Genomic DNA, 115,343 nt, shown 5'->3' with positions numbered 1-115,343 from the left:
AGCGTTTGGGCGATGGAAGTCTTAAGAGAAGTTTATGTCAATATCCCACAGAATTTGGCGCAAAGCAGGCGGAGATGTCCTTGGAAGAATATACGCAATTTATTCTCAAGGCCTGTTTTCTGGATCGCGAATTGCCTGCGGAACATTGGAAAACACTGAGCAACATTCAGCAGAAATATTTGGATGTCCTGAACTCTTGTGATCAGATGAGTTATGAGCATCGCAATTGGAAAATCAATTTCAGGGTAGCGGGACGCACCTGGATAAATTCAGATGGTAAATCCAACATGCCATCAGGAGAAGTTTTTACCAGTCCTCATGAGGACAGTGTCTCCGGTGAAATATTTTTTGACTATCCCTCTTTCATGATGGGCAAGGATGTGAAAGGGGTAAAGCTTCAAGTTTCCGATGGAGTGATTTCAGAATGGTCCGCAGAACAAGGTCAGGATATTCTGGATAAAGTATTTGCCATAGAAGGTGCCAGAAAATTTGGTGAAGTGGCTATAGGCACCAATACCAATATCAGCCGTGCCACACGCAATATTTTATTTGACGAGAAAATTGGAGGAACCGTCCATATGGCCGTTGGACAATCCTACTATCAATGTGGCGGCAAAAACCAATCGACCATTCATTGGGATTTGATAACCGATATGCGCGACGGAGGCAAAATATTTGCCGACGGCAAAATGATTTATGAAAACGGGCGATTCTTGATTTAAAGGGAATTGCCCCCTTTAGATTCAACCTCCAAATCCAATCCCCGATACAAAGGTATTTTGTAATGAATAAAAAAGGGCTTTTGGCCGAGCGACCAAAAACCCTTTTAATAACACTATGAGAACACCCTAATGTATGTAATACAATTACAAATCTTAAAAAGTTCCAGAGGAATTAATTTTTTTTTGGTCGGCTATTCTGAATACATTTGGACAATCATTTATGCGGATGAAGAGAATATTGGTAACTGGAGGCTGTGGGTTTATAGGCAGTCACACCATAGTGGATCTTATACAGTCCGGGTATGAGGTCGTGAGTCTGGATAATCTTATCAACAGTAGTGAAGATGTTTTGTCAGGCATCGAACAAATAACAGGAGAAAAGATTCTCAATCACCGGATAGATTTAAAATCTGCTCAGGCACTAGCCGATTTGAAACAAATAGGGGGTGAATTCTCTGGGGTGATTCATTTTGCTGCGTTGAAGTCAGTCAGCGACTCTGTTATAAAACCATTGGAGTATTATCAAAACAATGTAGGTGGTTTGATCAATTTGTTGGAATGGATCAGAGATGCGGGTATTCCACATTTTATTTTTTCTTCTTCTTGTACTGTCTATGGTGATACTGAAATACTCCCGGTCACTGAAGATCTTCCTTTTTTACCAACCGGTTCTCCTTATGGCAGGACCAAGCAAATGTGCGAACTCATACTTGCAGATTTATATCCAACACTTAACAGGGTTCAAAAAGCAATTTCCTTAAGGTATTTTAATCCTGCAGGAGCGCATGAATCTCACTTGATCGGTGAGTCTCCCATCAACAGTCCACAAAATCTGGTTCCGATCATTACTGAAACTGCGATTGGTAAAAGACCATACATGACCGTTTATGGCACAGACTATCCTACCAGAGATGGAACCTGCATAAGGGATTATGTACATGTGATGGATCTGGCAAGAGCGCACACGCTCGCAATGAATTATTTGGAATCAGAAAAGCAAATACTCCCATTGGAAACTTTTAATCTGGGAATAGGGGCCGGGGTGAGTGTTTTGGAGGCCATCCAAGCATTTGAAAAGGTCAACGGGATACCTTTAAAATATGAAATCGGAACCCGCAGGGCAGGTGATCTTGCAGCTGTATATTCAGACAATGAAAAAGCAAGTAAATTATTGAATTGGCACCCATTAAAATCCATTGATGACATCATGCGCGATGCATGGGTCTGGGAGCAACGAAGAAATTTATGATAGTTAAAACTTGTTCGTTTTGATTCTCCAAATCAATAAGGGTAAACCCTGATTTTTTACTTAAATAAGTTTGTAATCATGAATGTTTGGTCGGCTTAGATTATATTCACTGAAGCAAATTGGAATTCTATTTTTCTAATTTAATTTTTATGTGGTCATGAAGATTTACAAAATCAGTAGTCTTACATTTTTGAGTGCCGTTTTAAGCGTATTTTTTATGCTTGCACTGTACCAACCTTCCACAATTAAGAAGCCTATGTTATTTGTTTCAAGAGCCATTCCTTGTTGTGGTTCGGTTTATATGAAAGCAGCCAATGCACTTCCTGGTGTTGGTGGGTTTTCAAGATTCCAGGTTGCAGCTCCTGCCTACCTATGCATTTTGAATCCGGATGGTCACATGGATACCCTGATTAATGGAGCCAAACCCGGTCTAAATTCTTTGAATTTAATTGACATCAGCAACCCTTTGTTAAATTGGGAAGCAGATAAAATTGTTTTTGCTGGATTGAGAGATGGTAATTATGTATTGGGCAACAACAACCTCGTTCCAAGGGAACACAATGCCTGGAGAATTTATGTCATTCATACAGACGGCTCTGGATTAAAACAAATTACTTTTGAAGATCCTTTGCTCGACTTAAGTCAGTTTAACCCTGCTGCGCGAGGAGTTCTACAGGGATATGACGATGCGCATCCTTCATGGATGCCTGATGGCAGAATTTGTTTCAGTTCCACTAGATTTCGTGATATAGGTATGTACAATGTTACACGAACGAGTAATTTATACGTGGTAAACGAAGATGGATCAGGATTGCACCGGATTACATCAGAAAAAAATGGAGCGGACAGACCGGTCATTGATCCTCTCACCGGTAAGATCGTATTTGCGAGGTGGTGGCGCAATTTTTACTGGCCTTATGATCCTATGACTACACAGGCACATCCGCAATACACAAAAGGTTGGAGTTATAAGGATGGGTTAACCAGCCACCTGGATGAAGTCATCGATGGACAGACATTTATGTTTAACAACAATGCATTTTTACTTTCAGAAATTAATCCGGATGGGAGTGGACTCAAGCTTTTTTCTGCACATTACAGAGAGGTGTCAGTGAACAGTGCCTATGGAGGAAGTTTTAATGAAGGGGGAGATTTTATTGGGAATTGGTTTCCTATAGAGCACCAGTCGGAATCTTCAGGATTTGGAGGCATCAAAAAATATTTTCGCGGGACTGAAAAAAAACCACAAGGGATTGCCGGTGTGACCAGTTATGGAAATTTTGATTATTACATCAGCGATCCTCCTTCCTATGGAATTTTTAAGGGCAGTTATGCAGCAGAACCTTCTTCAACTAATGATGGCAACATATTATTTTCTGAAGCAGCCAATCCTTTACAGGATTATGGAATTTATTTGATGAATGAAGATGGATCTTCTAAAGAATTAGTGCTGGATCATCCCGGAACGACTGAACTCTCAGCACAGTATGTTGAAAAAAGAAAAACTCCGCCTATTCTGTTAGATCAATTTGCAACTCCGTCTTCAGCTCTTCCGCCCAAAGGATTTTCAGATTTGAGGCAGGATGGAAGTTTTGAATTTGATTGCCGCAACATTTTTTTCAATGGCAAAGTGGATGACGGAATTCTTGCAGCGCCTGCCATTGGCGACTTAGCTACTGTTCGATTTTTTGCTGATCCTCTTTTGTCTGAGCAGTATGGTTCCATAGAAGCGTTGAATTTTCCAATTTTATATAATGAATTACCGGTGGATGATTTTGGCCGGGTGTTGGAGAGGGACGCTCCCGCTAATGTTCCGTTATTTGAACAGGGGCGTTCATCGCAAGTACGAGGATATAAAGTCAGTCGGACAGGCGGAGGAATCATGGATGGAGCTGCGCATGTGACCGGATTCAATTATGGGCGTCCCGGACAGAAAGTTAGCTGTGTGGGTTGTCATGCAGGACATTCCATTATTCCGGTCCCGGAGGATCCTGCCGCATTATTGGTGTGTAATCTTGCTCCTGGGGCAAGGGTAAATGTTTCCACCAGGATGAACGATCCCGGATATCTGATTGATAAGAAAAATTATAAGGCTTCGCAACATTGGTTTACTCCGGAGGGAATTTCTCCAAAGGGCCAGTGGATAAATTTAAGTTGGATAATTCCATTGTATGCCCAGAAAATTGTGCTGCACAACATTCCGGATCCTAACCGTGCACAAGTGAAGTCTTGTACTGTTCGGATTTATGAAGACTCATTGGGTTTAAAATTGCTGGAAGAATTTAATGTCAACCAACCTTTATCTCCACAGGGTACTGAAATATTGTTGAGCAAGGTTCAGAAGATGCAATCATTGCGATTCATATTTAATGAGGTGACCGGTGGAATTTATCACTGGAATGCTGCTACTCTTGGAGAAATTGAAGTGATTGGAAGCATTATGCCTCCGGAGCGTTTCAAGGAAATTTGTGATTGTAAAGGCAAGTCATATGGACTGTACCGGATGGATTCTTGCGGTCAGTGTTTGTTGAGGGAAGATCCGCGTTGGAATGATTGTTTGACAGCGGTCAATAATACTTTAAAAGAAAAGGATTGGAAGATTTATCCAAATCCCACGAGTCATGAACTAAGGATAGAAATTCAGAAAGGAAATGAGATTGGTTCATTTAAAATATTTGACCTGCATGGAAAAGAAATGAACATTCCCATCCTTGGAAGTGAAGGCAATTATTTTGCAAAAGTGGAGGTGTTAAAATCCGGTGTATATTTTCTTGAATGGGCCCATGGAAATAAAAAATATCATAAAAAATGGATTAGAATTTAATTTCTAAGAACCTTAAATTCTGCATTATAAACTAAATTAATTTTTATTCAGCAAATGCATCTGAAGAAATTTTATCACAGATGTAAATTCCTTCTTTAGTCAAAGTATAAATTTCATTAGTGCATAGGAGGTGACCTGAATCTACATAGGTGCTTAATGTTTTTTGAGTATTTATTTTCCAGGATGGATTAAAAGATTTCAGTTTAGAAAGGTCGAGTCCTTCAATGCGTCTGAGTTGAAGCATGATGAATTCATTGTACTGATCTTTTTCACTCAGATTTTCCGAATCATAATACACTTGTTCCTGCAATACATTTTGAAGATATAAATGGTTGTTGGCAATGTTCCATCTGCGCGTATTTCCAATATAGGAATGTGCTGAAGGCCCAAATCCCAAATAGGGCAATCCATTCCAGTAGTTGCTGTTGTGTATAGCCCGGTGTCCGGCCTGACTGAAGTTGGATATTTCATAAGCCTCATAGCCATTGGCTTTCATAAAATCATGCATCAGGCTCATCTGTCTGATGGTGTGCTCATCTGCCAGCGGAGGCATTTTATTTTTTGTGATAAGGTGATGCAGGTTTGTTTTTTCTTCAACAGTAAGTGCATAACAGGAAAGATGTGGCAACTCATTGGCTTTCATCAATCCCAGATTTTGCAGCCACTCTTCATCGGTGCACAAGGGAATTCCAAAAATAAGATCGGCGCTCAGATTGGTAAAGCCTGCAATTTTAGCTTGCTGGATTGCATTTAGACTCTGGGTGGCATTGTGCGATCTGTTCATCCATTCCAGATGATGGTCGTAAAAAGATTGAATCCCAATGCTCAGTCTGTCAATTCCTGCAATCAATAATTGATCGAGATAATACGGATTGAGATCATCGGGATTGGCTTCCAACGTCGTTTCTTTAACTGAAAGGCAATCATAGTGAGTGTAGATCAAGTGGAGCAATTCCTTTATCTCAGCGGGACTTAAAACAGATGGCGTACCACCCCCAAAATAAATCGTACTCACCCGTGAATCTTGCACCTCACCGGATCTCGAGACAATTTCCTTGTGGAGCGCCTTCAGCAATTCCGGGCGGGTGGAAAATTGTGTAGAGAAATGAAAATTACAATAGGTACATTTGCGTTTGCAATAGGGAATGTGCAGGTATAATCCGATTTCTTTCATGATGCAGGAACCCAAAAGTATAATCTTCTTTTTCTTTTCTGTCTTTTTTTTTCAATCTGCTGTCGTACAGGGGCAGCTGCTGCCAAAGAATTTTGTCTATCAATATTCCGTAAATGGGGTGATGGAGATGGAAGAATGGAAGGAAACTGACTCATTGCAATTAAATAATAGAATTGACAGGGTCATTTATAAATTGAAGTCCTCCGGTTATCTGCTTGCCCAGTTGGACAGTGTAGTTCAAGACAGTTTTGTCCGAAAAATTTACCTCTACAAGGGCCCTAAATTTGCATGGATTTCCTTTCGTTCAAAGGATGCAAAGCAATCCGAAAAATTTGAAAGAAAAAATCTGGAGGAATGGCATCAATGGTCGGATGAAAAAATAAGTTCAGACGTTGTCAATGGATATCCCTTCAGTAAAATAAAACTTCATCAACCGTTTGTCAGCGGAGACACCCTGCATGCTGAAATAATCTACGAACGCGGTCCCTTTATCAAATTTGGTCCTTCAGACCAAAGAAAAGGTAAATTGATTGCGCCACGATATCTGGAACGAATGAGCAATGTTCGTATGGGTTATGCATACAATCAAAAGTATATTGAAGATGCAGGTGACCGTTTAAGTCAATTGCCTTTTATGGAAATGCAATATCCGCCGATGGTACATTTTTTAGGGGACCAGGCAATGGTGTGGTTTTTTCTAAAAAAGAAGCCTTCCAATAAATTTGATTTTTTGCTGGGACTAAATTCTTCCTCGCCAGGCAGTTCGCAGAAATACCGTATTACTGGGGAAGCGACCGTTGAATTATGGAATTCATTTAAAATTGGGGAGCGGATTTTATTGCATTATGAAAATCTTGTAGAGCAATCTCCCCGTCTTAATTTTCTTGCAGATTTTCCTTACCTGCGATTTTTACCGGTTGGATTTTACGGAAGTTTTGACTTAGTAAAATTTAGAAATGAATTTGTGAATCTTCAGTCTCAACTGCGTATTAAATACCTCATCAACGCCAGTCAGGAGGCAGGTGTGCTGATGCATATCAACCGATCCTATGTTTTGCAGACCGATTCTATTTTTATTAAGAATAATTTACGACTTCCCTCATCACTTGATTTTAGTTTTCTTTCCTACGGTTTTTATTATCAGTTAAACCAACTGGATTACCGGATCAGTCCTACCAAGGGTTGGTCAATGGAAGCGCAGATCAGAGGTGGAAATAAGAAATTCCGAGAGAGCAGCAATATTCTCAGGTACGACAGCCCTGAAGGTCGTTTGCAGATGCAATACGACAGTTTGAATGATGCGGGCTTGCAACTCAACAGTCAATTTAAATCGGCGTATTATTGGAATATTGCCAAGAGGCAGGTGATTAAGGCAGGGATGCAGGGTTTTATGATTTTTACAAAAGGAAAGGTGTTGCAAAATGAGTTATTTAGAATAGGAGGATTCAGGAATCTGCGAGGATTTGATGATGACAGTTACAGTTCAAGTGCTTATTTAATCAGCACACTGGAATACAGGTTCCTCCTGGATCGAAATAGTTTTCTCCAATTGTTTGCAGACCATGCCTACATGGAAGTAATCAGCCAAAATGTAATCAATGATTGGGACCACTACCTAGGAATAGGGGCTGGTATTCAATTTCAGACCAAGGCAGGGGCTTTTGTGTTACAACTTGCGGTGGGAAAAAGACCTGGAGAGGGATTTGATTTTAGTTCGACCAAGGTTCATTTTGGTTATTCAAGTTTGTTTTAATAAGATTGCAGTTAAATCTTTGATTTTTGAACTATTTTGGTTCTGAGGTTGTTTATTTATTCGTTGAGCACCGACCAGGTGGTCGCAAGGTAATTAAGACTTGCAGATCAAAATCGTTTCCATATATTTAGTTTATTTTTATATAGCCAGTACTTTAACTGAGGACTTTGTCTATTTTAAATGATCTGATTGACTAATCTTTTTTTAAAACAAATAATTTAATTTATGAAAAAACTTTTCGTTTTTGCATGTGCATTTTTGGTATATAATTTTGCGCAAGCCCAGGAGATCTGGCACATTAAAGCAGTGGATCCAGCCGGAAAATTATTGGATGTAAAGGCATTTGATCAAAGTGGCAACATGTACGATGTGAAGGCCATTGGAGAGACCGGAGGGCATCAGTATATGGACATAAAGGCCATCCGCCAGGGAATGAAATACCCACTTAAAATTATGGTGAGCATAGATATTTTTGCTCCTGTAAAAGCTATTGGGGCCAAAGGAGAAATTCTGGATATAAAGGCCATCACTGCAGATGGACGAAAACTCGATGTTAAGGGAGTCAGCCGGGCCGGGAATTTATATCACATCAAGGCGGTGTCCGATGATGGTGAATTTTATGGTATCAAAGCACTTTCTCCGGAAGGATTGCTGGAAGATGTTAAGGGTATCAAATATTCTGATCAGGCCATAGAAGGAACAGTTAATGGAACCAGCTTTGCGGCACATGTCAAGGCCATTCCCCAATCGCAGGATTGCATCACAGATTTTTTATGGCATGTGAAAGCAGTGCATCCCGATGGGAAGTTGATCGATATTAAAGCAATTGATGAAAACGGGAGAATTTATGACGTAAAAGCCCTTGCTGAGAATGGCAACGGTCACATCATGGACATAAAAGCTTTTGTTGGGAGTACTAAGCTACCGGTAAAGATTCTAGCTTCAACAGACAGATACGCACCACTGAAAGCGATAGGACTGGATGGAAAAATCTATGATGTCAAAGCGTTTACAGAGGACAAAAAAAAGCTGGATGTTAAAGGGATAAACCTAACCGGAAACATATATAACATCAAGGTTGTGGCAGGTGGAGATGTATTCTATGGAGTGAAAGCTATATCCCCTTCCGGTCAAATGTATGATGTAAAAGGTATTGATCAGGACGATAACGTGACGGTGAATGGAGTGAAGGTGAAAGCGCACGTTAAAGCCTTGCCTCAATAAGTATTTTTTTAGCGTAAGATTTTAATGTTCTAACATTTTGTAATTAGAAAGCCGGACAGTTAATGTTGTCCGGTTTTTCTTTTTTATTCATTATTTTCTGTATTCTGTTAAAGTTGAACACAAGCAAATCAATTTTTGATGCAATGTAAATCATCTTACATTATTTTTAAGAGAATTGCAATTTGTTTTTTTGTATTGGAACAGTCATCTTTGCACGATGTTGAATATTGTAAAAGTAGATTTCTTAAAACTTGACAAAGCGAGAATTTCAATTGCAAATTTTTTGGCAGTTTTGTTTTCCATTGGTTTGATTGGCATTTGTCCCGCACAAGATTATCAAAGAGGATTGACCGATTCCAGATCACAGACCGCCAAAGATCATTTGGCAGATCCTCGTTCACCCATCACTAAAAAAGATTTAAAGCATCTTCATTATTATGCACCCGATGGCAAGTATTCTCTTGAAGCCAATTTTGAAGAATTTGCTCAAAAGGATACCGTAACAATTCCTACCAGCTCCGGCAAGCAGAAATTATTCATTCGATTTGGAAGATTGAATTTTAAGTTGGATGGACAGGTAGCCGGATTGACTGCTTATCTCAGTACCAGAACAGGGCCCGGATCCAATCATTTTTTTGTACCCTTTTATGATTTGACCAATGGTGCGGAGACTTATGGTGGCGGAAGATTTATGGATATCGATCATTCCTTGCTGGTGGATGGAAAATTGCCACTAGACTTTAATTATGCCTATAATCCCTGGTGCGCCTACAGCAGTGGCTTCAATTGTCCAATCCCACCGGAAGAAAACCGACTGACAATTCCCATATATGCGGGTGAAAAATCCTACACAGGCAAACACAGAAAGGGTTCCAAATCCTGAGCTTTTATCTTAAAGAACCAAAGCAATAGGGTCTCTTCGGTAGATTTCGGGGAATGCCTTATCTTTGGCCGGCTGAGAGAAATGCATTCTCAGGCTTCCATCAAAATCTAAATACATGGTAGAAATCATTATAGCTCTTGTTACACTGGTCGCCTTGGAAATCATCCTGGGTATCGACAATGTTATCTTCATCTCCATACTGTCTTCCAAGCTGCCAAAAGAAATGCAGAAAAGAGCCCGTCAAATAGGTTTGTTTCTGGCTATGTTTATGCGACTTGGATTGTTGACGGTGATTACCTGGATCATGAAACTTAAGAATGACCTTTTCGTCATATTGGATAATGGAATCTCCGGAAAAGATCTCATCTTGATTGCAGGAGGTTTGTTTTTAGTGTACAAAAGCTCTACAGAAATCTATCATAAAACAGAGGGAGAGGAAGGGGACGAGTCCAAGGAATTCAACAGACTAAGTTTTAATGCAGTAATTGTGCAAATCATGATCATGGATCTGGTATTTTCACTGGACAGCATCATTACCGCTGTAGGATTGGCGGAACATCTTTGGGTGATGTGCACTGCTGTGATTATTTCTGTAGGTATCATGATGTGGGCTGCAACTCCGGTGGCAGATTTTGTCGACAGACATCCTGCATTTAAAATTCTTGCCCTGAGCTTTTTATTATTAATTGGCTTTGCATTGGTGGCTGAAGGATTTGATGTTCATATTCCTAAAGGATACATTTACTTCTCCATGGGATTTGCATTCTTGGTCAATTTAATTCAAATGCGCACCGGTAAAAAAACTAAAACTAAACCGGTAGAATTACACGAACATTATACGGAAGATGAAGAAGATTTGCCAAAAGACATTTTTTAGTATGTTTAAAAACCCGTATTGTTTTTGATGATCTTTGGGACCAATACATTGATCGTATACATTTGGTTAATTAAAAATTTGGTTAGCAGGCCGCATTGTAAATGCTTGGATCGTATGGCATCGCAGTTGCAAACTGCCACGAAAAATGGGGCATCTGCTTTTTATTCATTGTTATAATTTTAAGTTAGCTTGGCAATTAGTATTGGTTAATTGCTTCTGTTAGCCTAGTTTTTATGGTATTAACAAGGTTAACAGGTTGCCTCACTATAACATTCTCTGCATAAGACAAAATTAATCTTTCAAACTCATAATTAATAATAAGTTGAAGCTTCACCTCAAGGGTGTTTTTATCCAACCATTTTGATTTTTGAGAGCCATGGATTGGTTTCGTTTCAATATAGTTCCCAGTTTTTCCTTTAAAATTCAATAGTACACTCTCTATTTTTAAGTCAAACGGTTTAGTTACCCCAACTATATCTTCAAAGTACTCCTGCCAATCAATAATCGTTTGTCTATATTGACTGCTATTAATTTCATCAATTGAAACTATTCTGTCAATTGCTAAATTCCAATCATACCTTTCACTTTCGGGATTATATCCAAAAAGGAACCACCTGTTATTATATTGCTTGAGGAATGAAGGATGAATTATTACATTAAATTGTTTTTCACTTTCAAATGGATGGTAGACCACAGACAACACCTTTTTATAAAATATACCATTATGTAACGTGCCGAGATGTTCAATACCTTTAAGGTATTGATTGTTATCAAATTCGATAATTGCAGAACTGGAATCTTTTGAATCAATGCCTTGTTTTATTTTAGGCACTAATTCATTTACCCATTCAAACTGAGGCATACCTTTAAACTGAGAAAGAATATTTATAGCTGATTCCAAATTTGCTAACTCAATTTCATTTAATGGCATATTATTTATAGAGAAATTTGGATCTGAATACCTATAATAGCATCTCTTACCATCACGAATCCTTTGAAGTTCAATTTGCCAACCATCTACACTTTCCATAAATGAGATATCTTCGAAAATCTGTCTTCTGCTAATCCCATTACTTGAAGGATCTATTTCCAATAGAATTTTTTCACAGGCTTTAATTAAGTCTTCAATATAATAGCGTTTTCCAGAATTCCGAAAGCATCCATCCAAGATCTTGTATCGAATTAGTGCATGTTTGTTAGTAGCCATATTACAGATATTGTTTAGAAAGATGCAAAAAATTGAATAGCTTGATTTAGTTTTGGGTCGTTAAATGTACCCCCTATGCAAACTTAATATATTTTTTTATTTGCTGTGCATATAGGATGCACTGGAATGTTATTAATTTGCACCACGTTCTTTGAAAGCCTGTTGTAATATATTGATTTGCCTACTGGAAGTCCTCAAATGATGGCTTCAAATCGGTTGGTGTCCTGGAGTTTTTCAGGATGAATGTTTACTTGTAATTTTAAGTTGCCTTATTAAACTGTTAAATTAGACTATATATTGAAGAGCGCTGTAACAAGCACTATTAATTCAAATTTATAACTAATTCACTGTCATAGATTGTAACTTATGGTCATCTGTAAATCGTATTATTTACTTTTCTTATGAATCAAATTCATATATAATGAATGGAACAACAGGCTATTCAAAGAATTTATAATTTTATGAACCGAGAACAAACACATATTATTCAAATCAGGGCTTATTTTGAGAAAATGCAAACTAGGCAAGATTTCCTTTACCTTCTTAATAAGGTAAAACCTTATGTCTACGGAGGCAAGGCAATACCATTTGAGTTAAAACAATTAACCTGGTATTCAAATCCAAAGTTAGCCAAAAATCGGTATAATGAGTTTAAAATCAAGAAAAAGTCAGGATTAGATCGAAGTATTCATGCACCAGTAAGAGGACTTAAATCACTTCAAAAAGCTCTAAGTTATATATTGCATTGCGTTTATTTGCCACATAAAGCAGCGATGGGATTCGTATGGGGTAAATCTGTTGTAGAAAATGCAAGGGTGCATGAAGGTTCTAATTATGTTTATAATGTAGATTTAAAGGATTTTTTTACTGGAATTGATCAGGCAAGAGTGTGGAAGTGTCTCCAGTTGAGCCCATTTAACCTTAATGAGCGTTACTCAAGAAGGCCTAATTATCCAAAATTGGAAAATAGCTATAATGCCAAACCACATACGGATGAGAATGTTGGATGTTTTGAAGGGGGGAGAAGTGTATTAACAAATAATTCTTTTGGTTACAGAAAAACCCATCAAAAAATTTCTATGGAAAAGGACAAATTTATCCATTTAGATGAAGGGACTGCAGAAGAAATAGTTGGCAAATGGCAAAATAACGATAAATTGTTGACAAGTAAACTTTCAATTTCCGGCCGTCAAGATATTTGTAATATAATTGCCTCTTTATGTTGTACAGCTTTTGAAGTAGAACGCCAGAATGATTACGGAGAATGGGTTAAGTTAACCAAAAGTGTGTTGCCTCAAGGAGCGCCAACCTCACCTATAATTTCAAATATAGTATGTTATCGCCTTGATCAATTATTGACTGGTGTTGCAAAACGCTTTGGCCTTTTATATAGCCGTTATGCTGATGATATTACCTTTAGTTCAAACCACAATGTTTACCAACAAGAGAGTGATTTTATAAGGGAATTGCACCGCATTATTGCAGATCAAGGATTTCATATCAAGGAAAGTAAAACCCGACTTCAAAAAAGTGGCTATAGGAAAGTTGTGACCGGTCTCTTGGTAAATGAGAAAACTAATGTGCAACATCGATATATAAAGCAATTGCGTATGTGGCTGTATTACTGGGAAAGGTATGGATACGAAAGAGCCTCAGGATTCTTTTTACAGCAATACATTGCCGATAAAGGACATGTAAAGAATGGCAAGCCAGATATAGCAAATGTGATTGCAGGTAAACTAGATTACCTAAAAATGGTAAAGGGTGCGGATAATGAATTGTATTTAAAGTTGAAGAGCAGGTTTGATTTATTAATTGGCTTTGAAGATCCTATTAATAAAGTTCTAAATATTTGGGAAATTGATGGAGTCGAAAAAGCTATGGACTTTTATTATAAAGACAAATTAGAATAAATGGCAAAGACTAAATATGATTTCATAAAGGAACTTCTCGAGCATAAAAAAATCAATCAAAATCATCGAGAAAGAATACAAGTACTTGCTTCAAGGGAGATTAGCTTTGAAGGAACATTAGAGGAACTTGTGCAAAGAATTGAAGAAATCAAATTTAAAGATAAAATGGATAGTCACATTGAAATAGTTGAGGTAAGGCCAAGCGAGCAAAAATCAAATCATTTACCCCAATATTTGAACCCTTATCATTTGTATAGATTTCTATTTGAATACAATCAAAATCCAATCCTTCGTACAACTTGCCATGATATTGATGCAAATGAGTTAAAGTCCATTTTGGAATTTTGTAAAACTGAAAGTTACATTTTCAAGGAACATCTTAAATCAATTATCACTGCATATGAGGAACACGAAAAGGCATATTCTGCTCCGCGTCAAATCAAAGCACTTATTAGAGGATATTTGACAGGAAAAGACTACAATGGTAAAATTATAGGTTGGTCATCAAAAAATATAAAAATCAATTGGAATAGTAGAGAACTTTCGATTTGGGCAAGTCAAAACTCGAATATCCCTCCTAATTCAAGTAATTTTCTTTTGCGAGAGAGAATGGTTAGTAGTTTTAAAATTGATCCTCAAATAAAATCACCAATTACAGAAAAAGTAATACAAACATTCACTCAATTAGTTTTACACTTCAAAAATCTATTTCACCTCAAAAGTGGCCCACAATCTTTAAAAGAAATTATTCAAAGAATAAATATCGAAAAGGGGTGGTGTGATCAAGTAGATTTTGAAATAAACAATCGTGAATTCTCTAATAACCTTGAACACTTTGTTGATATAGAAAAGCTTATGCAGGCATATAATAAAATTATAGAGCTAATTATTGAACAACATAAAGTTAATGAGAAGCCAAAAGTAACGCTCAAATATTATGAGAAGAATCAAATAGTCTTATTTTCTATTCATCATTTAAATGGAGTTTACAATAAAACAGCCGAAAACACGGTAGAACGTTTGGGGCAGACTTATGCTTCGTTGATAAAGAATCAAATTAATGGCCTATGCAACTTGCGCATGAAAGCAGATTTTGGTAATGAAAAATATGCCGAAGTAAATCTTTGGGATGGTTTAGAAAGAGCCATCACTGAAATTCCCCATTTTGGTGGGGTTGAACATTTTTTTGAATTTCCTAAATTATTTATAGCATGATTTACTTAATAGACGATAAAGATTTAAGACAAAAAGATTTTGGATGGAGTGCGGAAAAGTTCGCTCACTTCTCAAGTATTGTCAAGCCATTGTATAAAATTGAGGATATAACTCAAATTGGTGAACAAATGTATATTGAAAACAATATAATTTTATATCATGAATCATTTCTTGACTTCACAAGCGATAAGGATAAGGCACTAAAACAAAGAGAGAAGCTAACTAAAATAGCAACGACATCTCCTAGGCTTTCAGTTGCATTTTTTAGTGGGAGTCAAGGTTCAAGATCGATTAATGCGAATATTGCATATTTGCCGGTCTCTACGCTTTATCAAAATTTGGAAATTCTTGCACATAAACACAGTCAAGGGTCTGTTGAACTCAAATTTCTCCTATTTGGAGAAAATCCGGAAATTGAAGAAGAGTTAACTGAAAAACTAACTCTAGCAAATAGAATGATAGAAGATGACGCTATAAAATTAGCTGGTAAAACCTTGTTTTTTCATCCAGATGAAAATTTTATTCAAAATGCAATAATGGAGGCTCAAATTGAGGAAATCTATTCTGAAAAGGACTTTGAGCTAACAGAGATTGTCTTAAATTTATTAAATGAAAAGGAATATGACAATATATTTCTGCCCCTTTGTTTTGGACAAACTCTATCTGATTATAACGGTTTAAGATTGGCTACTCATATCCGATGTACCCCAACGAAAAATCAATTAAAGAGGATTTTTATTTACGGATTTGTTGGAATTGATTATTTATTGGAACACGAATACTTCAATATTCTCAAAACGAAGAATATTCAACTAGTATCATATAGTAAAAGAGCTTTCGGAACTGCTGCAAATAATTGTTTTGATACTTTTAAACCTGATGAGTTCTCGAAAGAAATCAAAAAACTAAAATTAGACCCTCCATTGAATTATGCCGATTCCCACTCTATAGTAAACGAATGGGCAATTCATCAATGGGCGAAAACAATTGGATGTAATGAAACTCAAGAATTAAGGAAAGTATTTCAAAATGTTCATTATAATTTATATTTCAAATATTTAAAAACCATTCATCCCATACCCAAACAAGATATAATATCTGCTGCCAACCTAAAAATTGATTGTAAAGGTAAGCCTAAAGTATTACTAATTGATGATGAATCAGAAAAGGGGTGGTATGAAATATTTGCATTCCTACTTGGTGACCTGAACAATATTTATACTGATTATTTAGGGGTTGATTTTAAAAGTCTAAGTAGTGATGAAATAATTGAAAAATCAATTGACAAAATATTTACGGATGATATCGATGTTGTAATTCTTGATTTTAGGCTAAATCCATCAGATTTTGAAAAAAACAAATTAGATGAAATTACCAGTATAAAACTCTTAAAGGAAATTAAAAAAATAAATCCAGGAATTCAAGTCATAATTTTTTCTGCAACAAACAAAGCATGGAATTTACAAGCTCTTCAAAAAGCGCAGGCTGATGGTTTTATTTTTAAAGATGGTAGTGATAATATTTATCAGTCCATTAGTACTATGATTGTAAAACTAGCATCAAGTCTTAAAAAGGCTTTTTTACTAAAACCTGTTTATAAATCGTTCAGTATTTTAAAACATAATGCAATAAACTTAAGCGGTTCTTTTAAAACTAACTTAGACAAGAACCTATCGATTTGCTTTGAATTGCTAATAAAATCATTTGAAATATCGAAATATAGAAATTACGCATATTTACAGTTATTTCTTATTGTAGAAGAATTTATTAAGGAGGATTCTGTTTTTGAATTTGGCAGTAATTGTTATGTTATTAGCCCAACTGCTCGCTATCTTGTTTTGTCTAAAATTGATCCTACAAAGAAAAGTTCTCCTGCTAAATCAGCTATTAAATTTATAGAGAATAACGGGCACTATCATATTGAACATTCAAATTATAATAGAGGTGTTGACACGAATTTTATAATGTCAGCTATTCTTCTCTTTAGAAATGGCTTGACGACTTCTGGTGGCGAGAACTGGTCTAAAATATACTCAATAAGGAATAAAAAGGCAGCTCATCCAGAAGTTGGGCTCGTTGAATTTTCTGAAATTAATCAACTTGCTAAATTTTTAGAATTCATACTGGATGAAGCAAAATTAAATCCCGTAGTCCAAAACAAGGCTTTGAGGGAACTTTCACCAGAAGAACAAGTAGAAAATTTAAAAAAAATTTGGGGAGCAAAATAATGCAGATACACTGCACAGCTAAAAACAACATTTGCATAGAAATTAAAAGACATGAGCATAATTAATCACTTTAATCATTTAAACCTAAGTCAGGGCCAGGAAACTGCTCTAGCTAAGCTGGAGGCTTTTTTAGCTGGTCCAGCGAACGTGTTTATGTTGAAGGGATATGCAGGCAGCGGTAAAACAGCAATCCTTAAAGGGTTAGTGGACTATTTTAATACTTCAGATAAGGATTTTGCATTAATGGCACCTACAGGCAGAGCAGCCAAAGTTATCAGAGAAAAAACCGGACAGGAAGCCTTTACTATACATAAGTCTATTTACAGTTATGAGGATATGGTAGAGATTGAAGAAGGTGATTCTTTCTATTACTATTACAAAATAAGGAACAATATTGATGTGACCGGGAAGATATTCATAGTTGATGAAGCCTCCATGTTATCTGATGCCAATAACGAAAGTGAGTTTTTCCGTTTTGGTTCAGGCCACCTATTATCTGATTTGATTACCTACACAAGGGTGGCACATGAAAATGTGAAATCCAAAATCATTTTTGTTGGGGACCCTTGTCAGTTATCTCCGGTAGGGGATAATAGTTCAAAAGCCTTTGAAGCCAATTATCTTAAGGAACATTTCAATCTTTCGTCAGAAGAAACTGAAATGAAAGAAGTACAACGACAAGGAGGCGATAGTGGTATTTTGAGGGCAGCCGCAAAAATACGTAAGAGTATTTCAGCCCATTTCTTCAATGACTTTAATTTGCGTTCAAATGGAAATGACATTCTAAATCCTAGTTATGAAGCTTTTCTTGACATCTGGCAAGAGTCAGCAAGTCCAAAAATTATCATAGCCAGTAAAAATAAAACCTGTCTGGACCTCAATTTGCAAATAAGAGAACGGATTTTTGGCAATGCAAATTTACCTGTTCAAAAAAGTGATATTGTTATCATGGGTGGTAACAATTATAGAAAAGGCGTTTTCAATGGTGAATTTGCAGTTATCAATGAAGTAAGCGATACAGTCACACAGAGAACAATTGCGTTAAGAGCTAAAAATTCGATAACACTTTATTGGCGTGATGTGGAATTAATTTTCCCTGATGCTGAAAGCAATAATAAGGTTGTAAAGGGTAAGATGCTTGAAAACTTCATTTACGGAGATAATTATTTGAAGCCGGAAGAAACCCAAGCATTGTATGTAGACTTTACTTCCCGACACAAGGGTTTAAAGCCCAAAACAGAAGAGTTTAAGGAGGCCATCATGCAGGACGAATATTTCAATTGCTTGTTGATGAAGTATGGTTATGCTGTTACTTGCCACAAGGCTCAAGGTGGTGAATGGGATAATGTGTTTACCGTATGGGATAATGATAATATGGAGGGCTTCGACTGCTTTACTGACAAACAACGGAGAGCAAGTAAAACAAATCAGGATTTCTATCGCTGGGCATACACAGCAATCACAAGGGCATCAAAAACTTTGTATGCATTAAATCCACCGTTTTTCAATTCCTATTCATCTATGGCATTCCTCGATGTAACAGTCTTGAATGCATTAAATGAATTAACAGGCAATCAGGTTCAAACAGAAGAAATCAATCTTGATAACGAATTGCTGCAACAGCTTTCAGTGCTGAACCTTTTAGAGCAACCTGTTCCATTGCAGGATCATTTTATCAAGGTTCGCCATGCAGTAAGAAAGCAATACATTGATATTGTTGGTTGGGAGAAAATTGGCTACGAGATTAGATACTCTTTTCTGAGGGAGAAAGACAAAGCAGTTTTCAAAACTTTTGTAAATGGAAAATATGAATTTAGAAATGCCATTTCACCTATGCCAAATCTTTCCCCAAGCAGTACATTCAATAATACACTTGCTGAAATATTAAATCATTTGCCAAATGTTTCCATAAAACGCAATACAGCTGAAACGATTATTAGCCAAATTGAATTTGACTTCGAGTTAGAAGAAGAGTTCCCTTTTACAAGAAGTTTGTTTGATGAATTAGTACTGTTGTTTAAAGAAACAGATATTAAGATTGATGATATTGAACATCAGCAATACAAAGAACGCTATACATTTAAGCGAAATAATGAAACAGCCGTTGTAGATTTTGAATATAAAAAGAATGGTTTCTTTGGTAGGATTGTTCCAATTCAAAATATGACCAATAGTCAGTTGTTGCTCACCAGCCTTCAAACGGCATTGCAAACTTTTAAACAAGAAGAATATGCCGGCTAAAGAAATAAAAGAACTTCGTCAGGCAGGAAAGTTAGAGGAAGCTTATGCAATGGCAAAAGAAGAATTGGAGACTGATTTGTCAAATATTTGGGGCAAGCGGAATTTAAGTTGGGTGCTATATGCTCAACTCAATGAACTTGCATCAAATTTGGATGCTTTTATAGCGAAAATCAATGAGGTAAAGGAATTGGATTTACCTGCATCTGAAGAAATGTTTTTTGAGAACATATCGATTGTCATATCCAAAGCAGCAAGAGTTATTACTCGTGAAGCTACACTGGATATTAACAAAATACATCGTTTGTTTGATTCTATTAATGTGTTGTCATTAAAAAGAAATTCCAAATGTTTCAGTGTCCTTTTTAATGCAATGCATAAAGGAATGAAAGAGTCCAATAGATACATTGAATTTGTTGACTGGTGGGATTTCAAAAATTTTCGACCGGAAGATTTCCAAAAGGAAAAAATGCCCAATGGCAAAGAAGTAATGGCGATTGCTGAGCAGGCTTATATTGCCTATGCAAAACATTTATTGCCGAAGCAAACCCAGCACGGTGAAATTATTTTTAACAAAGAGAAGGCTGAAGCTTTCCTGCCGGTATTATCTCAAATAGTAGAAGATTACCCTCAGTTTCAATACCCGGCCTATTTTAATGCAAAACTATTATTAGCATTAGGCAACAAGGACTATATGCTCGAATCCTTGTTGCCCTTTGCAAAGAAAAAACGCAATGATTTTTGGGTATGGGAAATTCTTGCAGAAGCATTTTCAAGCGATCCGGAAAAAGTATTCGCTTGCTATTGTAAGGCTTTATCTTGTAAAAGTCCTGATGAAATGTTAGTGAGTCTTAGGCAAAAAATGGCAAGGCTATTAATTTCCAGAAAACTCTATAACGAGGCAAGGACAGAAATAGATTTGTTGGTTCAAGCAAGAACAGAACATGGTTTTAAAATACCTGCTGAGGTTACTAACTGGCACGCTATGGATTGGTATAAAACAACAGTGCCGTCTAAATCAAATTTTGGTTTCTATAAAGCCTATGTACCAATTGCCGAAGCACTATTGTTTAGTGATGTGCCGGAGGAAGTGGTAATTGTTGAGTCTGTAAACGTTAATAAAAAAATACTTAATTTTATTAGATTAAATGGTAAGTATGGGTTTTTCAAGTATGAATATCTATTCTCAAATGTTAGGATTGGAGATACATTGAAAGTCCGATTTCAAGAAGGTGTCAATGGAGGGAAGTATCAACTCTTTACGGGAATGTGTATAAATGATCAAGGGTTCAAAAGACAATTCGTAAAGTCAATATCTGGTGTTGTTAGGATACCTATAGGGAAATCATTCGGCTTTATAGAAGATGTTTTTATTAACCCAGAAATGGTATTAAACTTAAAGTTGACAAATGGTATTCAATGGGAAGGAGAGGCTATAAAGTCATTTAATACCAATAAAGGGACATGGGGTTGGAAGCTAATATGAATAATTTATAAATTTATTAAATGTAAATTTCGGTTTTATTTTTAAAATCATTTCATGAAAAAATATTTAATAAAAGATCTACCTGTAGCCGAAGCTAAGAGGCTTTTACATTTAAATAAAAAGCAGATTTTATTGGAATTTTACAATGAAAGTCTAACAGGATTTCCATTTATACTTACTGCTTTCAAAGGTCCAACAGGCCTTTTCTTAAAAATTTGCCAATTTAAGTTAATCAAATTGGGAAATAGCAAAATGACATCAGAACTGTTTGATGCTGATTTAGATGTTGTTAAAGATATGAGAATTGGTCATGTTTATTTTAATAATACATTATGGTTAGATCAAACCATTGAGAGGAAGAGTAATTATCGTGCATTATCTTCCGGTAAATTTGTTGCACATGTTGATTTTAAAGTGGTTAGTCAGAGATATGACATAAAACCAATGGGGACTCCTGATAATCTTCTTAATGGAATTAAATATATCCAAGATGAAGATTTTGTTTCAACTGAAGGTTGAACTAATAATTTAGAACATGCTCAAATGTTTCAAATGGTAAAATTATAATTTCATATATTGAGACATAATTAACTTGCCAGATTAATAAAATAAATTAATATTTTACACTACTCCGTCTTATTCGTATATGCACTTTTTTTGCTGGCAAGGTACTCTCCAATAAAGCTTGCTTCCACTTCATATTACTAGCTGGATATTAATATATTTATTTGAAAAAGCCGCCAACTAAAAATCAATATATAGCCTTTAATATATAATTTGGTTAGCAGGCCGCATTGTAAATGCTTGAGTCGTATGGCATCGCAGTTGCAAACTGCGACGAACAATGGGTAATATTCAAGTGTTCAATTAAGCAACTCCACTTTTCTTATTCACCAGTTTCCTTTCTTTTTTGTAATCAAAAATTAGTTTAATCATTTGCCTGTAGCTGTAAGTATAATGAGAAACCATTTTGTCGACAAAATATTTTCCGGAGCGGTGGTGTCCTTTCACGATTTTAAAAAACAGAGGGCCTATGTATTTGTTGAATAGTAATTTATGCATAAATGTCCCTTCACGAATAATCCGAATCATAGATTTGGATTTTTCATGATAAGCTGCTGATACATTTTTGTATAGCTTAACATCCACAATAGATTCTATAGCCATCTTCCCAGACAAAAGAGCAAAATAGATTCCCTCTCCATTTACCGGATCCACCAGCCCTGCCGAATCGCCAACAAGCATGATGTTGCCGGTTGCAAGAGCAGAAGGGTGTCTTCCGTAGGGAATGAAGGCTCCTTTGACAGCAGCAACTCCAAAGTCAACGCCTATAACCTGCATAAAATGATGGAAGATTTTTTTGATGTCTGTCTTTGAATTTGCCGGACAACCGACGCCCACCGTATATCCGTTCTGCTTGGGAAAAATCCAGGCATAGCCATTTGGCACCACACCAAAATATACAGTGGTAAGATTTTTTTCGCGTGTTTTGAGAAGATCGTATCCAATCTCCACTTCCATACACAAGCCATCCGGTTTATAATTTTGGTCGATGAGTTTTCTGGTAACGCTGTTGGCACCATCTGCTCCAATAAGGTAATTGTATTCCAAAGTTTGCTCGCCGAAAGTTATGCTGTTATTTTCTATATGAAAGTTTTGAGTGGAAATACTGTGATGATAAACATCTCCGCCTTTATTGATAAAATGTTGATGTAGGTGTTGGTCAAAATCTTCTCTGTAGGTAAAATACAATGGAATATTGGTGTGGAAAGAAACTATTTCTTCTTTATTGAATCGCATTTCCACATGGTCTGATTTCATGTTGTACAGCGAATCAATGTTTAAATCACTGCTGATCTCTTTCAGTAAATCAATTGTTTTTTGAGTCAGTAATCCACCGCACAATTTTTTTCTTGGGAAATTACTTTTGTCAATGATGCAACAACTCAATCCATTTTTCAAGGCTGTAATTCCTGCTGCTGAACCCGATGGCCCCCCACCAATAATGATCACATCATATTTCTTTTTCATCAGGTCGTGTGCATAGATCTAGGTATGTCAATTTATTTTACTCAAAGAATTTATTATGATTTTATAATGGAACGTTGGTTCAAAAGCGCAGGGATCACTTGATGTTAGTAAACGTCTAATGACCAATTTTTAATTTACATTTTTCTAACCAATTTTCAAATTAACTCATTAGCTAATTTTCTCATTTTCTCATTTTCTCATTTCTTCTTGTTGATCAGGAAATAAATAGGAAAACCCGCCAGGACGATACCTAAGCCAGGCCAGGTGTAATTGGGTTTGTAGATTAATAACAGCAGACAAACTGCAGTCGCAAGGAAGATATACAGCGCAGGAACAAAAGGATATCCGGGCGTTTTGTAAGGACGTGGTTCATCGGGATTATTTTTTCGTAAAATGAAAACGCCTGCAACCGTCAGGATGTAAAATACCAATACTGCAAATACGACATAGTCAAGGAGGTCACCATAAGTTCCGGAAAGACAGAGTAAGCTGGTCCACAGACATTGGAACCAGAGGGCTTTTCCGGGCACTTGTGCGTCATTGATTTCCGCGGCTTGTTTGAAGAACAAACCATCTTTAGCCATGACCTGATACACTCTTGCACCTGAAAGTATAAGCCCGTTGTTGCAGCCAAAGGTGGAAACCATAATCAGGATAGCCATGATGTACAAGGAAGCATCGCCAAAAATTTGGAATGCTGCTGCGGTCCCAACACGATCGTTGGTTGCAAATTGAATTCCCCGTTCCATGACACCCGGGCCATCGGGTGACCCAATGGCAGGTAACAATCCGAGATAGACCACATTGGCCAACAGGTAGATGCCGGTCACGACAACAGTTCCCAATACCATACTTTTTGCCACATTTTTAGCTGGATTTTCCATTTCTCCGGAAACAAATGTGACATTGTTCCAGGCATCACTGGAGAATAAGGAACCCACCATCGAAACACCAAATGCACTGAGAAGGGTCAAGCCACTTAAAGTTACGATGGACCATTGTCCTGTAGCTTTATCTTGGGTGGTGGAGGCAGCAGACCAGAATGAATTCCAGTTCAGCTCCCAGGTATTGCTGTCAAAATATAACAATCCTGCTATAATCAGACCAAACAAGGCCGACAGTTTGGCAAAGGTAAACGTGCGTTGCAGCAAACTACCATTGCGTATACCACGCGAGTTGAGCCAACTTAGGAAAACAATGGACAGGATGGCAAGAATCTGTGCCGCGCTTATTTTCAGGAACCCAAGGTCCAGTAAAATATTTTTTTCACTGAAGAAGGGAAAGATAACCCCGCTGAATTTGGCGAAAGCGACCCCTACAGCAGCTATAGTGCCAGTCTGGATGACCGTAAAGAGCGTCCATCCATAAAGGAAGGCTGTTCTGGGCCCATAAGCTTTCTTTAGATACACATACTGCCCTCCGGCTGCAGGCATCATGGCAGAGAGTTCCCCATAACTCAGAGCGGCCAGAATGGTCATCAGACCGGCGAGGAGCCAGGTGAGCATCATCCAACCTCCACCTCCAAGATTACGGGAGATGTCGGCGCTGACGATAAAAATTCCCGAACCAATCATGGATCCTGAGACCAACATGACACCGTCGGTGAGCGTGAGCTTTCTGGTATTCATTTTTCGAAAAGTTTGAGGGCCTAAGGTAATAGATTCCAAATAATTGGGGGATAATTCTTCCTGGCCATAAAAATCTTTCAAAAGAGCACATTATCGAAATTTATATACCTTTGGTTTTTCAAACAGAACAAAATAAAAACAAATTTTATGGCAAAAACCACGCTATTTATCAGAAAGCCCATGAAGGACCTGATTGCTCAGTCTGATCATGAAGGACAGACCTTGAAGCGAACTCTTGGGCCTACCAATTTGATACTACTGGGTATTGGGGCCATCATTGGAGCAGGACTTTTTTCAATTACCGGTGGCGCTGCAGCAGCCAATGCGGGACCAGCCATTACCATTTCATTTATCGTTGCAGGTTTAGGTTGTGCATTTGCAGGTTTGTGCTATGCTGAATTTTCATCCATGATTCCGGTTGCAGGAAGTGCTTATACTTATTCTTATGCAACCATGGGTGAGTTTATAGCCTGGATCATCGGCTGGGACCTTGTACTTGAATACGCAGTCGGAGCAGCCACAGTAAGTATTAGTTGGAGTCGATATTTTGGAAAATTTCTGGAAGGTTTTGGAGTGCATCTGCCGGTGGAATATATGGCAGGTCCCTGGGATGGAGGATACATCAACCTTCCTGCGGTGGTTATCGTAGTACTGGTCAGTTTGCTGTTGATCAAAGGGACCAGTGAATCTGCCAAATTTAATGGCTTTATCGTGGCATTGAAAGTATTGGTCGTTTTGATCTTCATTATTCTTGGTTGGAGTTATATCAATTACTCCAATTACAGCCCTTACATCCCGGACAATACCGGCACTTTTGGAGAATTTGGGTTCAGTGGTATTATACGTGCTGCGGCTATTGTTTTCTTTGCCTATATTGGATTTGATGCAGTGAGTACTGCAGCTCAGGAAGCCATAAATCCCAAGAAAGATATGCCGATCGGTATTCTCGGGTCTTTGCTAATTTGTACGGTGTTGTACATCCTATTTGCGCATGTGATGACCGGTGTAACAAATTACACCTCCTTTGCAGGAAGAGATGGCATCGCCCCGGTGGCAGTAGCCATTGATCACATGGGTTCTCCTAATGCGAATGGTGTGATGACTCCGGATTATCCCTGGTTAAACAGAGCCATTATTGTGGCAATTCTGGGTGGGTATGCATCCGTAATTTTAGTCATGTTGATGGGACAGTCACGTGTATTCTTCAGCATGTCACAGGATGGGTTGATTCCAAAAATATTTTCAGAAGTTCACCCGATATTCAGGACTCCTGCAAAGAGTAGTTTCCTTTTCATGATATTCGTAAGTTTATTTGCTGCCTTTATTCCTGCCCGTGTAGTGGGCGAGATGACCAGTATAGGTACTCTTTTTGCATTTATACTTGTTTGCCTGGGTGTCCTGGTGATGCGAAAGACTTTACCTGATGCGCCAAGAGCCTTCAGGACTCCTTGGGTTCCTTTCGTTCCGATCATGGGTATTTTGACCTGTCTGTTTATGATGGTTTTTCTGCCGGGTGATACTTGGTTGCGGTTAATTATCTGGCTGGCTATTGGTTTTGTGATTTATTTCTTCTACAGTCAAAGGCACAGTAAGCTCAGGAATCCACAACAATAAATTTTGAAATCAAAGTTGGGATAAAAATTTAGTTAGCAGGCCGCATTTAAAATGCTTGGAGCGTATTGCATCGCAGTTGCAAACCGCGAAGAGCATAGATTAACTTTGAAATCAAAGTTGAAATAAGGATTTAGTTGGCAGGCCGCATTTAAAATGCTTGGAGCATATTGCATCGCGGTTGCAAACCGCGACGAACATAGATTAACTTTGAAATCAAAGTTGGGATAAAAATTTAGTTAGCAGGTCGCATTAAAAATGCTTGGAGCATATTGCTTCACGGTTGCAAATCGCGAAGAGCATAGATTAACTTTGAAATCAAAGTTGAAATAAAAATTTAGTTGGCAGGCCGCATTTAAAATGCTTGGAACGTATTGCATCGCGGTTGCAAACCGCGACGAACAAAGGAAGAATTAGAATTTCCAGGAAATGTCTGATTTGTTCATCAGGAAATTTTACCAATCAAGCTGTCTATTTGATTTCTGATAGAATTCAATTCTGCGGGATCATTGTTGTTTGAAAATTTAAGCATTTCCATTTTTGAAATCAAAACAAAGAAATTTTCTTTTTGAGGATCAGATCGATCTTTACTCAAATAACTTTTTATGGCATAGAGTGTTTGGTGATCTTTTAATTCAGGATATTTTTTAGTCAAAGCAGCCAATGCATATTTTTCAAGATCATCTAATGTAAATGATGGTCCATCTATTGTAGGTGTTTTTTTGTGTTCAGTGTATTTTAGTTGGTTAAAATACTCCTTTCCTTTTTTGAAAAACAGAAAATAAGCCAATAAAAAAAATGGAAAGGACATGATGAGCAAATTAATCGGCTGATCGAGAAAAAATGGAGAAGACTTACTAAGTTTAACGACGCCTGATATGGGTTTAAGTTCGTCAATGTGCACAGAGGCACGGGGCTTCCCGGAAGTGATTTGCACTTCAAAACTGTCACGGATGAATTTATATTGATTGCTTTCCGGATCAAGGTAGCAAAACTCGGTTTTGATTAAAGCTTTGCCGGGTTTCTTTGGTGTAAGCAGATAATCGTACAGTCTGCTTTTTAATATTACGGGTTCTTCTGATAATTTTTGAGGCTCTGCCTGACGGGCATCTGAGATGGTGAAAAGACTGTCTTGTGGAAAAAGTTTGGGTTGAATATTGTTCATGTTTCCATCTCCTGCGATCAGCAAACTGATGTTGATGGCATCGCTGAGGTTGTAATCTTTATTGATGTCTTTGAATTCTGCCCTAAAGGTTCCTACAGCACCACTGAACCCGTCAGGTACCGGCTGTGGAAAATCGAGGATGTTGAGTTGAAGCGAATTGGTCTGTATGACTTCAGCTCTTCCACCCATCATGGAAGGAATTGAAAATCCCCAGGGATCATCCTCTCCAAGTATGAGGCGATAGGCAGTTGGATCAATTTTAATCAAACCTTTTTTAATGGGAAATAAGGCTATCCTGCCAAGAACTTTGGTGGTATAGTCCTGGCCGTGGATAATTTCTCTTTTGGGATTTCCATCACCGTTGGCAATGTATTCTTTGTAGAAGTCTTCAAGTTTAGGGGAAGAGACCACCTCTATGTTGCGGATGCTTTCCCGGGTATAAAGTTTGTAGGTAAGGATTACCTGTTGACCGATGTACGCTTTTTCGTTGCTGAGGGTTGCTTCGATGTAATAGTTTTTACCGTTTTGAGCGGATTTGCTGGCCTGGATGATTTGAATGGTGATGGGCTGCGTATTAAGTACTTTACTTCCGGTTCTAATTTTGGCCGGACTGATGATATAAGTTCCAGGTTTGGTTCCGACCAATGAATATACATATCCAATGGAGGAGCTCATCCTTCCATTGATGACGGTTGTCTGCATGGATCTGCTTGGACCCGCAATTACTTGCAATCCACCAAAATCTGGTGCGGTAAATCCTGAACCCTCTGCATTCTTAAGGCTGAATTCGATGTTAAAAGGACTGCCGACCAATGCCTGACGGGTTTCCACTTCTGCAACAAAAGATGGAAACTGTGCAAACACTGCATTTGACAGCAACCATGAAAAAATTAAAAGGAATTGCTTAGCGGGCATCAGAGTTTATATACTTTCTTTTTCTTCTTTGCATCTTTTGGAGTCATGATTTGCACATCCGGATCTTCAAACTCCATGGATCGCCCCGGGTTTTGACGAACTCCATTTGGGTTGGCTACCACATGGATCTTTACGATGGGAGTTTTGAGAATGCCCTCCTCTGTTTTGAGTTGGGCTGCCTCAATGATGTATTGTCCTTCTGCTTCAGGTTTTAAAAAATAGATGTAGCTGGTACTTTGCTTGACTTTCCCATTCATAATGGAATAGGAAGAAGCGTGGTTGGGCCCGGCTACCAGTTTAAGACCATTGAACTCAGGAGGTGCAAAATCCCCTTGCGTGTTTTCAATGGTGTATTTGAGTTCAAAATAATTGCCCAGCAGGATGGTATCAGAACTTACCTCTACTTTAAAATGAGGATCCTGGGCCCGGATGATCAGGCCTAACAGGCCAAAACAAATCAAGTACAGAATTTTCATATGCATCATTTTGGATGAGAACAAGGATGGAACGAAATTGCTTAATTTGGATTGTAAATTTTTGTGAAAATTTTTGAATTCATTTATTTCAAGCCAGATCATAGGATACTTTTGCCGAAAGATCAATCATGCATTGGTTTTTAGCTTTTACAACCGGGAGTGTTGAAAAAAACTAATCTAAAAATTTCATTTTTTCCACTTAGATTCGCACAGTATTCGCGAAGAATAAACGAATATGGTAAATCTGTTCAAACAAAACAAAAATAAAAAATCATGTACGAAATCCTTTTAAACTTACATTCCTGGCTGAGATGGTTGGTCCTTGGCATGGCTGTTGTGGTCATTTATAACAATTACAATGGTTGGAAATCCGGACTGGTATATTCGGATAAGGACAAAAAACTCAATACCTATATGATGCTCTTGTTGCACAGTCAGCTGGTCATAGGACTTGCCTTGTATTTTGGAGTTTCGCCGATGATGAAAGACATCATGGCTAATTTTGGTGGATCTATGAAAGATTCCGCACAGAGATTCTGGAGTGTGGAACACATGATGGGCATGGTGATTGGTATCATCGTTGCGCAAATAGGTGCTTCCAAAGCCAAAAAACAATCCACCGATGCACAAAAATTCAAAACCGGATTTATGTGGTTTACCATCGCGATCCTGATCATTATTCTGATGATTCCTTTTGGTATCTGGAATGTGGAGCGGCCTATGTTCAGAATGTAAGAGAGAGCTTTTTTCAATATTCAGTTTTAAAATTGGAATAACATCATAGTGCAGGGTATCTTGTAGATCTCTTACTGTACATATTTTTTTTCTCCAATTGATTAAAGCATAAAAAATGAAGACATTTATTTTTTTGGGTCTGTTTATTTTTATGAACAGCTTGCTCATTCCGGTAGCCTTCGGACAAAGGGTTCTTGAAGTTGGTCCGGGAAAGGCCTACACCAATCCTGGACTGGCTGCGAGAGTGGCTGTTCCTGGAGATACCATTTTGATTTATCCAGCAAATTATTCGGGGCCTTTTTTTATTGAAAATTTAAAAGGTACGCCGTCCAAATGGATTTTCATGCGCGGTACAGATGCTGCACGTGTAGTGTTCAACGGTGGATCTGAATCCATGCATTTTACGGATTTGCAGTATGTGCATTTATCAAACTTTACCGTAAGAGGACAGAGTGGAAATGGAATGAATCTGGACGATGGTGGAACATTCGAGAGTGCCGCAAAAAAAGTGGTGATGGAGAATATTGTCTTTCGCGACATGGCTGCCACTGGTAACAACGACATGCTCAAACTTTCCGGGCTGGACTCTTTTGAAATTATCAATTGTCAGTTTGAAAATGGTTCAACAGGTGGATCAGGCATCGACATGGTCGGTTGTCATTATGGTAGCATACGTCAATGCCGATTTGTACAACAAGGCAGCAACAGCATACAGGCAAAGGGTGGGAGCAGCAATTTGCACATCGAAAAAAATTATTTTATCAATGGAGGACAACGCAGTCTGAATTTGGGCGGTAGTACCGGGCTTGCTTTTTTTAGACCTCCGGGCGCCAATTATGAAGCAAAAGACATATTGGTCAGTGGTAATATTTTTGAAGGAGCTGTAACGCCTATTGCTTACGTCGGATGCCGTAATGTTCAGGTAGTCAACAACACTATTTATCATCCTGAAAGATGGATCATGAGAATTTTGCAAGAGAGTGCAGACACCAGTTTTTTTCAAAGTTGTGCAAACAATGTTTTTTCAAATAATATTGTTGTAGTCAACAACAGTCTGTCCACAGATGTCAACATTGGTCCCAACACCTTACCCGGAAGTTTTAAGTTTTCGAATAACTTATGGTATCATGATGCGAATGCCGGATGGCGTGGGCCACAATTACCCGTAGCGGAAAGCATGGGTTTGGTGCAACGCAATCCATTGTTTGTTCAGGACGGCGGCATAAATTATGGAATAGGGACATCTTCTCCTGCCTTCAAAGCAGGATTGAAACAGGCCATTGTATTCAGTGATTACAGATCTAGATCCTATAGAAACCCACCAAGCATCGGTGCCATGGAGGTGCCGGTACAAACACAAACACTTGCAGAGCCTAAGCAAAATGCGCATCCGTATTTTTATCCAAATCCAACCACAAAGGTTATTTACTTTTCAGAAATGGTGGAAGGAAAATCTGTTAGTATCTACAATGTAAGTGGAGCGTTGGTAAGAAAGTTTGATGCAGTCAAGGCCGGAGTTGAAATATCTTTAGACGAACTGTCAGACGGAATTTATTTTTTAAAGATAAAGGATGATTCCGGAGTCTGCAAGTTGATAAAAATGCAATAGTCTTCGCATCTGAAAGAAGGAATAAATTTGGAATAGTCCAAAGCTTAGACTGATTTATATAAAATTAGGTATATTATTGGGATCTAAATTCAGATCTGCATTTTTTTAATAATATTGTATAAATTATTTCTTGATGAATCGCAGAATGCAGTAGCAACATTTTTCGAAATCATTTTATATTCTGGCAGAAATCATTCTATGATTCATGTTTTTTTTACCAAAGGAAATAATTTTTCCCATGCAAAGACTACATCACCACCAGGGCCGTTGTGTGCGTTGGGCCATGATGCTCAATTGAATTTACTTCTTTCGTATCAATAGTATTTAACGCAGCATTTAAATCCCACCACAGATCCTCTACATGTTCGACACCAACAGATAGACGGATGAGGTTAGGCGTAATGCCAAATTCAATTTTTTCTTCAGGTGAAATTCCGGCATGCGTCATGGTTGCCGGATGTTGAGCGAGTGATTCAGTGCTGCCAAGACTCACCGCCAGTTTTACAATTTTCAGATGATTCAGAAACATGAAAGCTTCTTTTTCACCCCCATGCAAAACTAAAGAAATCATTGCTCCCGGGGACAGACATTGTTTCTGAAAAATCGCATACTGCTTTTCATCTTGTTTGTCGAGCAGCCCCAGATAAAGCACCTTTTTAACTTTGGGATGATCCTTCAGACGGAGTGCTAATTCAGCGGCATTTTCGGCTTGTTTGTCCATGCGAAGTTTGAGTGTTTCCAAACTGCGCATCAGCAACCAGCCGGTATGGGGTGCGATCATGTTGCCAAGAAAGGTACGCAGGTTTTTCACCCTGTTGATAAGTTCGGAGTTGCCGAGGCAGGCACCTGCAATGACATCGCTGTGACCACCGATGTATTTGGTTGCCGAATAAAAAACCAGATCAGCCCCATGCTTCAACGGATGTTGCCACAATGGCCCCATGTAAGTATTGTCCACAGCTACCAGTGCCGGTCTTTCAGGGTGTCCGAAGAGATCTGCTATCTCTCTGCAAAGATGGATGTCTACCAATTCATTGGTTGGGTTGGCAGGGGTCTCCAAATAAATCATGGCGAGCCTGTCTTTACCGTTATTTTTTTCGAGCAAACGAATCATCTCAGCTTTATCGGCATGTGCGGGGAATCCAACCACCTCAATCCCGAATTTAGTCAGAACCTGATGTATGAAATGACTGGTGCCGCCGTACAACGGATTGCTGTAAAGAAGCAGATCACCGGGTTTGAGGAATTCAAACAGCGCTGTGGTGATGGCCGACATCCCGCTTTCAAAAACCGCACAGGCTTCTGCTTCATCCCAAAGACAAAGTCGCTCTTCCAAAATTTGCATGTCGGGATTGTTCAGTCTGCTGTAGATGAGCCCAGTCTTTTCTTTCAATCCTTTTTCCCTCAAGCCATAGGCAACTTCAAAAAACGCTTTTCCATCTTCGGCAGAGCGGAAGGCAAAGGTAGAAGTTTGGAAGATAGGACATTTTACTGCCCCTTCGGACCACTCAGGATGGTAACCGTAGGACATCATTTGTGTTTCCGGATGAAGTTGCTTTTTCATATCGTTTTCTTTCCCACAAATTTCTGTCAGGCGCTGACATAATTCTTAATTATTTTAATAATTTAGAAAATATTGCTAATAATATATATAATTGTAGAAATAAATGCTTTAGAATTTAAAATGATTATCCATCTATGGAAAAAAAATCTGATTTTTTGGATGCTGTTGACTTAAAGATTTTAAGGTTGCTCCAGGAAGATGCGACCTTGACCAACAAACAGCTCGCGGCAAGGCTCGACCTGACGGTAACACCTGTTTTTGAAAGGGTTAAAAAATTAAACAGGGATGGGTATATCCGTAAGTATGTGGCTCTGTTGGATCGCCGGAAGAATGCGTTTGAATTGCTGGTTTTTTGTGAAGTCTCCATAAAGGAACACAACAAGCAATACTTGAAAAAATTTGAGAAGGAAGTGAAGGACTTGCCGGAAGTTATGGAATGCCATCACGTGACCGGAGCATTTGACTACCTTCTAAAAATTGTAGTCAGTTCGATGGATAAGTACCAACATTTTATAAAAGAAAAATTGGCTGCCATCGATCATATAGGTAGGGTAGAAAGCCACTTCGTCATGAGTGAAATCAAAAACAGCACAGCCTTGCCGGTATAGTTATTTGATTTTGTTTTGAATAAGTGTGGTAAAGGAAGTACCAGATTTAAGTTACGTCAGTTTGACGCTAGGATGACTGAACGATCTCTGCTTCAGCAGAGTATCGTGCGACAGCACGATAAGAGAAGGAACCGCGAAAGCGGCTAACGGAAGAATTAGAGAATTAGAGAATTGGAGAATGAGAGAATGAGAGATGACTGAACGATCTCTGCTGTAAGCAGAGTATCGTGCGACAGCACGATAAGAGAAGGAACCGCGAAAGCGGCTAACGGAAGAATTAGAGAATTAGAGAATGAGAGAATGGAGGATGACTGAACGATCTCTGCTGTAAGCAGAGTATCGTGCGACAGCACGATAAGAGAAGGAACCGCGAAAGCGGCTAACGGAAGAATTAGAGAATTAGAGAATGAGAGATGACTGAACGATCTCTGCTTCAGCAGAGTATCGTGCGACAGCGCGATAAGTGATGGAACCGCGAAAGCGGCTTCACGTACTTTTTAAATGTTACTACTTTTAATCACAGTAATGTTTGACGCTGTGAAGCATCAAACAACCCGATTCCGTTAGTTTGACTCTGTGAATTATCAAACAACCCGGTTATTTCGAGTCTCCTAGCTTGAAATTTACGTATACGCAAATGAAGTATTTTTTTGATCACTTTTTGTGGGCAACGTTTGTCTTTTTATTAACTAATTAGCTCATTAGGTAATTTTCAAATTCTTAACGAGATGTTTAAAAAGTACCATTTTTGATCTACGTCAGTTTTACGTTGGGAAACATCAACCACGGAATTACCAATCAATCGGCCTGTAATCTTTTAAAAATTTTCCGCACCAGTGCTCTCCGGTTAGTATTCCATCAATAAATGGATCACAGATTCGCGCTGCCCCGTCCACAATATCCAACGGGGGCTGAAAATCGTGTGTTTCCGATTTATGCCGGGCCAATTCTGCAGGGTCTTCGTCCGTAACCCAACCTGTATCCACCGCATTCATGTAAATTCCATCTTTTGCCAGTTCCGCTGCAGCTGTGTGCGTCATCATGTTCAATGCTGCCTTTGCCATGTTGGTATGAGGATGTCTGGCTGCTTTGGTAAATCGATAAAATTTACCTTCCATCGCAGTAACGTTGACGATATGCTTGTGCCCTGTCAACTCCTTTTTCATCAAATGGAGTAAACGGTTGTTGAGAATGAAAGGGGCCATGGCGTTTACCAGTTGGACTTCAATCATCTCGGCAGTTTCAATCTCTCCAAGTTTATACCTCCAGCTATTGGTCGTCCTTAAATCTACCTGCTGGAGGTCTGCGTCCAGCTTACCTTCCGGAAATACTTCATGGCTCTGCAAACTCTGGTCAAAGCGGTAGGGGATTTGAGACAGGTCGGCAGAGGATCTGATCCCTACACTGTTGTCCGGGCCATGCCAGGAAAGTGGCAGATTGCTTATCTCACCTAAAGCGGGTATGCCTTGTTGGAGTTCACTTTCAAGCGTTTTCATTTTCTTCAACAATTGCCGTGCTCCTTCCGGCAAACTATCAAATGACCTGTGCTCGGTGTCCATCAGATGTGCGTAAAATCCGGGTGGGCGTCTGACTGTCTGCGCAGCATTGTTGATCAAAATATCCAATCGATCGTAATGGCTCTCCACATACCTTGCGAATAACTCTACACTGGGCAAATGTCTCAAATCCAAACCGTAAATGTCCAACCTGTTTCCCCAGGAAGCGAAATCTTCTTCTTTGCTGAATCTAATTGCAGAGTCAATAGGAAAGCGCGTAGTGGCTATTACGCGGGCTCCTGAACGAAGCATTTTTAAAGTGGCCTGATATCCTATCTTTAACCGGGAACCGGTGATAAGGGCCACCTGACCGCTCAGGTCACAGATCTGGAACCGTTTGGCATAATTGAAATCTCCGCAAGGGGTGCACATGGCATCGTAGAAGTGATGCACCTCCGTGAATTCTGCTTTGCAGATGTAGCAATTGCGGGGCGAAGTCAGGATTTTCCTTTCTTCATTTTCGGTATTGCCAATGGGTAGTTCTTTAGGTGCGACGAAAACGCTTTCTGTCCGGGCCTTGCGAATTCCCGTCGCGGCACGGGCGTGTTTGTCTTTGGTGCGGGCTTTTTTAGCTTGTTCTTTTTTGATGGTTTTGTTGCGGCTTTTCAATTCGACCCTATCGGGTCTGGAGAGTTGGCCGGCGGCTTTAAGCAATGCAATTCTTTGGTCTTCTTCCAAGGCAGCAAGCATCTCGGGGTGTTGGTTTAACAATCCAAGGAGGCGCAGGCTTTGCTCTATTTCTGAAACTGTGATTTGCGGGGAGGTTTGGTTATCTGAGCTCAAGGCTGATCATATTTTTTGCAAAGATAAGGTTTAGGTTTGGTGATTAGGCTTTCCGTTGCTTGTACGAAGATGTCACCCCTACGGGGTTTATTGCTGTGTGGTTGTTGCTTGTACGAAGATGTCACCCCTACGGGGTTTATTGCTGTGTGGTTGTTTTGTTATGAAGATGTCACCCCTATGGGATTTGTTTGACAGGAGTTGTCGTTAGTAAGATTTTACCCCTACGGGGTTTTATGTGAATGTTTTATGTCTATAGCAAGATGAGTGGCTTTTATAGAGTGAATAAATCCCGGAGGGATGTAATTGTTATAATTCAACGTAGAAAGGCGAAAACGAACCCCGGAGGGGTGACATAAGTCCTATCTGTAATGCATCTCACGTAAAAGAGTCAACCCTTCGAGATTCGATAACGTTCATACAATGAATTATTCCTTTGTGAGGTTCTGATTAATTTTTTTTTGATTATTTCAATTTTTATAGAATTTTGGTAATTGTGTGATAAGTACAGAGTGATAATTCAATTAATCAAAAAAAACTAGTATCTTCAATCGAAATCATCGTTTTGGAAAGTTTTAAATTTACGTTTTTCTTATTATTTGCCACTTATGCCCTCCAAGGTCAAAAGCTTTTGGAATATGCTTTTCAATCAGGTCAAGTCCACATGGATTTATTAACCCATATAGACTCAAATATAGTAACTTTAGGATCAGATGGGGAATGTGCAGGGGCGTCAGTATATGCTTTTTCTGATAAAGAGGCTATCATTTGGAAACATGACATAAATTTCAACGGATATACAGTTGGTACAGATATTTTACGGTTAGATAATAATCGAATTGGTGTGACAGGTAAGGATCAGATTGCTGATGATGTGCTTGGCGTTTATGGCATATTTTTTATTGTTTTTGATAAATCCGGAAATAAAGTTGATGAGTTGTATTTAATCAATGAAAAGTTTTCTGGAGACTTACAACCTCAATTGTTTTATGGTCAAGATTCCAATTTGTATTTGTCAGTTTTCAATACAATTTATCACATTATAGATGATGGTTCTCAAGTTCATATAGGTGATTCTTCACTAACCAATTATCCTATTCAATTTATCCAATCATCTAAGGATGGAGTTATCTATTACTCAACGTACAACACGGTTTATAAAGTTAGCCCTCAAGAAGAAATGAGATTATTTACTTTTAATTCTGTGGTGAAAGATTTTAAATTAAATGAAGGTAAATTGTTCTGCCTTGCCTCAAAAGCAGAGAAAAAGTCACCTTTGTTTGTATATCATATTACTGAAGACACTATTCAATACTTGAATTTAGACCAAGATTTAAAAAATATTTATGGGTTTGATATTGATTTAAATAAAATAAACATTTGTGGTCAGGACAAGAATAACTTTGGAAAAATTTTAACCTTAGATTTATCTGGTAAAGTCATTAACTTAGTTACTGCTAACTATCCGAATTCTTGGTTTGAAAAAATAACTTCATTTGGGAATAAGGTATACTGCATTGGCCAACAAAGCATTGGTGAGTATAACCATACAAATAGTTATGAAGTTAATTATTATTTTTTAAAAGGAATTGAAAATTTCCAAATTGAATACAGTGAAGTGGCTGACATTAAATTAAATATTCTAAAAGTTGAATCACAGGTAATTGATAGCACCATCAGCCCATTTGGTGTTTTATATAAAATTGCAAATAAGGTATTTTATAAAATCACCAATGAAAGTGAAAAAATAGCCAATACCCAATATGTAGAAAGTAGTATTTTAGGAGGATTTAATTGTTTGAAATATTTTTATTCTAATAAAATTGGTACAATTTTATTACCACATGAATCCATAGAATTGCAAACGGAGGCTTTAGTATGGGGATATACTCTCCAGAAAAATTTTCCCATTTTTCTTTCCACTTTTGCACCAGATCATTTGATTGATCCTAACCCTGACAACAATTTTGACATTAAATCTGGGACAGTATCTACACAGAATATTAATCAAATTGACAACTATAAAATTAGTCCGAATCCTGCCTCTGATGAAATATTTATTAAAGACATTGCCGGATCATCACACTTTGAATTATATTGTTTTAATGGTAAACTGGTTGCAGCCAATTTATTGTCAATAGAGGGTCATATTAATATTCAGCATTTATTGCCAGGTATTTATTTTTTACATATTCTTGAAAATAGTGGCCAACGGAGAATTTTTAGATTTGTAAAGTCTTAAAGAATTAAAATCAAAAAGTTTAACAACGAAATTGCAATTTATTATATGGAATTTGTCTGGATTGCTTTGGCTTTGATATTATCTGTGGTAGGAATTATCGGTAGTATTGTTCCGGGACTTCCGGGTCACCCGTTGAATTACGTCGCTGTTTTGATTGTCCAGTATTTTTATAAGCCTTTTGATTTCTGGACTGTTATTCTTCTGGGCATTGCGACTGTTGTGATATTTTTTTTGGATTATTTAATTCCTGCATGGACTGCTAAAAAATATGGTGCCACCAAGCAAGGCATAACAGGAAGTATTATAGGAATGGTAGCAGGAATGTTTTTTACTCCGATAGGTATGATACTGGGTACTTTTCTTGGTGCAGTGATCGGAGATATGATTGCAGGACGCAATGTTCCGGATGCAACCAGTTCAGGAGTGGGCACTTTGTTTGGTACTTTACTCAGCATCGGATTTAAAGTTATCCTTTCGGTGCTAATGAGCTCAATGATTGTTTTTGAGTTGATAAAAATCTGGATGTAAAAAATAATATAATTTTTCCGATATGCATTTATTTGGAAGTCTAATGTTCACATTTTCAAATTAACTCATCAGCTAATTTTTTTTGTTACCGCTTTCGCGCCTGCCTTTCGACGCAGTCAGGCAGGGTTCCTTCACTTATCGTGCTGTCGCACGCTAAACTGCTTGGCGCAGAGATCGTTCAGTTATCCATTAGCAAATTAACTCATTATCACATTAGCTCTTTCTCTCGTTAGCCGCTTTTGCGGTTCCTTCACTTATCGTGCTGTCGCACGATACTCTGCCGAAGCAGAGATCGTTCAGTCATCTCTTATTGCCCTTCCATCATCAATCCCTGGCAACTGCAATTCACGCCATGACTGGTATTGCTCTGACCATTTACATCAAATGGAAAAACCGCACCTGGCAATTCCCAATAAAATTTAGTTCGTTTTTTATTCTCAGGATAAATTTGCTCCATGTCCTCTGCGTTGTACAATCGACCATTGATCATGGTGTGTGTAATTGATTCTGAATTTCTGATGTCATCCAGTGGATTTTTTTCCATAATCACGAGGTCAGCAAGTTTGCCGGCTTTGATGGAACCGATTTCCTGATCCATTCCGATGTATTTTGCACCGTTTAAAGTGGCAGACCTTAATGCTTGCATCGGACTCATTCCTCCCTGTACAAACATCCACAATTCCCAATGTGCCCCAATACCTTGAATTTGGCCATGTGAGCCAAGGTTGATGTTTACACCATTGTCCTGGAGCGCTTTGCACGACTTGGAAGTAAGGATGTGTCCATTGTCATATTCTTCCTGCGGAATCATGGTGCGGTGTCGGGATCGTCCGTCTATAATATGTCTTGGTGTAAAACGCAAAAGCTTTTTGTTGTTCCACACTTCAGTATTTTGATACCAATAGTATTCACCATTGACTGATCCGTAGTTTACGATAAGTGTTGGTGTGTTGTGCGAGCCGGATGCTTTCCAAAAATTAAGAACATCTTTGTACAGAGGTGCAACCGGAATGTTGTGTTCGACTCCAGTGTGTCCATCTGCAACCTGACTCATGTTGTGGTAAAAAAATGAACCGCCTTCAGGGACAACAAGCATGCCCAATTCTTTGGCTGCCTTGATGACCATTTGTCTTTGTTCTCTTCGTGGTTGATTGTAAGATTTAACAGAAAAAGCACCCCATGATTTAGTGCGTTTTAAAGCAAATACCGCATCCTCGTATTTATCGATGGTTGCCTTGAAATCTCCATCTGCACCATAAAGGATGGTTCCGGTACTAAAAATTCGGGGTCCTACCATCGCGCCCGTTTTGACCATTTCAGATTGTGAGAATGCCATTTCGCTGTTGGTCGAAGGATCGTGTGTGGTGGTTACGCCATAAGCAAGATTGGTCCAGTATTGCCAATGTTTCTGAGGACTTAATCCGTAACGAAATGCCCCCACATGAGCATGTACATCAATCATGCCCGGCATAATGGTTTTGCCACTTAAGTCCATTATTTTTGCGTTGGCTGGTATTTTGGATTGAAGTGATTCTAAAGTTCCCACTTCTTTAATCTTATTGTTTTCAATCAGAATGCAACCATTTTCGATTACCTGATTTCCTTCCATGGTGATGATGCGCGCGTTGGTTAATGCGATGATTCCTTTTGGCATATCCGAAGGAAGAGATAAATTTATTTCTACAAAATTACTGTCGTATGGTGGAAGAGAATCAGTTTCATTGCGCAGGAATTTGAAGCGATCTCTGAGTTCTTCGGTGTAGTATTCATTTCCCTGTGTCCAGTGGAGTTGCTTGCTGTCTGACGACCAATGCAAACTTACACCCGCCTTATCGGTGACTTGCGCCATAGGTATTGCATTGGTTTCTTTATTGAGTACAATTGATTTACCGGGTAAGGGCATTGCAGCAATATACACTTTGTACAGTTCGGTGAACGCTACCCATTTATTGTCAGGACTTGGAACGAATTGATTGGCATACGTACTCGTAAAAATGGTTTTTTCGTCTTTTCCATCCAGACCAATTGATTTTAATGATTTACTTAAACTTCCGAATAGATAGCCTCCGGTCTGAAAGAATATGCGGTCATTATTATTTGAAAAATAAGGGTATTCGCCACCAGGACTTACCAAGGTCGCTTTTCCTCCTGATGAAGGCATGATATAAATCCCCGGATTTTTTACATACTGATATCCCTGATGATCGTTCCCGGCTTCTTTACGGTACACTACCATTTTTCCATCCGGAGAAAAAGAAGGCGTGCGATAAATTCCTTTTTCCGAAGTGAGTACGGTTTTATTGCCAGTGGCTAAATTCAATCTGATGATACTTCCCATTTTTTCGTCATCCCATATTACATAAAGCAGTTCTTTTCCATCAGGAGAAAAGGAAGGTTCGAATTCCAAATGGGTGTCAGTTGTCAATCTTTTCGGTTTGCCTTTTGGTAATTGCATTTGATACAATTGCCCCACCGCATTAAAAACAATCATCTTGCCATCAGGACTTGTTTTGGTTTGTCTTAATGCGTGAATTTTTATTTCCGGTGCGAAACAAATTTGTTTGCTTTGACATGGTTCAATTAATGTATGTTCAACTTCCACTTTAAATGGAATGTTGGTAATTTCTGAAGTTGCAATGTCAATTTTTTTAATTTTTCCCTGAGCCCAGATGATGATGGATTTATCATCCGGAGTCCAATTGAATCCTGTGTAGATTCCAAACACTGTCCATGCTTCTTGTTGGTCCTTACTGAGTTCAGAGCAGATCATTTTTTCTTCACCGGTAGCGAGGTCATGGATTATTAAAGTAGTTTTAGTGCGATCACGACGAATGTAGGCGATCTTTTTTCCATCTCTGGAAAGTGTGGGACGAAATGCAGATCCAGGACCACCAATTACATTTTCTACTTTACCTTCTTTTCGGTCATATCTTCTAATGATGAATATCTGATTGTTGGGGTCTTTGTTGTATTGGAAGGATCCTCCATCATACATGTCTTCACTGAAATAAACATATCTTCCATCCGGGCTGCAGTAAGGTTCATTTACATCTTGTTGGTCATTTTTGCGTTCTGTAAGTTGGATGCCACTTCCACCTGAATAGTGATACATCCACATTTCTCCTGCTCCGAGAGATCGTTGGCTGGTAAAATGTTTTCTTGCCACCAAATATTCTCCATCCGGCATCCATACTGCATTGTTCAGAAGTCTGAATTTTTCTTTGGTTACTTGTTGTGGATGACTGCCATCTGCATTCATGATCCAAATATTGTCACCGCCTCCGGCATCACTGGTGAAACTTATTTTCTTTCCATCCGGACTGTATCTGGGTTGAACTTCATAGGGCAGCCCGGAGCGAAGAATACGAGCGCTACCACCTGCCATTGGGATGGTAAAAATATCTCCCATCAAATCAAATACTATGGTCTTGCCATCAGGACTTACATCCAGGTTCATCCAGGTCCCTTCCTCTGTAATAAGTGTAAAAGACTTAGTCGGAAGATCCGGTTTGGCAACATCCCATTTAGCCTCTTCTTTTTGTGCTTTTGTCGGATTGCTGATCAGTAAACCGGTTATTAATATCAGAAATATCTGGTATTGACGAAGGTTGAATGGCATACTTTGTTTGTTTAAATGATAAAAGGAATGGCGAAGATAGTTAACTTTCCGCTCTGAAAATGCTTGCCTTTAGTCTTGTGTATTCCTGAATAAAATTTCATTAACTACTGACAATTTAGCTATATGGTTATTTACAACCCCAAAGATTGGTGGAAACTTATTTTCAATTTTCATAAAAGCGATACATTCAGGATGATGTGGCCCGGAATTTTGGGCGTAGCAGTTTATACCGGAATTGTAGCCTTTTTGGAAAATGAAATTTTTCATGCTTCCTTTAAGAATACTACGGCCATTCATTCTTTGGTTGGTTTTGTTTTGTCTTTACTGTTGGTATTCCGTACGAACACAGCCTACGAAAGATGGTGGGAGGGGAGAAAGCTTTGGGGTAGTTTTGTAAACAATTCAAGAAATCTTGCACTTAAATTAAACAGTCTTGAACTGGACCCCGATATCAAACATACCTTTAAGTTATTGCTGACCAACTATGTATATGCCGCAAAGGAGTCGCTGCGTGGAAAATTGCATTTGAAGAATCTGGGATTTAATGAGCGCTATCCAATCGAATATTATGAATCACATCACCACATACCCAGCCGTATCATGCAGGCGATCTATACAGAAGTGAATCATTTGTTGAAATTAAAAATTTTATCTCCGGAGCAAATTCTTTTTATCAACAATGAACTTCAATCTTTTTCGGATAACATGGGTGCCTGCGAGCGAATCAAAAACACACCAATTCCCTATTCGTACAGTTTGTTTTTGAAAAAAGTGATTTTTTTATACATCTTCACAATGCCCATTGGTTTTGTGAGAGAATTTGGATATTGGGCGATGCCAATAGTGGCTTTGATTTTCTATATTTTTGCCAGTATCGAGCTGTTGGCAGAAGAGATAGAAGATCCATTCGGTACAGAACCCAATGATTTACCTACAGATCAGATCTATGCGATTATCAAACGGGATGTGCATGATATTTTGGAATAGACTGATTACTAATTAGGTTTGTTTGATGATTTTTTTTTGAAACAACTTTAGGAAGCTGTTGTTAATTTGAAATTGTGATTTGACTTTTATTGTTACATTTTTTATTCAACCAAAAACATAAGTTATGAAAATTGGAATTCTTGGTACTGGTACGGTAGGAGATACTATTGGGTCTCGTTTAGTCGAATTGGGTCATGAAGTGATGATGGGATCACGTACTTCAAATAATGATAAAGCGCAGGCATTTGTACAAAAGCATGGTCAATCAACGACAAGTGCAGGCACATTTGCGGAAGCAGCAGACTTCGGAGAAATTTTGTTCAATTGTACCAAAGGCGAAGTTTCCGTTGAAGCAATTCTTGCAGCCGGTCCAGGAATAGCAGGAAAGATATTGATAGACGTGGCAAATCCACTTGATTTTAGTCATGGCATGCCACCCGGACTTATTCCTGCATTATCCAATACCCATTCTTTGGGAGAAGAGATTCAGACAAGATTTCCAAAACTTAAAGTGGTCAAAACTTTAAATACCATGTGGTGTGGCATTATGGTGAATCCCGCCATGATCAATGAAGGAAATCACACCAATTTTATTTGTGGTAATGATGAGGATGCCAAAACCACAGTAAAGAAATTACTGAATGAGTTTGGCTGGAAAGATGAGCATATACTTGATCTTGGTGACATCAGTTCGGCTCGAGGGACAGAAGCAGTGTTACCGGTATGGTTAAGAGTTTATGGAGCCAAAAAAAGTGGTGCGTTTAATTTCAATGTTGTGGGTTAAAAAAAAACTGTAATAGTCCTGTGTTGAAATTTTACAAAATCTCAATTTCAAATGAGTCAAATCAGATTAGATAAAATTTAATTGACTTATTTTTATTCGGGGAATTCACCAAACATTTCTATTAATTTTCGATGTCTGAAGCTAAATATTTCTTCTAATTGATTTTTAATGAACATGCTTTGGGCAATGTCTCCAAGAAATCCAAAAGGTGGAACATAATGAATGAGATCGACCATCATAACGCCATTTGGAATGGCTTTTAAATGATGCTCATGATGCCAGATTTTGTAGGGTCCCGATCTTTGTTCGTCTACAAAATATGTTCCCTCTTCAACGTGTGTAATCTCCGTAAGCCATTTCATTTTTATACCCAGTAAAGGGCTCACATGATAATGGATCAGCATTCCCGGATATACTTTTTCCGGAAGGTCCTCTGTGAGGATGTCAAAACCCATATAGGGCGGGGTAATTGTTTTGAGATTTTTTGGAGCGGACATAAAATCCCATACAACATCTAAAGTCGCAGGAATTTTTTGCGTTTTTTGTAAGGTATAGAGCGACATCAATTATTTATTTAAGTACCAGATAGAAGCGTTCAGGACAGTTGCAAAGCTTACCCACAATAAATATGGAATTTGGATGTAACCGGCTGTCTTATTAATCTTGACAAAAAGTGAAATCATGGTACTGATGAGCCACCAAAGAAGCATAATGTCTATAAGTGCTAAAAGTGGACTTCTTAGATAGAAAAATAAAAATGACCACAAAAAATTAAGCAATAACTGAGCTGAAAAAACAGCAAGTGCCCGGGTTCTGAATTTAGTTGCATCACTGTCCCAAATCAGAAACAAGGAAATCCCCATCACCAGATATAATACTGTCCATACCGGTCCAAATATATAATTGGGTGGGTTAAAAAAGGGCTTCAAGAGAAAGGGGTACCATTCATTAATTCCTTCGATGGTCAATAGCCCGGAGGTTGCTCCGACCAACATGGTTATGACCATACAGAGTAAAAGCAGAATTAATTTTTTCATATCACAAATTAATTGATGAAAGTCCACCGTCCACGTGTATAATCTGACCGGTCATCCAGGAAGATTCCTCGGAAAGGAGAAACGCTGCTGCAGAAGCGATGTCCTCCGGTTGTCCAATTCTTTTTAATGGATGTCTTTTGGCATTCGTTTCTATTTTTTCTTCGGTATTCAACAACATGGATGCCAAGGGAGTATTCGTAAGGGAGGGCGCAATACAATTAAATCGTATTTTAGGTGCGTATTCTGCAGCAAGGGATTTAGTTAAACCTTCAATTGCGCCCTTGGATGTTGAAACAAGACTGTGGTAATTAAAACCTTTGCCAACTGCAATAGAAGAGAAAAAAACCACCGAAGCCTGGGTTGATTTTTTGAGTCTTGGCAGCACTTTTTGCAAACTTTTTGCTGCATGAATGACTTGCAAAGTGAAGTCCTCTGTAAACTCCTCCGGGCTTATTCGCTCAAAGGGTTTTAATTTAATGTTGCCGGGACAGTAAACAAAGCCATCAAGATTTTCAGGGAGAAAGTCAAAATTGCTTTGGTCAGAAAGTACATTCAGTTCATGATATTTAAGATTTAATCCATCTACTTGTCCGTTCTTATGGTAAGTACCATAAACGGTATGCCCTTGCCCACTCAATTGCAAGGCAATCGCTCTTCCTATTCCTGAGGAAGCACCAAGAACGAAGTAGTTTTTCATTGGTCAGTTAAACAATAGAGAAGACCTAATGGTTTAATCTCTGTTGGGGATTTACAATTTAATAAATTCATACAATTAACAAATACAATCTTATGAGGGCTATAGTAATGGGAGCATCCGGGTTGACAGGATCATTTTTGTGTAAGCAATTGTGTGACGACCCTAACTTTCATTCTGTCAAATTGTTGGTGCGCAAATCGATTGGTATGGTGCATCCAAAAATAACAGAGTGTATGGTAGATTTCAACAATGTTGAAAGCATCCGATCTCATATGGATTGTGAGGTGCTTTTTTGTGCAACAGGCACCACCATTAAAAAAGCCGGATCCAAAGAAAAGTTTATACAAGTAGATTATGAGCTTCCCTTGCGTTGTGCAAAAATTGCTGCAGAGCAGGGAGTAAAAAAATTAGTAATCGTTTCTTCCATTGGTGCTGATAAAAATTCCGGTAATTTTTATCTGAACACAAAGGGGAGATTGGAAAGCGAATTAGAAAAACTTCCATTTAACTCTATTCAAATCATGCAACCAAGCCTTTTAATGGGGCCTAGAAAAGAAGATCGGTTAGGTGAAAAAATAGCCATGTGGATTATGCCATTGATGAGCAAAATATTTTTTGGACCCTTGACAAATTACAAACCCGTTCATGTCAGAGATCTTGCTTCAGCAATGATAAGAGCAGCAGGTCAATCGACAGAGGGAATAAAAAGATGGAAGTGGAGGGAGATCATTATTGCCAATTAAACCTCAAGATTTAAAGAAGATAAAATTTATTTTATTATTTTTCTTTGAAGTGTGCCATTTTTAGATCTTATAGACACTATGTAAATTCCAGGAAGCAGTTGATCAAGCTCAATTAACTGATGACCTGGTTGTATTGGAGCAGTAAACATTTTTTTGCCTTCCTGACTGTAAATATTTAAGATCCCTGTGATTTCTGATTCCACTGTAACATAATTTCTAAATGGATTTGGAAAAATGTTTAGTTTTGGAAAAGTCGGGTTAAAAGTTTTGGTATTAATTTTAGAATCAAAAGGGATGGTGTCTAATGAAATTTTCCACCCATTATTAGCGCAGCAACCGGAATAGGCTCCCCGATAAGTCCAGTCATAAGTATCCTCATTAAAATCCTTATCATAAGCAGTTAGATTTTGAAAAATGCTCCGGTCGGTCATAGTTCCTTTGAGTTGTCCTGTTTGTGGATAAAGATTGGTTTCTGATAAACTTTTGGATGCATTCAAAAAGTACTTATCTGCATTTTCGTAACTGTCCGTAAAATTGTCAGACTGATTTATAAAATTACTGATGGCTTGTGTGGAGAAGACCGCATTTGAATAGCAATATTGTGTGTAATTAGGATGAGGGTTAAACAATCTAAGACATCCAGTGCCGGTAGCTGACCAAATGGTGTTGTGAAATACTTTTACATCCTGTGGATTTACACCATTGTGCGGAGTGAAGTATACGGTGCGGTATCCCGGAGGATCAAAGTGATTTATAAAAATGTTGGAATACAAATTTATATTTCCTGTTCCCTGGAAGAGAGCTTCAACAGGATTGTTGTAAAATAAATTTCCATAAATTTCATAATAATCCTTAGATCCCCATCCGGAAGTTGGAAATCCACCTACTAATAAGTTGGGGCGTGCATTTCCCCCAGTAGAAGAACTTTGGTCTTTGGTGAATACATTATAGCGGATGATGGTTTTTCCATGAATTCTTGTTTCAGGAAATTCATCACGTACGCCATTCAGCTGATGTTTAATTTCGATGTTGTAACCGACGGTATTTTTTATGAGATTATTTTCAATAATTCCATTTACAAAAGGCATGTTGCCGGATGAATTGCCGAGATACATTCCGGTTCCGGCACCGATGATAATATTGCTTCTTATGATCCAGTTCCATGTCGGACATTTAGTGCTGATGCCTACTGCTTGTTGATCAACACCATAATTTACAATATTTAATTTCTCAATGGTTACATGGTGTGCCCAATTACCGGCTGTACCTTCCGCTTTTACAGCATCCACAAATTTGTTTTTTCCATCCAATTTAAAATTGCTCAAAATCAGATAGGAGCAGCGGGTGAGACTTACCGTATTGCAGCAGGATTGTGCTTCAAACATAGTGCCCACTCCTTCTCCCATAATAGTAATGGGTTGGCTTGATGTTCCCTGAATGTCTTTTAGTGAAAGATTATTCAGATAACTGCCTGCTGATAGAAATAGTGTGTCGTCAGGTCTTAAATTTCCTAAATGGCGGGTATAATCAGAAGGCGTAACTGTAATTTTATTTGCATATAAAGATTGAATGAGCGTCAAAATAAGAATTAAAATATTCAAAATGCTTCTGAGCGAAGATTTAATATATGTTTTTGCTGACTTCATACTTAAAGATATCAATCATTTTAAAATCCTTTGCCTTCGTAAGATATAGAATTATTTATTACTGGTGTGATACTACTTTTATTTCTTTGGTCTTTTGTCATAATTAGCAGTCGAATTGTATTTAAGTAGAATCATAATTTGACGAAATCAATATTTTATTAACCTGGCAGGTTAATAGTTATGTTTTTTATCCATTCTTGAATACTTGTTGATGGTTATTATTTCAATGTTATACCAAATCTTTGTCTAATTTTGTGACCATGAGGAAGAGTCTTTTATTATTTCTAATTGTTATTTGCCTGCCGATTCGGTCATTGACACAGGTGCTTGATTCGGTATCCATCAACATTTTTGACAGTCTTTTAATCAAGGCTCAGGCAATGATGACTCAGAAAGATTTCTCAAGTGCATTAATTAAGTTGTCCGAAGCGGAAAAGTTGCTCCTGGAAAAAAATGGGGTGGAAACGGTTCAGTTTGGCGACGTAAGATTTCTGCAGGGAAGAGTTGCTTATCTTAAAAGGGATTTTCCACAAGCTGAAGCTAACTACAATGATTCAAAGAAAATCCGGGAGAAATTATTGGGTAAAATGCATCCTGAATATACAAAATGCATTATGTCAATTGGCGTACTGTATTATGTTCAAGGTAAATTTATGCAGGCCGAACCATATTTTCTGGAAGGAAAACTGAATTATGAAAAAACTGTGGGGACTGAGAATTTGGATTATGCAAAATGCATGAATAATCTGGCAGGTATTTACAATGAACAAGGTTATTATGAAAAAGCAGAAGCCTATTTCAAAAAGAGTAAAGAATTATGGGAGTCTAAGGCTCCGGAACATCCAAATTATCCAATTAGTATAAACTCTCTGGCAGTGTTGTATACCAATATTGGAGATTATAAAAAATCCGAATTGCTGTATATTCAAGCCATTGAGGTTAGAAAAAAAATGCTTGGCGAAAACCATCAGGACTATGCAACCAGCTTGTCAAATCTAGGGGTGCTTTATGCATTTATGAGGAATTTTGATAAGGCTGAAAAATTAATTCTTCAGGCTTTGCAAATTAAAGAAAAGTTATTTGGTAAGCGGAGTGAAGCTTATGCGACCGATTTAAATAATCTTGCCTTGTTGTATAAGCAAATGGGAAGAGAGGAGGATTTAGAAAAAAGCTTTCTGGAGGCAATGTCAATTTGGGAAGAAACATCCGGTAAGGAAACAGCCAGATTTGCCACCATTTTGAAAAATTTGGGAGCTTTTCATTTGGAAAAAAAGAATTATAGCAGGGCGGATTCACTCTTCAGGATTGCTTTACCAATTTATGAAAAAGTAATTGGTAAATCTCATCAGGATTATGCCAATGTACTTTCTTATCTGGGTTTTATAGAAGCTGAAACAGGTCATTTTGCAGAGGCTGAAAAATATTTTTTGGACGCTAAAAATATTATGGAAACCAGTCTTGGTACGAAGAATGAATATTTTACGCATTATCTGATCGCTTTGTTTCAGCTTTATTGGAAATATGGGAATTTTAATTCTGCAACACCTTATTTGGTTCAGGCACTGCACAATGATATGAATTCTCTTAATACAGCGAGTACCCATCTTTCAGAAAGGGAATTAAGTTCATTTATTTCTGATTTTTCCAGGAGAATTAGTTTTACGTTTTCATATATAATGCATAGCGAAGATTTAACCGCAGAATGTTATGACGACATTCTTTTTTTTAAGGGATTTTTATTAAATTCAGGAAGTCAGTTAAAAAACTATGCCAATTCAGATACTATTTCATCCGAAAATTTTAACCAACTCAGGGCTGTTCATCGTTTGCTCGCAACGGAATACAGTAAGCCTATTGCCAGTCGTAGCCATGTAGCAGAGCTTGAAGAAAAGGCCAACTCCCTTGAAAAGTCACTCATTCGAAATAGCAGACAATATTCTACTGCCAAAAATCAAGTGAGTTGGAATCAGGTGTGCAATAAATTAAATTTCGGAGAAGCTGCAATTGAGTTTGTGCATTATAATTTGTTTAATCCTGCACCAAATGACAGCATCCTTTACGCTGCTTTGATTCTAAAGAAGGGAGATAAAAGCCCAAAGTTTATTTCACTTTTCGAAGAAGGAGAATTGAGTTCATTGTTACAGTATAATTCCGTAAAAAAGGCTGATTATGTCAACAGTCTGTACAATATTTCTGATCGAGGGGCATCAGTTCATAAGAATTCGGCGAAGTCATTATATGGGCTGATATGGAAACCACTGGAAAAGGATTTGGCCGGAGTGAATAAAATTTATTTTTCTCCTAGTGGATTGTTGCACAGATTGAATATGGATGCTGTTCCTGTGGATCAAGATTTGATACTTTCTGAAAAGTATCAATTGATAGAGCTAAACAGCACCCGTCAATTGGTGTTTCCGCATATAAATGACGTAAAAAACAATTTGGCAGTTTTGTATGGGGGACTTCTTTTTGATTTTGACAGCACGCTTTCCAATGATGAATTGCAATATGCTTCCCGCAATGAATTATCAAATACTACTGATATCTCTGCAAGCAGATCAGGAAGTTGGAATTATCTTTTGGGGACTGAGCGTGAGATCAATTCTTTAGAAAAAATAATGAGGTCTGCCGGATTGGAAGTTGATACTAAAAAAGGTTTTAATGGCACCGAAGATTCTTTCAAAAGAATTGCAAAGAATTCTTCAGGATCGCCAAGAATTTTGCACCTCGCAACTCATGGATATTTCTTTCCTGACCAGGTGAAGGCTGAAAAAAACAGAGTGGTTTACGACAGTGCAACAAGTTGGAAAAACAAATCTGACAGTTTAGTGCAAGTTGCTGCGAACACGGCTTCACTCAATACAAAAGTGGAGGCAGAAACCAACGAACCTGTATTCAAAAACTCTGAGAATCCTATGATGCGGTCAGGATTAATAATGGCTGGAGGGAATCCTGCCTGGTTAGGAAAAGAAACAATGGCAGACAAGGAAGATGGTATATTAACTGCCTATGAAATAAGTCAAATGAATTTATCAAATACTGAATTGGTGGTGTTGTCTGCCTGTGAAACAGGCCTTGGCGATTTACTAGGCCATGAAGGGGTTTATGGCTTACAGAGAGCATTCAAAATTGCGGGAGCAAAATATTTGATCATGTCCCTATGGCAGGTTCCTGACAAACAGACTTCATTATTGATGACTGCATTTTATAAAAAGTGGCTCGAAGAAAAGATGACGATACCCGCTGCTTTCCAATCCGCTCAAAAGCAGCTCAGGGACAATGGGCTGGATCCATACAACTGGGCGGGTTTTGTCTTGGTGGAGTAGGGGCTTATAATTTTCCTTTCAATTTCTTTAGGAAGTTTCACCCGAACAAGATTATATTCAATCCTTACTAAAAAAAATTTCTGGGTTAAATAAAACTGACAGAAAACCCTTAGGATAGTTTGATCCTAGTACATGCTTTTAGTAATTTAAATCTAATTGTATTTTACTTTTTACCCTTTTCTTTGGTCATCAAGGCTACTTCATCTTTCATTGAATTGATGAAATCATTGCTGTCTGAAATTATTTCATCAATGGTACTCGAGGGCGTGTCTTTACTTAATTCTGTAATGTTTTTAAGTTTGCGTACGATCGCATTCTCTTTACTTAGAATTTTACTGTATTTCAGAAGTATTTCAGTCTCGGATCTTTTTGCCATTATATCAGACTTGCTGGCATTTACGATTTGGCCGTCAATATTGGTGTTGTAGCCTTTTGGCAATTCAGCTTCATTAAGACTGTCGCGCGTTATTTTAGCAGGCTTGATACGACGGGTACGTGCAGATATGCGTGCATTTAATTCCTGATGTTCATCATTCATCCGAACTTTCAATTTTTCCAATTTTGAATTGAGGTAATCAAAATTATCTGACTTGGCTGTTTTGGAAAATTCCTTGACCAATTTAGTCATTTCTTTAATGTCTTTTGCTTCCTTTTTTATTTCCTTTTTAGTATAAAGAGGTTTATACTTGATTATGGAGTCTGTATTTACAGCTGATTTTACTTCAGAAAAACAAATAACCAGGCCAGTGATGGCCAAAATAAATTTTAATCGCATTGGTTTCAATTAATTACAATACATGTTAAATGCAGAAGTGAGATTGTCTGCAATCATTTGAGCAGATCTGCCTTCGATGTGATGACGTTCGAGCATGTGTACCAATTTTCCATCCTTTATCAGGGCTATTGCGGGAGAAGAAGGAGGGTATGGTAAAAGAAACTCACGAGCTTTGGCAGTTGCTGCAGTATCCACGCCGGCAAAAACGGTCACCAGATGATCAGGTTTTTTATCCTGACCAAGGGCGATTTTTACCCCTGGACGAGCATTTGCGGCAGCACATCCACATACAGAATTTACTACAAGGAGCGTAGTGCCTTGATTACTTGTCAATTTTTGGGCAACATCTTCAGGATTGCTTAGACTCTCAAATCCAACCTGGTTTAATTCCTGGGCCATTGGCCTTACTAATTCTATTGGGTACATGATCTTATTATTTTTGGCTTAGTTAACGCTTGAAAGTCTTCCTTTGTTTTAATTTTTTTTAAGTTCTGTTGCTCGTTCAGGCTTTCGGGTCTGTTAATTTTAGTAATTTCAGCAGATATTCACCATAATTGCTTTTTTTCAATTTTTCTGCTTCTCTGGCAAGACCTTCCCGGTCAATGTAATTCATCAGGTAGGCCACCTCTTCCAGACAGCCGATTTTAAGTCCCTGGCGCTCTTCAATTACCTGAATAAACTGGGATGCCTGCATTAATGATTCATGGGTACCGGTATCCAGCCATGCAACACCACGTCCAAGGACCCCGACCTTAAGTTTATTGCGCTCCAGATAGGTTTTATTTACATCGGTGATTTCGTATTCACCTCGCGCAGATGGTTTTAAATTTTCCGCAATATTGACAACTTCATTGTCATAGAAATATATCCCGGGGACCGCATAATTTGATTTTGGATGTGAAGGTTTTTCTTCTATGCTGATGGCGTGAAGCTGGTCGTCAAACTCCACCACACCGTAACGTTCCGGATCGGCCACAGGATATGCGAATACGATTCCACCGTCAGGCTGAGTGCTTTCACGGAGCAACTCGGGTAGTTTATGGCCATAAAAGATATTATCACCCAGTATCAAACATACCGAATCCTTACCTATAAACTCTTTTCCCAAGACGAATGCTTGTGCAAGCCCGTTAGGAATTTGTTGTTCCTGATACTCCAGGCGGATGCCCAGATTTGATCCATCACCTAGTACGGATTTAAATTGCGGCAGATCTCTCGGTGTGGAAATGATTAAAATCTCACGAATTCCTGCCAACATCAGCGTGGATAAGGGATAATAGATCATGGGTTTGTCGTACACAGGCATCAGCTGTTTGCTCATGGCCAATGTTAGTGGGTAAAGTCGGGTCCCTTGTCCACCGGCAAGAATGATTCCTTTCATATCAAGTAATTTTGAGCCTTTAAAGGCCGACAAAGTTAAGGGATATTGGTTAATCCCGAAGTAAGGAGAATCTACAATCTGGAAGAAATGGCTGGAACTTTATTTTTTGAGTATAAATTTTACCGGAAGGTTGAATTCAAAAGCCACCTCCTTGCCCTTTCTTTTTGCAGGTATATAGGGCGGAAGGGCTGCCAGAAATCGAAGAACTTCTTCATCGCAACCGCCACCAAGTCCTCTTGTGATTCTGGGTGAAACTATTTTTCCTTGTGTGTTTACAATGTATTTTGCATAAACCACGCCCTGAATTTTTTGTGCTCTGGCGGTATCGGGATATTTAATCATCCTATACATGGAATCCAGCATTAGCTTTTTACTGCACTCTTTTGGATCTGGATCATCGGCACAGGATTTGAAAATCGGTTCCACATCAGCTTTGTTGTACACATCTTCATATACAATTCGTACTTCTTCATATCCGGTAATACTGTCCATTGTATATATAGTGTCTATGATAAATCCCACACTATCCTGATTTTCTTTAACCATATTTTGATCGGAAAAATCAGAATTTACGGATATCGAATTCAGGTTTTCAAAATTCACTTCAAGCTTAAGTTCATAAGCTACTGCGAATCCATTTCTTTTGGCAGGAGCGTATGGAGGAAGAGAATAAATAAATTTAAGTACTTCTTCATCGCAGCCACCACCAAGTCCTTGAATGATCGTAGGCCGGACGATGTTTCCACTTGCATCCACCACATATTTGGCATATACAAATCCTTGAATATTCTGCGCCTTTGCAGCATCGGGATATTGAATTCTTTTATATTTCCATTCCTTCAGAATTTTTTTATTGCACTCACGAGGATTGGGATCCTTCAGGCAACTTTTGAAAACCGGAGGGATTCCACCTCTGTCATAAATGGTCGTCTTGGATACCAAGGTATCTTCGAGGCCACTTGTCGGATTGGTCATGATCAGTGTGTCTGCGAGATAGCCAACACTGTCTGTGTTCTGCGACTGCGCTTTTAGGCATGAAGAGGAAAAGCAAAAATACAGCAGCACACAAAATGAATATAAAAAGTAACTTAAGTATCTCATCAGAGGTGGAGTTTGCTACAAATATAAGCTTTGGTCTCTACCCTTGCATCGAATGAGAAAGAATCTGGCATTAAATTTTTGAATTCTTCCTTCTGCAAAAAAATTAAGCCAATTCTGTTTTGGGCGTTTTAGGTTTGATCAGCAACCTTAAGGCCTGATCATAGAAAATATAGCCCCAGATCCAATTGAGGAGAACAATCATTTTATTTTTTACACCTATCAGGTAGTAAATGTGTACAAACAACCAAATGATCCAGGCAAAGAATCCACTGATGTTCATTCCTGCAACATCCACCACGGCTTTGTGCCGGCCTATAGTGGCCATGCTGCCTTTATCAAAATATTCATAAGGTTTGGTATTTTTTTTTCTCAAAAATCTGGCCAGCCATCGTGCCTGCTCCAAAGCTACCGGTGCAACTTGAGGAAGGCCATTTGGAAATTTTTGCGAAGTGAGTTGCGCGAGATCTCCAATCGCAAAAATATCCTGCGTGCCGATGACTCTACAATATTCGTCGGTTAGAATTCTTCCACCTTTGGCTATTGATGATTCAGGGAGTCCCGGGATGCCTGAGGCAGTGACCCCAGCAGCCCAAATTACTTTATTTGCAGCAATGCTGAACCCATTTTCCAGTGTTACTTTACCTTCATGAATATTTTTTACTTGTTGATTTAAATAGAGATTGACACCAAGTTGCTCCAGATCATTTTTTGCTTTTGCGGAAGATTTGATTGACATACCCGGTAATAGTCTGTCAACACCTTGTACAAGATGTATGTGCATTTTTTTATAATCCAGATCCGGATAATCTTTGGGAATGACGTGTTGCTTCATTTCGGCCAGAGCACCTGCCAGTTCAACACCAGTTGGTCCACCGCCCACAATTACTATATCAAGTAAAGCTGAAAGATCCGTATCTTCAGGACTCATCACAGCTTTTTCCAGATCAGATAAGATTTGATTTCTCAGAAAAAGTGATTCAGAAACAGATTTCAGTGGAATGCTGTTTGCTTCAAACTCTGCATTGCCATAGTAATTTGTTTTTGCGCCCATGGCCAGTACGAGGATGTCGTATCGGATGATGCCCATAGAGCTTTCAATTTTTTTATCTTCAGGAAGAATTTTACTTACTTCAGCGACCCTTACATAAAAATCCTTTTCTTCTTGAAAACTTCTCCTCAGCGGGAAACAAATGGAACTGGGTTCCAGACCTGACATCGCGACCTGATAGTAAAGTGGCTGGAATTGGTGATAATTGTTTCGATCCAGTAATACAATCTGATACTCTTTGCCTGAAAGTTTTCTGGCTAAAGTGAATCCTGCAAATCCAGCACCGATGATGACAAGTCTGGGTTTTGTACTTTGGGGTATGTTGAGTGGCACAGTTGGAGGCGATTTACAGTATCAATGGTTGAGCAGGCGTGAATGTTCATTTCAACTAACCATTAATAAGATTATGGAAACAAATCACCAATCATAGAATAAGGTAAAATTAAGAATGAGGGTAGCATTGTTTTGGGTAGCTTGAATACAAGCTATTTTTTTTTTGTGGTGAAATTATTTTGAAAAAAATAAAAATATTTTCAAAAAAACTTGACATTATTATTTATCACATTATCTTTGAATTCATAACACCGTATGTTTGATCAGACATTACACTATTTTGAGAACATAAAATTATTACATGGTTTAGGATAATTTAGGACACCACCTTTTGGCAAATATATTTGTTGGAATTCATCCCGACATGGACATTTTATGTTATGTGGGTAATTCAGAAAGCACCACATTAAATAAGCGACTATGACGGACGCCGGTTCCGATTACCGGTTTATTTTTTAATTTTTAACACATGAAAAAGAACATTTATTTTTTCTGGCTGATACAATTATTTTGTACGGCTGGCTTTGCACAAAGTATTGATGAATTTAGGCCAAATCAGTATCTTGAAAAATTAGCCTACAAAGAAGAATACAGAATATTTTATACAGTTCCAAAGGATGCCAACCTGACGATTCTGGATAAACAGAATCTGGAAGGTGTAGATGAAGAGAATTTTGTAGAAATTTATTTGTTGCAAGATTATTCGGAAGTTAAAATTGTAACACATTTGAAAAGGAAATCAGTTTCTTATTTGAGCAAGATCGGCACTACCGTCATTGCAAAAGGCAAGGTTTATATTTTTGATTTGAATGGGCAATTTATTAAATCGGAGGATTTTCCGGAATTGGCATCATTGCCTAAGAATCAAACACTTTTAAGTAATTTCCTTTTCCTTGATAAAGAAGACGTTGATGATTTAATAGCACAGGGTTTTAGTGTAGAAAAAATTTCTGATGGAGTTCACCGCGTAGGTCTTAATCAACAAACCCGTGTGATCGATGAAAGTAAATTGTATTATTATGATGTACTAAAGGAGAATGGTGTAGAAGCGAGTTCAGAAAAGCACCAGTTCTATGCTTTGGGAAATGCATATGTAGATTGTGAAATTCAGACCATCAAACCTTATTTATTTCACAGCGGGGATAAAGGATCTTGGAATAAAATCATTAAGCGCTATGCGTATGAATTTTATGATAACCGGGAGCTCAAAAATGCAAATCAGAGATCAGCAATGTCGGCAATTGGCGGCCTTGATTTCAGTGTTGTCAATGATGAGATGAACAGAAATTGGAATATTTCAATCGTCGATTTCAAACCAGAATTGAGCTATAAGATGCAATTGTTAAATCAATCAGGAAAACTGATCAGAGAGTATGATATTAGATCCAATCCGGAGAAGATTTATTCAGGGACCCTGGTACCGGGACTTTATTACTTGCAGTTGAGCCTTCAGGGGAAAAAGCTTGTCAGGAAAGTCTTGAAATTTTAATTCACTAAAAAAAAATTTTATAATTATGAGAACTCTAATTTGTTTTTGTATATTTGTTTGCACCAACATCCTACTGATGAGCACTTTGACAGCGCAGCCTGTTTATGGGATAGCTGAGTCAGCAGTTCCTTATGACCCTAACAATCCAACCGGGGGACCAAAATCTTGCTACAATCCAAGTACCGGAGATCCTTGTCGCACCATTTTTTGGGTCCATGGTTTGGGAGGGGATGCCTTGAAGGCCTGGCAAAAGGTGGGACCCGATATTGAAACTAAATACTGGGTAGATTCTGAATTTCCGGAATATCCACAGATCAGTCTTAAATCCGCCGGACAGGGATTGTTGGATGCGATTAAAAATTCAGAAGGAGTTAACAGACCATTAGAAGATCACTTAAAACCTTTTGTGATTGCTCATTCGCAGGGAGGATTGGCCGTGAGGGCGGCAGATTTGGAGCGTACAAATACCCAGAAGGGGGATCCTTATTTTGGTGGAATTGTTACATATGGAACGCCACATGGAGGAGCACCTATTTTGCAGCATGTGGATGACATGGTAGATTTAATGGAAGAGGGTTGTGTGCATATTGCCAATTCGAAATTAACCGAATTTGTAGAATCCAACTTTCTGCTTGATTTGCTCATCAATCCGGAAAAAATTAAACAAAAATTCATCAAGCCTGCCTGCGAATTTTTGTCCGGATTGGCCCCAACATTTGCGAGTGAATTTTTGTCACCCATTACGGATGAGTACAAACAAAAGCCGGTATTTTTTGACGAGTTTAATTCAAAAATTCAAAACAACGTTGCATTTTATGGAGTGGAAGAAGATCCGGTATTTTTTCGTTTGTTAAAATGGTTAAATACTTCATCGGAGACGGTACCTGTCTACACTGCAAATGAAGATCAGGATATGGTGGATAAAGTTAATCTGGTTTCGGATGAGTATTACCTTAAATATACCAGTCAGCAAGGATGGGTTGATTGGTTAGATGGTCTGTGGTGGCATCCTGCAGGTTGGTTTGGTACCTGGGGATTAAAAAATGACTACCAAAAAAAGGCCAATGCCAATCGGGCAGTTTTTGACTGGCTTAAAACTGTTGACAATAAGTGGAAAGTCATAATTGGGGCAGGGGCAGGACACAAAGTAGTCACAGAAAGTTATTGTGTCTGTGTGTCATTCGACGGTTCAGGATCCGAAATCAGAAAGGACATTTATTCCGATATCAGCTTCGAAGAATGCGATGAAAAGAATGTGAGCTGGGATTACTATTGTAGTCATCGTGAAATCTTTCATTATGAATTTATAGAGCTGGAAGAATCTGATGGAGTCGTACCTGTGAGCTCTGCAATTGATTTTCCAAATTCCTATAAAGATCAACTATTGTACAGTAATCATCAACAAATGCGGAATGATAGAAATACAAAAAGATCCACAACAGATTTGATGTTTGTAGGGAAATATGGTCATTTTTTTAAAACAAAGCAAAAATAAGGTATATGAAAAATATTTGGATGGCATTGATGTTGGTGACAATGTCGTGCGATGATTATACACCTGCTATTTCGGATCCTCCATCAGGAGGATCCGAAACCACCAAACTTAAATTAGTTTGGCAGACTCTACTTCCAAAAAGGCCGGAAACAAGCCTGTCCATTCCACCAGTTTTGTACAAGGATAAAGTATTGGTAAGTGATGCTATTTTGTTGAGTTTGCTAAATGATCATATTATGGCATTTAAACAAGATTCCGGTCAATCTTGCTGGAGTTGGGATGATCATTACCCGGATAGAAAAGGAGAAATGATGAATTTGTCCCAAACCATAATGCCAGTTTATCAAAATATATTTATGTATACAGGCAGCAATTTACATGGGATAGATATGAATAATGGTAAGTCCATTTGGTCCATTGATGTACACAGCCGGGGTGGACATTACTTAGAATACACACGCATGGAAGAACTGGCCTTTTTTAGATATGTGGAAAATGACGAAACAGAAAGTTTAGTCATCGTCAACATGAAGAATGGTTCTGAAAGGAAAATTTATCATGCCGATTTCTCTGAAGATAAACCTGGTTTTTATCCATTAGTGCTTCCACCAGCCATTCAAATCAATCAAGTTGGGGACACCTTGTTGTATTTTAAGACGGGCTATTGGAGCAGTCCGAAAGTAATGAGTATGGCTTGCTACAATTTAACCAAATCAGAAATGGTTTGGTTTAAGGAAGACCTGGAACCAAACACAGAACCCAACTCATTGGCCACATTTATTAAAGATGGACTTGTATTTACCTGCAGCTCAAGATCCATTTTTTGTTTTAACAGTGAAAATGGAGAGATTGTCTGGAAGCGGGACTTTTCAGACAAGCAAGGCGGCTTGTATATGGCGAATTCAAATCTTGAATTTGATGATCAAAATGTATATTTTATAATTGGGAATGGCAATATATTTTCTTTGAATCAAAAGACAGGAATTGAAAATTGGAAGACGGATGTACCGGGAGTCGCCCTGGGTGGAATCAGATGCATTGGAGGTAAAATCATTTTTTCCAACAGAAGGCTTTACATATTTGATGCATCCAATGGGAAGAAGTTGATTGAATATGATTCATCAAATGAAAGCAAAGAATATTTTGACACCTACATCAGTGATCCAACTTATGATCCACTTACCAAACGACTATACTTCAGCGATGGTTATTTTTTGCAATGTTTTCAGTTGATTGAATGAAGCAATATTGACTTTTTATGGTTCATTGAATTGAGGTCTAACTGAATGGTTATCATTCATGGAAATCAAAGAGCATTAAATGCCCTAGTGCCTAAGGGACCCATGATTGATTTTCCGAATTTTATTTGTGATGATTTTTATTCAGTAATCATCAACAAATGCGGAATGATAGAAATACGAAAAGATCCACAACAGATTTGATGTTTGTAGGGAAGTATTGTCAATTTTTTAAGACAGAACAAAAATTAGGCATATGAAAAATATTTGGATGGCATTGATGTTGTTGACCATGTCGTGCGATGATTATACAGCTTCTATTTCGGATCCTCCATCAGGAGGATCCGAAACCACCAAACTTAAATTAATTTGGCAAACTTTACTTCCAAAAAGACCGGAAACAAGCCTGTCCATTCCACCAGTTTTGTACAAGGATAAAGTATTAGTAAGTGATGCTATTTTGTTGAGTTTGCTAAATGATCATATTATGGCATTTAAACAAGATTCCGGTCGATCTTGCTGGAGTTGGGATGATCATTACCCGGATAGAAAGGGAGAAACGATGAACTTGTCTCAAACCATAATGCCAGTTTATCAAAATATATTTATGTACACAGGCAGCAATTTACATGGGATAGATATGAATACTGGTAAGTCCATTTGGTCCATTGATGTACACAGCCGGGGTGGACATTACTTAGAATACACACGAATGGAAGAACTGGCCTTTTTTAGATATTTGGAAAATGACGGAACAGAAAGTTTAGTCATAGTCAATATGAAGAATGGTTCTGAAAGAAAAATTTATCATGCCGATTTCTCTGAAGATAAACCTGGTTTTAATCCATTGGTGCTTCCACCTGCTATTCATATTGATCAAAGAGGGGATACACTTTTGTATTTTAAGACTGGTTATTGGAGTAGTCCGAAAGTCACAAGCATGGCATGCTACAATTTAACTAAATCGGAAATGGTTTGGTTTAAGGAAGACGTGGATCCAAATACTGAACCCAATTCATTGGCCACCTTTATAAAAGATGGACTTGTATTTACCTGCAGTTTTAGGACCATTTTTTGTTTTAACAGTGAAAATGGAGAGATCGTCTGGAAGCGGGACTTTTCAGACAAACACGGTGGCCAATATATGGCAAATTCAAATCTTGAATTTGATGATCAAAATGTATATTTTATAATAGGGAATGGCAATATATTTTCCTTGAATCAAAGGACAGGAATTGAAAATTGGAAGACGGATGTGCCGGGAGTTGCCTTGGGTGGAATCAGATGCATTGGTGGCAAAATCATTTTTTCAAATAGAACATTATACATATTTGATGCATCAAATGGTAAGAAACTTATTGAATACGATTCATCAAATGAAAGCAAAGAATATTTTGACACCTACATCAGTGATCCAACTTATGATCCTGTCACAAAACGAATTTATTTCAGCGATGGTTATTTTCTGCAATGTTTTCAGTTGATTGAGTGAAATATTCAAGATGATATTTTTCAGTAGAATTTGTTAGATGGGTTATATAAAAATGGAGTCTGAAATTTGTTTTCAGACTCCTCTTCTTAATTAAAATTGCTGAGCAATTTCAGCTTATTTTAAATTTATTTCAAAATCTTTTCTTATGTAAATCAGCTTAGAGTTTCTTTATTTCTTCGAACAGTTTGTCTTCATCACCGGGCATGTATTTTCTTTTATGAAAGACCACCTCGCCTTTTTTATTCAATACAAAAACCTGGGGAAGTCCATTTAAACCACCAGGCATCACATACTTGAATTCCTGATTAAAATCATGGTAAGCTGCAAATGGCCAACCGGAGGTTTTTACGCGTTCCACAAATTTTTCGGTATTGTGGCTCCAATCAGTGGATATGGCAAAAAAGTTAAATTTTGATTCTTTTGACCAGGATTCGTATTTATTTTTAATGGCTTCCATTTCCATTTTGCAGGGTCCGCAGGTTGTAAGCCAAAAAAGCAGAACAGTAGGTTTGCCATTTTGTTTGAATAAACTTGATGAGACAAATTCTTTTCCATCCGCATTTTTTAATTTAATATCATAAGGGAATGTTTTCTGAATTTTGTCTTCAGGTCTGGCTGTTTCTCTGTAAAGTACTGGATTTTGTTTACCTGCAGCAGGGGTTTGACTGAAGGAAAATTGTACAGTCATTAAAATCAAGAAAAATGATAAAATAGAATTCATATGTAGTACAGTTGATAGATTTTTTGATTCATGCAAATATCCTCTAATAATAGTAATATCCAATAAAGAAGTTAGTTAAATAAAAACTAAAAATTATCCGATGTTAAAAAGCAGCTATAAGAACCAATAATATAAGATTATATTGTTTTCAGAAGAATTTAAAAGTCTTTGCATTCGTAGTTCAGTGAATGACTTGGGATAAAAGGCAGTTTGATCAGCGGCAGATTACTTGTTTATGGAGAAAATGCTTATCCCTGGTTTTTAGTTCGATGATGTAATATCCATTAGACATGTCTTGCAGAGAAATTTTATATTCTGAATCATTGATAAGATCCTGATCATGGATTGTTTTCGATAAAATGGATTTTCCTTCAAGGGTTTTAAATGTCAGGGTGGGGTTGTGCTTAAGGTTTTTGGATTGAAGCGATTTGACAAATAAATAGTTTGCTGCAGGGTTGGGATACAGTATAAAATCGCCTTTTGATATTTCATTAATTTTGGTGGAAATACCTTTCCAGCCTGCGATTTTGGCCATCAGCACCCAGAAGGCTTTGGCAACGCGGACTCCACCTGAAGAGGCAGAACCCAAATGGCCGCCTTCGGTCTCTGTAGTATAGTGCGGACAAATCGCCTCCAGATCAACCCCATCATCCGGATAGTTTTCAGTCTGGTAGCTTACCCCATCCCGATTATCATAACATGGATTGCCGGATGGGTCGTGTGATAAAATATCTGCTACATCAAAGAGGATGATGTTGTTCCTTGTAGCATAATCTCGCATTTGCCTGTTGAAAGATTCTGATTCCATGGTCCCGATTCCCCTCGCCAGGGAGGTTGTCCACCAGATGAGTTTTTTATCAGGATGCTGGATGGAAAAATTTGCATAAGTATTGGCTTTATTACCACTTGTCTGGTTTCCGAAAAAACCGGTGGTAGGATCTGCAATTCTGGCACCGGGTGTAACCGCAAGGTAGCTGAATTGGCATCCCATTACGTCAAATGAATCTAATTTGGGTTCTATAAAATTTATAAAACAAGTGACATCTTCCGAGCAGCTGGTTGGCCAGAATTCGTAGCGCCAGTTGCTTCTGTCCCATACTCTTTCCCATAGGACTTCTTTTGGATCAGAGTTGTACAAAGGGTCTTTGTGTTCGTATCTTTTGCAGGAGGAAAGAGAGGTGGCCCAAGGAGTAGAAAGACAATCCAGATAAGTGGAAATGTTAAAGCCTACTGAACGATCCATGAACAACATTCGTAATTTTGCTGCCTGGTTTTTATATACTTCCGGAATGCTGTCAAACTCTGCAACAGAATGATGATTCACGATCAGGCTTTGTGCAAATGATCCATGAATATTTAAAAAAAATAGAAAGAAAAGTAGGCAGCTTTTCATGATTGTGGATGCTTGTCTGAGTAAATATAAGATTATTCAATCAGAAGGAATTTTATTCTCACTTTTTAATTTCAAGTGCCAGAAAAAATCCACCACCGCCTGCACCACAGAGCTTGTAAAATAGGGTCCGGTCCTGTATCCCTTTTTCCCATTTGTATTTTATCCCATCAGGAATAAATTGATAGAAATAACAGAAACTTAATTCACTGAGGGTTTGCCAATTTTGAATGATGCGGTCATTGTTTTGGCTGATGAATGCTTCAATCAGATTTTTATTTGCGTGGAGCATTTTTTCAGAATATCCCCGGTGGTATTCCGGATCTTGCATCAGTTCTTTAAAGATTTTGACCCATTCCTTTGTATTGCGTGGAATTCCGCTGTCTACAAGGCTAATATGATACCATTCGTTTTCCAGTACTATGTTGTTTTCCAAAACCTTTGGCTCACCTTCATGGATCAGATGAAGAGGTTTGTTCAGATAAGAAACCAAAGGATCCAATCCGGAGCTAGATCCATGAAAGAAGGATTCCATCTGGATGAATAAATCTCTGAGGAGTGCAGGATTGCCGCTAAGATTTTTACCATACCGATCAGCAACGGCTGCACAAAGACATCCGCTGCTCCCTAGTCCATAAGATTGCGGAATGTTGCTGTTGAAATACAATCCATTCTCCAGATCTTGACGAAACCGGTTCAGATCCAATGACTTTATCAATGTTTCATTTCCATCCAGGTAATCACAGAAATCGTCCAACCTAGGGAAATTATTTTGTCCAAAATCCCAACTGCCTCCAAGATTTGGATAAGGAATGCTTAGAGCCTCTCCTCCATACAAAAGTCCATATTCGCCAACAAAAAGAATCTTGGCGGGGTAATGTTTACTTTGGAGAGAGGAGTGTTGCAAGTCCGGGTAATTTTTATTTTGCAATGATAATAAAGCTTTGTCAGAACGTGTCTTTTACAAAAAATAAATAAGCCGGGATTCATGGGCAAATTCTGAAACTGGGTAAATCTCCAATCAAGGTGGCCTAAATCATAAACCTTTTTTGGTCAGCTTTGTCTACTTTTGAGCTAAATCATTCCATATGAACGTGATCGAGATAAAAGTGCCCTCCATCGGAGAATCTGTAACCGAGGTGACCCTCGCCAAATGGCTTGTGGAGGATGGCGCGATGGTAAAACTGGATCAGGCCCTTTGTGAATTTGAGTCAGATAAGGCAACATTTGAACTGCCAGCTGAAAAAGCAGGAAGAATTAAGCGTTTGGCCAATGAAGGAGATGATCTCAGCATAGGGGCAGTGGTAGCACAAATTGATGTGTCTGTCTCCGGAGAAATGGAAACACCTCAAACTTCTTACAAACCATCAGAAATTATTGGTTCAGAAGCTCCAACAAATAAATTGGTACAGCATCCAGCGCCTGCAGCTGCCAAATTAATGCGTGAGCATGAACTAAAAGTTGATGATGTCCCAGGCAGTGGAAAAGAAGGAAGAATTACCAAGGGCGATGTTCTGGAGGCAATCAACTCGAAAAGCGAGAAATCCACCTCTCCTTTAGAAAATCCTGCAACAAACATCCTGAGCTCGTCTAACACATCAAAGGTGATGACAGGAACACGTCCTGAAAGAAGAGAAAAGATGTCAAGAATGCGGCGCACCATTGCCAAGCGGCTTGTATCCGCTAAAAATGAAACGGCCATGCTCACCACTTTTAACGAGGCTGACATGTCCAGGCTGATGGAGCTCAGGCAGACGTACAATGAAAAGTTTCAGGCTAAGTACGGCATTAAAATAGGATTTATGTCGGTATTCGCCAAGGCTTGTGCCCAGGTGCTGATGCAAATGCCGGAGGTCAATGCATTTATTGACGAAGAGGAGCTGATCTATCACGATTATGTGGATATTTCGATGGCCATTTCCACCCCGACAGGGTTGGTTGTGCCTCCCATACACAATGTTGAAAGTATGAAGCTTCATGAATTCGAAATAAAGCTCAAAGAATTGGCAGAGAAGGCGCGTACAGGAAAACTAAGTTTGCAGGAAATGTCGGGGGGGACCTTCACCATTACCAATGGAGGAGTGTTTGGTTCGTTGATGAGTACCCCGATCATCAATGAACCCCAATCAGCTATTTTAGGCTTGCATGCCATCAAGGATCGACCGGTTGCAGTAAATGGACAAGTGGTTATACGCCCTATGATGTATCTTGCTTTGTCTTATGATCACCGGGTCATCGATGGAAGTTCTTCCGTAAGTTTTCTGGTAAAAGTGAAGGAGTTAATTGAAGATCCGATGAAACTGTTTTTGGAAATATAAAAACCCTTTATGACCTTACAGCAATTCTTTGACATGATCCAGGCCAATCCAAACTTTAGCCTGTATTTTTTTCTGGGCATCCCGGCAATTGCCTTGGTGCTTGGTTGGGTTACGGAACCCGATTCTTCACAAAGCCCCTGGAATTATTTGTTTGCAGTTTTGGTTTATGCCATCTGTATTCCGGGAATATTTGCGGTGACATTGAATATTTATTTTTTCTTTTGGGAGCGTCGCAGTATTATGGATACCCAACTGATGATACAGTTTTTTCCAATACTTTCAATGGTTGTTACGATAGCCATCATCAGAAGATTTGTAAATCTGGATGATGTGCCGGGATTTGACAAACTCACAGGATTCATGCTGATCATAGGAGTTATACTTACATTAATGTGGGTGCTGGACCGTACCCACATTTATGCCATCAGTTTTATGCCTTTCTATATTGTATTACTGGTGATCGTTGGAGGTATTTTGTTGATCCGTTATGGTCTTAAGCAATTGATAAGCTGATCATTTAGATCCGGACTTTGATATTAGTACATTTTGAATAGCGAAGCCTTTCATAGATTGGATAGAGTCGATTAGTTTATCACCTCAACCAAGTTATTTAGTGTATGAAATTATTTAAGAAATTTATTTTAAAATACCCATTCAGGTCCTCACCTGTAATTTGTTTGCTTGCGTTTATTTTGGATGGACAGTCCTTTCAGGCTCAATCACTCTATGACAGTGATAAAGTTCAGGAGATCAGAATCACCTTTCCCACCGGGGATTGGGATAAGAAGTTGGATTCATTGCATACAGCAGATCCTGATTTGCGTTTAGTGGCAACAAAAGTAATTCTCAATGGAATTGCATACGACAGTGCAGGAATACGATATAAAGGAAACAGTACCTACAATCCAACCAGAGTAAAAAATCCGCTGAACATTAAACTTGATTTTATCCGGGATGATCAATCTTATGAAGGCGTAAATACCCTTAAACTTTCCAATGGATTTATGGATCCAAGTTTTTTAAGAGAGGCTTTAGGTTATCAAATTGTTCGGCAATACATGCCCGCAGCTCTGGCAAATTTTATAAAGGTTTTTGTCAATGATACTTATCTGGGTTTGTATACGAATGTTCAGGATCTGGACAATGATTTTCTCGAGCAGCATTTTTATACTTCGGATGGAGTTTATTTTCAATGTGATCGTGTTGAAAAACAAAAACAATTACCCGGAAATTGCCCAATGGGCGGGTCGGGTTCAGCCTTGAAATTTATCTCGGACGATTCGGCATGCTATCAAAATAATTACGAAATCGAATCTGAGAGTGGTTGGGATGAATTGGTTAGATTTTTAAAAACATTAAATCAAAATCCTGCCGGAATATCATCTGTTCTGGATGTGGACCGAGCACTTTGGATGTTGGCATTGAATAACTTTTACGTCAATCTGGATAGTTACAGTGGCTCAGGACACAACTATCTGATTTATCAGGATGAACATGGTCGTTTTAATCCTATTATGTGGGATTTGAATGAATTTTACGGGGCGTTTACAAATTCCGGAATGGGGCAATTGAATTTACAACAAATGATCACCCTCTCACCCTTGTTGCATGTAACCAATGCAGAACGACCATTGATCTCAAAATTATTGTCCATACCATCTTGGAAAAAAAGATATCTCGCACATTTGGGCACCATTATGAGCGATGCGAAGCAAAATAATTTTTATCAATCACAAGGCGTGTATCTTCAAAATTTGGTTAGGGATGCCGTATCTCAGGACAAGAATAAATTTTTTACAGATGCTGCTTTTAATCTAAACCTTCAATCCGATTTTCAGATAAATCCACCTGCAGGAAAAATATATCCGGGGCTGGTCAGTTTTGCTCAAGCCAGATTTAATTATTTGAACACAGTGCCGGAACTTTCCGTAGCCTCACCGATTATCCATCAAATCAATACAGAGCCGCTTAAACCCTCGCCACAAGAATTGATTTCCTTCAATGTTCAGGTGACACAAGCCGATAATGTAGTTCTTTACTATCGCGCCACCAGACGCGCACTTTTCTCAAGTATTACGCTTTATGACGATGGTTTGCACCAAGACGGCACTGCAGGTGATGGAGTGTTTGCAAACCAATTGGTGGCCCCACAAACAGACGAAATCCAATATTATATTTTTGCAGAGAATAACAATATTGCAAGCCTTTCTCCACCCAGGGCAGAATATGAATTTCATTCATTGTACTTAAAAAATGAAAGCATATTATCCGGAGAAATTCTGATCAATGAGTTCATGGCATCCAACAAAAGTTACAAGCAAGATGAGAGAGGTGATTATGATGACTGGATTGAATTGTACAACAGTACAGATCGTCCTCTGTCCCTTCGCGGGGCTTATCTGTCTGACCAATCTGACAATCTTGCCAAATGGTCGTTTCCGGATACCACCATACTTCCAAAAAGTTTTTTGTGCATCTGGGCTGATGAAGATGGTATGAGTGCTGGCCTACATACAAATTTTAAATTGTCCAAATCCGGTGAGCAAATATTTCTAAGCAATGCTGCCGGTGTGATTGATTCTATATTCTATTCCGAGCAGCAGGATGATAATTCTTATGGCCGTTGTGCAACCCAATGGCAACTATTTACCAAACCAAGTTTTGCGGCAGCGAACGATTGTGCCACCGGGGTAAATGATTTTGAAAATGGAGATCATGGAATGAAGGTGTTCCCCAATCCATTTAAGAACTTATTTTATTTGCAACTTCCTACGCCATTCCATAAGGAGGATGTTTTAGGTTTGTACAGTTTGTCCGGACAATTCATAAAATTAGACCTGCCGGAACTGGACGGGCAGGGTGAATTAATCCCTATTAGAACAAGGGATTTACAATCGGGACTTTATCTGCTCAAATATCAGACAGGTAGCAAAGTTTATTTTGCCAAGGTTTTTGTAAAAGACTAATTAGCTTTTTTTTTGCAAACATCTAAATCTATTTAGAAAAGGTTTAGATAATTTTGTGCATCTTACAATTACTAGGTGGATTCGGAAATAATAGTTTGTATTGTCAACGTCTATTCCTATCTTGTCAGAGGTAATTGCAGAATCTGATGATCGAAACATTCAAAAAGCCCGGGTTGTGTTTATGGTGCCTATGCTTTTTTGTGATCAGTACCGGTGATATTTTTGGAGCCAAGTCCATACGCATTCCTTTTCGGTATGTTCAATCTTTTATCATCCTTGAAGTAAATCTGGAAGGAATAATTCCCCTCAAGCTGATATTTGATACAGGCGCAGAACATCATTTACTTTTTGAAAGTAAGTACACGGATATTTTTAAAGATGTTTACAGCCGTGAAGTAAAGGTGCTTGGTTCGGATCTTCAACAAGAAATGAATGCATGGGTGACCAAGCCGCTCAGCTTATTTATTCAGGGAATGGGTGAAGTAAGCCTTCCACTTCTTGTCTTACAGAAACCGGTTACCGGAGTTTCTGAAATAGTGGGCGAGGAAATTCACGGTATTCTAAGCGCTTCTCATTTTAAAAATTACCTGATTGAAATAAACTATTCAGCCCATGTCATCCTTCTGCATGATAAATTGAATGAAAAGAAACTTAAAAAATACCAGACTTGTCCGATCCATATTTACCGTAATAAACCCTATATCGAAGTAGAGATGAAAACCCTGGAAGATCATACAGCAGTGAAGATGAATCTCTTGTTGGATACAGGGGCAGGCTTGTCTCTTTTAATTTATACAGGCCAGCAAACCAATGTTGCATTACCTGCTCAATTGGTTCCCGGAAAGTTGGGTTCCGGAATTGGAGGATTGATCAATGGTTATGTCGGAAGAACCAAATCCTTTGATTTTTGTACTTTTCAGTTTCCTGCATTGCTTACTTATTTTCAGGAACTCGATACAGAATTTATGGAGCGGGAGAAGGACAGAAAACAAGGAATTATTGGCAATCAAATTTTGGAGCGTTTTAAAGTAGTTTTCGATTATAATCATTCCAGGGTATATTTAAAATCCAGAAAAAATTACAATGAGCAATTGCGATTCGACAGATCGGGAATCACTTGTCTGGCAGGTGGTCCCCAGCTTAAAAATTTTTATGTAAGTCATTTGGTAAACAACAGTCCGGCTGCTCTGGCAGGAATTAAGGAAGGCGATCTCATCCTCAAATTAAATAAAACCAGTGCGGAATACCTTAACTTAAATACCATCCAGCGGCGTTTATCCAATAATGCAGGGAAGCAGATTAAATTGAAAGTATTGAGAGAGGGTAGGAAGATGGAGGTTGAGTTTTTGTTGCGGGATTTGTTGTGAATGGTAAATGGGATCTTGGCATTGAGAATACTCCCAAACACTATAAACCTACTTCCAATTCATTTATAGTTGAAGTCAAGGAGTTTCGTGGAGTATGTATTTTTCGTAAAAAAATACATTTTATTTGGTGAATTAATTAGATAATTAGATATTTGTCTAATTGTATAATTATTAATTTAGTAGCCTCTGTTTATGAACGATGTCTTTAAGGCGTTGAATGATCCGACACGGAGGGATATCCTGAAGTTGTTGCGCAAGCGGGATTTGACAGCAGGGGATATTGCTGCCAAGTTTGACATGACCGCACCCAGTATTTCACATCATCTGGATAAGCTGAAGAGGGCGGGATTGGTGACCACGGTCAAGCAAGGGCAATATGTCTTTTACTCCATCAATACGACCATGGTAGACGATTTGCTGGATTATATTCTATCACTGAAAAAATAGATTTATGAATAAGCTGACCAAAGAAATTTTACTGATCTTAATTTCATTACTGCCCTATATTTATCTTGCATTCATTTGGCAGCAATTGCCTGAAAGGGTGGCTACTCACTTTAATATCGAGGGCACGGCGGATGGTTGGTCTTCCAGGAGCACGCTGCTTTATTTGCCAGCTATATTGGGTCTTGGAATTTATTTTCTGATGTTGATCATTCCCGCCATTGATCCCAAGAAGAAGATTCAGGAAATGGGCGATAATTTCTTTAGCATAAGGTTGCTGATAGCTGTTTTTATGGCTGCTTTGAACGTAGTTATATTGAATGCTGCTAAGGAAGGGGGAATGGAGAATGCCAATATTTTATTGGTTCTTATGGGTGCATTGTTTGCAGGATTGGGTAATTATATGCAGACTGTCAGACCAAATTATTTTGTAGGTATTCGTACTCCCTGGACTTTGGAAAGTGAGTCTGTATGGAAGCTCACACATCGTCTCGCCAGTAAGGTTTGGATGGCAGGGGGCATTTTGATTGTGTTCCTTAGTTTATTGTTGCAGGACAGCAAATTGGTATTTATTATTTTCTTTGTCCTGGTGAGCGTCATGGTAATTGTTCCGGTGGTGTATTCTTATCTCCTGTTGAAAAAAGAAAGAGCCGGTTGAATTCAATCGGCGAAAAAGACCACACACATAAGTAATACTAACAATGTTGGAATCTTTACAGGAGCCAAACAGATTTTACATGTACTTTTGTGAAATTAGATTTTTTTGAAAAGCATTTTTCTACTTACTCCTCCATTTACACAACTGAATACTCCGTATCCGGCCACGTCCTACCTGAAAGGATTTCTGAACACAAAGGGAATTGCTTCCTTTCAGATGGATTTGGGAATAGAAGTGATTTTGGATGTTTTTTCAAAAAACGGATTGCAGCAATTGAAGCCGGTGGAATGCATTCCTGAATGGTCTCCCAATGCAAAGAGAATGTACAATTTGTGGGATGAGTATGTGAAAACCATTGATCCTGTCATTGAATTTCTGCAAGGAAAAAATCCGACGCTGGCACAACTGCTTGCGCAGGGCAATTACCTTCCAGAGGCATCAAGATTTGACGAAGTTGTTGATCTGGAATGGGCTTTTGGTGGAATGGGCATTCAGGACAAAGCAAAGCATCTGGCAACTTTATATCTCGAAGACCTTTCTGATTTTATCAAAGAATGTGTGGATGAGCATTTTGGTTTTAGCCGTTACGCAGAACGACTGGGCAGGTCGGCTAATAGTTTTGAAGAGCTACACCAAAGTCTGCAATCAAGCCTTTGCTATTTTGACAAGATCAGTCTTCGCATACTTGCCGACAGACTCGAAGAAGTGAAGCCTGCATTAATTTGCATTTCGGTACCTTTTCCCGGTAATCTTTATGCGGCTTTCCGTTGTGCTCAATTTGTTAAAAAACATTTTCCTCACATCAAAACTTCGATGGGAGGTGGGTTTGTAAATACCGAGTTGAGAGAATTGTCGGATGTCCGTGTATTTGATTATTTTGATTTTATTTGTCTGGATGATGGCGAACGGCCATTGGAAAATTTATTAGGATTTATAAGTGGAACACAGGGGCTCAGCGAACTCAAAAGAACATTTTTAAAGTCAGATGGAATGGTCCGCTACTTTGACAATCCTGTATGCAAGGATTATCATCAAAGTGAACTTGGAACACCGGATTACAATGACTTGCCACTTAACCGGTATGTTTCTGTCATCGAAATCGCAAACCCCATGCACAGTTTGTGGAGCGATGGTCGGTGGAATAAACTTACCATGGCGCATGGTTGCTATTGGGGTAAATGTACCTTCTGTGATATTACTTTAGATTACATCAAACTCTATGAACCCATAGCGGCAAAATTATTGGTAGACCGCATGGAAGAACTGATTGCTGCTACAGGTACAAGGGGATTTCATTTCGTGGATGAGGCAGCACCGCCGGCATTGATGCGGGAGCTTGCACTGGAAATTTTGCGAAGGGATTTGGTCGTGAGTTGGTGGACCAACATCAGATTTGAAAAAAGCTTTACCCCTGATTTGTGTTTGTTGTTGAATGCATCCGGATGCATGGCTGTATCGGGAGGTCTGGAAGTTGCATCAGACAGATTGCTCCAGCTGATTCAAAAAGGTGTCACTGTAGAGCAGGTTGCCAAAGTCGCCGGAAATCTTACTTCGGCAGGCATTATGGTACATGCATATCTTATGTATGGATTTCCTACGCAGACCGTTCAGGAGACGGTGGACAGTCTTGAGATGGTGAGACAACTTTTTCAAACAGAAGTGATCCGCTCGGGTTTCTGGCATCAGTTTGCCCTAACTGCACACAGTCCAGTTGGGCAGGATCCGGAGGCCTATGGATTGGTTACGGAGAAGCATGAAATTACTTTTGCCAACAACGATATTCAGTTCAGCGATAAGACCAATATTGATCATGATAAATTCAGTTATGGACTTAAAAAATCGCTGTACAACTACATGCATGGAATTGGATATGAATTTCCATTGCAGGAATGGTTTAATTTTAAAATTCCGCGCACGACTGTTGACGATGATTTTATTCTCAAATGTTTAGCGCAGGAAGAGCCGCTTGTAATCAGGCCGCACGCCAAATGGGTGTGGCTAGGAAAAAGCCCGGAGATTTCCGCCATAAATAAAATAATAAAAGGTAAAAAAATTGAGTTGCAATCATTTTACTTTCACAACAAGCAAAGTGCTTTAACAATTGAATTGAATCCTGAAGAAGGCAAATGTTTGTTATTTGCATTGGAGCAGATTGCATTGAAAAATTGTGAGGAGTTAAAAACCTATGCCGATCTAAAATCCAAACTGATCGATCAGTTTCCTGATTTTGAATTATTTTGGTTCAATGACAAAATTCAACAACTGAAAGAATTTGGTCTATTGAATTTTTAGGAATGTAAAATTTTACGATAGAAGGATTGTTACATTATTTATTTAAATGGGCATTTCACACCAAAAGAGAAAGTATCATTTTATGAGTGAGCATATAATTTTAGGATTAATTTAAGATAGACTGGTATTCATAAATTATAGATCACATTCATTGTTAGTAGTAAAAGGGATAACCAGCTTCGATAAAAATCGATCTTTTAAGAAAGGGAATGATTTAATAAATGCCTGAAATTTTCGTGATCAGTTTTAACCCATGTTTGGTGTAGCTTGCATATACGTTGCGGTGTATCCATGGCTTTAAAATGAAATACAACGATAATGCCAAATGGCAAAAAATTTTTCAAAGTTAAAATATAAATTGAATCTGCCAAGACGTAGTTGAGAAATAGAAAAAAATCGTATTACAATTTCATTTTATCCTTAATTCTTTCTATCATTATGAACACTGCGGGACAGACAGCAATATTCTTATATGTGAGATCAAGAATTTGAGTCATATTCTTTCTGTCAGTGTGTGGATACTCCCGACACGCTTTAGGTCGGAAATCATAAATTCTGCAAGTATTGTCTTGTTCCAAAAAAGGACAAGGAGATGAATGAAAAACGTAATCCTGATCTTCATCAATTACAATATACTTGTCCATCAATTCTGATGGCCTCATTTGTAATGCATGTGCCATTCTTTCAATATCTATAGGATAAAGTCTTGGACTTGTTGTTTTACAACAGTTGGCACACTCGAGACAATTGAATTCTGTGAATACTTCCTGATGTGCTTGATGAAAATTTCGGTCAAGTACTTTTGTGTCAGTACCTTTTAACTTTTTAAAGACTTGCTGGTGTTGCTTCTTTTTGCTTTTGACCAGTTCTAGGAATTTATTAATATTCAATAGTTGGTATTTTGGGTAAAATTAATCATTCACCTAATTAATCTTATCACTGATATCCAAATTTAGTTGAAAATTAAAATATGGTTAACTTGATGAACTTTCGGTCATTACTTTGATGATAATCAAAGACCATTCATTCATGGGAGCGTTTGTTTTTATAGATCTTTTGCCTTTAATAACGAAACCATAATGCATAATATGGGTTGAATGGAAAATCACCAATAGAAGATTTTTATGAAAAAGTTCATGTTTAGCAGCCTAATTTGATCTGTCTAATTTTTTGAATAAGTCCATTTTTGTCAAGACATGTAGAGAGATTTGTGTAGTTTTTTGAGAGCTGGACTCCGTTATCACTTACATTTCGTTGGTACTGGCTTCAAGCATTTGCTGCACATAATTTATGTAGGTTTTCGCATTATTTTGAATGGCAATATAAATCATTTAAGGCTATGGAACTTATGGTTTATTACAATCTACCCTGAATAATTTCCTGAACAACTCCCGGATCCAATAAGGTAGAAGTGTCGCCCAATTGTTCGAGTTCTCCTTCTGCGATTTTTCTGAGTATTCTCCGCATGATTTTCCCACTTCTGGTTTTGGGAAGTGAGGGAACGAATTGTATTTTATCAGGACGCGCAATGGCGCCTATGATGCGGTTGACGGTTTGTAAAATATCCTGACGCGTGAGTTGTTCATTTTCAAAATGACCGTTGTAATACACAAACGCATAGATTCCCTGTCCCTTGATGTCGTGAGGAAATCCTACCACCGCACTTTCCACCACTCCCAGATGCATGTTGAGTGCGTTTTCAATTTCGGCAGTGCCGAGTCGGTGTCCGCTTACATTCAACACATCATCTACCCGCCCAGTAATCCGATAATTTCCCAAATCGTCGCGCATGCATCCGTCTCCGGTGAAATACAGTTCACGGTATGTAGAAAAATAATTTAACCTGCAGCGATTGTGATCGCCGTATGTGGTGCGTAGCATACCCGGCCATGGAAATTTGATGCACAGATTTCCGCTTACTTTGTTTCCATGAATTTCGTTTCCCTGATCGTCCACCAAGATGGGTTGGACACCGGGAAGAGGTAGTGTTGCAAAAGAAGGTTTTGCAGGGGTTATGTCCGCAAGGTTTGAGATCATAATTCCACCCGTCTCTGTTTGCCACCAGGTGTCTACTATGGGGCACCTGCCTTTGCCCACCTGCTGATCATACCAATGCCAGGCCTCTTCGTTGATCGGTTCTCCAACGGTTCCCAGTACCCTCAGAGAAGTAAGTTGCTTGCCTTCAAATGGGGTGATCCCATATCCCATCAAACTTCTGATGGCAGTGGGAGCCGTGTACAAAATGTTCACCCGATGTTTGTCTACGATTTCCCAGAATCTCCCGGCATCAGGCCAGGTAGGGACTCCTTCAAACATCAGCGTGGTGGCTCCTGCACTCAATGGACCATATACGATATAGCTATGTCCGGTAATCCACCCAATATCTGCCGTACAAAAATGCACTTCACCGGGTTTGTACTGGAAAACATTGATGAAAGTATAATAAGCCCAGACCATGTATCCCCCGCATGCATGCACGACCCCTTTTGGTTTGCCGGTAGAACCTGAAGTGTATAATATGAATAACTCGTCATTGGCATCCATTTCTTCTGCCGGACAATCAGGATTGCCTTGTGTTTCAACTTTTTTAATTTCGTCTTCCCACCATACATCGCGTCCTTTGATCATGCTCACCGGGGTGCGGGTTCTGGTGCATACGATTACTTTTCTTACCGTATGATTTCCAATCAACGCATCGTCTATAACTGATTTTAATGGGATGTCTTTGCTTCCACGGTAGGCTCCGTCACAAGTAATGATACAAGTGGCGCCAGCGTCCTCCAGGCGATCGGAAATGCTTTGAGCGCTGAAACCACCAAATATAACCGAGTGGATGGCACCAATTCGTGCACAAGCCAAAATTGCAATGGCCAGTTCGGGGATCATTCCCATGTACACACAAACGCGGTCTCCTTTGGTGATGCCATTGTTTTTTAATACGTTGCTAAATTGTACGACCTTTTGGTGAAGATCGCGATAAGTGAGGACGCGATAATGTTCATCAGGGTCATTGGGCTCCCAAATGATGGCCGGTTTGTTACCCAGATTGCTGAGATGGCGGTCGAGACAGTTTTTGGTAATGTTGAGTCGCGCACCATTAAACCAATTTATTTTTGGTTCGGTGAAATTCCATTCCAGAACAGAGTCCCATTTTTTGTGCCAAAAGAAATGGGCCGCGACGTCAGCCCAAAAACCTTCCGGATCGGAGACACTTTTCTGATAGGCTGATTTGTATTCTTCGGGACTCTGGATTTGGGATGGAAATGACATCATTCGTTTTTATATCGTAAAACTAAAAATTTCTTCAAGAATGCAGTGTGTATTGCATCAGTTGGTGATTTTGAAGCACTTCATTTTCCACTTGCTAAAAGGTCTTAAAGTTATTTATAATTGCACTTAAGTCGTTTTGTGCAAATATGGAATTTTGTATTTGCACATCATACCAATCGGACATTACCCTTTTATCAAGATGACTTCATTCCTAATCACAACTTTCAATATTTCTCTAATTTGGTTTCTGAGTAGGTGATTTCAAGGTCTGCAATTGGAAGGAAAATAGGCGATTTCAGTTTGTTCTGGATTAAAAGATGGGATGAATAGGTAATTACCCCTTTCCATTTGGTAATTTTTTTTTTGGCTGAAATTCCATTGGTGTTAAGAAGTTCACTTCTTAACACCAATGGAGATTGTTTTTAAAAATAATAAATCTTGAATAGCTAATTGTATGAATAGCTAAAAAAATCATCCATGCACAAATTAAAAAACAAATCCCAATCTAGCAAACATTCTCATACCATTGCCACCCATCTGTACAGCGTCCCATGGACCTCCTGTCTCATTGTTGAATGCCCACCATTTGGCGCCTTTTACAGCACCCAGATCCGGATGGATATTCAATAAATTATCGACCCCTACATTGATGTTCAGATTTTTTGTGATTTGGCAGGAAGCATAAATATCTGTGACCCACTTTGAATTGTAGATGTATTCATCAGGAAGGTAACCGGTATTGTCGTCATTGGGTACCTGAGGTGCTATACCCAGACCATCTTCTCCGTAGCCTAGAATTTTAATTTTTCCAAAATAAGTGAGTCTGGTTCCAATGCCTAATTTTTTATAACCGTATTCCAGATTAAAACCAAGTTTTACAGGAGGTGCAGAAGCGAGAATAAACGCTTGCTCTCTGTCACTGAGGAATTGTTTGCGATGAGATTCGGTATCATTTAATTTTTCCGGTACATTTATTTTGTCAATGGTCATTTCCTGAATATTACCCATTGCCAATAATCTAATTCTGTTGACACCAAATTTTCGGTTGTAATCGAAAACCAGGTCTATTCCTTTGTTGGTCGTGTTTACAGCATTCGCAAAGAATTGTGCCAGACCAACGCGCAGGCGATTTAATTCAGCGGTGAATGCGGGATCAAGGGTATTGTCGGATGCATCGAATTGACCGGAAAGTACCACACGATCTTTAATGTTGACCCAATATAAATCACAGCTGATACTTAATTGCGGCATTGCTTTCCATGCAAAACCCAGACTGGCGTTTACAGATTCTTCTTGTTTGAGTTCCGGTATTCCTGCTGCTTTGGTGATGCTGTTGTCATTCGGAGCAATTTTTACTTCGGAGATGTTTCCTCCCTGCACGGTAGTAAATGTGGAGGAAAAATTAATTTGCTGAAGGGATGGTGCTCTAAATCCTGTAGAGAGCGAACCCCTGATGTTTAATTTATTATTGATTAAATATCTGGAGGCTAATTTGTAATTATGTGTAAACCCAAAGTCATTGTAGTTTTCAAGTCTCACTGCTGCACTGACCAAGAAATCTTTGGTAACGTCTAATTCTGCATCTGCGTAGGCAGCTGCAGCCACGCGTTGTGCATTGACTTCATCAGAAGGCTGATAACCCGGAAAACCCTGAGATCCACCGGCGACAAAAACGGTGTCGCCACCTCCGGTGATCACTGTTTTGTTGGGATCGTAATTTTTATAAGAAGCTTCTTCTCCAGCGTATAATTCATATTGTTCCAACCTAAGTTCAGCCCCTGCTGCAAATCCAATGCCTTCTAAAAATCCTGAAAACTCACGATTGAAATTCAGATTGGTGGTGTTTTGCAAAAATTTAAATCCACCATCGTCAAAATGATTTTTATTGACGTCACCAAGTGAAGCGTTCACCGTTTTTTCTCCATAAAAATGAAAATTATTTTGACCGGTTACGTTACTTAGATCCCAGTTCCATCCATCCGGATTTTCTCTGCGAATTCCTACGGCAGCAGAAAAATCTTGCACATCCGTTGCAATGATGGGATTAAAATAAGAGTCCGCAGTGGCCGTATTGGTGTCTCCAGATTTTTTAATGATTCCAGGAATGTCTACCAGTTGTCCGGAAGTATTCGTGATAAAGCGATTGGGCTTTCCTGAAAAATTTCGACTGAAGGCATAAGCTTCGGAAGATTTATTATTGAATCCACCAAACGCATACAGTTTTAATTCATCGGTTACAGGCAGTTCGGCATTCACAAAAGCACCGGTAGAATTTAAGGATCCATCGCCGTGTGCCCTTCTGACAACATTCACCGGTAAACCATATTCAGCATCAAAATTTTGATCCAAGGATTGACGATAGGTCTTATCCAGGGAAAGATAGTTCAGGGTAAAATTTGCAAAACCACCTTGCTTGCCTAATTTAATTCCATAATTTAAATCAGCGGAAATGGTGTTGCCGTCTAATTTATTCTCGTACACATATTGATTCAAATCAGGTTCAAATGCAGGATTGAATTTTTTGTCATAGTAACCGGAATAGGCGATGTTGGCAGTAAGTTCTCCAACACTTTTTTTCAGTATCAGATTCATCACACCGGCAATGGCATCAGAACCATATTGTGCGGAAGCACCGTCGCGAAGAATTTCTACCCGGTCCAGTGCAGCTGCAGGAAAGGCATTTAAATCAGTACCTGAGTTTCCCCGGCCTCTCGTGCCGAACACGGATACAAATGCAGTCTGATGTCTTCGTTTGCCGTTCACGAGTACGAGCGATTGGTCGGGGCCAAGTCCTCGCAAAGTAGCCAGGTCAATGTGATCGGCACCATCAGATCCTGATTGTTTGTTGTAATTGATGGAGGGAGCTGCATAGTTCAACATAGAAGTCAGATCCATCCGTGCCGTGGTGTTGATGGATTGTTTTACATTGACCACATCAATGGGAGTAGTAGATTCCATGAGGATTCTTCCCGGTCTGCGGGATCCGACTACCACCACCTGATCCAACTCTGAATTGGTAGAGACCATTTGAATGTCTATGGTACTCCTGCCTTCAATGTTTACAATCTGACTGGCATAGCTCAGATAGGCGAATTCAATTTTACCATTGGATGGAGCAGAAATGCTGTACAAACCATCAGGATCTGTCACGGTACCCTTGGTGGTTGACCAAATGATTACATTGACACCCGCCAACGGTTCGCCGGTGTTTTTATCGGTGACCTTCCCTTTAATCACGAGCGTTTGGGCAATACTTTGAATCCCTGAACAAAAAGTAAACAGGATAAAAATCAGACTTAAATTTTTCACGTTAAGATGGTTTTAGATGGTTTGTTGGACGAAACTAAAAATAATAGTTGATTTAAGCTTTAAAAAGTAAAATAAAATTTGGATCAACTTGAATGCTAAAATGAAGTGTGGTAATAGGGAAGTAAAAAAAAATAAAATCATTCCACCCAATCCATGGTTTTGCCATATTCCTCCCGGATCCAACACAGCAATAAAAGTGGAAGGAGGGTACAAAAAATACCCAGTAATGTGGCAGCTGTTATGAGATCCGATTGTGTTTTAACCCAAAGAAACAAGGGCGAAATGAAGACCGGTAGCAAGCCCCGGATGAAATTGGGGGCAGAGATGGTGGCCGTCGCGCGCAGATTGGTGCCAAACCTTTCGGAGACGAAGGTCACCAACAATGATAAATATCCGATGCCAATGCCCATAAACGCACATCTCAGATAATAACCATGGGTTGTTTTGGCGGGGAAAAGTAGGAAAAATAAAATACCTGACATGCTGATCAACAGAAAAATCGCCAAAGCCTTTTTTCTGCTTTTTAACAATTGGCTTAACAGGGTGCAAAAAATGTCACCAATAGAAATAAAGGTATAACTGATCATAATGGCCATTCCGGTTTCGGGAATTTGTTCCATCCCAAACGCTCTTGAAAATTCAGGGGTCGCAGTCACCAAAATGCCTATGACAAAAAAGATTGGCAAGCCTATTAAAATCAACTTCAAATAACGGAGTGCCAGGTCGCGGTGGGTCACCAATTTCCAAAAGTTACCATGGCTGATGTTGGAATGTTGACTTTGTTCGAATATCTTGCTTTCTCTGGATCCGAATCTAAGCAACAGCAAGGAAAAACCCATCCATCCACCCAGACTGTATGCAAATCGCCAATCGTAATTTTGGCCAATGTAAGCCGCAAAAACAGCCCCCAGCAAACCAATGGCAGTAATTAAGAGCGTTCCATAAGCTCTTTTGTCAGGTCGCATGAGTTCGCACACCAGTGTGATGCCTGCTCCCAGTTCACCGGCCAGTCCAAAACCTGCCACAAATCTTAAGATCTTATAGCTCTCGAGATCTGTTACATAGGCATTTAGAAAATTGGCCATTGAATAAATCAGTATAGAGCCGAAAAGTACTGAGCGTCGTCCTCTTTTGTCCCCTAAAATTCCCCAGACCACACCGCCCAGCATCATTCCCACCAGCATCCAGTTGAGCAAACTCAATCCGGTATCCAGCAAGGCCTCTTCGGGAATCTTAAGTTCCAGGAGGCTCTTAGTCCTCACCACACTGAACAACAGTAAATCATACACATCCACAAAATATCCCAGGGTTGATACGATGAGAGAATTCATCAAGGCTTTGTCAGTGGGAGCGGTGAACATGTTTGGATAAAAAGTTTTAAACTGCAAAATACCCTTATTAGTGATAATCCATGTATTCAGATATCAAGTTTTGGTTCACTAATTAACTGCTATTTATTTTTACAAAAAACACAATATTCAGGATTGAATTCCGTTTAAGGGAAAATTTTTATCATGAAAAACATGCTCTCTATTTTTTTACCGGTTTTGGTCAGTCTTTTTTGTGGATCAACTGATCTTGCTGCCCAAAACCAAAAAGCTTCAAAAAAAATGACTAACAATCCAAAAGTATTTTTTGACATTACCATCAACGATCAGCCTGCAGGGCGAATTGTTTTTGAACTTTACGCAGATGTTGCGCCCATCACTGCTGAGAATTTCAGGGCGTTGTGCACCGGAGAAAAAGGGTTCGGCTTCCAGGGAAGTGGATTCCACCGCATCATTCCTCAGTTTATGTGTCAGGGTGGAGATTTCACCAATCACAATGGTACCGGAGGAAAATCCATTTATGGTGAAAAATTCAATGATGAGAATTTTATCGTCAAGCACACTGAACCCGGATTGCTATCCATGGCCAATGCAGGTCCAAACACCAATGGTTCACAATTTTTCATTACCACAGTACCTTGTCCTTGGTTGGACGGTCGACATGTAGTTTTTGGCAGAGTGGTAGAAGGAATGGACATCGTAACCAAAATGGAAGGGGTCGGTTCCCGCAGCGGAGCCACTACCGCTAAAGTTAATATAGCAGCAAGTGGAGAAGTAAAATAGAAAATATATTTTCAGACTTTATTAAGTCCTGCAGATTTTCTGCGGGACTTTTTTTTTCAATGCCGCTGAGCAGAATTAAATTATTTTAATTGATGCCTAAATGATGTTACCTTAATGAAGGGCCGTCACATTGACTTTTTCGATGCCGTTTAGATGCAATTCAATATGGCGGTCATGGGCTTTGTTGGCGTATTCACTGATGATCTCCAGGATGTCGTAGTCAATGAAATTACATTCACTCCCATCAATGGTCAACACGCTGTATTCAGGAATAAGGTCCAGGGCTTTTCTCAATTTTACTTTATTGAGGAAGGTGACATTGCTGTTGAGTTTGATGTAATGTATTTCTGTGTCGTGGGCCATTTTTTTACTGATTCTGTATTCTGCTTTGAAATTATTCTGGATGATAAAATAGATAGAAATGAGCAGTCCTATGCTGACACCGATCAACAAATCTGTTGCAAGTATCATTACAATGGTGATCAGGAAAGGAATAAATTGTCTCCATCCAAGGCTCCACATGTTCTGATATAATTTGGGTGGAGTGAGTCTGTAACCTGTAAATAAAAGTATGGCTGCAAGAGACGCATAAGGAATTAAATTGAGTAAAAAAGGAATCGAAAGAACCGCTGCTAGCAGTAAAATCCCATGTGTGAAGGATGCTAGTTTGGTACGCCCTCCTGCATCCGCATTAGCAGCACCGCGTACTACCACTGCAGTGATGGGAATGGCTCCTAAAAATCCGCAAAGTATATTTCCAATACCCTGTGCCATGAGCTCGCGGTTAACCGGAGTGATTCGGTTTCTTTTGTCCAACTTATCGACCGCCTCCACACAAAGCAAGGTCTCCAAGGTGGCAAGAAGTCCAATGATCATTCCTTGTATCCAGATTTTGGGAGTGGAAAAAATTTCATCCAATTCGGGAAACACCATGGTGGTAAATACATTGTTAGGAATTTGAACCAGTTGGGTATGCTTTAAGTAGTAGGCAGAGGTGGCCTGATAAAATATTTGATTAAAAACAATTCCCAGCACAACCACTGCCAATGGTGCAGGAAGAATTTTAAATTTATGTCCATATTTACTTTGAAAAAAAATCAGCAATCCAAGTGAAAGTATCGTGATGATAATGGTGCCGGTGGTCAAACTTTTGTTGAATGAAATGAAGTTCAATAAAAACTTGTGTTCAGAGAATAATCCCAGAAATCCACTGTTCCAAAAGTCTGGTTCGTCATATCCGAGTGCAATTGGAATTTGTTTTGAAATCAAAATAATTCCGATGGCTGCCAACATTCCTTTGATGACAGATGATGGAAAATAATGAGCGATGCTTCCCAATTTAAGCAAGCCCAAAATCAATTGAAACATTCCGGCGACTATCACCGCCAGCAAGAACATGCTAAAATCCCCTAATGAAACTATGCTGGCAGCCACCACAGTTGTTAACCCTGCTGCAGGTCCGGAGACACCCAGCTGAGAGCCACTGATTAGAGACACCACTATTCCGCCAATGATTCCGGCCATCAGGCCTGAATATAAGGGCGCACCCGATGCCAGCGCAATGCCCAGACACAACGGCAGAGCCACAAAAAACACCGCAAGACCTGCGGGCAAATCATGTTTAAGCCAGATAAGGCGATAGTATTTAATTTTCTTCCTCATCCCAATTCTCAACTGCCAGAGACAAAGATAGAGATTTTGTTCGGGTATATATTTTTGCTCTTGTTCGTCGGAGTTTCAAAGTGCGAGGCCACAAGAGAATGTGGAAATTAGTCAATGAGCTAATTAGTTAATTTGAAAATTAATAGAAGGTTGTTTGATGCTTCCCAATTTGTTCGTCGCAGTTTGAAACTGCGATGCCACAAGAGAATTGGAGAATTAGAGAATTAGAGAATGTGAGAATTAGAGATAACTGAACGATCTATGCTTCAGCAGAGTATCGTGCGACAGCACGATAAGTTAAGGTACCCTGCCTGACTGCGTCGGCAGGCAGGCGCGAAAGCGGCAAACGAAAGAATATGAGAATTAATTAATAAGCTAATTTGAAATTTGAAAATTATAGTTTTTGAAAATTAATTTCAGGTTGTTTGAAGCTTCCCTATCGTTCGTCTGCGATAAGCTTGTAGCATTTTAAATGCGGCCCGTTATTTCAATCATTTTCAAACAATGATGATGGAGATGGTAGTCTAACAGAATTTAGAATATCTCATTATGAACATGCTCTTTTTTTTACCTGATTGACTTGCAAATCGATAAATTAAGATTTAACATCTGATTTCTGCCAAACTTACTAAAATCTCTGGCATACATGACCCCCATTTCTGTTGACCATGAATGGGCGAGCGGGAATTTGTATTGAATGGAAATACCCGGAGTTAACCTATATTTAAAGGATGGATCTTCCGGAGTGATGTCAACATGATCTCCATTTACCAGGTTGTGATGAGATAAATATTTATCGACTTTATTTTTCCTGCTCAACACAAATTCAGGTGCTGCAAAAACAGTGGTGGATAATCCTTTAGAAGAATTCTCGAAATAATATTTAACACCGATTGGAAGTGACAGGGTCGAAATCAGCTGCTTTGTTTGGAATTCAATATCGACCAATTCATTGTGTTCCACTTTACTGTTTGTGGCCCTTGAGACAGTCATGAATGTTTTTATATTTCCTAAATCGGTCGGAAGTGAATGAGAAAAGTGATTAAGGTTTATATTGGGTAATTTCTCTTCTGTATTGTAATCATACGGGATGTTCAAATTATAGGATGTGGTAAGTTGGTCCTGTCTAAACCCCGGGTCAAAAACAATGGCAAATTTTCTTGAAACTAATTTTTCAAACTGGAGCCCAACACTAAATGTTCTGTTATAAGCAGACGAAGAAACAGTTTCACTCAATGAACTCACTTTTATTTTTTTATTGTATTTAAATGGAAAGTAGGCAATTCTAAATCCAATAGAAGTGAGTGGTTTTTTGACTACAGGTGATTTCTTAATGGGATTGACAAGATTCTCCAATGCATTATTTTCATAGCTTATACTTGTTATTAATATGTCCAATGGATTCATTGGATTTATTCCTGATTTATTCAAACTCGGTTGAATTAAATTGCTTTCAACAAGTGGAGGAAAATTATCAGACATTTTTGATTTGTAATCTGAATCTTTTTCCTGTTCATTGCGGTCCAATTTACTAATTATTGCGTCTGAATCCTCAATAATGGGTAGTGTTTCCAAATTACTCTTATTGTCATAAAGTAGTTTATTTTGAGTAATTAAATCGTTTATTTGCCGTCTGCTCTTGATTTTATTGAATGATTTAATTTTAGGATGTATATCCTGTTGGTGATTGAAATTTTGTGTGATTTTCTTCCTCGAATCTTTTGACTCTTGTTTTATTTTAACTTTTTCAAATTGATTTTCCGAAATAGTGATTACTTGGTTTGTTTCGACTTTTGAGTTATCCTTGTATAATGTTAGAGTCAGAAGACTCAAAACTATGATGGAAGAACCTATCAAGAGTAAAAATCCATTTCGATTATTTTTTTCTTTCTTAATTTCTTTATGAATGTTTATCCATACTTGATTGGATGGTTTGAAATATGCATCATCAAGAGCTTGGAATTCTTGATTGGTGTAGGTTTTTAAATTTTCTATATTGAATCTGTTACTCATTGTTTTAATTCGCTAATTCTAAATCTTCCAATGATTTTTTTAGAAAAACTTTGGATTTCATCAACTGTGTCTTGGAAGTACTTTCGGAAACACCCAGTTGTTCTGCAATTTCCTGGTGATTGTAGCCTTCAAAATAGTAAAGATTAAATACAGTTCTATACCCTGATGGCATTTCCTGTAAGGCGGCTACCACATCCTTTAATTCCAATTCTGCCAACACATTGTATTGATCTTTTAGGGTATTGGCTAAGTTTTCACTCTCAAGCGCATCATATTTAATATTGGATTTTCTAAGGGAAGCGAGATTGGTGTTGATTACAATCCGTGCTCCCCAGGTATAAAATGTACCCTTTTCTTTGTCATAAGTATGCAATTCTCTAAATATTTTAATCATACTGTCTTGTAACATATCCTCTGCCTCTTCTCTGGAAGAACTGTACCTCAAACAGATGGCAAAAAAGGCATTGCAGTATTTGTCGTACAATACCTTATATGCTCGGTCATCACCTTGTTTGGCCCGTATTATTAAATTCTCCTCGATTTCTAGTAAAGCTTTATCCAAAATATATGCAGTTTTTGTAAAAAGGGTTGCCTGGAGTTTTGTTTAATAAAATTCAACAAAAAGTTAAACAAGAAGCAACCCTTTTGGTTCAGGGCGCATATATGCTCTAAATAAAACTTAAAAAAAATTTTATGAAATCAAAATTATTACTCCTCTTAATCTCAGGTTTATCTTGGTTAAATGCTTATAACCAATCAGTTGTAGACATCATTGTGGCCTCTCCTGACCACAATACCCTGGAAGCTGCCATTGGTGCAGCCGGCCTCGCTCCAACTTTGCAAGGCGCAGGCCCATTTACCGTTTTTGCACCTACAGATGCTGCCTTCGCTGCTTTGCCTCCAGGTACCGTAGAAGCATTACTTAAAGACCCTCAGGGGGCACTTACCCAAATTTTATTGTACCATGTGGTTGGGGCGAATGCCTTGTCAAGTGGTTTGACGAATGGACAATTCATAAAAACCATCAATGGAAAATCTGTAAATGTTTTGATCAACAAAGATGGCGTGTTCATCAACAATGCAAAAGTAACGGTTGCAGATGTTCTTGCCGACAATGGGGTAGTACATGTCCTGGATGCCGTACTTTTACCACCTGCTACGGTAGCGGATGTAATTGTAAACTCACCGATACACAATACACTTGAAGCTGCTGCTGGTGCCGCCGGTCTGGTGCCTACTTTACAAGGCGCAGGCCCATTCACCATTTTTGCACCTACAGATGCTGCATTCGCTGCATTGCCTCCTGGTACCGTAGAAGCATTACTCAAAGACCCTCAGGGAGCACTTACTCAAATTTTATTGTATCATGCGGTTGGGGCGAATGCCTTGTCTACCGGTTTAACGAATGGACAATTCATTAAAACCATCAATGGAAAATCTGTAAATGTTTTGATCAACAAAGATGGCGTATTCATCAACAATGCAAAAGTAACGGTTGCAGATGTTCTTGCCGACAATGGGGTAGTCCATGTCCTGGATGCCGTACTTTTACCACCTACTACGGTAGCGGATGTAATTGTAAACTCACCGATACACAATACACTTGAAGCTGCTGCCGGTGCCGCCGGTTTGGTACCAACTTTGCAAGGCGCAGGTCCATTTACCATTTTTGCACCTACAGATGATGCATTCGCTGCATTGCCTCCCGGTACTGTAGAAGCATTACTTAAAGATCCTCAGGGAGCACTTACTCAAATTTTATTGTATCATGCGGTTGGGGCGAATGCCTTGTCAAGTGGTTTGACGAATGGACAATTCATAAAAACCATCAATGGAAAATCTGTAAATGTTTTGATCAATAAAGATGGCGTATTCATCAACAATGCAAAAGTAACGGTTGCAGATGTTCTTGCCGACAATGGTGTAGTGCATGTCCTGGATGCCGTTCTTTTACCACCTGCTACGGTAGCGGATGTAATAGTAAACTCACCGATACACAATACGCTTGAAGCTGCTGCCGGTGCCGCCGGTCTGGTACCTACTTTACAAGGCGCAGGTCCATTCACCATTTTTGCACCTACAGATGCTGCCTTTGCTGCTTTGCCTCCTGGTACAGTAGAAGCCTTACTCAAAGATCCTCAGGGAGCACTTACTCAAATTTTATTGTATCATGCGGTTGGGGCAAATGCCTTGTCAAGTGGTTTGACGAATGGACAATTCATTAAAACCATCAATGGAAAATCTGTAAATGTTTTGATCAACAAAGATGGCGTATTCATCAACAATGCAAAAGTAACGGTTGCAGATGTTATTGCCGACAATGGTGTGGTGCATGTCCTGGATGCCGTTCTTTTACCACCTGTTACAGTTGCGGATGTAATTGTAAACTCACCGATACACAATACGCTTGAAGCTGCTGCCGGTGCCGCCGGTCTGGTACCTACTTTACAAGGCGCAGGTCCATTCACCATTTTTGCACCTACAGATGCTGCCTTTGCTGCTTTGCCTCCTGGTACAGTAGAAGCCTTACTCAAAGATCCACAGGGAGCACTTACACAAATTTTATTGTATCATGCGGTTGGGGCGAATGCCTTGTCTACCGGTTTGACGAATGGACAATTCATAAAAACCATCAATGGAAAATCTGTAAATGTTTTGATCAACAAAGATGGCGTATTCATCAACAATGCAAAAGTAACGGTTGCAGATGTTATTGCCGACAATGGTGTGGTGCATGTCCTGGATGCCGTTCTTTTACCACCTGTTACAGTTGCGGATGTAATTGTAAACTCACCGATACACAATACGCTTGAAGCTGCTGCCGGTGCCGCCGGTCTGGTACCTACTTTACAAGGCGCAGGTCCATTCACCATTTTTGCACCTACAGATGCTGCCTTTGCTGCTTTGCCTCCTGGTACAGTAGAAGCCTTACTCAAAGATCCACAGGGAGCACTTACACAAATTTTATTGTATCACGCTGTTGGGGCCAAAGCCTTGTCAACTGATTTAACAAATGGACAACTCATTAAAACCATCAATGGGCAATCTGTAAATGTTACCATCAATACAGATGGTGTTTTTATCAACAACGCTAAAGTTATAGTTGCAGATGTTCTCGCCGACAATGGCGTAGTACATGTCATTGATGCTGTTCTCACACCCACAGTTTCAGTTAAGGAAACTGTGTTGTCAAACATGGAAGTATATCCAAACCCTGTCTTGGATAAAATTTATATTAGGAATGGCCAAGATCAGAAAGTTGATTACAATATTTCGATATTAGAATTATCCGGCAAAGAAATTTTTAGTATAAAAGCCAACAATAGAGAATCTATTGATTTAGATATAAATCCTGGTATTTATATTTTGACTATAAGATCAGAGGAAGGAATTTACACACAAAAAATTGTGAAGTTATCAAATAATTAGTTTGTTCTTGATGTTGGGTAATTTTAAAAAATAGGGGTTGTGTAACCCCTATTTTTTTTATTAAAAAATTTATCAATTCTGAATATTTATTTCCTTTTGTTCGTCGCAGTTTCAAACTGAAATGCCAAAAGAGAATGTGAAAATTAGTCAATGAGCTAATGAGTTAATTAGTTAATTTATAATTTGAAAATTATATTTGAAAATTAATTTCAGGTTGTTTGAAGCTTTGTTTGTTCGTCGCAGTTTGAAACTGCGATGCGATATGCTTGTAGCATTTTAAAATGCGGTTCATTACTTCAATCTTTTAACAAAAACGCAGCACCTGTTTGTTCGTCGCAGTTTCAAACTGAAATGCCAAAAGAGAATGTGAAAATTAGTCAATGAGCTAATGAGTTAATTAGTTAATTTATAATTTGAAAATTATATTTGAAAATTAATTTCAGGTTGTTTGAAGCTTTGTTTGTTCGTCGCAGTTTGAAACTGCGATGCGATATGCTTGTAGCATTTTAAAATGCGATTCATTACTTCAATCTTTTAACAAAAACGCAGCACCTGTTTGTTCGTCGCAGTTTGAAACTGCGATGCAATATGCTTGTAGCATTTTAAAATGCGGTTCATTACTTCAATCTTTTAACAAAAACGCAGCACCTATATTCAGTCCTTTCAGCTGTTTAATTCAAAAGGTATTTTCGAAATACAAACCTAATATTAAGTTAAAACAATTATTTAAATACTAACTTACAGGTCGCATATTGGCCATTCCCATTTTGAACAGTTACAAAGTAAACGCCATTCGCAAGTCCATCCCTGGAAATTAACAGGGATTGTCCTTGAAATGGGAATCTTCGAATTAATCTTGAGTCTGTAGAAAGGATACTAATACTGAGTTTTGTATTTGAAAACTGATCTGGTAATTTGATGAAAACTTCTTCTTTAGCAGGATTTGGTATGGCGTAAAGAATTGAATTTTCGAGATCACCAACTGTATTAGTAGCAATACTTAATTTAACAAAAGCATCGTTGGTGCTTATAGGAAAATTTTTATCAAAGTAAATATCTGCAACATTATGAATTACATCTCCAGGTTCTAAATTTTGAATGGGTTGTATGGAATACTTGAAATACCCATGGGACTTGGATTCATTGACATTGCTGTCAGGAAGTTGTATATTGTCAAATTTAATTTCTAAAACCCCCATCGGGTTCAAAGTATAAGAAAATTTATGGCTGGCATCGATTGGCCTAATGCTTGACCAAATAAGTTTTGAATCTAACTGATCAGTAATTGAAATGTCAAAGGCAGTATCTGTTCCTGTGTTTTGGAAGTGAATTACATATTCGATTTCATCATCTGTACGGACAAAGGATTCTGATGAAATGCCATGGACTATTGCATCCTTATAATTGGGGTCCCAGGATCCAAAATTCTTCCCGCAGACAGAAGAATTTAATGTTGGATTGTTATAAGATTTACATTTTTCATTATTCAAAAGTACTGTGGTAATACAATGCTCCTGGCTAAGCGATGAATTACAAGATACATTGAACGAGAATTCAATGAGAATTTTTTCAGCGGGTAGTATTTCTGGGATTATAAAGTTGTAATTATTATTACTTACACTTATTGGATTTATGGAAGTGATTATTTTTTCAAAAAATGGATCCATTTTTACACTAAGATTAGTGTTTTTAGAAGAAATAATTCCTTCATTAACTATTTGAATATATGCTTTATTGTTACTAAAACATCTCCTCAACCTACCCATCACAAGACTGGTTGTCAAATCTGCACATTCTTCAGTGAGTTGAACGAGAATATTATTTTGGTTAATAATCTGTTGGGCTTGAATACTAAAATTCTTTGGAAAATTACATTCTTTCCATAAGGGTGATTTACTGATAAGATTCAGGTCGTAAGTGCCTGGCCCAACAATAAATTTGTAATCTCCTTTACTAGATACGGTTGTAAAGTAACGAAATCCTCCCCCTGCAGCTTCTAGTTGAAATGTGTTCGTTTTGTTTTCACCAGTAGCTTTAATACAATCTAAATTTTCATCGATGAATACATTTCCTTGAATAGTGCATTCATCTGTTGGTAGAACTTCACTAAATTTAAATACAGGATTACCATTGATAGTAGCATATAAATAATTGTTCTGACCTCTATAAATTCTAAAGGACTCCAAATTAATATTTTTAAATCCAGTAAAGGGAATGATAATGGCCTGATCGTTGATCAAATTCCTAACAGAAAGGGTATCCTTATATTTAAAAAAATATAAGTTTGTATATGCATCCACATAATATAAGGATGAGTTTTTATCAGCTTGTATTTCATGATAAGTTTTAAAAAAATCAGAAGAATATCTTATGGTGTAGTTAAAATTACCATATGATTCCCATACAAAAGTATTGTTGCTGGTCAAGTATAAGGTATTGTAATTATCAAGACCAGTTGGATTGAACTTAGTCCAACTTAATCCTAAATCCAATGAATAAAAAAATTCAGCATTCGGATAGGTTTTTATATAAATGACATTTTGAGCATTGATAAATACTTCATCATACTTATTTGTCATAGGGTTCATTAGGTTCTTTGCTTTTAATTGCCATGAGCCTCCTTTATCGCTTGAAGTATACACCTTGTCTGAATCAATTAAAAGAATATTCTCATTGTTATCTAAAACCATATGACCAATCGTAACTGTCGGCAAAGGCTTTTTAACAAATGTTTTTAGTTTGTCTGTACTGAGGACTAAATCATTGTTTAATTTATAACCAACAGAACCATCCTTCCATAATAATACACTGGATATATTCTTGTCAGGAATTATATTCCAGCTTGAACCATCATCAAATGAAACTTGGGGATATATATCCGTTGAACAATATATATTATTTTGACCAAATTGTTTTAAATCATAAATTTCAGTTTCTTTTAGACCAAGGTCTAATATTTCAAGATTGGTATTTCGACGTATTAAATGGCTAGCATTATTTTCTAAAAGAACGATTTCATCATTGTTGGATTTGCTTAAAGAAAAATTTGAAAAATAGGTAGACGTAATTTCATAGGAATATTCTTGCGATTTGGTCCAGTTCAAGCCATTGTCTTTTGATTCGTAAACCTGTGGACCAAATCCTAAAATTGTACCATCGCTTAATTCAAGTAAACTCTTAAAAATTACATTGTTTGGTGTCGATACTTTTGTCCAGGTTTTCCCATAATCCAATGAGGAATAAATTTCTTTATCATAGTCAAACAGAGTATTTGACTTATTATGAAAAAAGAGGGAGCGACAACATTGAGAATTTGAAAATCCTATAAATTTTCCATTCGCATCACTAAATCTCCAAATACTCACATTTGTTCCGTTGACTTGACGAACAAAATTATTGTCGTTACCCAAGCATAATAACTCAGTGGACGAAAGAGACCAACTTTGAAATTTTGTAAATTTAAGTCCATCGGAAGAAATATATAAGCCATCTTTACTTGCTACGTAAATTTTATTTCCTGTAGGAGAAAAGGCATAATCAAATGCTGTAAAAACTTGAGGAAACATATACCAATTATTGGTTGTTTTATCAAGTTTATATAGCCGATTGTTGGTAGAAAGAAAAATATCTCCCGAAGGTGATTCTAATAATTTATTAACATATTGAATGGAGGCATTTATGGAAGCCAGCGAAATAGCGTTCCAACTCTTCCCTTGGTTTGTAGAATGATATAAGGCCTTTCCCGAGGCATAACCATATACAAAACAATAAATTTCACCTTTATCTTTTGTAATTAATGATGCAGAAACTGCCAATCCATAAGGACCATTTAGTTTCTGCCAAGTTTGGGAGAAAATGGAAGCACAATAAAATAAGGTTAGAATGAAGGGAATACAAATTTTGTTTTTCATAATAAGTAATTGAAAGTGAGATTCTTTGCTTTGGCTCTTTAAATCCGTTAAGAAGATGATTAACTAATTGAAAATCAAAATATTAACACGCCATTGATGAATGTTTGTAACTCCTTATACCAAAGCAATACAAGACGAAGTATGAAATTGTTGTTTACCCCTAAACAAAAATAGTTATTTCATTCCATGTTTCCTAAATTATTTTTAACAATTGCAATAAAATTTTCCTTATTTACCCCTTTTGTTCGTCGCAGTTTGAAACTGTGATGCCAAAAGAGAATGTGAAAATTAGTCAATGAGCTAATGAGTTAATCACTGTTGTCCGGGAAAAAAATAAAAGGGGGCCTTATTAGAGCCCCCATTTTGTAGTTATTTTTATTGTGCAAATCAAAAACTACTACAATGAGCAAAAGTACTTTTTTTACCGGACAGCCGATCTTCAATCAGCTAATTTCTTTGATACCAAAGCATATCATAAGCAATGCCTCCCTAAAGTATAACGCAGATCGCTATTGCAAGAAGTTCATGGCCTATGATCATTTGGTTACTATGCTTTACACCAGCTTGGAAAAGTGCACCTCTATCCGAGAAGTTACTACAGGTTTACTGGCTTGTTTTCATAAACTTAACCATTTAGGTTTAAGGAATGTGCCGCGCAGAAGCACTTTGTCAGACGCCAATAGTCGTCGAAGTTCGTTATTCTTCCAAAATGTCTATCATGAACTTTATAATTATTATTATCGGAATTCCCCGGACAGCCTCGAGGAAAAAGATGTTAAAAAGAGATTGTTTTTAGTGGATTCTACAACAATTAGCTTGTTTAATGAGGTGATGAAAGGGATGGGAACGCATGCCTTCAATGGAAGAAAAAGGGAGGTGCAAAAGCACATATGATAGTCAAGGCCGAGAACATGGTTCCCGAGTTTGTACAAATTACCGAAGCAATTAAAAACGACAAGGATATTTTTCCCTTTTTAAAGCTAGCTCCAGGAGCCATAGTGGTCTTAGATAAAGGTTATAATAGCTATGCACAATTTCATAAATGGGATCAGGAACAGGTCATATGGGTAACTAGAATGGCTGAAACAGCTTATCAAGTACTTGTTGATTCAAGGCCCTTAAGCAGTGATGAAAAATCTCTGGGCGTAATTGCTGATGACGTTGTAAACTTAGGTCGACCAAGCAATAAAAGCACACAAAGTATATGTGCCCGAAGAATTGGGTTTAAAGATTTAACCTCAGGTAAAAAATTTAACTTTATTACCAATGACATGAAATTCAAAGCATCTACTGTGGCAAATATTTACAAACAGAGATGGCAGATTGAACTCCTATTCAAACGACTTAAACAAAATTATCCCCTTCAATACTTTTTAGGAGATAGTGAAAATGCAATAACCATACAAATTTGGTGCGCATTAATTACGGATTTGTTACTTAACATTATTAAAAGAGTTCTAAAAAGGAACTGGTCATATTCCAATCTCAGAGGAATGATAAGACTCCATTTAATGAATTATATAAACCTAATAGATTTTTTAAATAGTCCAGAAGATTCTCTTAATAATTACAAGGAAAAAATGTTAGAATTAGAACCTAATTTGTTCAGTTCTTCTTAACGGGGGGGCTTGCATTTTAAAAATTACACTTTTTCCTTGTGAAACTACCTATAATACAGGACCTACTTTCATTTTTATAACTTTCCCCGGACAACAGTGATGAGTTAATTAGTTAATTTATAATTTGAAAATTATATTTGAAAATTAATTTCAGGTTGTTTGAAGCTTTGTTTGCTCGTCGCAGTTTGAAACTGCGATGCATTACGATTCCAGCATTTTAAATGCAACACGCTACCTAAATCTTTTAGCAAAGATGCCACGCCATGAGTGAGATGTTATAAGATCATGGCTTTTTAAAATGCAGCTTCTATGGTCCCCCTTGAAAACCAGTTTGCGGTTTTTATTGTTTAATCTTTAAATTTGCAACTAAAATCTAAAAAATGGCTGATCAACCAAAGAATCCCAATGAAATCAACATCGAGCTTTCTGAAAAAGTATCGGAAGGCGTTTATTCAAATCTGGCAATCATTTCTCACTCGCACTCTGAGTTTGTACTGGACTTTATAAGGCTTATGCCCAACATACCTAAGGCAAAAGTGAAGTCCAGAATAATCCTTACACCGCAACATGCCAAGAGGCTCCTGAAGGCCCTGGCGGACAATGTAAGTAAGTTTGAAAATCAGTTCGGAACCATTCAGGATCCGGAGCCGCCGCAATTTCCTCCTATGTCATTTAACACACCTACCGCCCAGGCCTGATCGCATCATACAATTTTTTATTTTGAATTAAACTAATATGAAGTACCTAAACTTGCTTTTTATTTTTATTGTAACGAACCTTGTTCTCCATGCCCAAACTGAATTGCTCACCGAGGAGACGCTTTGGAAACTTGGCCGTGCGGCACTGGAAGATGTTTCTCCGGATGGCGGAAGCGTGGTTTATTCAGTTACTTATTTCAACATCGTAGCCAATAAGGGGAATACAGACCTGTACGTCTGCAAGACCGATGGAACTACCCCTCCGGTAAAAATAACGAATTATGAAGGGCATGAAAACAATGCCAGATTTACGCCGGATGGAAAAAAAATCCTGTTTCTTGCAAATGGTCTCCTTTATTCCTGCAATCCTGATGGAAGCGATCAATACAAACTCGCTGACCTGGAGATGAATGGATTTGTGATTGCGCCTACCAACGACAGAATAGCTTTCCTGCAGGATGTGAAATACCGTAAAACAACTGCGGAAACTTATCCCGGCCTGCCGCTTGCAAACGCCCGTTTGTACAATGATCTCATGTATCGTCACTGGAAAACCTGGGACGATGGCCATGACAGCAATGTTTTTACCGTCGAGTATAAAAACGGGATGCTTTATGGCGATCCTGTCAACATTGTTAATGAACCATTTGAAGCTCCTGTGGAACCCAATGATGGAATTGAGCAAGTGAGTTTTTCACCCGATGGCAAAATGATAGCCTACAGTTGTAAGAAATACAGCGGCAAAGACTATGCACTCAACACCAATACCGATATTTTTCTTTACGACATTCAAACTAAATCTACCCGCAACATCAGTGGATTCAATCAGGGATATGATAAATCTCCGATCTTCTCTCCTGACGGCAACTCGCTGCTGTGGAATGCCATGTTGACACCAACCTATGAAGCGGATAAAGATCAACTTATCCTCTACAATCTGAAATCCGGAGAAAAAAAGATGTTGGGCACTAAGTATGACAACAATGCCGAACATGCCACTTTTTCTAAGGACGGAAAATTTATTTATTTCATCAGTGCTGTAAATGCCTGCAACCAGATCATGATGCAAGACATTGCAACTGCTAAAGTAAAACAACTCACTACCGGAATTCATGATTACCAAAGTATCCTCGTAAGTCCAAAAGGATTGATCGGCTCAAGAGTTTCGATGACCAATCCGGCAGAGATATATTCCATTCACGGGATGACGGGCGAAGCGGTTCAATTGACGCAGATTAACAAAAGCATCTGGGATAAAATCAAAAAAGCAGAGGTCCGGCAAAAATGGATTCAGACTACGGATGGTAAAAAAATGTTGGTATGGACGATTCTTCCTCCGGACTTTGATCCAAAGAAAAAATATCCTACCTTGTTGTATTGTCAGGGTGGACCGCAATCCACCGTGAGCCAATTTTTTTCTTATCGCTGGAATCTCCAGTTGATGGCCTCCAAGGGTTATGTGATTGTGGCACCTTGCCGCAGAGGGATGCCTGGTTTTGGTCATGAGTGGAATCTTGCCATCTCCAAAGATTGGGGAGGACAATGCATGAAAGACTATTTGAGTGCCATCGACGATGCAGCCAAGGAACCTTTTGTTGATAAAGATAGATTGGGAGCCGTTGGTGCAAGTTTTGGCGGATATTCCGTTTACTACCTAGCAGGAAATCACAACAAGCGATTTAAATGTTTCATCTCTCATTGTGGTGTCTATAATCTGGAATCCATGTACGGAACTACCGAAGAAATGTGGTTTGTAAATTATGATTTTGGTGGACCTTTCTGGGATAAAGCCCACGCCATGCAATATGAAAAATTTTCACCGCACAAGTATGTACAAAATTGGGATACTCCGATCATGGTCATGCATGGAGAAAAAGATTTTCGGGTACCTGTCAGCGAAGGACTGCAAGCCTACCAGGCTGCACAATTGAAAAACATACCAAGCAGATTGGTTCTATTCCCGGAAGAAGGGCACTGGATTCAAACGCCACAAAATGGATTGCTCTGGCAGAAAGAATATTTTGGCTGGCTGGATAAATGGTTGAAGAATTAGTTAATTAGTTAATTAGCTAATGAATGAGCTAATAATGTGATAATTAGCTAATTTTAAATGTAGACTTAATATTGAAAGGATGCATAAGGGAACAAGGGAAATAAAATATTTTTCATGATGAACAACAATCAATTGATTTTTGAAACGGACGAAAACGGACAAAGAAAGAGTCCCATGCTTGGCGAAGGCATCAAGAATTTTTTGATTGATATTGATGGTACCATTTGTGATGATGTGCCCAATGAAGAGCCGGAGAGAATGAAAACAGTTGCTCCATATCCGGATGCATTGGAGATGTTGAACAAATGGTATGAAGAAGGACACCTCATTTATTTTTTTACCAGCAGAACGGAAGATCTTAGAGACATTACGGATCAATGGCTGAAGAAATGTGGCTTTCGTTATCATGGTCTGATCATGGGAAAACCACGAGGCGGAAATTATCACTGGATCGACAACCACATTGTAAAAGCTACCCGGTACATGGGCAAATTCACTGCCTTGGTCAAGTCTACTCAGGAGACAGATGTCTTTGAAGATTAAATTACTCAATCTGGAAAATTCTTGAAAGCGAAGAAAAAATTTTACGTGGTTTGGCAGGGGCAGACTCCGGGCGTGTACCACAGCTGGGAAGATTGCCTGAAGCAAGTCAAAGCATACCCCGATGCAAAATACAAATCCTTTGAATCGCTGGATGAAGCCAATGATGCCTACCTCTCAGGCTATTCTTACTCCGGCAGTCAAAAAGTCAAAGCAACGTCCCAGAGGCCGCAGGATTGGAAAAAAGTGGTGCCTGTAGGAAGTATCACGGTGGATGCTGCCTGTCAAGGCAACCCGGGCAAAATGGAATACAGAGGAGTGGATCCCTATACCGGTGTCGAACTGTTTCATCAGGGGCCCTTTGTGCACGGCACCAACAACATTGGGGAATTTCTGGCCCTGGTCCATGCACTTGCCCTGCTTAAAAAATTAAACAAACACCAGACACCGATCTATACAGATTCTAAAACAGCCATGAGTTGGGTAAAACGAAAAATTCCAAACACCAAAATTGAATTTAATGCAAGCAACAAGGCTATTTTGGATTTGCTGAACAGAGCCACCCAGTGGTTGAATCAAAACACATATTCCAATCCCATCATCAAATGGGAGACAGAAATCTGGGGTGAGATCCCGGCGGATTTTGGAAGAAAATAGAATACAAGCTCAGGATCCATTAACTTTGAGTGAATGAATATATTTGGAAAAGATCGTTTTGTTTCACTGGCCGTAAAAAATGCAGTGGTGTACATCCTGCTCATTTTGTTGAGTAGTTCGCTGATAGGTTTTTTCCTCTACCGCATAAGTTCCAACATAGTCATTTCTTCTTCCGAACAACAATTGTCACATACCGTCGAGATCCTGGATGTAAAAATCAATTCATACATCAACAACATCCGAAAAGACATACTCTTTCTTTCGCGCAGTGCTTTTCTGAAAGATTACATCAAAAGCATGTATCAGTCAGGAGTACCATTGATGAGAAATAAACTTGGAGAAGATTACATCAGTTTTATGTCCAGCCGACCTGACTATGCGCAATTGCGAATCATTGGTAAGGAAAATGCCGGACAAGAAATTATCCGCGTAGATCAATTCGAAAAAGGAATCCACCTGGTGCAGCGCGATCAGCTGCAACAAAAGGGATTCAGTTCTTATTTTCAGGAGACTTTGACTTACCCGGAAGATTCCGTTTATTTTTCAGTGATTGACCTGAACAAGGAACATGGAAAAATAAGTAATCCACAGATGAGCACACTGAGAGTGGCCTGTCCGATTTTTATACAGGATACTACTTTTGGAATCATCATCATCAATGCCAATCTGAATGCCTTTCTGGATGAATTAAAGAAGACGGTTCCAAAAGAATTTGAACTCTATCTGATGAACCATCAGGGATATTATCTTACACATCCTGATCCCGCAAAAGAGTTTGGATTTGAGCACAATTTACAGCCTGCGGGATTTGTGGATTTGAAAATTGACATTAAAAATTTGCAGTCTGATCAATTAAAAATATACTCCTCTGCTACAGAAAAAAATCTGTTGGCGTATAAAAAAATTAATTATCCACGGAAGGATTATTTCCTGATACTGGGCTTGCAAGCCTCCAGGGAAACATTATTGGTGCCTTTCTACCGATGGCAGGGGTCCATTTTATTGATTACTTTATTCATAGTATTGGCAGTTGTTTTTTTAGCATTGTGGTGGTTAAGAAAACAGACCTTGAGTTTGGAATCCATCACCAAATCCATGACGAGTTTTGGACAAAATCTCTCAACCGAAAAACTACCCATTCATCAGAACGATGAAATAGGAATGCTGGCGCGCAGTTTTTCTTCCATGTCACAGACTATCCAGCAAAATATTCATACCCTTGCCAAAGCAAGAGATGAAGCGGAAGAAGCAAACAGGCAAAAAGAAGAATTTCTGCAGAACATGAGTCATGAGATTCGCAACCCTTTGCATACCATCATCGGCATGTCCAGAATGCTTGCTGAAAACAATCCAAAGTCTGAGCAATTGCCCTTAATAGAAAGCTTGAAATTCAGTTCGGATAATTTACTGGCCCTGGTCAACGATGTACTCGATTATTCAAAACTGAAAGAAGGACAAATTACTTTGCAAAGTGAACCGATTCAATTGGATCAGTTGCTGCAACAAATACACAAAGCATATTTGTTTGAAGCAAGGACCAAAAAAATTGAGCTGGAATTAATTTTAGACAAGACAATAGAGGGAAAGGTTTTTAAAACTGATGGGTTGAGACTCAGTCAGATCATCAACAACCTGCTGTCCAATGCACTGAAGTTTACACATGCTGGAGGTAAGATAACACTGAAGGTAAAGGGTAGCCAAGTTCAGGATGGACAGTTTAAATTATTTTTTGAAGTTTCCGATACGGGCATCGGTATACAGGCAGATCAGATTAGTTTGATTCATCAGCGATTCCAGAAAATGGATTCCGGTCAAGGCATCAGCAACATTCATGGGGTAGGATTAGGCTTACCGATTGTCGTGCAGATGCTTGATTTGTTTGGCAGCAAACTGGAAATTAAATCGGAGTTAAGCAAAGGATCTGATTTTTCCTTTGCAATGGAACTGAAAGTGCTGGACCAAAAATCAAATGTCAGCAAATCTTCTCTTCCGGTAAGTATTGACGATCGTTACAGAAATATTTTAGTAATAGACGATGATCCGCAGATCCAGTTATTGTACAAGCATATTTTTGATAAGCCCGGAATAAAATATGTGCAGCTCCATCACCCCGATGACCTCAGAGAACTTTCTCCCGGTCTTTTGTTTGAACTCATACTTACGGATTATAATTTTGATGATTATAAGATTGTGGATCATCTGAGTGAACTCAGAAAATTTAAAGCAGAAGGAGGCGCGATCGTATGCGTCACAGGTGCACACGACATTACAAGGGTCAGCACTGAGGGAGAGGAAATATTTGATGCCGTTATACAAAAACCGGTGAGCCCTCAGAAATTAATTCAGCGCGTTAATGAGTTGGCAGCACTGCAAACTTATCCGGCACCGGATGTGGAAGTGTTGTATCGGGATTATGATTTTCAAAAAGATAAAGTGTTGCGGGCACTGGAAATCCTGATATCTGAGTGGCAAGATGCGATGAGTAGTTTTAAGACCGCCGTAGATCAGCATGATGCGGGGCTCAGAGATAGAATACTTCACAAGCTGGTAAACAGCCTGCGGCGATTCAGTTTGTTTGATCTTGAACAATTAATTCATGGTCTCCCCATTGAAACCTCTTCTGAGGAGTTGGATGAACAGTGGAAGTTGGTACAAATGAAAATGGAATTTTATCTGAATTATTTTGTGAGGGAACGATTGAAGTTTCAGAAGGATTGAAACAATTTGTTTTAAAAAGTATGGAATGAAAAACCTGTTAAAAGTATTTCTGATTGGATTGGCTTGGATAAATATTTTGGAGGCCCAGGTATTTAATCCAATCTTGGCTACTCAACTACAAATCAAAATAGATAGTTTAAAAAATGCTTATAGAATAAAGGGTATCTCAGTATCTGTATATTTTCCTGGTGAGGGTATCTGGAATGGCACAAGTGGGGTTTCATTTGCTTCCGTGCCGATAGATCCTGATATGGAATTTGGTATTGGCAGCAACACTAAATTATTTACGGCAGTAGTGCTGCTCAAACTTGCTGAACAAGGTATTTTAAGTGTAGATGATTCATTGCACCGGTGGTTGCCAAATTACAAAAACATAGATCCTGACATTACCATCAGACAACTTTTAAATCACACCAGTGGTCTGGCAGATTACAACAATATCAGAGGTTACCCGGATTCAATCTTGAGCGATCCAAACCGAGTCTTTACGTCGGAAGAGTTGATTCAATGGGTTGGTCCGGCCTTAGCATCTCCGGGGACTACATGGAATTATTGCAATACCAATTATCTTCTTGCGGGTATGGTAGCAGAAAGAGTTACAGGATTGACAATAGCCCAATTAATAAGATCATTAATTTTAGATCCTCTTAAATTGGAGCATACATTTTTTGATGTACTGGAATCATCAGTAGGCACACTGGCCAATCCCTGGCAAAATGGAATAGACATCGGTTCCGTTCCACGGACCTCTTTGAACAGTGCTGCGTATTCTGCGGGCGCGATGTATTCAACGGCAAGAGAAATGGTAGTTTGGTATCAGAAATTAATGAAAGGTCAATTCTTGCAACCCCAATCTTTTAAGGAGCTCACTACTTTTGTTGGAACAGGAAATTATGGATTTGGGATTTCGCTGGACGTATTAGGTGGAAGAGTGTGTTATGCTCATGGTGGAGATATCCGGGGCTATAGATCCTACGTATTATTTGATACTTTGTCAGGAGCTTTTATATCCGTATTGTTAAATTCCAATCCGGCACCTCCAAGACTCATTGCTGAACAACTCTTATCTGTTTTGATAAATTTTCCAGTAGGAGTTATTAACGCTGATAATATAAAGAGTAAGATGAGCATCTTGCCGATTCCTGCTTCAGATTTGGTAAAAATCTACTTGGATAAGCAAAGAATTCAGAGAATTAAGATTTATGCATTGGATGGTAAGTTGGTGGCGATACACTCTGAGACAGAATTTTCAATTGCAGACCTTCTTGAAGGAATCTATTTGGTTGTTGCGGAAACAGAAAAATCTACTTACACCTCTAAGTTGGTAAAGCGATGACGGTAATTTTACCGGATCAATTTTTTTGAGGTACTTTGAAGATACAGTGGGATTAAAATATGAATGCTCTAAGATTTAATTCGCGTTAAAAGTGGATAAAGAACCAGTCCTTAAAATTAAAAATTCACCCTGATTATTGAGAAAAGTGTCTCGATCTTCAATTACCCGATTTAAGCATAAAGCTTCCCGATTTCTACATTCTCTGAGTTGTCAGAAGTAGATTTTACCATTTCAAAAACAGATCCAAGATTCTCTAGACATTCTGTCTTTCATTTGGAAATCAGAACAGCATTGACATCAAATTGCCTACTTAATTCAGCAAATGTCTTTTTGTTTTTTATGGCTTCTAAAGCAACCAAGGCTTTAAAACCTGAAGTAAATTTACGACGTGTTTGTTTCATAAGGTTTAGTAAATTTAAGTTTTTTTTTATCTAAACCTCTGTGCGCCATTTGAGGAGTATTACAAATGTCAATATAAATTCTGAAGTAACAATTGGTAATATATATTTTTTAGATATTAAATTAACTTGTTGATATTTATTCTAGTACAAATATGTTAAATAAATATTTAAAAATACTTTACAAAAAATTAGGATTTTATTTATAAGCATTTTACATTTGTTTATTGCTGAAATATTAAGAAAAGAGAGACATGACTTGGTATTAACACTATGCCTACTAAGTATTTGAGAAGTATTATTAACCCATTTCTAATTTCAAAACAAATTTTAAAATGATCCTACGATAGGCTTATGTCTATTTGATAGATGTGGTATAGGCTTTTGGTTTGTATTGAATGAACAATCATTGCCTAAGGATGTAATAGCCTCTATTGTCAAATTCTATTCATTTTATTGTACTAAAAATTAATTACATGAATCTAAAATTGAAAGATTTTAAAATGAAAAGAAACAACTGAATTATGTAGTGTATTTTGTTCGTAATAATACAAGACAATGATTATTTGATTTCACTAACTCGCAAAAGATTAGTTCGGATTCGGTATTTTATAGACATAATTTAACACAGTTGTTTTTCTAAAATATTATTTTTTCTGTATGGTTATCACCAAACAGTGTGTTGCTATTCATTGAAAATATTTGCGTTCAAATCTTTTTAGATTGAAGGCTGGCATTTTATGCTCGCTTCTAAGCAAATATTGTGGAATTAAATTATTAAATTGTAAATATGTTAAGCTTTAAATTTGAATTTATGAAAAAATATCTTTTTATACTTATTTTCCAATGTTCATTATTGGTTACAAACTATGCACAAGTAAAAGTAAATGGAATTAGTAGTGTTGGAATTGGCACAGACACCATAACACCATCTGCAAAGCTTGAAGTGCATAGTACTAATAAAGGATTTTTGAAACCCAGAATGGATACTGCAGCTCGAAAAGCAATCGCTAATAAGGTTCCCGGGCTTGAAGTTTATGACACTTATTTTAAGAAGACATTCTGGTGGGATGGTTCAAACTGGGTTTCCTGTGGAAATGATTTAGATTCCTTAAATGAGATTCAAGTTATTTCATTATCAGGTAATACTGTAAGTCTAAGTAAAAACGGCGGTTCATTTAATTTACCTGCGGACTCTCCAACTGATTTATCATTTACAGGATCAAGTAATGTATATACATTGAATTCCTCAACTGGCTCAGACGTGACTCTTACAGGTGGTTCTTCAACAGGAATTGATTTACAATTATCTGGCTCAAACTTAACACTTATTAATTCAAGTACACTATCCTATGATACATCAAGTGGCGCATTAACATTAATACCCAATAACAGTACAGTCTATTTGCCTATTGGTATTGCTGGATCAGGAACTGTGAATGCAATACCAAAGTGGACACCAAATTCAACCACACTTGGAAATAGTCAAATTACAGATAATGGAACTACAGTTTCAATTGGATCATCCAATGCAACATCTAAATTTCATGTTGGTGGACGAATTGGACAAAATTTTGGGGCCGGTTCGCAATTAAATATGGCAATTGGTAATGACGCAGGCAATTCAAATACAACAGGATCATATAATATGTTTTTTGGCATAAATTCAGGTATAGCAAATACCTCAGGTTCTGATAATCTCTTTTTTGGAAAATCAGCTGGCGATCATAATACAACTGGGTCTTCGAATCTATTTCTAGGAACTAATGCCGGGTCGGCTAATACAACTGCAAACCATAATTTATTTATGGGGTACGACGCTGGCCTTTCAAATACCACAGGGGCGTTTAATCTATTCCTTGGGAATTTTGCTGGTGATGCGAATACGACAGCAACTGACAATATCTGTATTGGATATAACTCAGGAGGGGCGACAACAACAGGAGATAAAAATGTCTTTCTAGGATCAAGAGCTGGTCTAACTAACTCCAGTGGCTATGAGAATGTTTTGGTAGGTTATGAAGCAGGAAAAAACAGTACCGGAAGCAAAAATGTATTTTTAGGATCACAAGCTGGAACCTCAAATACAACAGGCTATGATAATGTATTTGTCGGCATGGAAAGTGGAAAAGTAAATTCTACTGGATACCAAAATACTATTATTGGCTCTGGTTCAGCTTTAGCAAATACAAGTGGAAAGAACAACCTAATTATGGGAGCCTACTCGGGAAATACAAATAGTACAGGTGAAATGAACATCCTTTTGGGAGCATATTCGGGAAGAACCAATACATCTGGAAGTTATAATATTATGATTGGCCCACAAAATTATACTGGAGCATCAAATACTGGTTCAGATAACATATTTATAGGCTCCGATGCAGGTATTAACAATACTTCTGCTTCTGGAAATTTATTTATTGGTTCTGAAACAGGAAAGACAAATTCAACTGGTGCCAGTAACTTATTTATAGGGCATTCAGCTGGCAAATATAATTCAACTGCTAACTATAATACATTTATAGGTGTTTTGGCTGGTGGATCTAATTCCACTGGAACTAATAATGTCTTCTTAGGTTACAGAGCAGGAATTGCAAACACTATTGGGATTGAAAATACGATGATTGGTTACTATGCTGATGTATCATCTATTAACCAGAATAATTCAACTGCAATAGGAAATGGAGCCGTATCTCAAGGTTCAAATAAAATTCGGGTTGGGAATTCAGCGGTCACTGAAATAGGTGGGGAAGTAGCTTGGTCTACATTATCTGACAAAAGGTTCAAATCAAATATTAAAGATGATGTACCTGGATTAGAATTTATTAAAAAACTAAAACCAGTCACTTATTATGTAAATACAAGAATGATAACTGAAAATCTAATTCGAAATATGCATGATTCGATAAAAGAGATTTATAGAAAAACGGATTTTAGTGAATCTTCTAATATTAAGAGAACGGGTTTTTTAGCCCAAGACGTCGAAGTGACATGTCAGGAAATTGGGTATGATTTTGATGGCGTTAATATTCCAAAAGACAAGGAAAATTTGTATTCTCTCAGCTATTCACAATTTGTTGTTCCATTAGTTAAAGCTGTTCAAGAACAAGAGCTTAAAATTGAAGAATTAAATATTGAATTAGGCAAACAAAAACAAATAAATGCTGAAAAGGACAGACTATTGAGTGAATTGTTGAAAAGGATTGAAATTATTGAACTTAAATTAAAGTAGTTCATTTAAAAAATTTAATCATGTATAAGATTACATTAATCATTGGATTTATTTGCTTTAATTGCCTTGTATTCAATTTCATTTATTCGCAAAGCCCAGGTGGAGTTGATCATCCGTTAGTATGGAAACAATTTTATTCATCAGATAGTAGAGCGTCAAATTCAACTGAGACATTTAATTACAATAAATACTTGAAATTAGAAGGAAATAAAAATGATTTAAATATTCCAATTGGAAATTTAAATAAATTCTCATTATTTGTTGTATTTAATAGTAAAAATAATGAAAATATTGCAAGCATTTATTCAGAAAATAATGAAATTATCATTACCGATTCTAGTGTGAATTCAAGAAATAAATACGCTTATAAAAATACACATACAAAACCAAAAATTTTATCATTTGTAGAAAGTACTAAAAAATTGAAAAATTTGGACACAAATGGTATTATTAAAATTAATCAAAAAAGTATAGTCATAAGTGAATCTTTTCAGGGAGGTATCGCTGAAATAATTGTTTACGACAAATTGCTAAATAGAAAGCAAATAAATAAAATTGAAAGTTATTTAGCAATAAAATATGGAATCTCACTTCCACTAACGAGCAATTATTACAATTCAAATGGAGGTATTATTTGGGATCCTTTACAACATAAAGGTTTTGAGCATAATTTAACTTCAATTGGGAAGGATAAGAATACAAACCTTAATCAACTTCAATCACGAAATGAATATAGCGATGTTAATTTAACTATTGGGTTGAATCAAATTGCAACTTGTAATAATGACAATAAGAGCACCATTTTAAACAACTCCTATTTGTTCTGGTCTGACAATAATAAATCTTCTATCTTCAAAAGAAAAGATGAGAATTCAGACAATTTATCCGTTGAGCGAATATGGCAAATAGTACATAATGGTGACTTAGGAAAGGGTGAAGGTTTGGAATTCAATATTAAATTAAAAGACTCCCTACCCAACCCTATAAATAATACTCTATGGTTGGTTTACAATAAAAATAGTTTGGGAAATTTAAGTGGGGTAAATAAAGATGCAATCAAGGTAAAATTGCAATTAGAGGAAAATAATTCATACAAGGGCATCATCAATGAGAAGTTCAATTCTTGTGACTTCTATTTTACATTCATATGGGGACCTAAAATTAACATGGAATTATATCCGGATGTTGAAAATTGCTCTAAAATATTAACTAATGCTATCTTAGAAATTAATGATCTACATGAAGATATTGCGATTTATCTTAATGGCAAAGAAGTAACAACAAATCGTAAAGATTTAGCCGGAAAAATGTCAATATCATTAGAAAATATACCTTATTTTAATAATACCCTTAAGTTAATTGTCAATCAAAGAGACACACTATATAAATTTTTTAATATTGACAAATCAACTTGTAGGAATAAATATATTTTGCAGGAAATTGAAATCACCGTTAGCCCAAATCCAATAAGAGCAGGTTATTATTTTGAGATCTTTGTAAAAGGATTAGAAGACGGGCCAGTGAATTTTAATATTTACTCTGAACAAATGAAATTTGTCAAGTCTTTAATTAGTCATTCGGTCAACGGAGTTGTTTCAGTAAAAGAGAAATTAAATACCTCAGGAGTATATATACTTGAAATAATTCAAGAAAAAGCTTCAAAATCAAGTAAAATTATTGTTATAAACTAGAACTGCTATTTCCCAAATGAGATTTATTCACTAACCAGATAGATTATGAAACATACTTTACTTCATACAATACGAATTGTGGATACAATTCAACCAGATCTAAATCATCAAATATCATATAATAGTCGCTTTGATAAAATAATCATATTAGGAATTATATTATTTTTAATAAATATGACTTTCGTGCCATACAAAGGTCTTGATATCGTGAAAGTTAATTCAAAAAACGAAATGAATGACCATGTAAAAAATCAAGTTCAAGCCAATACATTAAGTCATGAATTCAATACAAATAATCCTAAAGAATCAAAAACCCTTATTGCTATTGATACAAGGGACAAAAATATTAAAAAACTTGATCATAAAAAATTAGTTCTTGACTCATCTGCATTGTCAATTAGTGATGATAAACTTAAAAAATTTACTAAATTAAAATTGAATTCAATTTTAAATCCAATAGAAACTGAGTACAATAATGAAGAGAACATTTTCAAAGCTGACTTATTAGAAGGACAAATAGGCGGCATTAATGGTCATATTGACTTTCCTCAAGACAACATTTTTCGGGTCAATATTAACCAAGAAGTCAATGAAAATTATGAATATTTCATGAAATATGATGTATACGGAGTAAATGGCATTGAAAGTGTGGCAAGAAGTATAAATACCGGAAATAGTAAAGGAGGATATTTTATATCTAAATCGAAAGCTTGGAATTTAATAGTAGAAAAATTACAATCAAGGCTGTTAAATACAGGAATGAACATTATTAGATTCGGATCAGTGGATTCATCATGTTCTTATAAAATTAGAAATTTAAGTATATATAAAAGACCCATTAATTCAGAATCAATTTTTGAATTATCAAATGCACATGTAGCATATTCTAATGAACATAATTTAATTTATCTAAGATCCATATTATCGGATTCAATTACTAAAGTTTTTTTAAATGGTATTGAATTAGAAATTGAGAATGGTGAATTGGAATTTGTACATACTTTGACAGAAGAAGAAATAACAAGCAGGAAGTTAATGTTAATACTTGAATCAAAAGCACAATTAAGTAAAGTTTTTGAAATAGGTGTTAAAGATGATAAAACATATGATTTGATTGTTCCGATAAGAAGAACTCAGACAAGTGTGTCAAAGTCAGTTTCTGGGGATCAAATGGTTGAATTGAAAATTGATGGCGCAAGTTTATACTTAGATTCTGGATCAATAAAGAGCAAACTTGATTTAACCATTAGACCATTAAGATCGGTGGATGTAATCCCAATGAATGCCGGATTATTAAATGTAACAAAATCTGGAATTGCATATCGATTCCTTCCACACAATACCGTTTTCGAAAAAAATATTTTAATAAAACTGCCCTATGAGAAAAGTAGGATACCTAATGGCTATACCATTAAAGATATTAAGAGCTTTTATTTTAATGATAAGACTAAATCATGGAGTGAAGTAAATATAGATTCAGTTGATCAACTCAATGAATTGGTTTACATCCGAACCAATCATTTTACAGATTATATCAATGGGATTATTCAAATTCCTGAGAGCCCAACCGCCACCGCATTTACTCCCACGATTATGTCTGATATCAAAGCTGCCGATCCTTCATCTGGAATCAATACTATGGCTCCACCAACAGCTAGTCAAAAAGGAGATGCATCAATATCTTATCCAATAAATATTCCAGCAGGTAGAAAAGGAATGCAACCCAATGTATCACTTAATTACAGCAGTGATGGGGCAAGTGGATGGACAGGTTTTGGATGGTCTGTGCCTGTAATGTCAGTTACATTAGATACTAGGTGGGGAACCCCTGTATTCGATCCAACAAATGAAACAGAAATTTATCAACTAAATGGCGAACAATTAATACAAAATGATAAATCAAATCCGAATAGACATAAGGAGGGGTCTATGTATAACACTGCTCTCAGGACGAGACAAACAGGCACAGTTGCTTTTTATGAAAGAAAGCTAGGAAGTTTTAGTAAGATTGAAAGAATTGGTAGCACAGCCTTAGATTATATATGGAAAGTAACAACTTCTGATGGCACTATTAATTGGTATGGTGGAGTAAATGCATTAGACACAAATTTTATCCTTAAATCAAATGCTGGGATCGCTCAATGGATGCTAGCGAGAACAATTGATGTGTATGGTAATACAATTAATTATGAATATGTCAAAACTACAAGCGCTTCAGGGCCTGAAGCAGGAGGAATAAATCTATACTTGAGTAAGATATACTATACTGGAACAAATGGGGGTAATGGGAATTATAATGTTGAATTCCTAAGAGGCGGAGAAGGTTCTTATTCAAGACAGGACATCACAATAAATAATAAATTTGGATTTAAAATGTCAGATGATCAGTTATTAACTAGAATAAAAGTTAATCATAATACTGATTTAGTAAGGTCCTACAAGTTGGATTACCAATCTGGGAAATTTTTTAAAACTTTACTAGTTAAAATATCTGAATATGATTCTCAAGATAGTTTATTTTATAGTCATGATTTAGAATATTACAATGACATTGATGGGTGTAATCCATTTGATGAAAATGAAGAAACTATAGAAATACCTTTAAAACCTATTGATTCATGCGGCAATGTAGATACAGATAAGGATGGATGGTTTGATTTATGTGACAATAGTCCACTAATTTATAATCCACTCCAAGAACTAATTGATACAAGTAAATGTGGTGATATTGATTCTGACGGGGATGGCTTTAGAGATAATTGCGATAATTGTCCTTATACTTCGAATCCCAATCAGCTAGATACAGATGGAGATGGCATTGGAGATGCTTGTGATAATTGCGTTAATATTTGGAATCATAGTCAAAGTGATCGTGATAAAGATGGCATAGGCGACGCATGCGATAATTGTCCAAATTACAAAAGCACTTCAGGAAATCAAAATGCTGATAATTTAGATACAGATGGTGATGGACTAGGCGCTGCATGTGATAATTGTCCAAATGTGTCTAATCCGGATCAGAGCGATTCAGATCAAGATGGTCTTGGTGATGCATGTGATAATTGCCCATATAAGGAAAATCCTGATCAATATGATGGAGATGGAGATGGGATAGGTTTTTATTGTGATAATTGTCCTTACCTTTATAATCCGGCCCAAGGGTATGAGTGTGAAGAATGTGTATCGATGACTTTTAGGTGGGGAGCACATGAAGGATTCACAATTAACTATTATGATTGTGATAGTGTACTACAGACAATAAGTATATACTCTCCTTATACCGCCGATACTATAGGACCATTTTGTGGATATTTACAAAGCGTATATGATCATTCCATCATTTCCGACTATAATAACTTTACCATTATAGTAGATTCGATATGTAGTAGTAGCGAATCTTTTAAAAAAGGAAACGGTGGATCTGAATTAAAAAATAGAAAAAATAGTACTAACATTTCTACCAATGCCATCCTGGACAATCAAGTAAAATCAAACAGTACAGTTAGTGAAAACCTTAACAGATATGTACTAATATCAGAACAACCAAACCGACTATCGCCTTCCAATGACCCTAATATTATGATGTCGGGTTCTGAATGCATACTCAATTCAAATACGCTTAGAAATTTCAATTTACTGGAATATAATCCAAACTCATCTGCTTTAGGATCTAGTGTCAGCTATTCCGTTAATATTGGATTGGGTGTGGGTTTTGGAGTAGGCTGCAAAATATTGAAAAAAGGTGGAAAAATATCACTTGATGTAAGTGGAGGCTTAAATGTGGAAGAAGGTGGAACATTGATAGCAAGTGCAGATATTAATGGTGATGGCTTGACAGATATAATAAGAAAACACAATGGTCGAATCGTATATTACGCTCATAAAGTAGTGAGAAATTCAGATTCAATAATTAGTGAATTATTTGAAACAACACCTAAGGAAATTTTTACGATGAATCCAGATGGTAGTTTTAGTCCAACAAATGACTTATTATACACCTATTCCAAAGCATGGGATTTAAGTCTAGCTGGAACATTCAATTATGGAAAACTTGGTGGTTCGGCTGGTGGAAATTATAGTAAAGGTAGTAACGTTACTAAAATATTTGTTACAGATGGCAATGGAGATCAACTTCCAGATATTTCGATTAATGGCAAGGTCTTTTTTAACCATATTAATCGATTGACTGGTGAAGTTTATTTTACACCGAATAGTGACCCTACTGAAAACCTTGTTGTAGTAGGAAGTGAATTGGAGAAAGAAATTCCTGATACAGTCATTACTACATTAAATGAAATACATATTCCCGCTTATGATGTAGTTAAGGTTTGGGAAGCACCGCATGATGGCAAAATTATAATTAAAAATGGCGTAACAACAAGTGATGCTAAAGTTTCAATTGAAACTGATGCAAACGGATTTTATGGATTAGCAGGGCTTCCGTTAGATAAGAGTACATGCCGACTATATCATGGAAGTTCGAATGATTTACCGACTGAAATAAATAATTTGCCTACTAGTGCAGGAACTCTTGATTGTGTCTCTGCTGAAATAACTGATTCATGTGAACTTGATTCAGACGATGATGGAATTAATGATTGCGTTGAATGTGATTCCATTGGAATAGATTGCATCTCTTGTAAGGATAGTCTTTTGCTACTTAATCAAGTCAATTCTGGAGTATTAGATTTAAGAGCAACCTCAGGATATATTATTGCTAGGAACAAAATCAAAAATAATGGTCAAGCTTATTATCATAGTAGTGATAGTGTTATGTTAACCCAAGAAAACTCGGATATGTTCAAAGTTGAAACAGGTGGTAAGTTCAAAGCATATATTGAAGGTTGCATTAAAAACAATACTTCAGGAGGCGTAAATCCTGAGGATTCACCAGATACAGAAACATCTTACTTAAGGGTAAAAAAAGGTCAAAAAATTTACTTTAGACTTCATGTTAAAGAAAATGCAACAAATAATGAAATTGGATGGAATCCAGAGGTAAGATATACTCACATTTCAGGAATTGGAATTGATAATACGGAAATGGATTATTCTAGCCTTACACCGCATAAGAGTTCTTATGCTGATGGATTCATGATGAGTACTAAATTCGATTATCCACTACCTGCAACGGGCGATAGCTCTAAAGTCCTCATAACTTGGGACCCATTTACCATAGCTGATAATTCAGATTCAATAAAATTTAGAATATTAAAAATTACTGAGGCAGAGGATGGTGACAATCCTGATGAAGTTATGCAGCTTTGGCAAGATTCCATTGGAATTAAATCAGCTGTAAGAACTATTTATCCTCCAAATCTTACATTGGCTTTAGATACTTTAAATACCTATTACCTTAGATTCGAAGCTTACTCACAATCAAATAATGATTGGCAAGGTATTAATTGGAATCCAAAATTAATAGTTACACTTGTTGGAATAGATAGTACTGATGTATCTGAAGTGTACCCGCCGGTAAAGTATTCACTATTCAGAAATTATATATTACCATATAAACCATCTAATGGAAAAAGCTTGAAAAGTTATAATACCATTATTGGTTCAATGACAAAAATTATTGACTCGGTATATGTACATTTAAATTTTGCACCTGATATTAAAACTCAAATCATAACATGTACATCTGAAGCTTCAGTTTGCGTAGATGGTAAAGTATTTTTTAAAGTAAAGCAAAATGGAAGAACCATTGGAACAAGAATAATAACCGTTAAAAACAACTCCATTACCATAAATAATTCTTCGCCAATTAAAGTAAAATTTACAGATGAAATCTCTAAAATATTGACATTGGAGTTAAACAGTGACGGATCTTATTATGGAAATGAATTATTAAGAATATTGGAATCTAGAGGTAACTGGGATAAAATGGTTGGGTATCTTGGTACATCTGCTTATGTTACATCCGGATCAAATGAAGCAAAAAACAATAAAATCACAAGAAGAAATTTGAACCTATTGTATGATTTGCAGGAAGCTAAAGGTCATTTTTATCGTGGATGGGGTCAGTTCTTATATAATCCAAGTCAAGATACTGGCCAACATGTAGCATTAAATGATTCTTTTGGAAGGCTTATAAACACATATAAGGATACCATGTTTACTTTAACAGAAGATCAAATATCAATCTTTTCAGATATTACTATTGATGATTTAGATGATGAAAACTATGGTGAAAATTTTGACCCAGAAACAGGACAAATATTAATTCCCGGATTAACCGATCTAAAACTTCCTAACTTTCTATTTTTAACACCATATGCGTTTAAAGAAGCGATTATTAAGGACGGTGCAAAATATATTGATCAGAAGTGGAGAGGATTTAGTAAGCATAATTATGTTGCTAAATATTCTGCTCGAGCAATTAGCGCAGAAGAAGATGTAACCGATATGATTAGTTTGCATAGTCCATTTCTTGAATATTCTAATTATAATACAGGTGCATATTCACTTAACAAATATGTCACCTCTAAGACTAAGTCGGTTAATTCCAGGGCATCAGCTGGAAGGATCAAAGTAGGAAAGAGTAGAACCATCTCTTCGAAATCTACAAATCGATCAGATTATATTGATATGAATGGAGATCGATACCCAGATCCAATTTTAGAAAATTTTGCTCAATTAACTAATTCAACAGGCGGATTATACCCTTCGTCTTATTCTACTTCAGCAATAACATCAGGAGTTAGAACTTGGGAGAATACTGGCTTAACTGATGTCTATAATAATGGTAAAAGCGCATCAGGAACTTTTGGAAAAGCTGGCAATCAGACCGCTGATCCATCTGGTAAAGGAGGAAATAGATTCGGAAAATTTCTAAATTCAAGATTAGGGGATGCGTCTCTTGGACTTTCGGCTAACACCGGCACTTCATATAATAATTGTAAAGT

The 115,343-nt window shown here is 37.8% G+C and carries 76 protein-coding genes (1 of these 76 running past the window's edge); 47 read left to right on the top strand and 29 right to left on the bottom strand.

All coding sequences use genetic code 11. The features are described 5' to 3' along the window. From IPJ53_15500 to IPJ53_15490, 3 genes are all read left to right on the top strand, one after another. Positions 1-722 carry the 3' portion of an aminopeptidase gene (locus IPJ53_15500; GenBank protein ID MBK7800507.1) on the top strand. It extends 373 nt beyond the left edge of the window, so only the last 722 of its 1,095 coding nucleotides appear in the window; its start codon lies beyond the left edge, outside the window; it ends in the stop codon at positions 720-722. A 226-nt stretch (positions 723-948) separates the two neighbouring features. Next, the gene (gene galE, locus IPJ53_15495; protein MBK7800506.1) at positions 949-1,971 is read left to right on the top strand and encodes a UDP-glucose 4-epimerase GalE; all 1,023 of its coding nucleotides are present in this window, start codon (positions 949-951) and stop codon (positions 1,969-1,971) included. A gap of 157 nt (positions 1,972-2,128) precedes the next feature. After that, positions 2,129-4,795, top strand: a complete 2,667-nt coding sequence (locus tag IPJ53_15490; GenBank protein MBK7800505.1) for a T9SS type A sorting domain-containing protein — start codon at positions 2,129-2,131, stop codon at positions 4,793-4,795. A gap of 43 nt (positions 4,796-4,838) precedes the next feature. On the opposite strand, the gene hemW is transcribed toward IPJ53_15490, so the two are convergent. Then, positions 4,839-5,969, bottom strand: a complete 1,131-nt coding sequence (gene hemW, locus IPJ53_15485; GenBank protein MBK7800504.1) for a radical SAM family heme chaperone HemW — start codon at positions 5,967-5,969, stop codon at positions 4,839-4,841. Here hemW and IPJ53_15480 point away from each other — a divergent pair. The 4 genes from IPJ53_15480 (at position 5,968) to IPJ53_15465 (ending at position 10,706) form a co-directional block, all read left to right on the top strand. Continuing rightward, a complete protein-coding gene (locus IPJ53_15480; protein ID MBK7800503.1) occupies positions 5,968-7,722 on the top strand; it encodes a BamA/TamA family outer membrane protein in 1,755 nt (584 codons plus the stop codon). The two genes, hemW and IPJ53_15480, sit on opposite strands and share 2 nt — an antisense overlap. A gap of 225 nt (positions 7,723-7,947) precedes the next feature. After that, the gene (locus IPJ53_15475) at positions 7,948-8,946 is read left to right on the top strand and encodes a hypothetical protein (GenBank protein ID MBK7800502.1); all 999 of its coding nucleotides are present in this window, start codon (positions 7,948-7,950) and stop codon (positions 8,944-8,946) included. Between the two features lie 190 nt (positions 8,947-9,136). Continuing rightward, positions 9,137-9,829, top strand: a complete 693-nt coding sequence (locus tag IPJ53_15470) for a DUF1684 domain-containing protein (GenBank protein MBK7800501.1) — start codon at positions 9,137-9,139, stop codon at positions 9,827-9,829. A 115-nt stretch (positions 9,830-9,944) separates the two neighbouring features. Then, a complete protein-coding gene (locus IPJ53_15465; GenBank protein ID MBK7800500.1) occupies positions 9,945-10,706 on the top strand; it encodes a TerC family protein in 762 nt (253 codons plus the stop codon). Positions 10,707-10,902: 196 nt separating this feature from the next. Here IPJ53_15465 and IPJ53_15460 read toward each other — a convergent pair whose 3' ends face one another. Then, positions 10,903-11,913 (bottom strand): WYL domain-containing protein, encoded by a 1,011-nt coding sequence (locus tag IPJ53_15460; protein MBK7800499.1) that lies wholly within the window; start codon positions 11,911-11,913, stop codon positions 10,903-10,905. A gap of 425 nt (positions 11,914-12,338) precedes the next feature. Between IPJ53_15460 and IPJ53_15455 the strand changes: the two genes are divergently transcribed. The 6 genes from IPJ53_15455 to IPJ53_15430 are packed head-to-tail and all read left to right on the top strand — an operon-like array spanning position 12,339 to position 21,512. Then, positions 12,339-13,826 (top strand): RNA-directed DNA polymerase, encoded by a 1,488-nt coding sequence (locus tag IPJ53_15455; protein ID MBK7800498.1) that lies wholly within the window; start codon positions 12,339-12,341, stop codon positions 13,824-13,826. Further along, the gene (locus IPJ53_15450; GenBank protein MBK7800497.1) at positions 13,827-15,041 is read left to right on the top strand and encodes a hypothetical protein; all 1,215 of its coding nucleotides are present in this window, start codon (positions 13,827-13,829) and stop codon (positions 15,039-15,041) included. It abuts the gene before it with no gap. Beyond that, positions 15,038-17,269: a hypothetical protein gene (locus IPJ53_15445; GenBank protein ID MBK7800496.1), complete on the top strand. Its 2,232-nt coding sequence runs from the start codon at positions 15,038-15,040 to the stop codon at positions 17,267-17,269. The genes IPJ53_15450 and IPJ53_15445 overlap by 4 nt, the downstream gene beginning before the upstream one ends. A gap of 51 nt (positions 17,270-17,320) precedes the next feature. Further along, on the top strand, positions 17,321-19,510 hold the full coding sequence (locus IPJ53_15440) for an AAA family ATPase (GenBank protein ID MBK7800495.1): 2,190 nt from the start codon (positions 17,321-17,323) through the stop codon (positions 19,508-19,510). Next, positions 19,500-20,993: a hypothetical protein gene (locus IPJ53_15435; GenBank protein ID MBK7800494.1), complete on the top strand. Its 1,494-nt coding sequence runs from the start codon at positions 19,500-19,502 to the stop codon at positions 20,991-20,993. The genes IPJ53_15440 and IPJ53_15435 overlap by 11 nt, the downstream gene beginning before the upstream one ends. A 54-nt stretch (positions 20,994-21,047) precedes the next feature. After that, the gene (locus tag IPJ53_15430) at positions 21,048-21,512 is read left to right on the top strand and encodes a hypothetical protein (GenBank protein ID MBK7800493.1); all 465 of its coding nucleotides are present in this window, start codon (positions 21,048-21,050) and stop codon (positions 21,510-21,512) included. Between the two features lie 348 nt (positions 21,513-21,860). Here IPJ53_15430 and IPJ53_15425 read toward each other — a convergent pair whose 3' ends face one another. Both IPJ53_15425 and IPJ53_15420 read right to left on the bottom strand, forming a co-directional pair. After that, positions 21,861-23,024 carry a geranylgeranyl reductase family protein gene (locus IPJ53_15425; protein MBK7800492.1) on the bottom strand — a complete coding sequence of 388 codons (1,164 nt, stop codon included), beginning with the start codon at positions 23,022-23,024 and terminating at the stop codon, positions 21,861-21,863. Between the two features lie 197 nt (positions 23,025-23,221). After that, on the bottom strand, positions 23,222-24,652 hold the full coding sequence (locus tag IPJ53_15420) for an amino acid permease (GenBank protein ID MBK7800491.1): 1,431 nt from the start codon (positions 24,650-24,652) through the stop codon (positions 23,222-23,224). 147 nt (positions 24,653-24,799) lie between these two features. Between IPJ53_15420 and IPJ53_15415 the strand changes: the two genes are divergently transcribed. Then, positions 24,800-26,266, top strand: a complete 1,467-nt coding sequence (locus IPJ53_15415; GenBank protein MBK7800490.1) for an amino acid permease — start codon at positions 24,800-24,802, stop codon at positions 26,264-26,266. Between the two features lie 442 nt (positions 26,267-26,708). On the opposite strand, the gene IPJ53_15410 is transcribed toward IPJ53_15415, so the two are convergent. Together IPJ53_15410 and IPJ53_15405 are read right to left on the bottom strand one after the other, a co-directional pair. Then, the gene (locus IPJ53_15410) at positions 26,709-28,343 is read right to left on the bottom strand and encodes a protein BatD (GenBank protein ID MBK7800489.1); all 1,635 of its coding nucleotides are present in this window, start codon (positions 28,341-28,343) and stop codon (positions 26,709-26,711) included. Further along, positions 28,343-28,819, bottom strand: coding sequence for a BatD family protein (locus IPJ53_15405; protein ID MBK7800488.1), 477 nt, complete (start codon positions 28,817-28,819; stop codon positions 28,343-28,345). Before IPJ53_15405 ends, IPJ53_15410 begins: the two co-directional genes overlap by 1 nt. Positions 28,820-29,092: 273 nt before the next feature. Between IPJ53_15405 and IPJ53_15400 the strand changes: the two genes are divergently transcribed. Both IPJ53_15400 and IPJ53_15395 read left to right on the top strand, forming a co-directional pair. Beyond that, positions 29,093-29,554: a hypothetical protein gene (locus tag IPJ53_15400; protein ID MBK7800487.1), complete on the top strand. Its 462-nt coding sequence runs from the start codon at positions 29,093-29,095 to the stop codon at positions 29,552-29,554. Between the two features lie 115 nt (positions 29,555-29,669). Next, on the top strand, positions 29,670-31,163 hold the full coding sequence (locus IPJ53_15395) for a T9SS type A sorting domain-containing protein (protein ID MBK7800486.1): 1,494 nt from the start codon (positions 29,670-29,672) through the stop codon (positions 31,161-31,163). A gap of 247 nt (positions 31,164-31,410) precedes the next feature. Here IPJ53_15395 and IPJ53_15390 read toward each other — a convergent pair whose 3' ends face one another. Beyond that, the gene (locus IPJ53_15390) at positions 31,411-32,727 is read right to left on the bottom strand and encodes a cystathionine gamma-synthase family protein (GenBank protein ID MBK7800485.1); all 1,317 of its coding nucleotides are present in this window, start codon (positions 32,725-32,727) and stop codon (positions 31,411-31,413) included. A gap of 134 nt (positions 32,728-32,861) precedes the next feature. On the opposite strand from IPJ53_15390, the gene IPJ53_15385 reads away from it, so the two are divergent. After that, complete coding sequence (locus tag IPJ53_15385) at positions 32,862-33,335, top strand: Lrp/AsnC family transcriptional regulator (GenBank protein MBK7800484.1); 474 nt, start codon at positions 32,862-32,864, stop codon at positions 33,333-33,335. A 791-nt stretch (positions 33,336-34,126) separates the two neighbouring features. On the opposite strand, the gene IPJ53_15380 is transcribed toward IPJ53_15385, so the two are convergent. Beyond that, positions 34,127-35,581, bottom strand: coding sequence for an SDR family oxidoreductase (locus IPJ53_15380; GenBank protein ID MBK7800483.1), 1,455 nt, complete (start codon positions 35,579-35,581; stop codon positions 34,127-34,129). 655 nt (positions 35,582-36,236) lie between these two features. Here IPJ53_15380 and IPJ53_15375 point away from each other — a divergent pair. Both IPJ53_15375 and IPJ53_15370 read left to right on the top strand, forming a co-directional pair. Then, positions 36,237-37,913: a T9SS type A sorting domain-containing protein gene (locus tag IPJ53_15375; GenBank protein ID MBK7800482.1), complete on the top strand. Its 1,677-nt coding sequence runs from the start codon at positions 36,237-36,239 to the stop codon at positions 37,911-37,913. 45 nt (positions 37,914-37,958) lie between these two features. Then, positions 37,959-38,441 carry a DUF456 domain-containing protein gene (locus IPJ53_15370; protein MBK7800481.1) on the top strand — a complete coding sequence of 161 codons (483 nt, stop codon included), beginning with the start codon at positions 37,959-37,961 and terminating at the stop codon, positions 38,439-38,441. 307 nt (positions 38,442-38,748) lie between these two features. Here IPJ53_15370 and IPJ53_15365 read toward each other — a convergent pair whose 3' ends face one another. Next, on the bottom strand, positions 38,749-42,060 hold the full coding sequence (locus tag IPJ53_15365; GenBank protein MBK7800480.1) for a PD40 domain-containing protein: 3,312 nt from the start codon (positions 42,058-42,060) through the stop codon (positions 38,749-38,751). Between the two features lie 123 nt (positions 42,061-42,183). Here IPJ53_15365 and IPJ53_15360 point away from each other — a divergent pair, with 123 nt between their 5' ends. Further along, complete coding sequence (locus IPJ53_15360; GenBank protein ID MBK7800479.1) at positions 42,184-43,047, top strand: hypothetical protein; 864 nt, start codon at positions 42,184-42,186, stop codon at positions 43,045-43,047. Positions 43,048-43,171: 124 nt separating this feature from the next. Continuing rightward, entirely contained in the window at positions 43,172-43,831 is a 660-nt protein-coding gene (locus IPJ53_15355) for an NAD(P)-binding domain-containing protein (protein MBK7800478.1), read from the top strand. A 92-nt stretch (positions 43,832-43,923) separates the two neighbouring features. On the opposite strand, the gene IPJ53_15350 is transcribed toward IPJ53_15355, so the two are convergent. From IPJ53_15350 to IPJ53_15340, 3 genes are read right to left on the bottom strand one after another with little or no spacing between them, the layout of a single operon-like run. Continuing rightward, positions 43,924-44,394 (bottom strand): SRPBCC family protein, encoded by a 471-nt coding sequence (locus tag IPJ53_15350; GenBank protein MBK7800477.1) that lies wholly within the window; start codon positions 44,392-44,394, stop codon positions 43,924-43,926. Between the two features lie 3 nt (positions 44,395-44,397). Continuing rightward, complete coding sequence (locus IPJ53_15345) at positions 44,398-44,868, bottom strand: tryptophan-rich sensory protein (protein ID MBK7800476.1); 471 nt, start codon at positions 44,866-44,868, stop codon at positions 44,398-44,400. 1 nt (position 44,869) lies between these two features. Then, a complete protein-coding gene (locus tag IPJ53_15340; GenBank protein MBK7800475.1) occupies positions 44,870-45,565 on the bottom strand; it encodes an SDR family oxidoreductase in 696 nt (231 codons plus the stop codon). A gap of 92 nt (positions 45,566-45,657) precedes the next feature. Between IPJ53_15340 and IPJ53_15335 the strand changes: the two genes are divergently transcribed. Beyond that, positions 45,658-46,308, top strand: a complete 651-nt coding sequence (locus tag IPJ53_15335) for an NAD(P)H-binding protein (protein MBK7800474.1) — start codon at positions 45,658-45,660, stop codon at positions 46,306-46,308. 26 nt (positions 46,309-46,334) lie between these two features. Here IPJ53_15335 and IPJ53_15330 read toward each other — a convergent pair whose 3' ends face one another. After that, on the bottom strand, positions 46,335-47,954 hold the full coding sequence (locus IPJ53_15330; GenBank protein MBK7800473.1) for a T9SS type A sorting domain-containing protein: 1,620 nt from the start codon (positions 47,952-47,954) through the stop codon (positions 46,335-46,337). Between the two features lie 260 nt (positions 47,955-48,214). Between IPJ53_15330 and IPJ53_15325 the strand changes: the two genes are divergently transcribed. Further along, entirely contained in the window at positions 48,215-51,280 is a 3,066-nt protein-coding gene (locus IPJ53_15325; protein MBK7800472.1) for a CHAT domain-containing protein, read from the top strand. Between the two features lie 163 nt (positions 51,281-51,443). On the opposite strand, the gene IPJ53_15320 is transcribed toward IPJ53_15325, so the two are convergent. The 5 genes from IPJ53_15320 to IPJ53_15300 form a co-directional block, all read right to left on the bottom strand. Next, positions 51,444-52,055 carry a hypothetical protein gene (locus IPJ53_15320; GenBank protein MBK7800471.1) on the bottom strand — a complete coding sequence of 204 codons (612 nt, stop codon included), beginning with the start codon at positions 52,053-52,055 and terminating at the stop codon, positions 51,444-51,446. Between the two features lie 9 nt (positions 52,056-52,064). After that, positions 52,065-52,481, bottom strand: a complete 417-nt coding sequence (locus IPJ53_15315) for a BrxA/BrxB family bacilliredoxin (protein MBK7800470.1) — start codon at positions 52,479-52,481, stop codon at positions 52,065-52,067. A 76-nt stretch (positions 52,482-52,557) separates the two neighbouring features. Next, positions 52,558-53,436: a glucose-1-phosphate thymidylyltransferase RfbA gene (rfbA, locus tag IPJ53_15310; GenBank protein ID MBK7800469.1), complete on the bottom strand. Its 879-nt coding sequence runs from the start codon at positions 53,434-53,436 to the stop codon at positions 52,558-52,560. A 99-nt stretch (positions 53,437-53,535) separates the two neighbouring features. Then, positions 53,536-54,537, bottom strand: a complete 1,002-nt coding sequence (locus IPJ53_15305) for an energy transducer TonB (protein ID MBK7800468.1) — start codon at positions 54,535-54,537, stop codon at positions 53,536-53,538. Between the two features lie 103 nt (positions 54,538-54,640). Next, entirely contained in the window at positions 54,641-55,918 is a 1,278-nt protein-coding gene (locus IPJ53_15300; protein ID MBK7800467.1) for an NAD(P)/FAD-dependent oxidoreductase, read from the bottom strand. A gap of 469 nt (positions 55,919-56,387) precedes the next feature. Between IPJ53_15300 and IPJ53_15295 the strand changes: the two genes are divergently transcribed. The 4 genes from IPJ53_15295 to IPJ53_15280 all read left to right on the top strand — a co-directional run bounded on the left by IPJ53_15295 (position 56,388) and on the right by IPJ53_15280 (position 61,632). Next, positions 56,388-57,407 carry a T9SS type A sorting domain-containing protein gene (locus IPJ53_15295; GenBank protein MBK7800466.1) on the top strand — a complete coding sequence of 340 codons (1,020 nt, stop codon included), beginning with the start codon at positions 56,388-56,390 and terminating at the stop codon, positions 57,405-57,407. 25 nt (positions 57,408-57,432) lie between these two features. After that, complete coding sequence (locus IPJ53_15290; protein ID MBK7800465.1) at positions 57,433-58,902, top strand: hypothetical protein; 1,470 nt, start codon at positions 57,433-57,435, stop codon at positions 58,900-58,902. 5 nt (positions 58,903-58,907) lie between these two features. Then, positions 58,908-60,143: a PQQ-binding-like beta-propeller repeat protein gene (locus tag IPJ53_15285; protein ID MBK7800464.1), complete on the top strand. Its 1,236-nt coding sequence runs from the start codon at positions 58,908-58,910 to the stop codon at positions 60,141-60,143. A gap of 253 nt (positions 60,144-60,396) precedes the next feature. Then, positions 60,397-61,632, top strand: coding sequence for a PQQ-binding-like beta-propeller repeat protein (locus tag IPJ53_15280; GenBank protein MBK7800463.1), 1,236 nt, complete (start codon positions 60,397-60,399; stop codon positions 61,630-61,632). Between the two features lie 157 nt (positions 61,633-61,789). Here the strand turns inward: IPJ53_15280 and IPJ53_15275 are convergent, their stop codons facing one another. From IPJ53_15275 to IPJ53_15265, 3 genes are all read right to left on the bottom strand, one after another. Further along, positions 61,790-62,353 carry a TlpA family protein disulfide reductase gene (locus IPJ53_15275; protein MBK7800462.1) on the bottom strand — a complete coding sequence of 188 codons (564 nt, stop codon included), beginning with the start codon at positions 62,351-62,353 and terminating at the stop codon, positions 61,790-61,792. Between the two features lie 214 nt (positions 62,354-62,567). Next, a complete protein-coding gene (locus tag IPJ53_15270; GenBank protein ID MBK7800461.1) occupies positions 62,568-63,746 on the bottom strand; it encodes a T9SS type A sorting domain-containing protein in 1,179 nt (392 codons plus the stop codon). A gap of 58 nt (positions 63,747-63,804) precedes the next feature. Beyond that, positions 63,805-64,674 (bottom strand): hypothetical protein, encoded by an 870-nt coding sequence (locus IPJ53_15265; protein MBK7800460.1) that lies wholly within the window; start codon positions 64,672-64,674, stop codon positions 63,805-63,807. A 157-nt stretch (positions 64,675-64,831) separates the two neighbouring features. Here IPJ53_15265 and odhB point away from each other — a divergent pair, with 157 nt between their 5' ends. From odhB to IPJ53_15230, 7 genes are all read left to right on the top strand, one after another. After that, entirely contained in the window at positions 64,832-66,061 is a 1,230-nt protein-coding gene (odhB, locus tag IPJ53_15260) for a 2-oxoglutarate dehydrogenase complex dihydrolipoyllysine-residue succinyltransferase (protein MBK7800459.1), read from the top strand. Between the two features lie 9 nt (positions 66,062-66,070). Further along, the gene (locus IPJ53_15255; GenBank protein MBK7800458.1) at positions 66,071-66,574 is read left to right on the top strand and encodes a hypothetical protein; all 504 of its coding nucleotides are present in this window, start codon (positions 66,071-66,073) and stop codon (positions 66,572-66,574) included. Between the two features lie 104 nt (positions 66,575-66,678). Next, on the top strand, positions 66,679-69,027 hold the full coding sequence (locus IPJ53_15250) for a CotH kinase family protein (GenBank protein ID MBK7800457.1): 2,349 nt from the start codon (positions 66,679-66,681) through the stop codon (positions 69,025-69,027). A 146-nt stretch (positions 69,028-69,173) separates the two neighbouring features. Then, positions 69,174-70,394, top strand: coding sequence for a PDZ domain-containing protein (locus tag IPJ53_15245; GenBank protein MBK7800456.1), 1,221 nt, complete (start codon positions 69,174-69,176; stop codon positions 70,392-70,394). A 192-nt stretch (positions 70,395-70,586) separates the two neighbouring features. Beyond that, positions 70,587-70,841, top strand: a complete 255-nt coding sequence (locus IPJ53_15240; protein ID MBK7800455.1) for a winged helix-turn-helix transcriptional regulator — start codon at positions 70,587-70,589, stop codon at positions 70,839-70,841. A 4-nt stretch (positions 70,842-70,845) separates the two neighbouring features. Further along, a complete protein-coding gene (locus tag IPJ53_15235) occupies positions 70,846-71,496 on the top strand; it encodes an SdpI family protein (GenBank protein ID MBK7800454.1) in 651 nt (216 codons plus the stop codon). Positions 71,497-71,601: 105 nt separating this feature from the next. Next, positions 71,602-73,788 (top strand): radical SAM protein, encoded by a 2,187-nt coding sequence (locus IPJ53_15230; protein ID MBK7800453.1) that lies wholly within the window; start codon positions 71,602-71,604, stop codon positions 73,786-73,788. Positions 73,789-74,189: 401 nt separating this feature from the next. Here the strand turns inward: IPJ53_15230 and IPJ53_15225 are convergent, their stop codons facing one another. The 4 genes from IPJ53_15225 to IPJ53_15210 all read right to left on the bottom strand — a co-directional run bounded on the left by IPJ53_15225 (position 74,190) and on the right by IPJ53_15210 (position 81,728). Further along, positions 74,190-74,678 carry a YkgJ family cysteine cluster protein gene (locus IPJ53_15225; GenBank protein ID MBK7800452.1) on the bottom strand — a complete coding sequence of 163 codons (489 nt, stop codon included), beginning with the start codon at positions 74,676-74,678 and terminating at the stop codon, positions 74,190-74,192. A gap of 466 nt (positions 74,679-75,144) precedes the next feature. After that, positions 75,145-77,058 carry an acetate--CoA ligase gene (acs, locus tag IPJ53_15220; GenBank protein MBK7800451.1) on the bottom strand — a complete coding sequence of 638 codons (1,914 nt, stop codon included), beginning with the start codon at positions 77,056-77,058 and terminating at the stop codon, positions 75,145-75,147. Between the two features lie 486 nt (positions 77,059-77,544). After that, the gene (locus tag IPJ53_15215) at positions 77,545-80,367 is read right to left on the bottom strand and encodes a TonB-dependent receptor (GenBank protein MBK7800450.1); all 2,823 of its coding nucleotides are present in this window, start codon (positions 80,365-80,367) and stop codon (positions 77,545-77,547) included. A gap of 137 nt (positions 80,368-80,504) precedes the next feature. Then, positions 80,505-81,728, bottom strand: coding sequence for an MFS transporter (locus IPJ53_15210; GenBank protein ID MBK7800449.1), 1,224 nt, complete (start codon positions 81,726-81,728; stop codon positions 80,505-80,507). Positions 81,729-81,977: 249 nt separating this feature from the next. Between IPJ53_15210 and IPJ53_15205 the strand changes: the two genes are divergently transcribed. After that, entirely contained in the window at positions 81,978-82,478 is a 501-nt protein-coding gene (locus IPJ53_15205; GenBank protein MBK7800448.1) for a peptidylprolyl isomerase, read from the top strand. Positions 82,479-82,589: 111 nt separating this feature from the next. Here the strand turns inward: IPJ53_15205 and IPJ53_15200 are convergent, their stop codons facing one another. The 3 genes from IPJ53_15200 to IPJ53_15190 all read right to left on the bottom strand — a co-directional run bounded on the left by IPJ53_15200 (position 82,590) and on the right by IPJ53_15190 (position 86,715). Then, positions 82,590-84,140: a SulP family inorganic anion transporter gene (locus IPJ53_15200; GenBank protein ID MBK7800447.1), complete on the bottom strand. Its 1,551-nt coding sequence runs from the start codon at positions 84,138-84,140 to the stop codon at positions 82,590-82,592. A gap of 567 nt (positions 84,141-84,707) precedes the next feature. Next, positions 84,708-86,153 (bottom strand): hypothetical protein, encoded by a 1,446-nt coding sequence (locus IPJ53_15195; protein MBK7800446.1) that lies wholly within the window; start codon positions 86,151-86,153, stop codon positions 84,708-84,710. A gap of 4 nt (positions 86,154-86,157) precedes the next feature. Beyond that, on the bottom strand, positions 86,158-86,715 hold the full coding sequence (locus tag IPJ53_15190) for an RNA polymerase sigma factor (GenBank protein ID MBK7800445.1): 558 nt from the start codon (positions 86,713-86,715) through the stop codon (positions 86,158-86,160). 131 nt (positions 86,716-86,846) lie between these two features. On the opposite strand from IPJ53_15190, the gene IPJ53_15185 reads away from it, so the two are divergent. Further along, positions 86,847-89,582 (top strand): fasciclin domain-containing protein, encoded by a 2,736-nt coding sequence (locus tag IPJ53_15185; GenBank protein ID MBK7800444.1) that lies wholly within the window; start codon positions 86,847-86,849, stop codon positions 89,580-89,582. Between the two features lie 722 nt (positions 89,583-90,304). Here the strand turns inward: IPJ53_15185 and IPJ53_15180 are convergent. Next, positions 90,305-93,493 carry a T9SS type A sorting domain-containing protein gene (locus tag IPJ53_15180; GenBank protein MBK7800443.1) on the bottom strand — a complete coding sequence of 1,063 codons (3,189 nt, stop codon included), beginning with the start codon at positions 93,491-93,493 and terminating at the stop codon, positions 90,305-90,307. A 402-nt stretch (positions 93,494-93,895) separates the two neighbouring features. Between IPJ53_15180 and IPJ53_15175 the strand changes: the two genes are divergently transcribed. The 11 genes from IPJ53_15175 to IPJ53_15125 all read left to right on the top strand — a co-directional run. Next, a complete protein-coding gene (locus IPJ53_15175; GenBank protein ID MBK7800442.1) occupies positions 93,896-94,387 on the top strand; it encodes a DUF4372 domain-containing protein in 492 nt (163 codons plus the stop codon). Next, positions 94,384-95,112, top strand: coding sequence for an IS4 family transposase (locus IPJ53_15170; protein MBK7800441.1), 729 nt, complete (start codon positions 94,384-94,386; stop codon positions 95,110-95,112). The genes IPJ53_15175 and IPJ53_15170 overlap by 4 nt, the downstream gene beginning before the upstream one ends. Before the next feature lie 380 nt (positions 95,113-95,492). Continuing rightward, a complete protein-coding gene (locus IPJ53_15165; GenBank protein MBK7800440.1) occupies positions 95,493-95,810 on the top strand; it encodes a DUF3467 domain-containing protein in 318 nt (105 codons plus the stop codon). Positions 95,811-95,847: 37 nt separating this feature from the next. Further along, complete coding sequence (locus IPJ53_15160) at positions 95,848-97,863, top strand: S9 family peptidase (GenBank protein MBK7800439.1); 2,016 nt, start codon at positions 95,848-95,850, stop codon at positions 97,861-97,863. 117 nt (positions 97,864-97,980) lie between these two features. After that, complete coding sequence (locus IPJ53_15155) at positions 97,981-98,406, top strand: phosphoheptose isomerase (GenBank protein ID MBK7800438.1); 426 nt, start codon at positions 97,981-97,983, stop codon at positions 98,404-98,406. A 21-nt stretch (positions 98,407-98,427) separates the two neighbouring features. Continuing rightward, a complete protein-coding gene (locus IPJ53_15150; GenBank protein ID MBK7800437.1) occupies positions 98,428-99,060 on the top strand; it encodes a ribonuclease H family protein in 633 nt (210 codons plus the stop codon). 33 nt (positions 99,061-99,093) lie between these two features. After that, positions 99,094-101,778, top strand: coding sequence for a response regulator (locus IPJ53_15145; GenBank protein MBK7800436.1), 2,685 nt, complete (start codon positions 99,094-99,096; stop codon positions 101,776-101,778). 25 nt (positions 101,779-101,803) lie between these two features. Continuing rightward, positions 101,804-103,114 carry a serine hydrolase gene (locus tag IPJ53_15140; GenBank protein ID MBK7800435.1) on the top strand — a complete coding sequence of 437 codons (1,311 nt, stop codon included), beginning with the start codon at positions 101,804-101,806 and terminating at the stop codon, positions 103,112-103,114. A 1,212-nt stretch (positions 103,115-104,326) separates the two neighbouring features. After that, entirely contained in the window at positions 104,327-106,744 is a 2,418-nt protein-coding gene (locus tag IPJ53_15135) for a tail fiber domain-containing protein (protein MBK7800434.1), read from the top strand. Positions 106,745-106,764: 20 nt separating this feature from the next. Continuing rightward, positions 106,765-108,435, top strand: coding sequence for a T9SS type A sorting domain-containing protein (locus IPJ53_15130; protein ID MBK7800433.1), 1,671 nt, complete (start codon positions 106,765-106,767; stop codon positions 108,433-108,435). Positions 108,436-110,580: 2,145 nt separating this feature from the next. Then, on the top strand, positions 110,581-115,343 hold a 4,763-nt coding region (locus IPJ53_15125; GenBank protein MBK7800432.1), incomplete at its 3' end, for a thrombospondin type 3 repeat-containing protein.

This window comes from Candidatus Vicinibacter affinis, from assembly GCA_016714365.1.
Classification (GTDB): Bacteria; Bacteroidota; Bacteroidia; order Chitinophagales; family Saprospiraceae; genus Vicinibacter; species Vicinibacter affinis.
Note: the sequence above shows the minus strand (reverse complement) of the source record. Positions and strands in the feature narration are given on the sequence as shown.

Excerpts from the sequence above, each read along its gene's own strand:
- IPJ53_15390 (MBK7800485.1), bottom strand. The coding sequence starts at position 32,727 with ATGAAAAAGCAACTTCATCCGGAAACACAAATGATGTCCTACGGTTAC.
- IPJ53_15170 (MBK7800441.1), top strand. The coding sequence starts at position 94,384 with ATGATAGTCAAGGCCGAGAACATGGTTCCCGAGTTTGTACAAATTACC.
- IPJ53_15165 (MBK7800440.1), top strand. The coding sequence starts at position 95,493 with ATGGCTGATCAACCAAAGAATCCCAATGAAATCAACATCGAGCTTTCT.
- acs (MBK7800451.1), bottom strand. The coding sequence starts at position 77,058 with ATGTCATTTCCATCCCAAATCCAGAGTCCCGAAGAATACAAATCAGCC.
- IPJ53_15420 (MBK7800491.1), bottom strand. The coding sequence starts at position 24,652 with ATGAATACCAGAAAGCTCACGCTCACCGACGGTGTCATGTTGGTCTCA.
- IPJ53_15385 (MBK7800484.1), top strand. The coding sequence starts at position 32,862 with ATGGAAAAAAAATCTGATTTTTTGGATGCTGTTGACTTAAAGATTTTA.
- IPJ53_15465 (MBK7800500.1), top strand. The coding sequence starts at position 9,945 with ATGGTAGAAATCATTATAGCTCTTGTTACACTGGTCGCCTTGGAAATC.
- IPJ53_15270 (MBK7800461.1), bottom strand. The coding sequence starts at position 63,746 with ATGAAAAGCTGCCTACTTTTCTTTCTATTTTTTTTAAATATTCATGGA.
- IPJ53_15400 (MBK7800487.1), top strand. The coding sequence starts at position 29,093 with ATGTACGAAATCCTTTTAAACTTACATTCCTGGCTGAGATGGTTGGTC.
- IPJ53_15140 (MBK7800435.1), top strand. The coding sequence starts at position 101,804 with ATGAAAAACCTGTTAAAAGTATTTCTGATTGGATTGGCTTGGATAAAT.
- IPJ53_15155 (MBK7800438.1), top strand. The coding sequence starts at position 97,981 with ATGAACAACAATCAATTGATTTTTGAAACGGACGAAAACGGACAAAGA.
- odhB (MBK7800459.1), top strand. The coding sequence starts at position 64,832 with ATGAACGTGATCGAGATAAAAGTGCCCTCCATCGGAGAATCTGTAACC.
- IPJ53_15330 (MBK7800473.1), bottom strand. The coding sequence starts at position 47,954 with ATGAAGTCAGCAAAAACATATATTAAATCTTCGCTCAGAAGCATTTTG.
- IPJ53_15445 (MBK7800496.1), top strand. The coding sequence starts at position 15,038 with ATGATTTACTTAATAGACGATAAAGATTTAAGACAAAAAGATTTTGGA.
- IPJ53_15135 (MBK7800434.1), top strand. The coding sequence starts at position 104,327 with ATGAAAAAATATCTTTTTATACTTATTTTCCAATGTTCATTATTGGTT.
- IPJ53_15185 (MBK7800444.1), top strand. The coding sequence starts at position 86,847 with ATGAAATCAAAATTATTACTCCTCTTAATCTCAGGTTTATCTTGGTTA.
- IPJ53_15430 (MBK7800493.1), top strand. The coding sequence starts at position 21,048 with ATGAAAAAATATTTAATAAAAGATCTACCTGTAGCCGAAGCTAAGAGG.
- rfbA (MBK7800469.1), bottom strand. The coding sequence starts at position 53,436 with ATGAAAGGAATCATTCTTGCCGGTGGACAAGGGACCCGACTTTACCCA.
- IPJ53_15450 (MBK7800497.1), top strand. The coding sequence starts at position 13,827 with ATGGCAAAGACTAAATATGATTTCATAAAGGAACTTCTCGAGCATAAA.
- IPJ53_15475 (MBK7800502.1), top strand. The coding sequence starts at position 7,948 with ATGAAAAAACTTTTCGTTTTTGCATGTGCATTTTTGGTATATAATTTT.
- IPJ53_15175 (MBK7800442.1), top strand. The coding sequence starts at position 93,896 with ATGAGCAAAAGTACTTTTTTTACCGGACAGCCGATCTTCAATCAGCTA.
- IPJ53_15195 (MBK7800446.1), bottom strand. The coding sequence starts at position 86,153 with ATGAGTAACAGATTCAATATAGAAAATTTAAAAACCTACACCAATCAA.
- IPJ53_15145 (MBK7800436.1), top strand. The coding sequence starts at position 99,094 with ATGAATATATTTGGAAAAGATCGTTTTGTTTCACTGGCCGTAAAAAAT.
- IPJ53_15285 (MBK7800464.1), top strand. The coding sequence starts at position 58,908 with ATGAAAAATATTTGGATGGCATTGATGTTGGTGACAATGTCGTGCGAT.
- IPJ53_15405 (MBK7800488.1), bottom strand. The coding sequence starts at position 28,819 with ATGAAAATTCTGTACTTGATTTGTTTTGGCCTGTTAGGCCTGATCATC.
- galE (MBK7800506.1), top strand. The coding sequence starts at position 949 with ATGAAGAGAATATTGGTAACTGGAGGCTGTGGGTTTATAGGCAGTCAC.
- IPJ53_15380 (MBK7800483.1), bottom strand. The coding sequence starts at position 35,581 with ATGCTTGCTGCCTTGGAAGAAGACCAAAGAATTGCATTGCTTAAAGCC.
- IPJ53_15210 (MBK7800449.1), bottom strand. The coding sequence starts at position 81,728 with ATGTTCACCGCTCCCACTGACAAAGCCTTGATGAATTCTCTCATCGTA.
- IPJ53_15275 (MBK7800462.1), bottom strand. The coding sequence starts at position 62,353 with ATGAATTCTATTTTATCATTTTTCTTGATTTTAATGACTGTACAATTT.
- IPJ53_15290 (MBK7800465.1), top strand. The coding sequence starts at position 57,433 with ATGAGAACTCTAATTTGTTTTTGTATATTTGTTTGCACCAACATCCTA.
- IPJ53_15415 (MBK7800490.1), top strand. The coding sequence starts at position 24,800 with ATGGCAAAAACCACGCTATTTATCAGAAAGCCCATGAAGGACCTGATT.
- IPJ53_15180 (MBK7800443.1), bottom strand. The coding sequence starts at position 93,493 with ATGAAAAACAAAATTTGTATTCCCTTCATTCTAACCTTATTTTATTGT.
- IPJ53_15340 (MBK7800475.1), bottom strand. The coding sequence starts at position 45,565 with ATGAAAAACTACTTCGTTCTTGGTGCTTCCTCAGGAATAGGAAGAGCG.
- IPJ53_15460 (MBK7800499.1), bottom strand. The coding sequence starts at position 11,913 with ATGGCTACTAACAAACATGCACTAATTCGATACAAGATCTTGGATGGA.
- IPJ53_15365 (MBK7800480.1), bottom strand. The coding sequence starts at position 42,060 with ATGCCATTCAACCTTCGTCAATACCAGATATTTCTGATATTAATAACC.
- IPJ53_15280 (MBK7800463.1), top strand. The coding sequence starts at position 60,397 with ATGAAAAATATTTGGATGGCATTGATGTTGTTGACCATGTCGTGCGAT.
- IPJ53_15435 (MBK7800494.1), top strand. The coding sequence starts at position 19,500 with ATGCCGGCTAAAGAAATAAAAGAACTTCGTCAGGCAGGAAAGTTAGAG.
- IPJ53_15200 (MBK7800447.1), bottom strand. The coding sequence starts at position 84,140 with ATGAGGAAGAAAATTAAATACTATCGCCTTATCTGGCTTAAACATGAT.
- IPJ53_15160 (MBK7800439.1), top strand. The coding sequence starts at position 95,848 with ATGAAGTACCTAAACTTGCTTTTTATTTTTATTGTAACGAACCTTGTT.
- IPJ53_15325 (MBK7800472.1), top strand. The coding sequence starts at position 48,215 with ATGAGGAAGAGTCTTTTATTATTTCTAATTGTTATTTGCCTGCCGATT.
- IPJ53_15410 (MBK7800489.1), bottom strand. The coding sequence starts at position 28,343 with ATGCCCGCTAAGCAATTCCTTTTAATTTTTTCATGGTTGCTGTCAAAT.
- IPJ53_15350 (MBK7800477.1), bottom strand. The coding sequence starts at position 44,394 with ATGTCGCTCTATACCTTACAAAAAACGCAAAAAATTCCTGCGACTTTA.
- IPJ53_15370 (MBK7800481.1), top strand. The coding sequence starts at position 37,959 with ATGGAATTTGTCTGGATTGCTTTGGCTTTGATATTATCTGTGGTAGGA.
- IPJ53_15345 (MBK7800476.1), bottom strand. The coding sequence starts at position 44,868 with ATGAAAAAATTAATTCTGCTTTTACTCTGTATGGTCATAACCATGTTG.
- IPJ53_15425 (MBK7800492.1), bottom strand. The coding sequence starts at position 23,024 with ATGAAAAAGAAATATGATGTGATCATTATTGGTGGGGGGCCATCGGGT.
- IPJ53_15245 (MBK7800456.1), top strand. The coding sequence starts at position 69,174 with ATGATCGAAACATTCAAAAAGCCCGGGTTGTGTTTATGGTGCCTATGC.
- IPJ53_15440 (MBK7800495.1), top strand. The coding sequence starts at position 17,321 with ATGAGCATAATTAATCACTTTAATCATTTAAACCTAAGTCAGGGCCAG.
- hemW (MBK7800504.1), bottom strand. The coding sequence starts at position 5,969 with ATGAAAGAAATCGGATTATACCTGCACATTCCCTATTGCAAACGCAAA.
- IPJ53_15235 (MBK7800454.1), top strand. The coding sequence starts at position 70,846 with ATGAATAAGCTGACCAAAGAAATTTTACTGATCTTAATTTCATTACTG.
- IPJ53_15320 (MBK7800471.1), bottom strand. The coding sequence starts at position 52,055 with ATGCGATTAAAATTTATTTTGGCCATCACTGGCCTGGTTATTTGTTTT.
- IPJ53_15355 (MBK7800478.1), top strand. The coding sequence starts at position 43,172 with ATGAAAATTGGAATTCTTGGTACTGGTACGGTAGGAGATACTATTGGG.
- IPJ53_15480 (MBK7800503.1), top strand. The coding sequence starts at position 5,968 with ATGATGCAGGAACCCAAAAGTATAATCTTCTTTTTCTTTTCTGTCTTT.
- IPJ53_15305 (MBK7800468.1), bottom strand. The coding sequence starts at position 54,537 with ATGAGATACTTAAGTTACTTTTTATATTCATTTTGTGTGCTGCTGTAT.
- IPJ53_15130 (MBK7800433.1), top strand. The coding sequence starts at position 106,765 with ATGTATAAGATTACATTAATCATTGGATTTATTTGCTTTAATTGCCTT.
- IPJ53_15255 (MBK7800458.1), top strand. The coding sequence starts at position 66,071 with ATGACCTTACAGCAATTCTTTGACATGATCCAGGCCAATCCAAACTTT.
- IPJ53_15250 (MBK7800457.1), top strand. The coding sequence starts at position 66,679 with ATGAAATTATTTAAGAAATTTATTTTAAAATACCCATTCAGGTCCTCA.
- IPJ53_15360 (MBK7800479.1), top strand. The coding sequence starts at position 42,184 with ATGGTTATTTACAACCCCAAAGATTGGTGGAAACTTATTTTCAATTTT.
- IPJ53_15315 (MBK7800470.1), bottom strand. The coding sequence starts at position 52,481 with ATGTACCCAATAGAATTAGTAAGGCCAATGGCCCAGGAATTAAACCAG.
- IPJ53_15395 (MBK7800486.1), top strand. The coding sequence starts at position 29,670 with ATGAAGACATTTATTTTTTTGGGTCTGTTTATTTTTATGAACAGCTTG.
- IPJ53_15205 (MBK7800448.1), top strand. The coding sequence starts at position 81,978 with ATGACTAACAATCCAAAAGTATTTTTTGACATTACCATCAACGATCAG.
- IPJ53_15335 (MBK7800474.1), top strand. The coding sequence starts at position 45,658 with ATGAGGGCTATAGTAATGGGAGCATCCGGGTTGACAGGATCATTTTTG.
- IPJ53_15295 (MBK7800466.1), top strand. The coding sequence starts at position 56,388 with ATGAAAAAGAACATTTATTTTTTCTGGCTGATACAATTATTTTGTACG.
- IPJ53_15240 (MBK7800455.1), top strand. The coding sequence starts at position 70,587 with ATGAACGATGTCTTTAAGGCGTTGAATGATCCGACACGGAGGGATATC.
- IPJ53_15490 (MBK7800505.1), top strand. The coding sequence starts at position 2,129 with ATGAAGATTTACAAAATCAGTAGTCTTACATTTTTGAGTGCCGTTTTA.
- IPJ53_15455 (MBK7800498.1), top strand. The coding sequence starts at position 12,339 with ATGGAACAACAGGCTATTCAAAGAATTTATAATTTTATGAACCGAGAA.